Genomic DNA, 115,343 nt, shown 5'->3' on the forward strand with positions numbered 1-115,343 from the left:
ATATTTGATGTCGGTATGAGGTCCTACGGTCACCAGTTCGGAAATCATAATGTTTTTGGCTATCTCCAGTTCATTTTCCACTTCACCCTTTTTCTCCAACGTGGAAGCCGTAATCAAACCGGTAAGTTTTCCTTCTTTGTTTTCTACGGGGATGTGATGGATGTTTTTCCAACTCATGATCTTCTTCACCAGTGCAACCAAATCGTCCTCCTGAACAGTGATTAAGTTGGTGGTCATGATATTCCCAATCCAGTCGTATTGGATCGGAATGGCCTTAAGTTCTGCAGGGCTGGCGGCCTTCCATTCGCTGACCGGTAAATCAGATTTCCTACGTTGTTGAATGGCACCGGTGAGGGTGACCATGGCCTCATCCCTGCTCATGTGCTTTTTTATTTTCCGGTAACTTTTGATCATCCAGCTGCTACCGGTCTGGCCGGTTTTTACCCGTTTCCGGATGACCTCCAGATACTTGGAAGCCTCTGCCTGAGAGATCCCAACCTTAGACAATCCCTGCTCGGCCATGGGTAACAGTTCGTCCAGGAATAATTTCTGGACGGGCACCATTTGATTTTCCCAGGCCATGCTGCTGAATATGCCGGAGGTGGCTGCCCGATAAAAGTTCCCTTTTGTATCTTCAAAGGACTTTCGGTGCCAGGATTTCCGGTAATGATCCGGCATGGCCTTCATTAGTCCCACCCAGAGTACCAGGTTGGCCATTTCGTCAATGATCGTGGGACCCGAAGGAAGGTATCGGTTTTCTATTCTTAAATGAGGAACGCCATTTCCCGTGCCAAAGCAAGGCCTGTTCCATCGCCAAATGGTGCCATTGTGAAGTTTTAGGGCCTGAAGGTCGGGAATTTGCCCCTTTGCCAGCTCATCCAATGAGTTGGCAGTGGATTTATGGGTGAGAATTAGGGGGAATCGGGCGATATTCTCTTTGTAGATTTCAGTTGTCTCCCGAATCCAGTGATTGCCAAAGGAGACGCGCTGTTCTTTTTCTTTTAAGTGATAGCCTTTACTTCGGATATCAATACTTTGCTGAAAAAGTGGAATCCGGGTTTCGGACCACAGTTCCCTGCCAAAAAGCAGGGGAGAATTGGTGCAAACCGCAAGTACGGGGCCTGAAATCAGCTGAGCCCAATTGTACTGGTCCACAAATTCTTCCGCACTTACCTGAAGGTGACATTGAAAACTGGTGTTGCAAGCTTCAAACAGGATATTGGTATGGGCTAATATCAATTCATCCACCCCCGAAATATTTAACTCAAAATCCTGACCTCTCAATTGCTTAATGATCTCATCCAAGGCCTGATACCTGGGGTTGGGGGTCATGTAATCCATTTGGCCCGAGCGAAGGTCTATGGAAGGTAAAATGCCGGTAAGAATAACCGCATCTCCAAAGGTAGTCGCCACTTGTTCGGCTTTTCGCAAGTATTTGCGGAGTTGTTTTTCCATGATAGAAAAGGACTCCGCTTTTAATTCCACTGGATCCAGGTTTAGCTCCAGGTTGTACATGGCCAACTCGGAAGTAAAATGAGCATCCTGCAGCTTGCCGAGGATCAAGGGGCCATTTTTTGATGGCTTGTTGTGCCGGTCGATCAGTGCAAATTCCTGTTCTGCTCCTATTCGTTGGACGTCTTTTTCAATGAGCCCATCCCGGATCATTTGATCCAGTGCGTCGATATCCTGGATCAGGTTTTTGAGGAATTTTTTTCTATCCGATAGTTTTATTCCGGTATTTACGCGATGTTCTCCCATGCTCCCAACAAGTTACGGAGGGAAAAAGGAATTTGGAAACACCAGGCGAATAATCCCATAAGCGCATGAGAAAAATCAGTGAGAGGGCCTCTGCTATTCCGGTTTCAGATAAAAGGTTTGCCAGGGTTTAGCTTGGTAGATAAGTGCATTTTTTCCTGACGGTTGTGCCGCAAGACTACTGAAGGGAATCCGCCACGGACTGGGCCAGCATTTTTGCGCCTTCTTTGTTCGGATGAACGCCGTCCGGGAAAAGCGAGGCATAAGGCTTTAATGAATGGTGGAGGTCTATGATCTCTGCGCCCGTTCTTCTGGCTGCTTCCCGGATAAGAGGACTCATTTCTTCCACGATTACCTGCTCGGTGATTCCCCAGGTATCTTTAAATACGGGTGCGGGCAGGCATACAAATACCTTCCCCTCATCGGGCATGTGCTCTTTGAAAGTGCGGATCATTTCCAGATAATCGTTTAAGAAATCGTCTTTGTGGGCCCAGTTTTGGGGTTTGGAGTCGTTGGTGCCCAGTTTGATGACAAGGATGTCCGGTTGGTAGTCTTTTACCTGCTGCAATTGGGGTTCGTTCCAAAAAGGAAAATCCCCCTTTTTTAAGAGCGTTCGGGCACCAACTCCGAAGTTCTTTACCAAAAACCCCTGGCCAAGCATTTTTTGGAGCTGCAGCGGATAACTGTCCGGATGGTTTCTCCCGGGTCCTTCCGTGATGCTGTTACCGATACAGGCTATTTTGACGGGTTGCTGGGCGTGACTTCCCTGGCCCCAGAGCATTAAGAGTGCGCAAATCACTTTTTTCATTAGGCTAAAAATCAAAGTATCGCGAAATTACATACTATTTCGCTGAAACGGCGGATTCAAATTGTTAATTTGCATTTTAATCGCATATCCGTGGGCATACCTAAACAATTTTTCAGGGTCGTGTACGAAAGATCCAACCTGCTTTCGCTGGACGTGGTTTTGGGAGCCTGTGCGGGCATGTATTTTTTTGCCGATATGATGCGGGTTTCCCTCTTCTGGTATTACTACTTGCTGTTGGCATTGGCGGTTTGGACCATTTATACCTTTGATCACCTCCTGGATGCCCGGAAAGTTTCTAAAGTCGCGCTTTCCAAAAGGCATCGATTTCACCAGCAACATTTTAAGCGATTGGCAGCGGCACTGGTGCTTACCGGGCTAGCGGGAGCGCTGCTTTCCTTTCATTTTTTAACCTATGAAAGATTACTGGCGGCTGGATCAATCCTGTTTTTTCTGATTGTAGGTGTAATGATCGGGATCCGCCTGGGAAATAGGAAATCAGCCATTGCCAAAGAATGGCTCATTGCCATTTTTTATGTGGCAGGCATCATTCTGGTGCCGGTAGTTCAGCTTGATTTTGGTTTTATTTCCGGAAATTGGTTGTACTATGTTCCGGCTTATTTTATCCTGGCCTGGTTCAATCTGGTATATTTTTCCTATCTGGATGGGGCACTGGATCGCGCCGAGGGGCATCATTCCATCATGACGGTTTTGGGAAAGCGAAAAACCAGAAATTTGCTCGGGACGTTAAGTGTAACGGGATTGATCTACGGGCTGTTTTTATTTTTCCACCTACCTTCCTATTTCCACCACTATACGTTGGTATGGGCATTAATGATGCTAATTCATGTGCTATTTTTCATGGAGAGGCCAGTTAATATTACAGAAGCCAGAAGGCGCCTTGAGCTTACCTTTTCCTTTCCGTTGTTACTGCTCATCCTTTAGGTTATTTTTATGTCGAAAAAACGAATCCCCGATCACTATTTGCTACTAGCGCCTTTCTATGAGTTTTTCTCCATAACGGTAATTGGTCCCGATTTTCAGCAAAGCAAGCAAGCATTTTTGGACCGGATACAAAAAGGGGATACCGTGCTGGTACTGGGCGGCGGCACCGGTGCCATTCTTCCCCAAATCCTGAACCAAATCGGAAGTACCGGGAGAATACTCTATATGGAGGCCTCCGGATCCATGATTAAGCGAAGTAAGCAAAAAGTGGATCGGCATGCTTCCAGGCAGATTCAGTGGATCCATTCGTCGCGCTTTGAGGAGCTTCCCCCGTTGAAGTCGGATGTGATTATTTGCCAATACTTTCTGGATGTATTGTCCGATGAACGCATCGATCAATTGTTTAAAGAACTGGATAGCAGGGTTCATTCGGAAACCAAATGGATCTTTACGGATTTTTTTCCGAAAGCAAATCGGAAGTGGTTACTTTACTTCCTAATTTTAGTATTTCGATTGCTCGCCGGACATTCCCGAAAGGACCTGCCGGATTACCCATCCTTTTTCCAGAAATGGGGCTGGGAGCCGGTGCATCGAATCCCTTTTCAACAAGGGTTTTTTCAAGCCATTTGCTACAAGCCTGCCCCCAAATCAATTAATTCGCCAATTACCTCTTTAAAGTAAGCACCATTATAGGGGCCATAGAAATTCATGTCCCTTACCTCGTAGTAGTTTTCCTGGTAATATTTGTCTGGCGTAATGTATCCGATATACCCCCCATTGAACGTAGTGATAAACAGGTTCATCCCCAGATCGGCAGCTTGCTTTTCCCAGGCCTCGTAAAACACGCCGGAAACCTCGCCGGAAGAGGAAATAAAGAGGGTATTGCCGATCTTTACCAGGTCAAAATGGGCCGGATAATCCCCGATGGCCCAGTCAAAAAGCCAGGGCCGAATGCGCCAATCGTTACTAATGCGAAAATGAGGCTCGCGAAGTTGTAAAGGTAGTTTTGCAGCAAAAACACCCTTTCCGTCTGGTTCACTGATTTCCTCCCGATTTTGGTCTACCATGGAATCCAGTTCGGCCGCGTAGGCTTTGACGCTCTTGACATCATTTCCCTGAATGTGGGGGCGATGACTGCCCACGGCTCCCGCTGCGAAAAGTACTAGGTCATGCCGTTCTTCGAGTTTTTGTGAAAAGTAAAAGGGATAATCCCCTGATAACCCCATAAAGCGACTGCTCAGACAGGTGGCATGTGCACTGTAGCTGACCAGACTCGCGCTTTCACCGGCCGGATTCCTAAGTGTCAGTTGACGGATATAGGGGTCCACGGGGTCGGTTGCTACCAATCGGTTGGTGACAAAATTTTCGGCATTACTTTTACTATAATCAAGTTGGACAGTATCCATCTGCACAAAGGCCTCCTGCAGGGCTTGGACGGTGCTTGCGGAAATCAGATCCACCAGGTCTTGGTTCCAGCCTCCCAGCGCCAGGCTTCCTACGGGGCCGGGAATAGTGCCGCCCATACCACTATGGGTGTGTGTTGCGGTAAAATAGACATGGTCTATCGGAAGGGCACGCTCCTTAATTTCTTTTCGCAGGGTTTCTGCCAGCCTGGGGTGAACAATAAGTAACTCGTAATTTAAAAAGGCTATCTTAATATCGCTGTTCCCGAGGATTACTGCTTTGACAAAGCTACTGTCCTGGACGAATTCATAATTGCCTCTGGGCCGATAGGCTACCAAGGGTACCGGCGTGGCCGGGGTCATGTTAGCCTTTGCCCAGCCACCTAGTAGAAAACCCTGGTCGGATCCCGCCACGTGCAGACTGTCCAGGGTAGCCATGGTTTCCTTGTAGTATCCCTTTTCCTGATAGGGTGTCCAGTCTACGGTCGTAATAGTTGCCAGAATAAGCAGCAGAAAGAACCCTGCCAGGTAAAGCAAAAATTTAGCAATGGCTATTATGGAAAGGCGTAGCAGGGGCATGGCTTAGCCCTCATAGGTGTATGTTCCGTGTTTGCCGCTTACGGTCACCTTTTTCCCTTTGTAGTCAGTGACTCGGCCAATAATCCGGGCTTCCACGCCAAACGCAGTTGCCAATTGAATGACTTCTTCCGCTACCTTCTCTTCGAGGTATACTTCCATCCGGTGGCCCATATTGAAAACTTTATACATTTCCTTCCAATCAGTGCCACTTTCCTGTTGAATGATCTTAAAAAGCGGAGGAGTATCGAAGAGGTTGTCCTTGATCACATGCAAGTCTTCAATGAAATGCAGCACCTTGGTTTGAGCACCGCCGCTGCAATGTACCAGGCCATGAATTTCAGAACGGTGGGTTTTGAGCAAGGCAGCTATTATCGGTGCATAGGTGCGGGTGGGGGAGAGGACCAATTTGCCCATATCCAGCGGGGTGCCGGGTGCAGGGTCGGTTAAGCCAAAGCTACCTGAGTAAACCAGCTCTTTTGGTACCTGCGGATCGAAACTCTCTGGAAAAGTTTTGCCAATGCTTTTTCCAAATACATCGTGACGGGCGGAGGTAAGTCCATTGCTTCCCATTCCGCCATTGTATTCGGATTCGTAGCGAGCCTGTCCGAAAGAGGCCAACCCTACGATCACATCGCCTGCAGCAATCCGGTCATTGGAGATGACCTCGTTCCGTTTCATCCGGCAGGTAACCGTGCTATCTACGATAATCGTACGCACCAGGTCTCCGACATCGGCGGTTTCTCCTCCCGTCAATAGGGCATTTACGCCATGGTCTCGCAACATTTGGAGAACTTCCTCGGTGCCGTTGATGATGGCTGAGATAACTTCTCCGGGAATCAGGTTTTTATTTCTACCGATGGTGGAGGAGACTAAAATATTATCGATGGCTCCCACGCAAAGCAGGTCGTCAAAGTTCATGATGATCGCATCCTGAGCGATTCCCTTCCAAACACTCAGGTCTCCGGTGGCTTTCCAGTACAGGTAGGCCAGAGAGGATTTTGTCCCCGCCCCGTCGGCATGCATGATATTACAATAGGCCGGATCATTGCCCAGGATATCTTCGACGATTTTACAAAACGCCTTGGGGAACAGGCCTTTATCCAGATTGGAAATGGCCTTGTGTACGTCTTCCTTGGAGGCCGATACCCCGCGTTGCATATACCTTTCGTTCATAAGCTTGGCTTTGAAAAAACAAACAGGCCGCAAATATACGGATTTTACTCGGTGATTTCTATCACCTTAAACTCGGTTCGACGGTTTATCTGGTGCTCTTCCTCTGTTTGGGCATTTTCGATGATCAGCTGCTGCTCGCCATAACCCCTGGCTTCCAGTCTGGATGGATCAATTCCCTGGGAAACAATGTATTCTACCGCTGATTCAGCCCTTCTTTGAGACAGGTCTTCGTTATAGGCATCGCTGGCCCGTGCATCGGTGTGGCTGCTTAGCTCTATCCGGATTCCGGGATTGTCTTTCAGGATCTTAACCAGTTTATCCAGCTCCTGTGCCGCATCTGGCCGGATTTCTGCCTTGTCCAGGTCATAGTAAATGTTCTCCAAGACGATGGCCCTTTCCAGTACCAACTGTTCCAAAACGATGGTGGTATCCAGTGTAATATTGGTTACCTCCTGGATGAGGTCCTCCGGGGCCGGCGTTTTGCCAACCGTGCTATAAGGAATGCTCTGCGTAAAATAGCCCGTTTTGGAGGCGATCATGGTGTATTCTTTTTCAGGCTCCAAGGGGAATCGTAGTCTCCCGCTTTGGCTGGAGAAATTACCATCAATTGTCTGATTATTGTCATCATACAATACCACCCGGGTTTGGGGAAGTACCTGCTCCTCTCCACTCTCCAATCTTTCTTTGGTGACCACATTCAGCAATACGTTGACCACCTTGGGGGGAGGTGTCATGTCTTTGAAATAATAGATGTCATCGTCTCCTTTACCACCAGGTCTGTTGGAGGTAAGGTAGCCCTCTTCAGGATAATCGGTGAAAAAGATTCCAAAATCATCCGCAATGGAATTAAAATTAGGACCGAGGTTCCTCACCGTAATCGAACCGTTTTCCTCTTTGGCTACAAACAGGTCCAATTTTCCGTACCCCGGATGTCCGTCGGAGGAAAAGTAGAATTCGCCGTTAGGAAGCGGTCTGGGAAATAATTCGTTACCGGGGGTATTGATTTCAGGCCCCATGTTTACAACATTACCAAAATCGCCATTCGCAAGCTTGGTGGAACGGTACAGGTCGATGCCCCCATATCCTTCGGGTCTGTTGGAGGCAAAGTAGAGGGTATCTCCGCTTGCACTGAACGCTGGGGTGGAATTCCAGTATTCAGGTTCACCGTTGACGGGCATAAAGATGGGTTCGGTAAAGCCCCCTCCTCTGAAATAGGAGGCAAAAAGGCTTACCTCCGGAATGACACTTTTAGAGGCAGCATTTCCCCTGGCGTAGATAATGGTATTTCCATCAGGGCTGATAGCGATGGCACCCTGGTTTAATCCGGTTTCGTTTTGAAATTCCGGTAGCGTTTGTACATTTTGTACATCCACCTTAATGCCCTCTGCCCTGGCCCGGAACAATCGGGTGTAGCCCTGACCCGTAGCCGGGTAGAGATCTCCGGCACCTCTGGAACTGGTAAAATACAGGTAGTTTTCACTCAGCACAGGTGCATAATCAATTCCTGGTGTATTAAGCAATTCGTAATTTTCCAGTTCGTGGTTGGGCCAGATGGGTTCAATTTCAGACAGGGCATCAATATTTTTAACCTCTTTCTCTGCAAGAGCGATTTTTTCATCGTCCATGGTCAGGGTTTTGGCCGCCTCAAAAGCAACTCTTGCCGAATCGTACTCCCCTTTCCCCTTCAGGCTTTTCCCCTTGTAATACTCACTTTCAAACGTAGCGTTCTCTTCAGAAACCATTTCGTAATAGGTTGCTGCTTTTTCAATGCGGTTAGAAAGCCGATAGCTCTCGGCGATAAAAAGGTTTGCCTCGTTATTGTCCGGCTCCTTCTCTAGTAATTTGGAGAAGGTGCTGATGGCCATCTGGTATTCCCCAGTGCTAAATTGGTTTTGAGCTTTCTGTTGCAAACTGGTACAGGAAAACTGGAGAAAAACCACCATCAGCGGTAGCCAGAAAGCGGGGTGAAGGACAGAAGACGTTGCTTTTTTCATACGAAATGAGTTCCCTAACGAAATTAGTGGGCGAAATATTTTTTCAACCAACTGGACTCAGCCGGTATCAACCATTCATTGTTCAAATCTGCTATTTTATTGACACCGGGGTTGAATACCTTACTGCCAGGCTGTAATTGCCCCTCCTGAATATGGGTTTTGATTTCCGGCAAAAATGCCACATTAACACCCGACTCGCTCAGGTACGATACTTTGCCGCTATCCAATAGGTTGATGGAAAGCTCCGTTTCAATTTCTCTTAGCACCCGAACCGAACTATCTATGGAGCAGCCACTGGCTCCCAGCAGGCCTTCATCCACGGCCAGGACTATAAACTGGTCGAATTTGATGTCAAAAGAAGTCGGCATCTGTGAACCGTGAGTGTTCCATTGATTGCAGAAACTGACCAATTTGGAAATGATCCAGGTTTTTTCTTCTTCCTTAAATGGCCTATTTGCCTGGTATACCCATACTCTGGCTTCTTCCGACATTTCTTCAAAAGGTACATACATGCCTGATTTCCTTTAGTTTAGTTGTTAACGTTCTCTATAGATGTTGCTTGTTTGGCATATTCTGTAGAATTAAACGTAATTTGAATTTATTATGATACAAAATAGGGATTAAGATCCACTAAAAAACGCAATTAACCAAAAGAATGTTGCCTCACCGGCAACAACTCTGGTTTTACTTACCCTGACAAACCTTGGTCTTTGGCAATGAGTTCCGCCAGGTCCAGGACCTGTACGTCTTTTTCCTTTTCTTTGTTTTTAACCCCATCAGCCATCATCGTCAGGCAAAACGGGCAACCCACAGCGATCGTTTTTGCTCCAGTCTGCAGCGCCTCCTCCGTTCGTTCTACGTTGATGTCCTTGTTGCCTTTTTCCGGTTCCTTAAACATTTGCGCCCCTCCGGCACCGCAACAAAGACCCTTGCTCCGACAGCGTTTCATCTCTACCAGCTCCATATCCAGTGCTTTGATCACATCCCGGGGTGCTTCGTACACGTCGTTTGCCCGGCCCAGGTAGCAGCTGTCATGAAAGGTAATTCGTTTGCCTTTAAAGGTTCCGCCCCCTTTCATCACTATTTTACCCTCCTGAATCAGCCCCTGCAAAAACTGGGAATGGTGCATCACCTCGTAATTTCCCCCCAAGGCAGGGTATTCGTTTTTCAGGGTATTGAAGCAATGCGGGCAGGCCGTGACGATCTTTTTGATCCGATACCCATCCAGCACCTGTATGTTGCTGATGGCTTGCATTTGAAAGAGAAACTCATTGCCTGCTCTTCGGGCGGGATCCCCGGTACAGGTCTCTTCCTCTCCCAATACGGCGAAATTGATTCCGACTTTGTTCAGTATTTTTGTAAAGGCAAGGGTTACCGCCTGGTACCGCTCGTCGAAGGAGCCCGCGCATCCGACCCAAAAAAGTACTTCGGGCGTTTCACCTGCAGCAGCCTTTTGGGCCATCGTGGGAACTTGATAGGTATTACTCATTATTCGTTGGTTTCTTTTCTTCCTGATTTAGTTTCGATGCCCAGTTAAACCGGTCGGTCGGGGGGAATTTCCAGGGGGCAAAACTGGTTTCTATGTTTTGAAACATCGCATTCCACTGGGCGGGACTGCCACTTTCTTCCATGGAGGTGTACCTTCTTAATTCCAAAATAATGGATAGGGGATCGATGTTAACCGGACAGGCTTCCACACAGGCATTGCAACTGGTGCAAGCGTTGATTTCTTCCTGGCTGATGTAATCGCCAAGCAGCGATTTGCCATCGTCTTTTCCTTGCTTTCCGGCCGCTTTGGATTGGCTGATTTCCTCTGCCCTGTCCCGGGTGTCCATCATGATTTTCCGTGGAGAAAGTTTTTTCCCGGTGATGCTGGCGGGGCATTCGGCCGTGCAGCGGCCGCATTCGGTGCAAGAAAAGGCATTCATGATCTGGACCCAGGAAAGGTCCGGGACATCCTTTGCACCGAACCTACCTATTTCCGCCTGATCGGTTGGTTCTGGAGCAGCCGCTAGTCCCAGCATGGATTTCACCTCCTGGGTGACAACATCCATGTTCGGCATTTTTCCTTTGGGCTCCAGATTGGAATACCAGGTATTGGGAAAGGCCAGAAATATGTGCAGGTGCTTGGAGTAGGTCACATAGATGGCAAAGCCTAAAATACCGATGATATGAAACCACCAGGCAAAGCGTTCCAAAAATAGCAGGGTAGTGCTGCTCAACCCCTCAAAGAGGCCCTGAATGCTGCTGCTAATCCACAGCCCTCCTAATGGAAGGTACCCTTCTACCCCACGATAGGCTAATAGTTGATCGGTCGCATTCATGGTCAGTATGGCGATCATAAGCAAGATTTCAATCCATAAAATCAGGTTAGCATCTAATCCGGGCCAGCCCTTCAGCTCGGCCGAATTCAGCCGGGGAACGTTCATTAGATTTCGTCGGACCAGAAAAGCGACACAGGAAATCAACACGCCCAAAGCGAGCAGTTCAAACACATTCATGGCCAGGGTATAAAAGCCTGCCAGTGCTGAGGCGAAAATACGGTGGGTACCGGCCAGCCCATCTATGATAAATTCCAATACCTCCAGGTTGATCACGATAAAGGAAACGTAGATTATCAGGTGCAATAAGGCAGGCCCGATTCGCTTAAACATTTTCTGTTGACCAAAGGCTACCAGGGCCATGGTTTTCCATCTTTCTTTGGGCCGGTCGTTTCGGGCAAGGGGCCTCCCCAGCAGAATGGTCTTTCGGATATAGCTGATTCGCTTATATAAAATAAACCCTGCTGCGGCCAGAACCAATAAAAAAAGGATTTGCGGTAAGCTGCTCATAGTGAATGTATTACTCTTAGGCCTCTATTTTTTTATTCAAATCGTTTGTACAAAAGTAACAAATACCTACCTTTGCATCACTTTCAGCGGTGATGTAGCTCAGTTGGTAGAGCATCGGACTGAAAATCCGTGAGTCGGTGGTTCGAGCCCACTCATCACCACTGGCCCTGGTTTCGACCAGGGCTTTTTTTTTGCCTTTTTTTTAATATTGAAGCTAATTTCGGTCCTGCTGTCGTTTTTCATTTCCGCGGCAAATTAATAAATAGTACCGATGCATACTATTATAAACGCATTAATCAACCCGCCGCAACAGCAGTTGTTCATATTTTTAGTACTTTATAATCGGTTGAACCCATTTGAAAAATAAATGCTGAAAAAAGTTGTCCAAAGCTGTAACATTCCCCTGCGAACTTCATCCTATACATGAATGAGCACTTTTTTTGAAGCAACGATATGGCCGCTACGAAATAAACTGTACCGCATGGCGTATCTCCGAACAAAAGACCGGGATGCAGCGAACGATGCCGTTCAGGAGGTCTTTTCGAAAGCATGGGTACACCGTCATAGCCTCGAGCGGATGGAGAATCCCGTGGGATGGACGGTGAAGACCCTCAAAAATCAAGTGCTGCAGCAGTTTCGGACCAAAAGCAGAATGGAGCCCCTGGGAAATCAAGAGGAAACGGTTCAGGAAGAGCCGGTCGAATCCCAGGAAGACAGCCAATCGGTGAAATTGGTGTTTCGCTTTTTGGATGACTTGCCCGCTAAGCAACGGGAGGTGTTCGAATTGCGGGAAGTGGAAGGGTTGACCTATGAGGAAATCGCCGGTTACCTGGAGATTTCACCCGAACAGGTAAAGGTAAACCTGCACCGGGCCAGAAAGAAGCTCAGGGAATTTCTAATGAAATGTAAGAACGATGAACGATAGATTAGATCAATTACTGGAGAAATACTGGGAGGGAGCGAGTTCACCTGCGGAAGAAGGGGAGATGAAAGCCCTATTGGAGAAGGTGTCGGGATACGAGCAGGAAAAGGCATTTTTCTTGGGAGTAGCAGCGATTAAAAAGTTGAATACCACGATATCAGCTAACCCTGATTTTAGGGAGATGCCTCCTCCAGAAAAACGTGGATTAGTGAGAGGCTGGATGAAAATCGCCGCAACAGTGATTTTACTTGCCGGTTTTGGTTTCCTGATCCAGCAATATCAGGTACGGCAAGAAAAAGAAGCGCAGGCCCAGGCCTATTTTGAGGTTATGGAGGCCTTTAGCCTGATCCAGCAAAATCTGCATAGGGGAGAAAAGGAAATGGAGGTCATGGGTGATCTCAAATATCTGAATGCACCCCACCAAATGTTCAACCTTAACGACTTACAAAATGATTAGGAAGTCAATTTACCTATTAATACCCATGCTGCTGGTTCTTGGTAGCCTGCAGGCGCAGGAAAGTGCCATTGAAAAATTTTATTCCAAATACGTGGAGGACGAGCGCTTTTCCCGGGTCTATATCAGCCCCAAAATGATGCAGATGGCGGGTGGTTTTTTGAATTCCAACAGCGTAGAGGGCGATGAAGATGCAGACGACATGCTAACCCTAATCTCCAAAGTAAAGGGAATTCGGATTTTGTCCGGCGAGCAGGTCAATGGGCTAAACATGTTTGAAGAGGCCATCGGTCTCCTTAACCGCAACCAATACGAAGAGCTGATGGACATCAAAGACAAAGGCAGTTCTCTGAAATTTATGGTACGGGAAGAAAGTGACCGGATAAAAGAGCTGCTGATGGTTTCGGGGACGAAGGAAGAATTTACCCTCATGAGCATGCTGGGGGATTTTACCTACAAAGACCTGAACATGCTATCTGAAAAAACCAACCTGCCGGGTATGAAGGAATACGGGCAGGGCAATAAAGAATAAGTTTTAAAAGATCAACGTATTGACTATCCATTTAACGACACAATTATGAAAAATGCACTAAACCTTGTTTTCCTTTCCCTGTTCTTTTGCCTACCGCTAAGCCTCTTTGGACAGAGCAAAAGCGTGGACCGGCTTTACAATCAATACAAAGGCGAAGAATCTTTTTTCCACCTGGATCTGGCGGGTAATTTCCTGGATTTTGCCAAGGGTTGGGACATCGATATCGAAGAAGCAAACCTGTCTGCCATCACGGAGAGCATCGAACGGGTCAAGCTTTTCAAGCTGCCGGTGAGTGGTAACCAGGCACGAGCCGATTTTAGAAAGCTGGCGCAGGGACTTGAGCGGGAAAACTACGAACTAATGATGGAGGCGGAAGAAAAAGACAGCGGCGTATCTATTTATGCCCTGGGTCAGCGCAGCATGAAGGGTCTGGTGCTGCTGATCCGTTCCAATGAGGATGCCGAGTACCTGGTGATAGAGTTGGAAGGACAGTTCGACCAAAAGGCGCTGGCCAAAGTGGGGAAGGGTATTTGATTTTTTTTCCACTGATCCTTGGGGTATTCTGAGATCAGTCTTTATCTAAAGCACGGATGTTAAAAACCTTTTTAGGTTTTTTTGAAGCCCTAAGATTTAATAGATTCCGTTACCATCAAATGGATTAATATAAAGAGGGTTTCACTCTTTATCCCTGTTTTTGCCACAGTTATGATAAAAAGGCCATTTTAATAATAATTTTTATCTTTGAATAAAAATGCCTGAAATCTCAAGATTCTATGGAATTGTCATTCGGATGTACTATCAAGACCACAATCCTCCACATTTCCATGCTGAATACCAAGGAATGAAAGCAGAATATGATATTATCACGTTAAAGATTTTGGCAGGTAAGCTTCCCAAAAGAGCTCATTCAATGGTGTTGGAATGGTCTTCTAAACATAGAGATGAATTGATGAACAATTGGGAAAAAGCCATTGTTCCTGTAGCACTGGATAAAATCAAACCTCTGGATTAACGCTGGTATGAACGAAGTAATAGAAATAAAAATATTGGAAGATTACCGGATTTGGATGAAATTCAATGATGGGGAGCAGAAAACCATAAATTTCCGTTCCTACATTGGAAAAGGATTCACAGCAGAATTGCTTGATTGTAATAATTTTAAACAGGCGTTTATAGAATCCGGCGGCGGGATTGCATGGCCAAATGGTTATGATTTTTGCCCAAATTATTTAAAAGAATTAGCTGGTGAAAAAGAGCACGCTAAAAATAATTAAAATTGATGATATGCCATTTTTTGCCCACTCAGGGAAGGACAGGGTTGTAAAATCCTAATGCCGATGCCTATAACCGTTGAGGTCTTCGAGACCTCGACGGATTCATTTCGTACTATCTCTGGCAATGACGCCATGTGACAGGATATTTATTGTCGACGAGGAATTTTTAAGCCCGCCATTTTTTTCGTATTTTTTCTATTTCAATCATCTTACGGCTCATGAAGCAATTGTTGTTCTCCTTGGTTTTTCTGTTTTTGGCAGCTTGCGGATCCGACAATTCCTCCGGTGAGAACGGTCGAGCGCCGGATTTGAATGTTACATTGGACACGGTTCAGATTGATGCCAGGGGAGAAATCCTGTTTCTGAATACCGGTTTGCGTTCCGCAGTCCTCACGGAGGACAATCGCTACCTGTACAACCTGAATCGCCAGGCCTATACCATCGAAAAAATCGATTTAACTACCTTGGCACTGGAAGCCTTGCTTCCGTTTGAAAAAGAAGGGCCGGATGGCATTGGGGGATATTCCATGGGAATAAGGCTGGTAGATGGGGATCGGTTTTTGATGTCCGGTTACGGCAATCATGCCCTGTTTGACAGCAGCGGCAAAAAACTGGCCGATGTAGGCCCGGAAACAGTCCCTGCCTTCGCCTCGGAAACGGAAGAAGGAAACGTGCTGTTCCCGTTGCGATTGCCGGAGACCAGGTCGGCCTATGCTGGCGTGTACATCATTCCGGGAGAGCGGGAACCGCAGCTAATGTTCTGGGATACGGAAGAACAAACGTATCGGAAAGTAAGGAACCACTTGCTGGAGAAGTCCATGCAGTACCAGACGGACTTTGACGATGGGTCCACGGCTTTATTTATCAGTGGCGGAGAATACCTGGAAGTGGTAAATGATAAGGTTTTGCTGGCCCTAAACGGAAGTTCAGACCTTTATATACGTGAACCGGGACAAGAGGAATTTTATAAAAAGACCTTCGAAAACGGTTGGATTCCCCGGGAAAAGGAGACCGTCTTTCCGGAAAAAATAAACGATAGGGGCTTATTCCAAGAACTATATAAGAAAGCGACGGAGGAAATTTCCTATAATAAGCCCATTTGGGATGAAAGTAGAAGGGTTTATTTCCGGTTTTCCCACAAGCAGGAATACGGCGTTGCAAACACCAGTCCTTCGGATGGTCTTTTTCCCAAACCTTCGGGCGCTAGCGTGTACCTCACGATCTACGATGCCGATTTTAATTTGCTGAGAGAGACTGCCGTTCCTGAATTGGACCAGCCACCGGCCTACCACTTCGCCAAAGATGGTAAGATTTGGATCTTTGAGAATTTGGAGGATGAAATGGGTTTTGTAAGGTTGAGTTTTGATTTGTGATTTCGGATTGTTTGTAGGTCGTTTGAACAAATGCTAACCATATAAGGCATAGAAGGACATATAAGGGATTTTTTAGATCAGGACACTTTTTCACTTTATTCTTTAAACAATAGTTAACGATCGGTTGTCAGAAGAAAACACTACAATGACCCCATACCCTTATAATCCCTTATATTACTTATATGGTTTAAAAAAAGGAGAACCATATAAGGCATAGAAGGACATATAAGGGGTTTATTTTTTAATTCAGGGTTTACTTGCGATTTGCGATCTTTCCCATATCCCGACGGAAGGCATGTATATTTATTGAGTAAAGTAATTCGGGAAACTTCACCCTTATAATCCCTTATATTACTTGTATGGTTCAAAAAAAGGAGTAACCCTATAAGGCATAGAAGGACATATAAGTGATTTTTATTGTAATTCTGGGCGTATTTGAGATATATCTTCTAGTGGTAAAATTATTCCTTGCCGTGTTTTATTTTTAATCCTAAATCGCTGACCAATTTGGTTTAACGTTTGTTTTTGGGGTAGTTAGCCACAAACCAGTCTAGGTATTCCGGCAGTTTACCACCCAGGAAATAGGGTAGGTTCATTAGATAACATGTCATATTTACAGGGTAAATAAATACAAAAAATGTAAGATATACAGGGTAACATGTTACAAAATATGGGATATTTAGAGGCCAAAATTAAATGTGTGGATTATTTACCCTTTTTTTAACACCTATTTATTTTAATTTGCCCGGAAAATTCTTAATTTTTTAGTCTAAATCAAATCATAAACACATGAGGCTTTTCGTTATTCTTTTCTTCGCAAGTTTACTTATTGGCTGTGGGAGCGTTGATCATCGAGAAAAAACCGGTGAGGTACGCCTGGATTTTAGCCTGGATACGGTCATGATAGATCCGGGTCAGGAAATCCTATTCTTAAATTCTGGTTTGAATCAAGCCCAATTGAGCCCGGATAGAAAGCACTTGTACAATTTTAATCCTGCCGATTTTTCCATTGAAAAAATCAATCTGGATGAACTCAAGTTTGAAGACAAAATCAACTTTTCCAAGGAGGGGCCAAACGGCGTGGGGCAGTATGTTATGGGCTTTTTGTTAGTGGATGAAAATTCCATTTTGTTCAGAAGCTATAACCAAGACAATTTCCTGGACTGGGAAGGGAATAAAAAGCGGCAGTTTGACTTTAAGAAAGTGGGAGCGGAGGCTGAACGGATAGCAGATGGGGAACATCTTTTTATGCCTGTTATCCAACCGGGACAGCCCCAGGTGTTTTTCGGTTTGGTTTCGAATTGGGAGAAAAAATCCACCGCCCTGGCGGTTTTTGATTTGGCCAAAGATCATGTAAAAAGGATTGATGTACCGCTTTTTGAAAAAACCAGTGCTTTTAAGATCGAATTCAATGATGGTCAAATGGGGTATGTTATGGGGACTTCAGAATACGTTAAATGCGAAGGCGGGAAGGTGATTTTAGGTGCAGAGGTGTCCAGCGATCTTTATGTGTATGATCCGCTCACAGAGGCCTTAGACCAGAGGGCTTTTGAAAGCGAACTGACGGCCAATGAAAAAAAAGGCAATCATCCCGGTAAGGTCAGTGACCGGAAAGAAATGGAGGGGATTTACAGGAAAATTCACGAGGAAATTGGCTTTCAAGCCATCCATTGGGATGAAAAAAACGATTTGTATTACCGTTTTTCCAGTATGGCTGAATTTTCCGATACTGCCGAAACGCCCGAAAACCGCATGGTCCCATCACCTACAGGTGCGAAGGTATACCTGACTGTTTTTGACAAAGATTTGAATCAAATCGCCGAATCCCGCGTACCTATGTTGACGAAGAAACCAGCCTATCACTTTGTTAAAGACGGTAAAATCTGGATTTTTGAGAATATGGAGGATGAGATGGGGTTTGTGCGCTTGAATTTTCAATTATGATTTCGGATCTATCCAATCTTAAATCATAAAACCAAGATGGCCATAAATGGCATCGCTTTGACGCATTAAAACACAAATGGCGTAAATATGACGCTATAGGGGCGTAATCACGTGAATTGGAAAAGTATACTTTTGCTCGATAATTAAAAGTATAGAAAAGATGAAAAATTTAATTCTGGCAAAAAGGGTAAAGGAATTACGTAATCGCAGGGGACTTTCTCAAGAACTATTAGCAGAAAACTCAGGATTAGGCATCCGAACCATCCAGCGAATTGAAAATGGAGAAACAGAACCACGTGGAGATACACTTAGACGATTGGCTAATGCTTTGGATACAAGTCCGGATGAAATAATTGATTGGACAATATCTGAAAACAAAGGTTTTCTTATAGCTTTAAATCTTTCTTCGCTAGGGTTTATTCTATTTCCGCTTTTAGGAATATTAATTCCATTAATATTATGGATATCCAAAAAGGGAAAAATAAAAGATGTAAATCACCTAAGTAAGGAAATTCTGAATTTTCAGATATCCTGGACCATTATAGTGATATTAACTTACATCTATTTCATCGGTAGTATGTATTATCGACTTAGTCAAGCTGGGGATATATCTCCAGCCGTACTGGGAAACCCATTAGTTAAATTTGCTGTACTGGGATTTTTATATTTATACAATTTCGTTTTAATTGTAATTAATACGGTTAAAATTGAAAATGAGAAGAAGGTGAAATACTTTCCTAAATTAAACATAATTAAATAGCTGCATATTTAATCAACTCAAACAACCTCCAAGAATCCTCAATTTCCAATTATGCAAAAGACTAAAGTATTTTAAATGAAAAATCAATTAATTCTTTTGATGCCTGTATTATTTTTTGGCTATATGCTGTCGTCTTGTGGCTCCCCATCGGAAAAAGAGATACAGGAATTTAGAATTCATGTGGATACGGTCCAAATTGATCCAGGGGATGAATTGCTTTTTTTGAAACGAGGGCTTGACGTTTCCGGACTGAGTGTGGATCGCAGATACCTTTACAATTTTGACCTGGAGCAACACCAACTCGAAAAAATCGACCTGGATTGCCTGGTTCTGGACCGGAAAATTCCCTTTGAAAAGGAAGGTCCCGACGGACTAAGGGGTATCCATTCCCTCTGGGGCTGGGAGAGAGAAGCTATTTTCTTCAGCACCTGGAATGGGGCAAAGGTTTTTGACCAAAGTGCTATACTTGACCGTTCCTGGAAGCTGGATCCGAAGGAGTTTTCCGGGGATGTTCTTAGCGACAAGGAATCCCTTATAGGGGTTCAGGTGGATCCTTCCGGTGAGGGGGAAGCTTATGGTCTTGCAAAAGCTTTTCGAAACGAACTGGCTTCGTTTGTCAGGTTGGATCTGGACCAACATCAAATCCACCGCTATTCCTTACCCTTATTAGATAAGTTAGGAACTTATACCGCTTCCTTAAATGATGGGGAGAACTATGCCTATCACGAAGTAGAAACGTACCTGGAAATAGTAGACAGTGGCGTCTTGTTTGGGGCGGAGACCGGAAGTGAATTTTACCTTTACGATCCGAAAGCCGATACCATCAAGGTGGTTTCCTCCAATAGTGAGTGGATGGAGTCGGAAAATATGGCAAAAGGGCGTGATTTTGCTTCTGCAGGTGAGTTTTCCAGGTACTTTCAGCAATTCATGGAAGGACCTCATTATTTATTGCCTGTTTACGATGGGCAGAACAAGCGGTATTGGCGGTTATTTTACGAGAATTATTATGAAAGCGAAATAACGGAAGGACTTTTTCCCCAACCTGCCGGAGCCAATGTTTACCTGGCTTTGTACGATGAGGAGTTGAACCTGATCCAGGAGGCCGAGCTTCCCTTTTTAACCGAGAAACCTTTACGGCATTTTATCAAGGATGGGATGCTTTGGGTCTTCGTCAACCTGGAGGATGAGATGGGATTTGTGCGCATGTCGATTGATTTATGATTTCAGGAAAAGGATAGGAATGTGTAAAAAACTTATTATATTGGTGTATAATTAAAATAGGATGAGAACCAATATAGAGATCGATGATAAGTTGATGGATGAAATCCTGAACAAAACCTCCTTGAAAACCAAAAGAGAAATCGTTCATGCAGCACTAAAAGACTTTCTTCAAAAATTGAAGCGGGAGGAACTGGCAGGTATGGCCGGTAAAATTGATTGGGTGGAAAATTTGGAACGAATGAGAACGGATTAAAAAATGGTTCTTTTGATTGATACCAGCATCTGGATAGAATTTTTCAGGGGAGAGGATGAAAAACTGGTTCGGATAGTCCGGAAACATATTCTCAGCAATGAGGTTTGTATTTGCCCTCCGATACTTCAGGAAATTCTACAAGGAGTAAGAGATCTTGAAACATTTGAAATGCTCTCAGAACAATTGATGAGCATCCGATTTTTAGAAGCTGACCCTAAAATGATGGCCATAAATGCTGCTAAATTATACTTTAACTTAAGAAAAAAGGGTGTCACCGTCCGCAAAAGCATGGACTGCCTAATTGCATCCTACGCATTGGCATTTGATGTTGCTTTCTATCATGCAGATAGAGACTTTGACCATATCTCAAGGCATTTTCCAATCAAACTTTTTACGTAGAATTACTACCGGTTTTACGGTAATCTCACCATTATTTCGAAAGGGTAAGTGTCTATGTCTAATTAGTGTTTTGTGGACCAGGTTGGTGGATCAATCTTACATGTACATGCACTACCTTCCAATCCCAAATCCGCAATCATCAACCTTTGAGGTTTTTTTGGTAAGTTTATATTTATGTCTCTTCTGTTTTAAATCGGACTGAAGTTTGCTACAAGTAAGATTAGCCTTCAAATTGATAAATTAATGTTAAAAAATACGCTTACATGTGCTGTTGTTTTGATTTTACTCTGTTCACCCATGCTGCTCCAAGCCCAGGAAAGGCATGAATATGAGATTTCCATTCTGGGCATCAACATTGGTGACATGGTAGCCACCAAAGAAACCAAAGCCGATACCACGTATTTTTTGCTGAGAAGTGAGGTGAGCTTCTGGTTTTTTGGGCGGATCAACCTGGATTATACCACCAAAGTAAAATACCATCAGGGGCAGTTTATCGAATCATCCGTAGAAAAAAAGACCAACCGGGGAGATTTTCTGTCCAGGATTTGGCTGGAAGATGGGGTCTATGAGATCCGGGCCAATTCCTATAAGTATGAATTCAATGATCAGGTCAGTGAAAAAATAGACTACAGTGCGGTGCGCTTGTTTTTTGAGGAACCCAAAGGCAAGAAAAGAATGATTACCGAAAACCACGGCCAATTTGCCAGCATTACCGCTAAAGGAAACGGGGCCTACGATACCTATGTGGAAGGCAACGAAAACAACTACCAATACGAGAATGGCAAATTGCAGGAGGTCAGCATGCACAGTCCCATTAAGAATTACGTGATACAGCGGAAGGAATGATGGTTGCTGATTTTCCGATTTCACCACCATCCTGAGAATGAACTTTTTTAACCGGACATTAAGTAGGCACCTATACGATTCAAGTAACTGGTAACCATATAAGGGGTATTATAGGTGATTCAAGGATGTATTTCAAAAAATCCAATCTTGGTAGCTGTGACATCTGTTCGAAGGAGCTTATAGTAGTTCTATGCCTATACCATTATTTTTACCGCTTGGGTATTTATGTTGGATGTTTTTTTACTGTAGTCTCATTTGTATTTAAGAGACTAAAAATCAAAAGGGAATATTATTGATGTATGAAAAGAGCGTTAGGCCGACAAAAAACCGAGGGGCGCAGCAGGATGGCGGGAGGAAGAGTTTTTTTGTCTTGATTCAAAATTTCTCTTAGGATTACTTTGATGGATAGTTCGGTTCAATAGTGCCTTTAATTACGATTAGATTCGACAGCAGGGTTGCAAACCCTGTTTATCTGGGTTCGGCATTGCAAATGCCGAACAGCGGGTTGCAAACGCTGTTTAGTTGAATTCTTGCAGTCCCCGGGTTTCGACCGGGGTTATTGTAGTTGAAGCCCTTCAGGCTTCGGCATGGAGGGAGAGTTTGATAATGAGGGAAGAAGGCCGATGATTCGATTCGCTAGTTACTGGTTCGGAAATAACTTGAAATTTCCAGTAAGAAGATTGGACTGGAAGCAGGTAAAATTGTTTCCACCTCTAAAATAACTCCGACTGATTTTCTAATTTATGCCAGGCCTGAAGGGCCTGAACAACAATAACCGTGGGTGCAACCCACGGTTTTGGGACTGCGGATTGTTTCCAACCCCGGTAGGGGTTGAATCTAGCGTAACTGCCTTTAGAAGATCAACTATTTTCGTACCTAACACTATCATTTCGATTTGTGAAGTATAAATTTACCATGAAAATCGAAAGTTATAATTTCGGTTTTCATGGTAAATTAGTTTTGAAGATTTACTTTTTCACCTATATTTACATGGAATCTGTTTCAATCCATGGTTAAGCAAAGGTATATACAGGCACTGTTTGAAGAATATATGGAAATATTCCCTGCAGTAGGGATTGTGGGTCCACGACAGGTTGGAAAAACTACCTTGGTCAAGAATCTTTCATGGGGAAAAAATAAAATTTACCTGGATCTTGAGAAAGCGAGCGATAGGGCGAAACTGAATGATGTGGAATTGTTTCTAACGAATCATCAAGGTAATACCGTTATTCTCGATGAAATTCAACTAATGCCTGAGCTCTTCGCGGAACTTCGCAGTTCCATTGATGAAGACAGAAGGCCGGGAAGGTTTGTCCTCTTGGGGTCAGCATCACCCGACCTTATTCGGAGTAGTGCTGATTCCTTGGCGGGGAGGATAGGATATATCGAGCTCACTCCTTTTACGCTGAAAGAAATATTAATTGAGGAAATGGAGCGTCTTTGGATGCGGGGTGGTTATCCGCTGTCATTCCTGGCATCCACTGAGCGGATAAGTAATTTGTGGCGGGAAAATTTCATCAAAACCTATATCGAAAGAGACCTCGGCCTATTGGGGCTGAATACGGATCCAAAGCTGGTTGAACGGTTTTGGATGATGTTGGCACATGTGCAGGGGAGTTTGTGGAATGGAGATAATTTTGCCAGAGCACTGGGGATTACCCGGCCTACAGTAACCCGTTACCTGAAATTCCTGGAAGGGTCATTTATGGTCCGGATCCTACAGCCCTACCACCGCAATGTCAAAAAACGCCTGGTAAAGTCCCCCAAGGTATATATCCGGGACACAGGACTGTTGCATACGTTGGCAGGTGTAAAGACCTATGATGAATTGATCAATCAGTTGCTGATAGGCGCTTCCTGGGAGACCTTTGTCATTGAGCAGGTAATCAACGTGCTAGGACCGGATTACCAATACTATTTTTACAGAACCCATCAGGGAGCGGAGTGTGATCTATTACTGGTTAAATCCGGAAAAGTGGAATGGGCCATTGAGATCAAAAATACCCTTTCACCTAAAATCAGTAGGGGATTTCTGATAAGCATGGAGGATACGAAGGCCGCTAAAGGGGCCGTAATTTCACGAGTTGAAGAAGGTTATCCGCTGAAAGAGGGTGTGAGAAATTATTCTTTGAAGGAATTTTGTGAAGTTCTTAAAAAAAATAGTGGAGCAGAGAAAAACTAAAAACTCCCATTAAAATTAAATTTATTATAACTTATGAATTGATTTCAATTCTAAGATATCCAACAAATCTTTAGGTCTCGCTGCTCGCCTTTTGCTTTCCAGCAAGTCATATAAGTTGAGGACATTCCATTTAAGTACTCCAAATTTGCTAATTTCAACCTTTTCACTTTCGGAAAAGGCCTCATCAAAGCTTTTTCCAATTTGAAAATTTGTAATCAATTCTAAGTTTAAATCAGCAGGTGATAATTTTACAGATATATTTTGTTCCTTATTTTTAACTTTTTCAGGAAAGCTATCGATCTCATACCCCATCCGTCGAAATACTTGGAGTAGCTTCGAGAAATTTTCTTCAGACGTATCTATCCAGAAATCCACATCTGCGGAGTGTCTTTGGTAGCCGTGGAAATTAACCGCCCCGCCTCCAACCAAAAGCATTTTTACCCCTTCTTTTGATGCTTCTTTTAAAAAGGCATCAATGTTTTCCTTCCAGATTTTTGTCATGGGTTTTGATTTCAATTATGAAATTGTCCGAAGGGGCTTTGTTGGTTGAATTGACGGGGAATCTCTTTAGGTTTTCGCAAAGGTCCAGGAAGGCGTAAAATCGGTCTTTCGGTGCTAGCCTTAGAAATGATTCCCGCTGCTCCCGGTTGCTTTCTTCTTTGGACTGAAACTTAAGTTCCATAATGACATTCTTTAATTGTCGTAAATATAAGGCCAAAAACACAAATATACTTGATTCAAAATTTTCTTAGGATTACTTTGATGGATAGGTCGCTTCAATAGGGCCTTTAATTACGATTAGATTCGACAGCAGGGTTGCAAACCCTGTTTATCTGGGTTCGGCATTGCAAATGCCGAACAGCGGGATCATAAATCCAATATATCCGGATTTTCTGATTTGATCCTGGGACTAAAAACAAATTCCTCTGTAGACATCAATCGAATTTTCTTGTTTAAAAAATCTGTATGACGGGTATTGATAATGTAAACTTTTTCCTTGGGTATATTGGATGACGGCACCTCCAAAACAGGTGTTTTTCCTTCTCTATACCAATCACTGCCTATTTTCTGGCACAAGGAATAGGATGCTTTTTTGTACCAATTCTCCGGCAAGGAATCAAGTGGGATTTTTGTGATGCCGATTTCATCATCAATCTGGATTTCCATTACCCTAAAAAGATTGTTAAGCCCCTCACTGCTTCTGTGCACCACATTTTCAAGACAGGCCAATGCCCTGGTGGATGAGGTGTAAATCACAAAATTTCCCGAAACATTCCATCTATTGGGCTTACCTGAAGCAATGAGGTCATGGGCATATTTTTCCAAACAAATACGGAATACCTGCATTTCATATGTTAATAGTTGTCTTTAAGCGGCCATAACTTGTCCCGCACCAAAGGTCGGGATGCCCGCCCGGAGGAGGCCAGTCGGACGGGGAATCTCGCGAATGATAATCATTCCTCCATGTACCGCTTGCTTCGTGCTCGATTTCATGAAAAATCTCCGTAAGCAATCGTATCCAATTCTTCCATCACCAAATCTATTCCTCCACTGGTCTTTAAAAAATGATAGGGTATTGCCTCATCCAATCCTATTGCTGGCTTTTTTAGCCAGTTATTGAAAGCTTCAACTGAGCCAAAAACCTGTTCCCCTTTTTTACGGAGTTCATTTAACTTCAACACCTGTTCACTGGCTATTGGGTTGAGGGTTTTTTCGGCCTTTTGGTAATTTTTCAAGGTCTTTGTTGACAAGTGCAGGATAAGAGAAAGGTCTTCCTCCGGCATTAACAGTGATGCTGATATCTCGAAGGCCATTTCAGCGTCGACTCCTTTTTGTGCCTGGACTACCAATTCAAAACTACTGATGGGATCTAAACGCGATCTTTTAATTACCTCACTTTTCATAAAAACGGTTTATCAGAAGTAGAAAGTTAAGAAAAAATTCTATAAAAACGAGAAAATGTTCCTAAATTCAGCGCTTAACCATTGACCATGAGCAAATTCGGTTTTTTTATCATTCTACTTTTAATCGTAGGCTGCGGAAGTCCTGAAAAAAGAAATCTCGAGCAACAACGGCAACTGTCTTTTTCTTTGGATACCGTTTTGGTGGATCCGGGAGACGAAATCCTATACCTAAGGGCTAGTTTGGGCTACGCTGAATTGTCAGCAGACGGAAGATTTCTATATAATTACAATCCTACGGACCATGCCTTGGAAAAAATTGACCTGGATGAATTAAAGTTTGTTGAGAAAATACCATTTGAAAAGGAAGGACCTCAGGGTACTGGCTCTTTTAATCCTTTTTTCCTGTTGGGGGTAGATAGCATTTTAGTGGCGGGGTCCCTGAAGCATGCGGCGATTTTTAATTTCAAAGGAGAGAAATTGAGTGAAGTAACTATACAGGAGGTACTGGACCAGTCAGGTATTTTGGATGGAGGGAATCGTTTTCGCATTAACTCGGTAATTCCCGGTTCTGAAAACCGGTATTTCGGCTTTGTAACAGACTGGACGGCCAAGTCCAGGCAATTGATAAAAGTGGATGTGCCCGATGGTACAGTTACCGAGTTGGCACTTCCGGCGTTTGATAAGCTGGAAGAATACCATGTGACACAATTCAGTGGGGGGCAGGTTAGTGGTTTTTTAGTATCTCAGATTATGCTTCAAACGGAAGGAGAAAGCATCGTAATCAGCAATAGTGTATTCAATGAATTGTACGTATACCTTCCCGATAGCGATAGTTTGATTTTGAAGACTTATGAAAGTCGATTAACGCCCAACCAAAAAACGCCTTACTATCCCAGGCAGGTAGATAGTGATGAGGCGATGGAGCGAATAAGGGCAACCGGAATGGCAGAGATTAATTTTGAGCGGTTAATTTGGGACCAAGTCAATGCTCGATATTACCGGTTTTCCTATCAGGCAGACATCGAAACGGTTGAAAAGGATGGTTGGTTTTCCCTGTCTGCTACAAACGTTCGGGTTTACCTGACAGTGTTTGACAAAAACCTGGAGATGATAACCGAGTCCATCGTACCCCAATTAACAACTATTCCCCGGACTTATTTTGTCAAGGACGGTGCCATCTGGATTTTTGAGAATATGGAAGATGAACTGGGTTTTTTGCGGCTTGGTATAGCGTTGTGATGCAGGTCGATGGCTGGATGGTGTGATAGGCACCCGCAATCTCCGGACTTTTCTGGCTAAGGTCATTCTGGCTTCGGAGTCGAGGAAGAGTTTGATGAAGAGGGAAGAAGATCTATGATTCGATTCGCTAGTTACTGGTTCGGACATACCTTGAAATATCCAGTAAAATGATTTGACTGGAACCATGTAAAATTGTTTCCGCCTCCAAAAAACTCCGACTGATTGTCTAATTTATGCCAGGCCTGAAGGGCCTGAACAACAATAACCGTGGGTGCAGCCCACGGCTGATGGACTACCGATTATCACCAACCCCGGTAGGGGTTGAATCTAACGTGTACGTCTTTCCGGGATCAATTGTTCTCGTGCCGACGGCTTCCCTTAGATCCGAGAAGAGCAGGGGAGGCTGTATATCCATAGGATAGGCGCTAGGCAGGCCCTTGTTCAACCCGCTCCGGGGTTGGGTGAAGGATGGATTCTGGCAGCCCCCGGGTTTCGCCCGGGGTTATTGTTGTTGAAGCCCTTCAGGCTTCGGAGTCGAGGATATTTTGAAAAGAAAGCAAGGAATTCAATGATTCAATCAACTTGAAAATGCCCTATTCACCAAAAATAGACCTGTAATCATGTATACGTTAAGTGAAGTAAAAGTGTAACCCTATTAGTTGATCCCGACGATTCCGCTTCTGCACCGTTCTACTTTAACCTGTACACAATCAATACCGGGTTTTCCGAATCCTTGGCAGCAAGTACGGTGGTAGTGAAATTTCGCCCCTGGTTTTTGGCCCAGGTTTCGAATTCAGCCCTACCCATGGCTTCTTTCTTCTCCAATAGTTCTTTATAAAGGGTTTTGCCCGGAACATTTAGTCCGATCTTTCTAGGTGTAAAATTGTAAGCGAATCCCTCGGGATCGTAGCCGCCATCTATATCGTTAAGCAACCTGCCCTCGATTACATGAGATTTCTGGTTTTCACGGTCGAAAAATAAACTATAGCCCTTATTTTCGTAGGTCAAGACGGTGTAAAGTTGTTTTTCTGTTAGAAAGTACCGACTATGAAAATACATTTTTGTTCGATTATTTATGAAGTCTAGCCTTTGCATTATATCATCCATATTCTTTAATTCATCTGGATTTTGACCGTATTTTCCAAAGTCAAACGCAAGTTTGGGAATAAAATGTCCGTCCTCAACCTGATAGATCGTGTCCCAGAAGGTCATTCCATAGTAGAGGTGGTCCTGACTTTTCTTAAAATAATCTCGTCCGGAATCTTCAAAATAAAACCTTTCTGGATCGTAAGGGAAATAGTTCAGCTCATCCTTTAGTAATTTGTCGAAACTTTTGACAAAATACCCATCCGGTTCTCGGGTGGGAGTGTACAGGTAATAGCGTTGGTCATATTCCGAAAAAACACCTGGACCTAGCTTTTCTCTAAACGACAACTCACGAAGAAATTCACCCTCCAGACTAAACCACATGATCTTACGTGGGTATACTCCGAGGAGGACCAGTTCCTCCTCTACAACTGCGAGATCATCAAGGTCAAGGTATTGGCCCGGCCCTTCTCCATAGGCGTCGATTTTTGACATGTACTTACCTGATTTATTGAAAATATGGATACACTTGCACCCAAAAATATCCAGGGTGTAAATCCTATCTTGATGAAAAAGGACTTTTTGTAATCCGGTATTGAGTTGGGCCTCCTCCGAATCATCCTCCAGCCAGATATAATCCATACTGGGTTCGAAAAACTCTGATAATTTTCCGGTACGCGCCTGCGAAAGATCCACGGATATCCTTTCCAGGCCCGGGACAGATGTGGGTTCTTGATTACAGCCTCCAAGCAGAATGAATAATAATCCAACCATAAAAGCGAGACGATATCTTAGACAAACTCCCACCAAAAGCAATGGCCGTATTTTCAATTTCACGTTTCGAAGGGTAGGTAATGAATCCGACATTTTAGGGTCTTAAAATGAATGATGCAAAGTAATTTAATTAAAATATTCGTTTTTTAAAAAAATAGCTCCTGATTTTTATTCCTGAATAATAGGTTTTTAGTATTTAAATTTTAACTTTATAGTTTAAAATTTAATAGGCATGAAAAATATTATTTCCATTATTTTACTTCTCGCAGTTCAGCTGGGCTGTTCCAGCGAAGAACGGCTGGAGAATATCGGTGGCAGGACTTCGTTGGATTATTCCCTGGACACGGTGCTCATAGACCCGGGCGAGGAATTGTTGTTTGTGTCCGGACGGTTGTATCAATCAGACCTTTCACCGGATCATCGGTTTCTCTACAACTTCAACCATCATGATCATGCCCTTGAAAAAATTGATCTGGATGAATTGAGATTGGTCCAAAAATATCCCTTTGAAAAAGAGGGGCCAAACGGTACCGGCGATTTTTTTCGTTCGTTTTTCCTCCTGGACAATGATCACCTGATGATCATCAGTTTTCCAAGTCCTGCGATTTTTGACTTGAATGGCCAAAAGCTACAGGAACTGAAATTTCAGGGAATAGGCACGGGTGCCGACAAAATCGGTGAGGAGCAGCCTTTTCGGGTTTCCATGCATCTTCCTGAGGAGAACGACCAATACCTAGGTTATGTAAGAGACATCGAAGAGAAATCCACCGAACTCATGCGGGTTGACCTAAAGGAAGGTTGGACTAAACGAATCTCACTACCCCACTATGACAGGCTAAAGCAATTTGAGTTGCAGTATACAGATGGTAAAAGCTATATGGTGTCCGGTCCTCAAACCTTTATGGTCTGGGAGGGAGGTAAAATATTGTTGGGAAGTAACCTGACCAATGAAATTTACCAATACCTTCCTGAAGAGGATAGCTTGCTGGTAAGATCCTATCAAAGCCAGCTTACCGAGAATGCAAAAACAGAAGTACCTGCCACCGAATTTGACACCCAGCAAGCCTTTATCGAAGCCATCGTTCAGGTAAGGGAAGAAATCAGTTTTTCCCCTCCAGTCTGGGATGAAAATAACAGGGTATATTATCGGTTTTCACACAAGGAGGTTTTCGAAGAACAAGATACGGAGAGCTTTGAATGGCCGACGGCTGCCAATGCGGAGGTATTCCTGACTATTTTTGATGAAAAGCTGGACATGCTGGCAGAGTCCAAAATACAGGACCTCAGCATGCCACCTCAAAAGCATTTCGTAAAAGACGGCAAGCTTTGGATGTTTGTAAATGTAGAAGACGAGATGGGTTTCGCCAGGTTGTCACTGGAACTGGGGATAGAACCGTTGCCCGCTGACGGAATAGCACCGCAGTAACCCTCATTCTCTTAAATAGGAAGAACTTTTTTGAACCTCACTTCGAAAACGACCATTGTAAAAACGCAAAAACCAATAGCACAGGCTCCTAAAAACAAGTCCGTTTCGGTGGTCTACGATTGCGTTGAAACCCCTACTTTCTGATGTGCTACTTTAACCTGTACACAATCAGTACCGGGTTTTCTGACTCCCGTGCTGCAGTAGCTATTTCCGAAAATTTTCTACCATTGGTAGTAATCCACTTTTTATAGTCAGACTGGCTCATGTTTTCTTTTTTCTCCATTAGTGTTTTATATAAATCCCTGCCGGGAACTTTTAGGCCGACTTTTCCCGATTCGAAACTATAGATCAGGTAATAGGGATCGTATGCCCCGTCAATATCATCAATTATCCTGTCCTTTATTACATGGGTTTGCTGTTGTTCCCGATCAAAGAATACGTTGATTCCCTTTTTTTCATAAATAAGTATGGTATATAGCTGTTTCTCAGAAATAAGGTACTGGCCTTTAAAATATAGCTTGGCTCTGTTACTGATAAAGTCCAGTCGTTCCCTTGGATCGTCTAGGCGCTTCATCTCATCCAGATCCTGTGCATATTTCCCAAAGTCCAATACGAGCTTTGGAATAAAATTTCCATTGTCAACTTGATAAACTGTATCCGAATAGGTCATTCCGTAATAAAGATATTCGCTGCTTTTTTGAAGATAGCTTCTTCCGGAAACCTCTCCGTAAAGTTTTGCCGGATCATAGGGGAGATAGGTTACCGTATCCTGAAGGGATTTGTCGAAGCTTCTGACAAAATAGTCCCCCGGTTCTCGTGTGTAATTGTACAGGTAATAGCGATCGTCAAATTCTGAAAAAACGCCTGGTCCTATTCGGTCACGAAACGACAACTCTCGTAGAAATTTACCCTCCAGACTAAGCCACATGATCTTACGTGGATATACCCCGAGCAGGACTAGTTCTCCGTCTACAACCTCCGCGGCGTCAAAGTCCAGGTATTCGCCCGGCCCTTCTCCATAGGCATCGATTTTTGACATGTACTTACCTGACTTATTGAAAATATGGATACACTTGCACCCGAAAATATCCAGGGTGTAAATCCTATCTTGATAAAAAAGGACCTTTTGCAATCCCGCAGTCAACTGCGCCTCTTCCGAATCATCCTCCAGCCAAATGTATTCAATATGGGGTTCGAAAAACTCCGATAATTTTCCGGTACGCGCCTGCGAGAGATCCACGGATATCCTTTCCAGGCCCGGAACAGATGTGGGTTCTTGCTTACAGCCTCCAATTAAGATGAAAAATATTACGCCAATTATAAGTCCACAATATTTCAAACACAAGGCTGCTGTCAGCGAGGGGCATTTTGTCCTTTGCGTATATCGATAGACAGGAAATGGATCCGACATTTTATTTCTATTGGAAAGGTATTATTTTGCCTTCGTTAAGCTCCAGTCGTTTTGGTAATAGCCACTGGCTAAAATTGATTCCAAACCTACCACCGGCAGATCTGCCCGGATGATCACGTAATCCGGAAAGCCACTTCCCCCGGCAAAATACTGGTTGGCAAACAACGTCTGTCGACCGGCATTTCCTGTTCCACTGATGATTGCCACCGATCGCTGGGGATGGTCTTTTCGCGGCACCATAAAATACGCTCCCAAATCCTCTCCCGAATAAACGGTATCCCCTACCCGGATTTCCTCCCGGTTTACCTGAATCGGGCTATGCGCCAGGAGCAAGTCCCAGGCCCGGTTGGTATCGGCATTTCCATACAAAATAACCCCCCGATCCCCATGAACTTCCAGATCAAATTCCCGATCTGCGATAATGTCTACAGCTCCATTGCCCCGGTAATACCAGGTTTCTGCATCCAAGCGGGCTTTGTTGTAGGCCCATTCCTTTTCCTCCCTGCTTCCGGATGTGCCATACACCAGGATCATTCGGTGATTAAATGGCTCTTTAAACGTACCATTCCGATAAATACCTTTATCATAAGGCTCGGGTGCCTGACCGAATTCCCAGGTTTCCTGGCTTCGGTGAAGGTACAAGAGGGTATCGCTATTTTTTTTCCATTCCAACTGTGCTTCATCCAGTTCCAGGGTGATAATCGAATCCAGTGGGTAATTGCTGACATCCAGGCCCAGAATGGAAACATTTTCGGTGGTCCCGCTGATGGCCATTTGATCCGGTTTTCGCTCAAGTTTGACCCGGCTGTATTCCAGGGGTACCGTTTGCTGCAGGATATGCGCCCATTTGTAGGAAGCAGATATGGCCGGGTTGGCCGTGGTAAAGTCGATGGTGTTTACCGCGGAATCTGCTGGAATTTGGTGCCAGCGAAAGTAGTCAAAGAGGGGTGCCCAGTCCACGCTTTCGCTGCCAAACCAATGGCTACCTCCCGGGTATTCGTAATAACTGAAATCCGGATGAAACGCCGCCAGTATGCCACGCATTTGCCGGGCATAAGTTACCGGAACCACCCGGTCGGCATCTCCATGGTGGATGTATACTCCCGAGGCCTGGTAGTTATGCGCCAGTTGGATGACATCACTTGGATTACTGGCCCGAAGCAGGGTTTTTTCGGCGTCTGTGGATGCGTTTTCCGGAATTCTACCATCCGCCGAACCATAGCCCATCAAGGTGGGATAGCCAGCACAAGGGGCAATAGCGGCCCACTTGCCCGGATAGGTAGCACCCAGGTACCAGGTGCCATGTCCTCCCATGGAATGGCCCGTCAGGTAAATGCGTTCGGGATCCGGCCGGTATTTTTCTTTGGCGATTTCCAACACCTCCAGCGCATCGATTCTCCCCCAATCTTCCCAGTTGAAGCCTCTGGGTCTTCTGTTGGTTGGGGCCACCAATACGCCCCAGTCCTTGAGAGAGTAGGCTCGGGCCTGACCAATGGCTTCCACACCGGCCCCGTGAACGGAGAGAAAAAGTGCTGGATTTTCGTCCGGTCCGCCTTTTTGCGGGGCTACACCATAGTATTGCACGCTTCCGTCAATCTGACTGATAAAGGTTTGCTGGTAATGCTCTTCGGTCTCATCCCGTGCGGACAGGGTTATCTCCTGAGTATCGGAGACCCTTTTACCGACAAGGAGTTGGAGCGAGCAGTTGTATTCCCCTTTTTCGGTCATGGCACTGGCATCCATCTCAAAGGGTACCTTTCGGAAAGTCATGGGAGGGATTTCTGGTAAATCAACCATTTGAATTCGACCGTTAAGTTTAGTCTCCATCCTTGCATTTTGCAAGCGTCGATCCGTAGCGTTGATGACCACCACTGCGCCGGTCATCTGGTCTTGCCCGCTACCCAGAACTTTGTCCGGCAGGGTGGCATCGGCAACCTGCAGGGTAACGGGTTTCGGATCCAACTGCAATTCGGCACTGATCCCGGACCAAAGTCCGTTAAACCTCGCCAAAATCTCATTTTCGCCTTTCTTAAGGGAAACGGGAAGGTACAGCCAACCGTCTCCATAAATATCGCCAGCTCGGGGTACGCCATTTACGTAGACCATGCTGTTTCCACTGATTTTCAACAGGGCCTTTTGGGATTTGGGCGAATGGTAGCTGAGGGAAAGGTACCCGCTGCGGATTCGGCCCGTAAATTTTCCTTCCTCATTTGCCGATAGGGCTTTCCAAACTTCATCCTCTTCCAGGATATAGGGTTGTCCTTCCTCCGGAGAGGCGAAAGTTCCAACCGCCAGTGCATGGGCTAGTGGATCTGTAAAACGGACCTCCCGCCCATAGCGATGGACATTTTCAACATAGAGTCCCTCGTTAAAGGTGTGAATGGATTGCGCCTGGCCAGGAGCAATTCCTTGAAGCACTATTAAAGACAACAGAAAAAAAGACAATTTCATAGAAGAAACGGAGTGGTTTACTTTAATTAGAATAAAGGATTTAAAGGTACTTTTCAAAGGTAGGTTTTCTTACCATTGGCATTCGGCCTGAACTATCAATCGGTACTTTTGACTTGTCCCATTAAATTATTCAGGCTTTCGGCCAGCGTTGGGTGGGCAATGGGCAGGTGTTGAATCTGATCAAAAGGAACCTTACCTACCATGGCCATCTGAAGTACGGCCATGATTTCACCCCCATCCAGACTCAGGATGGTGGCTCCCAGAATTTGCCGGGTTTCAGGGTCTACCAGTACCTTAAAAAAGCCTTTTGTTTCATCCGTTTCTAGCGCCCTTCCGGCATGTTTCATCCAAAACTTACCGGTTTGGTAAGAGATGCCTTTTGCTTTTGCCTGCTCCTCATTTAGTCCGATTCGCGCCAGTTGGGGGTCGATAAAGACACAGTAGGGCACCAGGCGATCTTTTTTTGACAGGTCGGTATTTCCTTCATAGATCCTTTTAAATGCCAGGTAGGCATCGTGGTAGGCCATATGGGTAAAGGGCGGGCTTCCGGCCACATCTCCCAGCGCATAGACACCCGGCACGGAGGTTTCAAAGTTCTCGTCCACGACTATATGGCCGCGATCACTCAGGGTCACCCCAACGGTTTCCAGCCCCAGCGCTGCACTGCTTGGGGTTCGGCCGGTCGCTACCAGTAGGTGGGAACCACTGACGCTGCCTTTCCCCTCTTTATCTTCATAGGCCACTGTGATTTCCCTATTGGAAAAGCTGACTTTTTTGGCTTCAATATTTACTTTGGTATCGATCAGTTCTTCTTTGAAAATACTGGATATCTCTTCGCAAACGTCTGTATCCTCCTTAGGAACGAGCCGGGAAGCCATGTCCATAATGGTGACCTTGCTTCCAAAACGGCGGAACATCTGGCCAAATTCCAACCCGATATACCCGCCTCCCAACACGATTAGGTGTTCGGGCGTTTCTTCCAGCTCCATAATGCTCGTGCTGTCGAGAAAGGGGCATTCTGCCAGTCCCTTGATTTCGGGAATTCGGGGAGCCGATCCCGTGTTGATAAAAATTTTATCGGCCTCCAGTTCCAGGTCTGATTTTCCCTCCCGTTCTACACGAACACTTCGATTTGTTTGAAAGACAGCTTTTCCCATAATGATGGTGATCTGTTCGGATTTTTCCAACCCTTTGGATGCGCCGCCCCGAAACAGGTCGACAATATAGTCCTTTCGTTTTTTGACGTTTTTCTGATTTACGGTATAGGCTCCAACGTCCACCCCAAAATCTCCTGCCCTACTGACCAGATGGGCTACGCGGGCCGAAGCGGCCATGGTTTTGGTGGGAGAGCAACCGTCGTTGATGCAGGTGCCGCCGATGGCTCGTTTTTCTATAAGTGCTAATGACAGCCCCTTCGCGCCAATTTTTTTGGCCAGGGGCATGCCTGATTGACCGGCCCCAATGATGATGGCATCGAATTTTTTCATAAGGATTATTCTTCTACCTTGACACCTTTCCAGAAGGCAACGTGATTCTTAATTTCTTTTGCAGCCTCCTTGGGTTGGGGATAAAACCAGGCGGCATCCCGGTTGCTGTCTTCTCCAACTCGAATGTGATAATAACTGGCCTTACCTTTCCAGGGGCATTCCGAAGTGGTGTCTGAAATTTCAAAAAATTCCCTTTCTAAGGATTCAGGCGGGAAATAGTGGTTGTTTTCTATTATTAATGTCTCTTCAGACTGGGCAAGGATCTTATCTTTCCAAATGGCTTTCATAGGGTTTGGCATCTTTTCGAAATAAGTTAGCCAAATCCCTGTTAAAAACAAAAAGCAGCTTATTTAAGCCGCTTTTTGTTTTTGCCTTTATTCAGGTATTTTAGGTTGATTACCTCTTTTTCATTAAGGAACCGATATTTTCCCCGTGGGATGTCTTTTTTGCTCAGTCCGGCAAAGGCCACCCGATCCAGGGCAGTCACTTCATATCCAAAATGAGCGAATATTCGGCGCACAATCCGGTTTTTTCCGGAATGGATTTCCAGTCCCAAAATGGTTTTGTCCAGCGAAAGAACCTGTAAATCGTCCACCTCGGCAAGACCGTCTTCCAGCGTTACCCCTTCCCGTATGGCATCCACATCGTTTTTGGCAATGGGTTTGTCCAACGTTACCTGATAGATTTTTTTGATTTCGTAAGCAGGATGGGTGAGTTTGGCGGAAAGCTCTCCATCGTTGGTAAAAAACAACAATCCGGTGGTATTTCGGTCGAGCCTACCTACTGGAAACAGGCGTTCCTCGCAGGCACCTTCTACCAGGTGCATGACCGTTTTCCGCTCGAGAGGATCGTCTGTAGTCGTGATAAAATCTTTCGGTTTATTAAGTAGCAAATAAACCGGTTTCTCTGGCCGGACGGACTTCCCCTTATACGTCACTTTATCCTTGCGGGATACTTTGAAGCCCAGCTCAGTTACAAATTTTCCGTTAACGGTAATTTCCCCCTTTTCGATCAGGCTATCCGCTTCCCTTCTGGAGCAAATACCTGAATTGGCGATGAACTTATTCAATCTGATTTCGGCCTCCTCTGGCGGAAGGGTCTTCTGAATGGCTTTTAAATTGTATTCCGGTTGGTTTTCGGTTTTTCCCTTTCCGGGTTTACTTGCCCTTTTAATGGGAGAATAGGGCTTTCGGAACGATTTTTTTTTCTGGTCTTTTTCTTCCACGGTTCCGTAAACGGGCCGCTCGTTTTTCCCCCTGCCTTTATATTCCCTTTTTTCCGGGAGTTCATTTTTTTCGGTTTTCAGGGGTTTGTTTCCGGATGGGCGCGACTTGTTATCCGAATTGCGCTTATTTTTGTCGAATTTCCTGGAGGGATCTCCACCGGAAGAATTGAATTTTTTCATGATCGTTGCAGCATCTCTGCTGTATTTTATGCTAGTTGTAATTAGTAATCCCTGACTTTTAACGACTTGTCCCGGTCAAAGCGGCTGCAAAATTACGCTTTTTTTCGGGATGTTACTATTATCCATGAAAATTCATTCTTTTTGATCACCGATTTCATTTTCCTCGGTTTTGAAATCTTTGGGTTGTGGCAGTTCATTCAGGTCATTGATGCCGAAATATTCCATAAAACGGGTGCTGGTACCATATAGAAGCGGCCTGCCAATGCCATCGGATTTTCCTTTGATTGCCACCAATGACTTTTCAAGGAGCTTCTGAACGGAATAATCACAGTTTACGCCTCGAATTTGCTCGATTTCCGATTTGGTGACCGGCTGTTTGTAGGCGATGATAGAAAGGGTTTCAAGCTGGGCAGTGGAAAGCCTTTTCTGGGATTGGTGTTTTTGCAGAATGGCAATGCTGGTTTGATACGCAGGCTTGGTTAAAAATTGGTAGCCACCTGCTAATTTTTCCAGGCTGAATGCATGCGCTTCGTCCTGGTACTTCTGCTCCAAGGCAGAAATGGCCTCTTCCAAATGTTCGACCGGGATTTCTGATTCAAACATTTCTGACAGGCATTTTTGAATCTCTTCCAAACCCAGGGGATCGGTAGAACAGAATACCAGGGCTTCAATATGTCGATGCAGAAAATCCAACTTATTTTTTCGCTAATTTGGCTTCAATGCTGTGCATGGTGTGGGGCACCGCCCGTAACCGCTCCTTACTGATTAACTTTCCGGTGTCGACACATACCCCATAGGTGCCGTTTTTAATTCTCCGAAGGGCATTCTCCAGGTTAATAATGAACTTTTGCTGACGGGCAGCCAGCTGGCTAAGGTTTTCCCTTTCCAGCGTATCGGCTCCATCTTCCAGAATTTTGGAAGTAGATGCGGTATTGTCCGTCCCACTATCATTTTGTTTGCTAAGTGACCTTTTAAGTTGCAAAAGCTCCTCTTTGGCTACGGCAAGCTTGTCATTAATAAGAACTTCAAATTCCTGAAGCTCCTCCTTGGAATAACTGGTTTTTTCTTCCTGGCTCATACTACGGTTCTGTTTAAAAATTTCCCTAAAATACAGTGACTATTCCAAAATCAAAAATCTATTATTTTTTATTTATACGGTAGTAAACGGAGTTAATGTCTCTTTACTGCATATAATTTTAAATCCGGTTTGGAACTACTCAAAAGGATATTTATAATTTTACTTTTTCGAATTTGGCAACGATATTCTTTTGTACGGGAATCTGTGGGGAATTTTTAAAAAGCCGAAACAAAGAACATACTTGAATAATACCGTATATTGTAGTAATTTTCAACATTACTACAACAATAAACCAATTCTTATCCCGATGAAAAAAATAGTTTGTATTGTTTTCCTTGCCTTCATTTCTGTTTCCCTGTATGCTCAGAAGGCCGATAAAGACGGCTGGATCAAGCTTTTTAATGGCAAATCCTTCAAAGGCTGGAGTATCAGTGAAAATCCGGAATCTTTTTCCATTGAAGATGGAGTCATTAAGATTGATGGACCCCGGGCCCATTTGTTCTATACCGGTAAAGTAGAAGATCATGATTTTGAAAACTTCGAACTGAAGATGCAGGTTAAGACCATGCCCAATGCCAATTCAGGTATTTTTATCCATACAGCCTATCAGGAAGGCGGCTGGCCCGAAAAAGGGTATGAAATCCAGGTCAATCAGACCCACGGAGACTGGAGAAAAACCGGTAGCGTGTACAGTTTCAAAGATGTTAAAGAAACGTATGTATCGGACGGCGAATGGTATACCCAACATATCATTGTTCAAGGAGACAAGGTAACGGTAAAAGTGAATGATAAAGTAATCAATGAATTTACCGAGGCGCAGGATAGGGGGGATATCGGCGATAGTCAAAAAAGATTAAGCAGCGGCACCATTGCCTTACAGGCACATGATCCCAAAAGTGTTATCCATTACAAGGATATCATGATCAAGCCGCTTCCCTGATACAGTAAGCCAAAACAGGCAGCATCTTACTCTGACATCCGGTTTTCCGCTAAGGGGAGTCGGATGTTTTTAGTTAACCCATAATAATGAGCAAGGAGGAACGGATACATTTTGACCCGGAGAACCTGAGGCAGTTTACCTTCAGGGTTTTTGCGCATTTCGGTATACCGGAGCCAGATGCCCTTCTGGCTACGGATGTCCTGGCTTATAGCGATGAGCATGGCATTGATTCCCATGGTATTGCCCGACTAAAGACCTATGTGGATTTGTTGCAGGTTGGAAAGATAAATCCCCGGCCAGAATTGAAATTAATCCGGGAAAAACATGCGGTAGCCACCGTGGATGGAGATAATGGATTGGGATTAGTAATCGGACCCAAATGCATGGAAATGGCGATAGCCAAAGCCAGGCTTCATGGACAGGGTTCTATTTCCGTATGTCATACCAACCATTACGGGGCGGCCGGATACTATCCTCTGATGGCGGTGAAACAGGATTTTATTGGAATGTCCATGACCAATACCACCAAAGGGGTAGCGCCCTTCAACGGGATAGAAAAGATGTTGGGAACCAATCCGCTGGCCATGGGTTTTCCTACAGGAAAGGAGCCCGTTGTGCTGATGGACTTTGCCAGCAGTACGGTTGCCTACGGCAAATTGGAAATTGCCCATCGGGCAGGTGAAAAGGTGCCGTTGGGATGGTGCCTGGATGAAAGGGGGCAGCCCACCGAACTCCCCGAGCGAATGATGAACGGAGGGGCTTTGCTTCCATTGGGCAGTACCCGGGAGGGTTCGGGCCATAAGGGCTATTGTTTGGGAGGGATGGTGGATATTATGAGTGCGGTCCTTAGTGGTGCGAACTGGGGGCCGTATGCCATTCCCTTCGCCATTGATTCTCCGCAATCGGCAAAACAAGTGGGAAAGGGGATTGGGCATTTTTTTGGAGCCTGGGATGTGGAAGGCTTCCGGGACCTGGCGGCATTCAAGCAGGAGATGGATGAGTGGATACGAACCTTAAGAGCAACGGCCCATCTGCCGGATAATCCCAGCGTGAAGATCCCCGGAGATCCGGAATGGGCTGCTTATAAAATCCGGATGAAAGAAGGGATTCCCCTACAGGTACCTGTGGTTAAGGATTTGGAAGGAATATCGGCATCCCTGGGTATTCCGCTTCATTAGGCCGGATACAGAACCTGCCCGACCCAATTGGCGTTAGGGCAGGTAGAAAGGAAAATCGCTCATGAGAAAGTGGCAGCTTTACGGGTTTAAATGTAAGGTAATAGGATTTTTTACCCTGATCTACCTGCATTCGTTGGTGGCATATCCCCGGCTAGCCCTGCAAGAATGGCCATCGATCGATCCTATTTCCCTGAAGGTGACCTCACAACTGTTTGTCCCAGAGGAATACTATATCAAAGGCCTGATAGATGACCGCACCGACCGGTCTCCTGTGGCATTTTTGGTTCCAAATGCCAGGAGCGGTAGCCAATTAGAAACCGTGGACCTGGAAGGCGGAGCGATGAACGCGTTAGAGAATTATCTTTTTGGAGTACTTCCCCAAAACGATCAATTAAGGCCCATTATCGTCCGGATTAAGGATCTGAAAATTGTAGAGACGCTACAGGATACGGGAACCGGGGTGGTCTCCGGCGAAGTATTTCTTGATTTTTCATTTGAATTGGATCGGGAAGGAGAATTGGTTCACCTGTTGGATTTCCAGGGGGGGGCAAGTTATAAGAGAGGGGTTCGCCAGTTCTACCTGATAGGCCCGGTTCTCAAACGATCCATCAATAATTCCCTGAAGTATTTCAATGACTGGATTGAAAATGAATCTGATAAAGACATAAAACTGCTCCGGAACGTCACCGTTCGGGTCCGGGATTATCAGCAGGAGGCGAAAGATGATACGGTATTTTATGATCCCAAAAGGCCCTTAACCTGGGAGGATTTCACGGGAAGACCCCGGTTTAGCAATTACACAGCTTCCATCTTTGCCAGTATAGGGTACGAAGGGAATAGCTGGATTGAAGAAGGACAGGTGATCGTGGACTTGACATTCAAGACCTATATGCTGAAAAGCTCTTCCTGGGTAAAAGGTGATAATAATAGTTATGGGCTGAACCACGAACAGCGGCATTTTGATATTGCGAAAATTGTGGTGGAGCGGCTTAAGGAGCGCGTTCGACAACTGAACCTCCAGCCTCATAATTATGATCGCAACGTTTCCTTCCATTACCTGGAGGCCTATCGGGAGATGAACCGGCTACAGGAACAATACGACAGGGAAACGGCCCATGGACTAAACGGAAGGGCTCAGGAAAGATGGAATAAAAAAATTGATGAGGAACTGGCCCGGTTTGGGGTAAAATGAAGTGGCTCCCGTTAATGGGTATGGCCTAAGCAAAAACCGGCCCTTTTTGACGGTAAATGGTTTAAGCCGCTCAATTTTGAGACAAAAATGCTAGTGACGTAACAAAAAAAGTGGCCCTTCCCAGTACTGGGAGGCCACTTTTTTAGGCAGGTTCGGTTGGTTGTTTTAATAAGATACCGGTTCTGCAATTTTATATTCGCTGGTAGCGGTGTGTGTTCGTCCAAACATGTCTTTTGCACGGACGGTTATGGTATGGGTGCCTACAGGAAGATTGGTAGGGATACTTCCTCTCCAGAGGTGGGTGGAGTTGACGGGATTAGAAGGTCTTCTTCCCGGTTCCAGTTCCTCCATGAAATCCCATTCCATTACATCGGCTATAAAAGAAGGGTCCGGTGCTTCTACCCAGTTCATGGGGCGCCATTCTCCATTATCTATTTTATATTCTACCAGGTCGTCTTTGTCTCCCATAAAGAAATTGGCAAATATTCCGGAGGATGTCCCCCTGTTATTGGCGACTACATTGGGATTGTATATCCCGATTTGATAGTCCCGGGGTTTACCTACTACCTTGTAGTCGATGGAATAGCTGTTTTCGGCTATGTTCAGTAGGGCATAGCCTTTAGGGGTACCGTCTCTCATAGTGGAGATGGGTATACCTTCCGCATTTAGTTTTCCGGAATACCAATCCCCGGAAGTGGTTCCGGCGTTGTATTCATGAAATCTTCCTTCGCCTTCCCAGCCGTCTTCGGCCGTGTAGAAATTGTGTCGCTGCAGGTGGGTATGTGCGGACATTGCCAGGCGGTTAGGGTAGTCTTTCAGTAAGTCAAATAAACGCTTTCGGTCGCTGTCCCGGAAGGAGTTTTCATTTTGGTGAAGCAGGGGAATGTGAAAGGAAAGCACAACAAGCTGATCCTTGTCTACCTGCTTGAGGTCGTTTTCTACGAAGTCCAACTGGTCTTTGCGGAAGCCACCCCAATAGCCCTGTCCGTCTCTGGGGTCAGGATACAAAATGTCTTCCAATACAATAAAGTGAGCTCCTCCATAATTGAAGGCGTAGGCAGAAGGCCCAAATGTTTTTTCAAAGGACTCATCCGCATGAGCATCTATGGTGGCATCGTAATTCATGTCGTGGTTTCCCATGACGTTGTACCAGGGCCAGGAGGTTTGTTTGAGGATTTCTACATAACCGGGGTGAAGGTCCAGGTCATCACCGGAAAGGTCTCCGAGGCTAATCCCAAAGCTGATACCCGTTTCGTTTTTCGCTTCTTCCACCACTCCCTGAGCAAATAATTCCAATTCCTTTTGGGTATAGGGCTGGGGATCTCCAAAAATCATGGCCGTAAATTCCTCAGGTTCTTCCTGGGCGTACAGGGCAAAATCTACTGACTTGGGCAGTTTCCCGGTTGGGGCCACGCCTTCGTATTGAAGTTCCGGAGACCCCTCCGGTTTATGGATATAATAAAACTTGGGCAACTTGTCCGCTCCGGTAGGGACAGCGTAGTCAGTGGGCTTGATGACGAAAATAATTTGGTCGTTTTCAAGTGGAAGCGTGTACTTACCATTCTCATCTGTGAGTACTACGTCAACGCCATTGCTGACAGCTATCGAAGGAATGCCTTTTTCGCGACGTTCTTTCTTTCCATTTTTATTGCTGTCTTCATATACGATTCCGGATACCTGATCCTGGGCCAGGAGCTGCACGCTGATGGCAAGGGACCAGCAAAAGAGGATTAATTTTTTCATGTGGTTGGCTTTTTTTTTATAAAGGCCTAAATTAATTCATTTGAATAGGACAAGGGTTGGTTAAGGATTAAATTAACGTTACTTTTTTGAGTGTTTCGAATCCGTATTTTTTCCGGTTTCCTCACAGGAGTTGCCACTCATCGGGACCCTTTGTTGTGAAAGACGACCAGTCCATCCTTCCCGGCAACGACGATATCCAGAAGCCCATTTCCGTTCAGATCCTCCACGGAAAAATACAACCCTGCCCCCTTGCCTTCCCCGAAAGGACCATAACTAATGATGTTTTTGGTAAAGGATTCTCCATTCCACTTAAAATAATATAAGCCTAAATGATCGTTTGCTCCAGGATCGTTTCCATTGTGAGCCCGGTATCTCTTTCCGGTGATCAATTCCATTTGCCCGTCATTGTCAATATCCACCCATTCCATGGTATGGTACTGGGACTGAAAAGGATCAATGGGGTGTTTCGTAAACGTAATTTGGCCTCCCTCACGCCGCTGTTCGTACCAATTGAGCCCGTAATCATGGCCCTGACCAACGATAAGGTCATTCAAGCCATCTCCATTCACATCCTCCACCAGGATGGGTACACTGGCTCCGCCTAATTCAAAGGCGGGGTGAAGTTTCCAGGTTCCTGTTTTCAAGTCTTCGGGTGCCTCCAGCCAACCTTCGGGAATAATGAAATCCCCTCTTCCGTCGCCATTGATGTCTCCGAACCCTAATCCATGGCCGTGTTTATCGGTGACCGGGTGCTTTTCAAATGATTGAGTCCCCTTCCCTTCGGCATCTCTGTTTAAGGAGTAGTAGGCGAGGGGCTGATTGGGCGTGTTGGGAACGATGTCCAGGTGTCCGTCACCATCTACGTCCCAGGCCCGGGAAGTTTCTACATTCCCCGTATTGGCAATCTCGTGTACCGTCCATTCACCGTTCGTTCCGGGGTTTTCTACCCAAAACAAGGTTTTGCCAAACCAACCTCCGGTAACGTAATCCATTTTGCCGTCTCCGTTTACATCCATGGGAATGGTCGAAAAGTCATCAAAATATTCACTTACCCGCTTTACCTGCCCAATGAGCTGTCTTTTGGTAAATTCAGGCCCTTTGTACCAATAACTTCCAGAGACAAGATCAGGGATTCCATCTCCATCTACATCAAATACACCTACGGATTCGGCACTCTCCATAGCGATCAGTTGCTTTTCAAAAGTCACCGGTTTGGGGTCATCATTGAGGAAAATCAATGACAAGGCAATACTTACATATCCAATCATAGCTGAAAGTTAGGGTAATGAGTGTAAAAAGTATCCTGCACTATCCTGCATGAGAAATAGATTTGATTGCCTTATCCAGCGGAAGGCTCAAATTTAAAGGATACTTTCTTTTTCCTTCTCGAAACAAAACGGAGGAGGCCGAAAATAAAAAGCGAATACCAAATCGATTCACTTTTAGTTTTCCAGCAACCACTGGTTGACCCGGTGATTAAAATCCTCCAGATTTTCCCAATGGAAGGCATGTCCGCTACCAGGGTAGATGTGTAATTGGGAGTTGGGAATGGCCCCGGCTACCTCCCGGGTCATCCACTGGGGAGTAAACGCATCCACTTCACCACCCAGTACAAAGGTTGGTTGCTGTATGTCTGGGAGCAGGTCCAGCACCTGGTGGTGAATGCAGGCTTCCGCCTGTCCTTCCAGGCCAACCAGCGGTTGGGGAGTAGGATCCAACGCCGCATTTTCCCGATCCGCTACCATGTCCTCGTAACCTGAGTCATCATCAAAGCTGGCTTTAGAAAAAATCAAAAGTTGTACGTAGAGGCTAAACTCCTCCGGCCTTAGCCGGGCTTTGCAGTCCATCATGTGTCTGAAAATGTCCTTGGCCTTGCGGTCACATCTGGCCCAGGGACACATAAGCACCAGCGATCTTACCAGCTTTGAGTGCCGGATGGCCAACTGCTGGGCAATGATGCTACCCATGGAGACACCCACCACCCGTACATCCGAAAGGCCCAGGTGTTTCAACAAACCGGCACAGTCATCGGCCATTTGTGCCGAACTGTAGGGCCCCGGAGGTTTGTCGGATAGGCCTACTCCCCGGTTGTCAACCAAAATGCATCGAAAGCTTTTTTCCCAATAGGCCACGTGTTTTTCCCACACAGCCCCAGGGGCAGTAATGCCCATGATTAATAATAGCGGATCGCCAGATCCCCTCTCCTCATAGTGGAGGTTAATTCCATTACTTTGTACCACTGACATCATTTATTTTAAGCTAGGGATTAATGACTCATGAACCCATTTTCCATCGTGTAGGGTTACAAAATCGGGGTCTTCTAAGGCTTCCTGCCCCTCATCTTCACAGATAATCCAGCCATTAAACTGTTCTTCCTTCAGCCACTGGGTAATACCGGTAAAATCTACCTTACCATTTCCCATGAGGGTGAATTCCGGATTTCCATCCCAATCTTTATAATGTACGTGATTGATCAGGGATCTATATTCTTTCATCTTGGCCAGCGGATCCATGCCTCCATTGATAATATGCCCCACATCGGGGCACCAGCCGGTTACCTTGGGGTCCAGGCTTTCCAGAATAACCTGATAATCTTCCTCTGTTCTGGTGATGGAACTATGAGGGGAATTAGGATGAAAGCTGCTGATTACCCCCTGATCCGTCGCCCGGGAAGAAACGGTGTTCACAATATTGACGAGGTTTTTTCTTCGCTGTACCAGGTCGTGGCGACCAGTGGGGATCTGAACGGTGCAGAGCACCGATCCTGGAAATTTTGACAACAGCTTAATGGCCTCGTCGGCAATCTTTTTTTCTTCCTCAGTCTCTTCAGTCCCGTTCCAATCCAGGGCTAGGGCGACTGCTGCCAATTCTATGTTTTCCTCTTTGAGTTTTTTTTCCAGCAGATTGGCATCCGCTAAAGGCCCCATCCAGGTAAAAATGGGCTGTATTCCGGTGAAGCCAGCTTTGGAGATCACCTCGATCATATGGCCCAACTGGCCTTTGTAGGTTTCTCCATTATTGCTCATAAACCAGGTATAGACCTCGGCTCCGAAGCGAAAAGGTAAGGTATTCATTTTAGGTATTGGTTTAAGGTTTTGGTAAAAGGTTCTTTTTTCGGGTAAAAAAAATGGGTTATAATCCGTGTTTTTCTCCCATTTCCTTAATAAAACGGTAACCGTTTTCTGCCATTTCCCAGGGCTGTGAGAACTCCCGCCAGACACCGATGGAATTGGCAAAATCCGGATCATTTCTGGTAAACCCTTCAATGGTCAGCCAGCCTCTGAATTTGATTTCGGCAAGGGTAGAAAAGGTATCGTCCCAGGGCACATGACCGGATCCGGGTGTTCCCCGGTCATTTTCACTGATATGCACATGCCCCAGGTAGGGTGCTACTTTCCGAAGGGCCTCGCCCAGTTTTTTCTCCTCAATGTTAGCATGATGCGTATCAAACATGGCTTTCACATTGGGATGGTCTACTTTTTTAACCAACTGAATCAGTTGGTCCATGGTGTTGCAAAGGTAGCATTCAAACCGGTTTAGCGCTTCCGGAGTAAGGGTGATGCCTGCCTGCCGGGCATGGTCCCCTGCCTGGTGTAATACCTCTGCACTCCAATTGTATTCATCTGCTGTCGGGGATCGCTGCGCAAAGGTGGAAAAGGCGGAGTGGAAGGGGCCACAGATAACCTTGGCACCCAGGTCGTGGGAGCGGTCGATGGTCCATTTAATTTTTTCCAGTGCCTTGCCCCTGACCTTGGCATCCGGGTCTATTGGGTTTTCATCGGGACCCAACACGAAGACGGTGGTCGTTTCCAGGCCGGTCTGCCGGGCAAACTTTCCGATTTCCTGATATGCTTTTTCTTCAGGTGATCCTACAAAAAATTCTACTCCGTCATAACCGATGGTTTTTAATCGCTCAATAATGGGCTTTAAATCATCTGAAACGACGGCAGACCAGGCTAGTACGTTAAATCCAATTTTATTCATGATGTATTGTTAATAATGGGTAATAAACCAGGTTTTATCTTTACTATTCAAAATCGGATACTTTCATTCCCTCTCGGAAATTATCAAATCCGAACATGGTCGGTTCGTAGGTTCCTACGATGGAAACATTCGCTTTTTCCGGAATTTGGGGTTCCATGTCCAAGCCCCAATAGGTAGCATTTACAATTAACCTTCTTAAATCTTCACTAAGCAAATCTACCGATGCCCCCATGGTGCTGGCAAAAACCCTCCCCATTTTTCCTCCTTCCAGGGCATAGGATTTTGTCCAGGCAACCGGCATGAGGGATTTCTCCCAGTTGATGGGTGATTCCGGGGTCATTCCTGAAGTAGATGCTCCATGAATTAATACATTGGCATCTTCGCCAATATTGGTGACGGTATAGACATCAGAAGCCGCCCAAATGTCTTTTACCCCATTTAATATTGGGTTCTTGGCTGCGGCCTGAATGCCGTCCAGCAAGGCCCGGGTCCCTTCTTCCGCATGATGCCCATGGTGAGCCACCCAGGTTTCTCCAAGGATTTTCCTTCCAAATCCTTTCTCCCAGCCGGGAGATTTGCTTTGCCAATGGTACTTAGCATAAGGACTCGTATTTTCTTTGCCGTAATTGAAGGCATGGGTAGAAGTCCGAAGTGCCAGTAGCGGTTTGCCAGCTTTGAGAAATTCATCAAAATAACGCATCTGTTCGTCAGGCAGCTCCCGGAAACGTAGTAGAATGATGGCCAGGTCTGCCTCTTCCAGTGCTTCCATTCCGGGAATGTTGCTTTTGTAATTGGGAACTACCTCGTTGTTTTCCGGATCGATTGGAAAAAGCACGGTGGTGTTAAAACCATGATGGGTGGAAAGAATTTTAGCCAGCATCGGAAGGCCTTCCTCCGAGCGGTATTCATCATCTCCGGCAATCAATACGATGTTCTTCCCATTACCGGGGCCATTCCCGCCATCAAAGTGAAGCATCAATTTTTCCTGCTGGGCGATGGAGAGAATACTGCTAAAGGCAAAAATAATCAGTAATGCCAGTGTTCGAAGAGTGGTGGTAGGGGTGATTTCACGCGGTGCTTTCATGTCGGAAATAAGTTATTTGGAGATTTAAATTAAGCAAATTGTTTGAAACATTCCCTAATGATAGGGGATCTAATGTGCTAATATAGGATAAAAGGGGCAAACCGGGTTTTTGTTACCCGTTTCGCCCCTTTGTAATTCATCTTTTTAAGCCGTTGTCTAATATCCCTGATTTTGTGTCAGCTTATCGTTGTTTCTAATCTCTGCAGTAGGTATGGGGAAAAGCAGCTCCCTTTCCCGAAGCGTCGGTCCATAGGAAAACTCATGTCCTACGTAATCCTCAAATTGAAGCGTGTTGACATTGAAAGCCTTTCTTAAGCGCACCATGTCATACCAAGTTTTATTTTCAAAGCACAGTTCCACCCATTTTTCTCTCCAAACAGCTTCTCTAAACTGGTCCTGACTTAAGTTTTCCAGATCGGGCAGATTGGCTCTTTCGCGGATGCTGTTAATGGCATCATAGGCTTCCGCAGTGGGGCCGTCCACCTCATTCATTGCTTCCGCATAAATCAGGAGAATCTCAGCATAGCGGTAAATGGGCCAATTGAGGCCGCTGCTAGTTGTATTGAGCTGTGCCTCTTCGTCAAAATGTTTCCAGATGTAATAGTCTCCCAACTCCATGATCGTGTTTCTGTCAGATTCCAGACTGTACTCCGTGTAGAAAAATTCCTTTTCCTCGGCTCTTTTGTCTCCTGCTTCAAAGGATTCGACAAATTCCTGATTGGCAAATATTCCACCTGTTTCCGCGCTATAGGCAGAAATACCCCTATTGTAGGGGATGATGGAAACCTGCCAGGAGGAGGGTACCGTAAAGGCAGCATACTGGGTCATGAAAATGTGCTCCCCCAGATTTTTATCTTCTACCGAATGCAGCTTGCTGTAATCGTCAAAAAGGTCAAAGACACCTGACTGGATGACATCATCGGCCTTTTCTGCGGCAAGTTGGTAATACTGATCGCCACCCTGAAGCGGGTATCCCGCCATGGTCAGGTACACGCTGGCAAAGAGCGATTTAACAGCCCCCATAGAAACCCTGCCGCTGACATTCCTCCAGGGCAAGCCTGAATTTTCCGCCACTTCCAGGTCTGCAACAATCTGGTTGTAAACGGCTTCTGTACTTGCCGGTTCCGGATAAAGTTCCGGGCTGGTCAGGTCAATGGAGGTGGTAATCAATGGAATATTTCCGAAAATCCGAATCAAATTGAAGTAATAGTAGGCCCTGAAAAATCGAGCCTCACCCAGTAATTGATTCTGGTCTGCATTGTCCATGTCTATTTCCGGTATTTTCTCAATCGCCAGATTGGCATTGGCAATCCCCCTATACGAACTGGTCCAGTAAGTTTGGCCGTAGCCGTTGTCCGAGTTATTGATCAGGTTACGAACAAAGAGGCTGTTTTGCGCCTGTCCCAATTCGGTATTGGCCAGCCCGGTGGCAAATTCCAGCATCATCCACGGACCTCCGCCGAAACCACTTTGCATCACTGGCTGCAGGCTTTGGTAAATCGAATTCACCACGCTGGTGGCATGTTCGGGGCGGGTAAAATAGTTTTCAAGAGTGAAATTGGATTTGTCGGTTTCTTCCAGAAACTCGTTACATCCCCAGGCCGTGAGTATCAGAAAGCCGATGATACATACCCGGCTAAGTTTTATGATATATTTTTTCATGATTTTCATTTTTTTCAAGCGTTACGGTTTACAGAGCTATGTTTACTCCCAGCATAAATACCCTTGGTTTTGGGTAGGAATACAGATCGACTCCCTGGTCAAAAGGCGATCCGGAGGTGGAAACCTCGGGGTCATATCCCTGGAATTTGGTGCTCAGGAAGAAATTCTGTACCGATACGAAGGCTCTAAGTCGGTTTAATTTGATCCGTTGAATCAAATCCGGCTCGAACGTATAGGCAAATAACAAGTTTCGACCTCGTAGAAAGGATCCATCCTGTGCCCTGTCCGAATCATTAAAGGTGTTGTATCCGGCGGTCAGGGGCCTCAATTGTGCGATATTCGTGTTTTGATTGTCCGGAGTCCAGGCATTTAATACCGTTCTGAAACTATTGGCAATTCCCTGCCGGTCTTCTGCGGAGTGCTTGCTTCTCCACAACACCTGGTTGCCATACATGAACTGAAGGTCTACCATCAGTTCGAAGTTTTTGTATTGAAAGGTATTCATCAGGGTGCCGAATCCCTTCGGAATACCCTGGCCGATGATTACCCGGTCATTATCATTGATGGCTCCGTCACCATTCACGTCTTCGTACTTGATGTCTCCCGGTAATTTAAAATACTGAGCGGCCAGATCGGCTTCGTCCGTATCCCAGGTTCCCTGATGGACAAACCCAAAGAATGAACTCACAGGCTCGCCTTCACGGATGATGGTGGATCCTGAGAAAATATCAGCGCCTCCCGTTAGCTCCAACACCTCGTTTTGGTTTCTGGATATATTGAAGTGGGTATCCCATCGGAAATCTTTGTTAACCATGTTTACGGAATTCAAAGCAAATTCCACCCCTTTATTTTCCATACTTCCAATGTTTTGCGTGACCTGAGTGTAGCCACTACTGGATGGTACCGGAGCGTTTAGCAACATGTCTTCGGTCAGCTTGCGATAAAGGTCCAATTCAAAGGTGAGCCGATTATTGAATAAGCCAAGTTCTAAGCCTATATCGGTTTGGAAGGTCTTTTCCCAGCGCAGGTCAGGATTCGACAGTCGGTTGATTCCCAAACCGATGGATCTGGAATTATTGAAAATCACCGTGTAGTTTCCCATACCGGCAAGTGCCTGATAGGCTGGGATTTCAGAGTTGCCCGTCACCCCGTAACTACTTCTTAGTTTTAGGTTGGAAATGATGCTGTTGTCTTTAAGAAAATCTTCCTCGGAAACTCTCCATGCCAGCGCAGCAGACGGGAAAACGGCATACCGGTTGGCTGCTCCAAACTTGGAGGAACCGTCTATCCGTCCGGTAAAGGTCAGCAGGTATTTTTCTTTAAGGTTATAATTAAACCTTCCGAAATAGGAATTCAATCCATAGGCCGAGGTACCGGAAAGCGTCTGGAATACATTGGCTCCAGCACCGAGGTTGTTAAACTTGAAATAATCATCTTGAAAATCCTGCGACCTGGCGGTACTGTTAAACCGGTCCACATGCTGCCAGGATATCCCCAGAAGTGCGTTGATGGATTGGTTTTCGTCGATATCCGTATTGTACGTCAGGTAATTTTCGAACTGCCAGGAATTCAACCGGTCGTTCATGACCGATGCGTCTCCCCGTTGGTTTCTGGCTATGTAGTTAAGCATGCGACCTCCGTAATAGTCGACTCGCTGGTTAATGATATTGGTGGCCAAAACAGAACGCATTTCGAGTCCCGGTGCCAGGCTAAAGTTTGCGTACAGATTTCCAAGCATGGTCTGGGTATTTACCATGTACACCCGGTCTTCTACCACATGAAGCGGGTTGTTGCCACCCTCCATGCCCGGGTAATCTTCGTTTCCGGCCCAACTGCCATCATCGTATTTAACCGGGATAATGGGTAAGGCTTCCAGTACCTGCCGCATGGCAATGATGCCTCCGGCGCCCAAAGGGTCTACCTGGCTTTCTTTCTGATCCGTATAACTAAGCGTACCACCCACTTTTAGCCAATCTTTTATCTGGCTGTCAAAAACGAACCTTCCGGCATAGCGCTTCAGGTAAGAACCACGCATCAGGCCTTCCTCATTTCGGTGGTTTACGTAAATTCCATAGGAATCTTTTTCATTGCCCCCTGTCAATCCCAATTGGTAATTTTGGGTGACAGCCTGCCTGAAGGACTCATCTTGCCAATCGGTATCGTGCAAGGGGTTGCCGTTGGCATCAAATAACCGCGGGTCGGTCCTTTTTAATTGGGGATCTCTGTAAATGCCGTTTTCCCAGCCTGTAGGGTCGTATTTCTGGGCATTTTGGTACGCGATATCCTCTACCATCAAAAACTCTTCGGAGTTCAGTAAGGGGATCTTTTTGGGCAGGACTCCCACACTCACATCCGTGTCAAAAGTGATGACTCCTCCGGAGGTACTACCCCTTTTGGTGGTGACCAATATGACACCATTGGCTCCCCTTGCGCCATATATGGCGGTAGCAGAAGCATCCTTTAGCACTTCTACAGAGGCAATGTCATTGGGATTGATATAGTCAATGGGCGTACTTCCATTCGCCAGACCGGCTGCATGGATAATAACCCCGTCAATGACATATAAGGGATCGTTTGCGATACTTACTGAGGTATTGCCTCGGATACGTATATTTGCTCGGCCTCCGGGACGTCCGGAGTTTACCGATACATTTACACCCTGGATTCTTCCCGACAGTGCCTGGTTTAATGAGGCAGACGGTCGCTCCTGTAGTGCTTCGGCACTCACGGAACCAACGGCTCCGGTCAGATCGGATTTTTTCTGGGTACCGTATCCTACTACCACGACCTCTGATAAATCAGAAAAGGACGAGTTGAGGAAAATTTCTATCTGGTCCATTCCCGATTCGACGGTTACTTCCTGGGTCTCGTAGCCGATAAAACTGACTACCAACACTTCTCCATTTGCTGCTTCCAGGCTGAATTCACCGTCGATGTCGGTGACGGTTCCGCGGGTAGTACCTTTTACCAATACAGAAACACCCGGAATTAATTCCTGATCTTCCTGAGACAGGACTGTCCCCGACACGGTCCGTTGCCCCTGGGCCATAGCCTGACCGCCGATCATGAGGAGCGAAAAGGCGAACACGGCTATCCCGTACTTTAATTTTTCAAGGAAAAATTTTTCCATAACTTTTAGGTTTATTGATTAATTGGTTAAATAAATTTAAATTTTAAAACTAAATTAGTACTGTGATATATAAATATAAATTTCCATACCTTTTACAAATATTCTATCCTGTACTATCCTGCTTATGAATATTATGGAATGTTTTAGGCTATTATTACCCAATACTATTTTATAAAAGGGGTGATTTGAGGATTAGTTGTGCAGATTTGTAGATGGGTGGCAACTGATTTTTATCATGTTATCATGAACATGCGTCTGACGGGAGTCAGGGACCAATTATTTGTTATCTTTGTTTCTGGCTATTCCCAGCAAATCCAAACATAAAATGATGCTTACTCTTTTAAGGCTTTCGCTTATTGTCCTGATTCTGGGCTGTGTTGCTCTTCTTCCGTCCTGCAGCTCCACCGCTTACCAGGCGAAGCAGGAAGTGTATATGTTTTCCTATTTTACTGGAAATGGAGAGGACGGCCTGCACCTGGCCTACTCTCTGGATGGATACCAATTCAAGCCGCTTGAAAAAGGCAATTCACTGCTAACCCCCACCGTGGGGGAGGATAAATTAATGAGGGATCCCTGTATTGTAAAGGGGAGAGACGGGCGGTTTCATATGGTATGGACGGTTAGTTGGAATGAAAAGGGCTTGGGGCATGCCTATTCGGATGATCTGGTCAATTGGTCGGAACAGCAATTTATTCCGGTGATGGCGCACGAGCCGGATGCCAGAAATACCTGGGCTCCGGAATTGTTTTATGATAAGAAAGAGGACCTGTATTTGATTTACTGGTCGACCACCATCAGTGGCCTGTACCCGGAAACTCAATCTGAGGAGGAAAACGGATACAATCACCGGCAATATTATGTCACAACAAAAGATTTTGAAACCTTTTCCGAAACCAAGCTTTTTTACGAACCGGGATTCAATGTCATTGACGGCACGATTCAGGAAATTGATGGGGAATACCTTCTTTTTGTTAAAGACGAGACAAGAGAGCCTCCCCGAAAAAACATAAGAATAGCCAAAAGCCAAAAATTAACGGGGCCTTATGGTCCTGCCGGAGTGCCTATTACCGGCAATTACTGGGCGGAAGGTCCAACGGTCACCAAAGTGGGAGATTATTGGTTGGTTTATTTTGACAAATACATAGAGAAGGACATGGGGGCCGTGATGTCCTCCGATTTGGAAAACTGGATTGATATATCCAACCGAATAAACTTTCCGGTGGATAGCCGGCATGGGACTGTCTTTAAGGTGGATAAATCATTATTTGACCAACTACCATTTGCCAGGTAGCTAATAAGCAAGCATTGAATTGATTTTGAGTGGGTTGAGTGGGTTGATAGCGGGGATGAAAAAATAAACGATTTGATAGGGTGGGAATAAATTCCTTTTTCATTGCGGAAAATCAATTTATTTTTCATTTTTGCATTCACATGCGCACGTGGCGAAATTGGTAGACGCACTGTCTTCAGGTGGCAGCGCCTTCGGGTGTGAAGGTTCGAATCCTTTCGTGCGCACATGTTTTATTTCTTGCTCCATTTTTTCCGTAGGAGCTTGATAAAATTTTGGTTGTTTTCCAAAACGGGGAAATCATCTCCCAATAAATAGCCATAAGGCTGCAAACCGGGAATGCGGTCGAAGGCGATTTTGAGTATTCCTACCAGGGGGATAAACAGTACCATCCCGGATATTCCCCAGATGCCGCCCCCTATTAAAATCGCTAATACGACTACCAGGACATTTACCTTCACCTTAGATCCGACGATCAATGGGGTGATTAGATTATTCTCCAGCAATTGGATGCCCCATAGGACCAACAAGGTAATAATAGTAAGTAAAAAGGTGTCCGTGGTAAGAAATACATACAAAATCACCAGAACGGAACTGACAATCACTCCTATATAAGGTATAAGATTCATAATGGCAATAAATAGGGCAAAGAGCAGGTAATAGTTGATCCCAATAAAGTAAAAATAGATCCCTGCCAAAATGGAGACTAAAAAGGTCACTTTCAGCATGCCCACCAGGTAGGCATGAATGACCTTTCCGGAATCGCTAACCCAGGCTAAAATGGCTTCATTGCTTCTGGAAGAAGCTTTTAGCAAAAAGGCTACAAAAAAATCCCTGTAGTACAACAATAAAAAAATGTAAAGGGGAATTATACCAATTAAGGTCAGGGATTTACCGGTACTGAAAATCGTATTATTAAGATTGTCGAGTGGCAGCCAGTTGAAAGTATTCCAACGTTCCAAACCTTCTGTTTCTGTAAACCCAAACACCTTACTTACTTCTGCCTGGAAAAGGGTCAGTTTGTTGCTCAGCCGGGTGCCTATCTCAGGAATATCCGCAATAAGTAAGATCATTTGGTTCACCAAAACGTAAATAATGCCGGCACCCAGGATACTGATCATCGCAATGCTCAACGCAATGGCCATGGATCTGGGGAATCGCTTATTTTCCAGCCACTTGGTAATAGGATAAAGCGCAAAGGCAAAAAACACTCCCCAGATCAGGGGTACCAATATAAAAGAGCCCACATGCATGAGCCATAAAACCAACGCAACGGAAAGTAAGGAATAAGCGGTCAACTGAATGGGGTGGGGTTTGGTTGGTTCCATGATTTGAAAATGGTTTTAGTAGTTAAAATTAAGAATAAGGCAACTACTTAACCAAAATTCCGGCAAGGAATATGCAGTGGGTTGACCATGACGATTTAAATAACAATTAGCTAAAAATTTGCGTATTAGTGGCGATTGATGTAATATTGTAACGTCAAGAAAAGCAGAAGATCACCATCCTGGAGATTTTAGTATTGTCTGTATACCTTTTTATACCAATCAAGATACATACCATTTCATCATTTACACAGTCTAGAATTACATTCACACGTTTTTTATGTATAACATAGAAGAATTAAGAATCAGGCTATTGTCTGAATTAAAAGAAATCGCAGAGGAGTTGGGGGTTAAAAATTTCAAGTCTTTAAAAAAAGAAGATTTGGTTTATGCCATTTTGGACCAGCAGGCAATTACACCTGAGAAATCGCTTCCAAAAAAGAAACCCACAAAGGTAGAAGAGGAAACGGTGGACAGTAGTTCGAGTGTATCCGCAGAAACGAGGGCGGCAAATGAAGAAAAGCCCAAATTCAGAAGACAGAACGTAACTGAAATTCCTAAGGAAGAAAAAAAGGATGCGGCCGAGAAAGAAGATAAGCCAAAAAAGGCAGCCGAAAAGCCCTTTAAGTCGGAAGAGAAGAAATCACCCCCTCCCGAAAGGAAATCAAAAGATCGATCGGATAATAAGAAAAGCGAGGACCAGGGAAATAAGGGGGCCGGAAAAAGTGAGGAAGGAAAAGGAAGAAGTTTTCGCCCAAGACGCCGGGCAGTAGTCGATGTGGAAGAATTGAAATCCGGAAATGAGGACAGCACTCCACCTTCCTCAGAGCAGGATTTCCCAAAAAAGAGAAATGTCAGAGATAATGACGATTCCCCACAGCCTGATTCGAACTATACGCCCAAACGAAAGACATCCGTTACCATCAAGGATTTTGATGGGATCATTGAAAATTCAGGTGTGCTGGAGATCATGTCCGATGGTTATGGCTTTTTAAGGTCGCTGGATTACAATTACCTCGCTTCCCCAGATGACATATACGTTTCTCCTTCTCAGATTAAACTTTTTGGACTAAAAACAGGAGACAACATTCAGGGGCAGATCAGGCCGCCTAAAGAAGGTGAAAAGTATTTTGCCCTGCTCAAGGTCGGAACCGTCAATGGCAAGACCACAGATGAGATTCGGGACCGGATTCCGTTTGAATACCTCACTCCTTTATTTCCGGAGGAGCGTTTGAGTCTGACCACCAAACACGACAATTACTCTACCCGTATCGTCGATCTTTTTGCACCGATAGGAAAAGGACAACGGGGCATGATTGTAGCCCAACCAAAAACAGGAAAAACAGTCCTGTTGCAAAAAATTGCCAATGCAATAGCCGAAAATCATCCGGAGGTGCATCTGATGATTCTATTGATTGACGAGCGACCTGAGGAAGTGACGGACATGGCCCGTTCGGTAAAGGCAGAAGTGATTTCCTCGACCTTTGACGAGCAAGCCGAAAGGCACGTAAAAGTAGCCGCATTGGTGCTGGAAAAAGCTAAAAGAATGGTGGAGTGTGGACATGATGTGGTGATATTGCTGGATTCTATCACCCGATTGGCCAGAGCGCATAATACCGTGGTGCCTTCGTCAGGAAAGATTTTGTCCGGAGGAGTGGATGCCAATGCGTTGCACAAGCCGAAGCGATTTTTCGGCGCTGCCAGAAACGTAGAAAACGGAGGTTCCCTGACCATTATCGCCACCGCTTTGGTAGAGACCGGTTCAAAAATGGACGAAGTCATTTTTGAGGAGTTTAAGGGAACAGGCAATATGGAACTGTCACTGGACCGAAAACTATCCAACCGTCGAATCTACCCTGCCATCGATGTACCGGGATCAGGTACCAGACGAGAAGATCTGTTGATGGACAAGGAAGAAATGCAGCGGATTTGGATCCTCAGGAAGATCATGTCGGATATGACATCGCAGGAAGCCATGGAATTCCTTCTGCAGCGCATGAAAGGAACCAGAGACAATTCTGAATTTCTTATCAGTATGAATGGGTAATCCTTTTTACGGATTAAAAATAGTTTCTTTAGAGCCCGGTGTTGCCGGGCTTTTTTTTATGCCTATACGCTACTCCTATGTTTAGCTATTCGCATTTCCTCGCAAATGAACAATAGGAATATTTCGGGTAGCCAGACGTGGTCTTGATTTGCAAAGAAAAGCAAAAAATATATTCTGAAAAGCAAAAAACATTATTTGAAAAACATTTATCTGTTATTTTACCTTGTTCAACTGCGGATGGTTGCCCTTGGACGATTAATTTCCTGAACGGGAAAACGAAAAGGTAATTTTATGCTGTGATATTAAAATAACAGCTATGAAAACCTTTTTCCAATCTACTCCACCCCTGGTTAACCTCTTCACTGCCCTGTTGGTATTTTTTCTTTTTGGTCAAGCCAATGCTCAGGAATTTACCAGCTCAGGGGATGGTAAATGGAATGTAAATGCGACCTGGAACAGTGTTACTTCTTGTAGAGCCAACCAGAACATCAGCATTGGGTATCCTCCCATTACCAAAAGCTGGGGCTGTCCGGTAGCGGTATCCATAAACCATGAGGTGGTATTTGATGGAAATGCTCAAGGCTTTGGGAGTGGTACATTTTCCAAAATAGAACTCGGAAGTAACGGCAAGCTGGAATTTAAGGGGGACTTGATTATCAACGGGGGTGGATCCGTTCCAGAAATCGTATTGGCAGAGGGGGCGGAATTGGTGGTGACTGGCCGGTTTGACATTGATCGGAAGGTAAATATTGTGGTTCCCAACAATGCAAAATTAACGATAAACGAGCTGGTAATTGGGGACAACCAACCTACCATTACCGTTGAGGAAGGCGGCATACTGGAAGTATTGGGGACCACTACTTTGAAAAATAAAGCCACCCTAAATGTATACGGAGATTTTGAAACCAATGCTATGAACTTTACCTCTGGAGGTACGGTGAATGTGGGTTCTCAAAATGGAAGAGCAATCGTAAAGGAAGATCTATTCATTCAAAATGGAGCGTTAAACTTAGATGGAAAAGGCACTATACTGGTGGAGGGGGAAACTTCTACCGGGAATAGTGGATCGATTGGTTTAGAGGGAACCTCAAATGGAAGCTTTATGGGAGATGTCACAATGGGAAATGGTGGATCCTTGTTTGCGCGAAACAGTGCCGAATTTACTTTTGGAGGAAATTTATCTAAAAGCGGTGGAGCAAAGATAGAATTAGAGAATTTTGCCAAAGGAATTATTATAAAAGACGTTACAATGACAAACGGTACCATTGACCTTTCCAATAATACTGAACTTTTTGTTGGAGGGAAATTGAATGCCTCAAATGGTGCCAGTCTTAAGGGGAGCAATAATGCTGGGTTTTTTATCTGTGATTACCCCAATTCTACTAAAGAAGATACCTATCACGTGGCGCTCAAAAATAATTCCTTTTACGGACCGGGTTGTTTCACCCTTCCCGTAGTTTGGAAATCATTTACGGTAAGCCCGGTAGAAAACAAGCAGCACCAATTGGTTTGGGAAACTTCCAAAGAAATTGGCAGCAGTCATTATGAGATTGAACGATCGATAGGCGGCGTGCAGGATTTTGAAATCATCGGAGAAGTTGCCGCTGCAGGATGGACCAACACCGGATCCCGATATTCTTTTCAGGATAAAGGATTGAAAGGAGTTCAGGGCATGGTTTATTACAGAATCAGACAGGTAGATTTTACGCAGAGCAGTGCGGTTAGCGAAGTAAAATCAGTAAAAGTGGTCAATCAAAGCCCGGATCTCATTCAATGGACAGCCTACCCAAATCCCAGTGACGGGTCAAATTTACAGGTAAAGCTGAGTTCCGGTTATGTTTCAGGCCCGGTAAGTGCCCGCTTTTCACACGCAACCGCATCGGCTTCCTTTGAAGGTGAAGTTGGGATGGCACTGGACCAGTGGCTACAGGAAATAATCCAGAAAGCGTCAAAAGGTGTTTGTGTTTTGGAATTGGTTTATGAGGAACAAGTTTACCGGCTAAAAATTTTAAAGGTATAAGTGCCTGGAATTTTTATATAGGCAAGTATTATAGGTCCCGGCTTTTTTGAAAGGCTTCAATACACTAAAGGTTTGCATTGTGCGCCAGGTAGTTGGAAAGGGTAACCAAGGCCGGAAAGTTAATTTGGTAGTAATTAAAACGTTATTCAATTAGGTAAAAATGTATTTAAAATACATTTATCGGTTGTAATTGGTTGGGAAATCGCGTACTTTCGGGGAATATAATACATAAAAATGTATTCAAAACCCCTTTTACCAGCGATTTTATGCCCAAGAATTTTCTGTTTCTCATGTTTTTTTTGGGCATGCTTTTGTCTGAGCTACAGGTAAATGCTCAGGTTTATGAATACACTCCTTTAGCAGCCGGCTGTTCAAAGGTCTGGGAAGATGGTAATTGCTGGAATAAAACCCCTCTGAATGAGCCAATTAATTGCGCTGAAAATGAAGATTGGCCACCTTATGCCCCTACGGGGGGATGTAAGGTGGAGGTAGTCATAAACGATGATTTGGTAATTCCAGTGGATATTGAATTGGGGGGTACTTTTGCCTCGCTAACGGTGGGAGCGGGCGCTGAGGTCACTTTTTCCGGTAACTTGTCCATAGAAGGCAGGAAAGACATCCTATTTTCGTTGGAAGGGGAATCCTTTATCAATGTAGCGGGAGCCTTGACCCTTTCTCAGGGAAGTACTTCGATTTCGACTGTTTTGAATTTGGGAGGTGATGGCCTGGGTATGGTGACAGTAGGCTCCATTGAAATAGAAAACAGGGCTAATTTGAAAGTTTTGCAAGGAGGAGCCATTATAAGTGAAGGACCAACTGAATATTCGGGAAATTCTTCTCAAATTGATACTTGGGGTTTTTTTCGCACTCAGGATTTGTTGGTTACAGGGGGAACGAATCATCAATTTAACACCTACGGAGATTCTCAGGTAGTCATAGACCGTAATATGGATATTCGGGGGGATACCGGAATTACGATTGGCGGCACTAGTGAAGTGTATGTTGAAAACGATGTTATTGTGGCAGGCAATGCTATTGTTATTGCCGATGAAAATTCCAAAATATTTGTGTGTGGGACTTTCCCTCCCCCTGAAGAAGGAGGAAGTACTCAAGAAATTGATGAAGGGAAGTTTTTTGATTGCAGCGTACTTCCGGTAGCACTGCTGGATCAGGAGCTGGTGTTTCACGAAGGGCTCAGAAAAGCAAGGCTGACCTGGGTGACTGGTAAAGAAGAGGATCTTCGCCATTTTATTATCGAAAGGGCCGTTGGAAGCACCGAGCATTTCGAATCGTTGGGAAAAGTAGAAGGAACAGGCAGCACTACTGAAAAGGGAACCTATGAATTCTGGGATGGAAAGTTACCCCTCTCTAAATCGAGAATGTACTACCGTCTGGTGCAGGTGGACCTTAACGGCGAGCACACGTTTATTGGAGAGGTGTTGGCACTGGCTATTCCCGGAACCAATTTGGAATCGGGTACCTGGATGTTTTTCCCGAACCCCAGTACCGGAGGGGAAACCAAGATTTCGGTTTTGAACCAGGATAAGTATAACGGGGAGCCCATTGACTTGGATATTTACGGGCCTTTCGGGCTGGCGGCATCGCTTAAAAGCAGCGCACTGGACCGTCTTAACAGGGAGTTGCCGGATAAAATGAAGACCCTACCCACAGGAATTTATTTTTTTCATATCCATTGGGGGAATCAACGGCAGGTCCTGAAAATCTTAAAAAAATAAGCATTTCCGGTAAATCATATGCGGAGAGTTGACAGTTTTTTGAATTTGTAGTAAATTCATACAACATTTCTTTTTTCTACTTCACCTGATTGGAACATGCAACCACTCGAAGCTTTAAAGCATTTTTATGGGTATTCTTCTTTCCGCGGTAAGCAGAAAGCCATTATCGAACAGGTTATGGAGGGGAAAGATTGCATCGCTCTTATGCCTACCGGTGCTGGAAAATCTGTTTGCTATCAAATCCCGGCCGTGATTTTGCCGGGGCTTACCCTGGTGGTATCTCCTTTAATTGCGCTCATGAAAGATCAGGTAGATGCCATGAATAGCCAGGGGATTCCGGCTGCTTTTTTGAATTCTACGCAAGATATTAGTGAGCAGCGGTATATTTCGGAAGAGGTGCATAAAGGAAGGATTAAATTATTGTATGTGGCCCCGGAAAGACTTTTTGGGGGAACCTACCCCCTGATGGAGCTATTGAGAAAAGTGGATCTTTCCCTGGTGGCGGTGGACGAGGCGCACTGCGTTTCGCAGTGGGGGCATGACTTTCGACCGGAGTACCTGAAGCTGGGTGAGCTGCGACGTATTTTTCCTAAAACCACCTTTTTGGCATTAACGGCGACCGCGGACAAGCAGACGAGAAAAGATATCGCTTCCCGCTTGCAATTAAAAGACCCTCAATGGTTCATCGCTTCTTTTGACCGGCCCAATATTACCTACCGGGTCAGTCTTCGGTCGGATGCGTTTGGGAAACTGATGGATTTTCTTTCCCTACACCCTAAGGACTCGGGTATCGTGTATTGTTTGTCGCGAAAATCGGTAGAAGAAACCGCCGAACGATTGACTATAAACGGCTATCCGGCCATACCCTATCATGCCGGTTTGGATAAGGAAACCCGCCAAGCCAACCAGGAGCGGTTTATTCGGGATGATGTACGCATAATCGTGGCAACAGTCGCTTTTGGAATGGGTATCGACAAGTCAAATGTCCGCTTTGTCGTGCATACGAACATGCCCCAAAACATTGAAAGTTATTACCAGGAAACGGGCCGCGCCGGCAGGGACGGTTTGCCGGGAGAAGCACTGTTGTTTTATAGTTTTGGAGACAGCATCACCCTCTCCCGGATGCTGGAAAAGGCAGAAGATCCGGTGTATGTCCGGCATATGAAAGCCAAACTGGAAACCATGGTGCAGTTTTGCCAAACCAGGGAGTGCCGCAGGAAGTATTTACTTCGCTATTTTGGCGAGGAGTATCCGGAGGAATGTGGAAATTGCGATACCTGCCTCCGGAATGAAAAAAAGGAAGACATGACCCTTTTTTCTCAAATGATGCTTTCAGCTGTTGTCCGTTTGGAACAGAAATTTGGCCTCGGACATGTCATTTTGGTACTGAGGGGCTCTCAATCGGCCAAAATTTTTGACTGGCAAAGAAAGCTGTCGGTCTTTGGCATTGGGAAGGATCGTTCCACGGAGTTTTGGAAAACATTAGGGCACCAGTTAATAACGGAAGGGTATCTGGATCAGGAGGATCCCTTGCGGCCGGTGGTAAAGCTTACGGATAAGGCCTGGGGAAAATTAAAAGGTAAGGAAAAGATATTCCTGTCCATGGAAAAGGAGGATTTCCGAAAGGGAATGGGGCATGGGGAGAAGGACGAAAAGTTACTGGAGAAGCTAAAAGGGTTGAGAATGGAGTTGGCCCGAGCGCAAGATGTCCCCCCTTATATCATTTTTTCCGATGCGACTTTGGTAGAAATGTCAGGCTATTTGCCGGAAAACGAGCAGGAGTTGCTCCAAATCAATGGAGTAGGTAATCAGAAATTGGAAAAATACGGCCCTTCATTTTTGAAGGTGATTCAACAATATCTTCTGGAAAATCCTACCCTTGCCAGGGATAAAAGCCCCCTGAGGAAAGTGAAAAAACCGAACAATGGAATGACCTCCTCTATCAAGGAAACCCTGGATTTAGCTATGAAAGGCAAGACAATTGTGGACATAGCCCTGGAAAGAGGGTTGGCCCAGAGTACCATCGAAGGGCATGTGCTAAGGCTTCTGGAATCCGGCGAGATGAAATCCGAAGCTTTTTTAACCGAAAAGCAGATTTTGGAAATTCAAGCTGCTGCCTCCGATTTACAAACCAAATTCTTAAATCCACTAAAAACCCACTTTGGAGAAACGTATAGTTATTTTGAGCTAAAAGCGGGATTACTGGCTAAAATCGAGAAGGAATAGATAGGCCCTGGATTTCTGTTTTTTGAACGACCAGCTAGTTCTTACTATCAGCCATATAGCAGGAGTAAAACCGGGTTGCAAGAGCCATGATGGAATGGTGAACCCCTTGAAAATCAATGGTAACGGGAGAAATGCAAAAAAAATACCCCAATCGGGGTATTTTATGTTAAAGCCTCTTTGCATACCTTTGATACGGGTGATTAAGCAACTTTTTTAACTTAAATTTTGCAACGTTCTTAAAGGGCAACTTTAGTTCTATTTTTTAGCCCTTTTATTTATTTCTGCCATGCCAGACTTATTTCATCAGGAGTTTTCATCCGGTCAGCAAGGCGAGAGTACCTTGAAGCCAAACCAGCCAGGTATTCCTGTGCTTTGGCGGCCACATCATTTAATCCAGTCACTTTTTCTACGTTCCAAAGCTTGACCAAATGATCGATGATACGCGCGTAATCCCAACCCGTATAAATGCCTACTTTTTGCGTAATGGCGGAAAACTGGTCAAATAGGGATGGGTTTTTGCCTCCTTCACCCATCAGTACCGCAGGCATTACGATTTGCTTACGCATCATTTTTTCGAACGCAAGCATCGCTCCGTTGGGATCAATCTGGAAAATTTCCGACATGAAACTTTTGTAAGCCTTCTCATGCCTGGCCTCGTCTCCGGCAATCTGCTTGCATATTTTTCCTAACACCAAATCCCCTGCTTTATCCGCCAACTTTCCGGTATTGACGTGGGAGATTTTTGTCGCTCTTTCCTGGAAGGAAGTGTAGATAATGGCCTGATAAGGATCTTTTTCAGACCGGGGATCAAACCCGTTGTAAATTAAGCGGTGAATGGTCTGCTCTACTTTCCTCATATCTGCCCGGCCGGAAAGATAGAGGTACTTGTTCAACAAATCCCCGTGGCGGTTTTCTTCGGCCGTCCAGGCTTTTGTCCATTTTACCCAACCGCGTTGGCTGGTAAGGGATCCTTCTTCGTTGATACCCTCCAGCATGTTGAAGTAAGTTTGGTAGCTTGGGAGTGCTTCTTCTGTAATCATATTTCCTACCAGGGAAGTAATGATCGTGTCCGGAATGCCAGCAGCTCTTTCTCGCAAGAGTTTCACCTGATCCAGGGCATCGGGCTGGGACATATCCGGAAGAAAATCGGTGGGTTGCCAACAGTCATCCGGATCCATTAAGGTCGTTCCGACGGTTTCGGTGACAAAGTCATCCAGCTGGCTGATAACCTCAGCGTTTTTTTCAAGTTCGTAGTTGATATTTTCTGACTTATTCATAAACTATTCATTCGCTTTTGGGTGTCCATTTGTTTCTTCGCCAAAAACATTAACACCTTTTTTCTCTCCAAATTTACAACAATGACGATATATGGTAAAGGCTACTATTTTAACCTAATTATACTTTCTCTAAGTATGTAACGAAAGCTGTGGAATATTCATTCACTCTTGCAACGATATTCCATAAAATCATTAATAAGAAAGTTTGTAGGCAGCTACTTTGTTTTTAAAGAAGGTAGGTACTAATACGATACTTTCCTCGGGGATGAACCCGATATCTGCCGTATTGGATTCTTCTGCCGTGGTATCTAAAATTTTGGTAGCCGTACCATTCTGGATAAGGAATATTTCTCCTCCCCATCGGCTGGCAATAAACGTGTCTTCATCGATTATGATTAAACCGTCTCCGCCGGTCACCTCATCATTTATAATTTCAAAACTTCCATCACTGGCGTATTGTTTTAAACCTTCACTATCCAATCCGTATACGGTTCCATCACTGGCTACCTGAAGCCCATTGATACTGTTTTGATCGGTTGCAAAAGTGTGAATGTTGCCGTCCTCCAGGTAGTGGATGGTATTGGTTCTCATGTCCGAAAAGTAGACTTTTTGGCCATCAGTGGCGGCATCGTTTAGAAAAACGGCATCTTCAATCTCAAAGGTTTGATTGATTTCACCGGTTGCCAATTCTATTTCTACCAGGCGATCGATATCGGTAACGTACAGGAAATCTCCTACTACGGTCATTCCTTTTGGAGCGTTCAGGCGGCTAACCCAGTCTTTTTCCAAAATCTCTCCATCAGTACTTACCTTTGACAGAGAGCCCACGCCATCTTTTTCGTCCGGCCCTCCTTCGATATTGGCTACGTAAAGCAGGCCATCGCTTTCTTCATAATGAACGGATTCATTGGTGATAAGCTCTTCAGAGGTTTCCCAAAGCAATTCCATACTTGGTTCTGTTGGCGTATTTTCCTGAACGGCTGTTTCCTCACGCTCCTCGTTGGTGGAAGAGGGGCCGCAGCTTATTCCCAAAAACAGGAGAATGCTTAATGCACAAAGGGTAGTTGTAGCGGGTTTTGTTGAAAACTTCATGAGTGTCGTGTTTGGTTTAAGAACAAATTTCGCTAATTTTTTGATGAATACTTAATTTTCTTCCGAAAATGAATTTTTCAGCAGGGTAGGTAAAAACTGAAAGATTGGTATATTTGATTCAAAATTTACACATAAGATAACCACTAACAATAAAAATTACAGAAAATGAAAAAAAGTACGCAGATTTTAACACTCCTTTTGATCCTATTGGGTTTTTCTTGCGGGACAGAGTCCAGTGAGACCATTGATTACACAGCGCTTTCGGATGAAGAACGCCTAGCGACTGCCAGGGAACTAGCCAGGAATACCGTCATGGTTGATGGCCATGTGGATTTACCTTACCGCATGAAGGTGGGGGGCTTTACCCTACAGCGGGAAATTTTGGATGTGTCTGAAAGGACGGAAGGTGGCAATTTTGATTATCCCCGATCCAAGGAGGGAGGCTTGGATGCGCCTTTTATGTCCATTTATATCCCTACCCGGTACCAGGAAACCGGTGGAGCGAAGGTGTTGGCAGATTCCCTTATTCTGATGACGGAACGATTGGCCGATACCTGGCCGGATAAATTTGGCATGGCCTATAGTCCAGCTGATATTCAGGCAAATTTTGAAGCCGGTATAATTTCCCTCCCCATGGGCATGGAAAATGGAGCCCCCATCGGTGATAACCTGGACAATCTGGCATACTTTCACGATCGTGGTATCCGGTACATTACCTTAACTCACGGCAAAGATAACTTGATTGGTGATTCCTCCTATGACACCACCTATATGCATGGGGGGCTTAGCGAATTTGGCGTTGAGGTAGTCAAAGAAATGAACCGCCTGGGGATAATGGTCGATATTTCCCATGTTTCAGATGATACCTTTTACGATGTAATGGAGGTAACGCAGGTTCCGGTGATTGCTTCCCATTCTTCTGCGCGGCATTTTACCCCGGGATTTGAGCGAAATATGGGGGATGAGATGATCCAACGGCTGGCCGAAAACGGAGGGGTGATCATGATCAATTTTGGAGGAAGTTTTGTCGATCAGAATTTTAGAGAGGGAAATGATGCCGTAAGAGAGCATCTCGTAAATTGGTTGGCAGAAAACGAACTAAGCCGAAACGATCCGGAAGCGCGGGAATACATATCCGAATACGTCGCAGCGAATAATCCTTTTCCCTCCGTGCAAAAGGTAGCCGACCATTTTGACCACATCGTGGCAATGGTGGGAATCGATCACCTGGGATTCGGGTCGGATTTTGACGGGGTGGGAGATACCTTGCCTACAGGACTAAAGGACGTATCCATGTATCCCAATTTGATAGCCGAATTATTGAAACGGGGCTATAGCAAGGAGGATATCGAAAAAGTTTGTTATAAAAATTTGTTCCGGGTTTGGCAGGAGGTAGAAGGATATGCCGCTAGTGCCGGGTGATAGGAATTGAAAAAGGGCCACCCGGATCTTTCCGAAAGTGGCCCTTTGCTTTTTTACTTTCCCTGAATACAACAAGGTGGTGCCGCTCGTGCGGACCGGGTAAGATTTATGCGTTTGTCATGGAATTGAAAATTTCCAATTGCTCCTTCATAGCCGCAACCCGATCGGCAGGTGTGGTACGCGCCTCCAATAGTATCCAGCCCTCGTAGTCAATACCATTAAATAGATTCATGAGTTGCTGGTAGGGATAATCCCCTACATTCAATTCGCGAATGTGTACCGTATCGCCAAACCAGTGCTTTACGGAATTAAAATTAGCTTCCAGGCCCGGAGCCATCAGATCCTGATCGTTGCAATTCCAACACACCTTGACACTATCCTCCGTTACCTGATCAAAGATCGCTTTCATGTTTGGCAGCTGCTGGGTAAGTTTCCCGTGGACTTCCACGCGAACCAATTGCCCCAGCTCTTTTGCATATTTGCCCACTTCGTTAAAGGAGGTAGCGATCTGCGCAATGGTCTTTTCTTTTGGGACACCTTCTGGTAGGCCATTTGGTTTTACCTTTATTCCGGTGGCACCAATATCCTTGCATAACGTAAGGTATTCCTTGGTACCTTCGATGTTTTGGCGTACCTCCGCCTGATCGGTATAGTGGTAGGCAAAATTAGAACCGTACCCCACACAGGTCACCGGGCTGTCGGCAAAGCGATTCTTTACCTCTCTACGTTGCCTGGAAGAAAGGTTGGTTTCCACTCCATGTGCATGTTCGGTCCGCAACTCCACACCTAGCAGGCCAGATTTTTCACAATTGGCGATCAAGGTAGGAAGGTCCCAATCTTTGCCCCACTGGTAGGTTACCAGGCCCAGTTTCATGTTCGATTTTCGGGCAAAAGCAGGTAGTGGGAGGGATCCCAGGGTGGATAGTCCCAGTCCTGCTGCCATGCTTTTCAGTAAGAAGCTGCGCCTGGAAGAATTAGTCTCCGTCATAGTAGTTGAAAATTGAAGATTATCGGTCGCTTTATTTTTTGGCGTACTCATCGGCCAGCTCGTTTATTTGTGCATCTGACAAATCCTCAGAAGCCACCACCAGCCGGTAATTGAAAGTGGCTGTTTCGCCCTGTTCCAGACTGAAATTCAATTCGTTTTCTCCACCAGAAAGCGCTTTTTGCCCCAACGTGTTAGCAGCAAACAACCCGTAATCCCGGGCATGCCAGTAAGTAGGGTAGCCCGCATTGGAGGGATGATCAATAATCACCAGGGAAACGGGCTCTCCGTTTATTTCGCTGGAAAGTTTCATCCATCGTCCCCGGGTACCCCACACATCGCCCCCTTCAATTCCCTCAGAGCTCCTGTAGTCCCCTTTTACATAGGTATTATCCATTTTCTCTACACGGGTTTTGACCCCATGGGAGTCTACCAACTCGGTGGGTTTGTCTGTAGGTAATTCCAATTCCCGGCTTACCCGGATGGCAAACATTCCTTCCTTGTTGTCGGTAAAATCTACTTTATCGACCGCTGCCGTCAAATTGGTGGTGCGGTCAATAATGCGCATGCCTTCCATTGCACTAAACTTGAAGGTGGTTTCTTCTTCCAACAGGGTAGTGTTGTCTGGAGCTTTCCAAAGGGAATTGGTTTCCAGTGTCGCTTTGCCATTACCACCCTTTGCTTTTTCCACGGACTGGTGAAAGATGGTTCCGTATCCATCCTTTCTTTCAGCTGGTATGGCCTCCGAATTGTTCCAGAAGTCATATCCGTTTACATCCCCGTAATTTAGCCATATGCCCACGTGATGGGGGTGGTCTGTACGGTCTCCCTCTTTGTTGATAAGAGGATAGCTTCGCGTCAACATATTTCCTTCCGGAGACATGACCGGCCACAATACGGGCTTCATGATATTGTCGGGATACATATAGGTGGTGAAAAGTTCTCCTCCTACCATGATATCTACTTTTTTCTCCGACTCATTGACGTTTACTTCAATGGACTCTTTTTTCATTTTTTGACCGAAAAGCATGGTGCTGCTACTCATAATCAAGATCAATAGTATCGCCTGGTATTTCATATCGAAATTTACATTTAGACTTTTTAAGTTATTTTGTTGTTACGAGATAGAAAAGTAAACCTGCCGGATGGATTCATCCAGACAGGTTTATCTTCGTTACCTCCCGAAAGTGCTTGATATCTTTCGTCTCCCTACTTAGACTTGGTTAGGAACTTCAAAGCCTTTGCGATAGTTTCGGGTCAACATCTTATCGGCTTCCGGATCGTTCACAAACGTTTCTGATTGGGGATTAAATGTAAGCACGCGTTCCAACTTGTAAGCGATGTTTCCCAAATGGGCCAAACCGGAAGAAAGGTGAGCGGTCTCTACCGGTCCGTTGAGGATGGATCGGTCGTGCTTTCTTACGGCCTCGATAAAGTTGGCAAAATGTCCGTCTGTTCCTCCTGCACCGCGGTCCATACCGGTTCCGGATTCTCCTCCGTCATCGCCGGACTTCCCTGGTGTGCGGTCCCTACCCAGGTACGATTTGTATTTATCATATCCGTCCACGACGATATACCCCTTGTCTCCGTAGAAAATATTTCCCACAGTCGCACCCCCTTCTTCATTGGTACACCAGGGTCTTACTTCGAATTGGATAATCTTATTTTCTTCCGGGTAATTGTAAACCGAGGTGAGTACTTCCGGAACTTCTTTGGCATCGTCCCATAGGAACTTGCCTCCCATGGAAGTGATTTTGGTTGGAAGCCCTACGTCGAGCCCCCACATGCATAAATCCGTTTCGTGAATGCCCTGGTTGCCTACATCTCCGTTTCCATAATCCCAATGCCAATGCCAGTTGTAGTGCACCAGGTTTCGGGAAAAAGGTCGCTTGGGAGCGGGACCGGTCCACAAGTCGTAATCGATACCATCCGGAACCGGGGAGAATCCTTTATCTCCTATACTGGGTCTCCAACGGAAAACAATTCCTCGAGCCATATACACGTTTCCAATGTATCCGTCCCGCATTAATTGAACCGCTTCCTGGATGGCGGGAGAGCTTCGTAGCTGAACGCCATGCTGAACAACACGATCGTATTTATGCGCTGCTTCAACCATTTTCCTACCTTCCCAAATATTGTGTGATCCTGGCTTTTCTACATACACATCTTTGCCCGCCTGGCATGCCCAGATGGTAGCTAATGCATGCCAATGGTTGGGTGCTGCGATACTGATGACATCAATATCCGGATCGTCCAACACCCTTCGCAAATCTTGCTCCAGCGCGACATCCTTATTATAGGTTTCTTTAAATGTTTTTTGCCGCTCTCTTAACAGGTTCATGTCCGGATCACATAACGTAGTAACCTGAACGTTTTCCTGGTTCATGAGACTTTGAATGTGGTTTTTACCCCTTCCATTAATACCCAGGACCGCGGCATTCACCCGATCATTGGCACCAAAAACATTGGAGGATAGTATGGTGGGTGCCACGATGGCCGCAGAACTTGCAATAGCGGATTTTTTTAGAAATGTCCGTCTGGACGAATCATTATTCATAACATGCTGTTTTTGAGTTTATAATTATTTGTCTTTGTAAATTAAAAAATTCACTCGATTGCGCATGCCTCCGGGTGAATTTTTTATATAACCGGCATTACTCTCCAATGGCCCGCATGGGGTCTTCGTTGGGTGTGCCGGCAGGTTGAACGACATGAGTTAATGGCTCGATAGTATCTTCAGCACCATTGTATCCGGTAGTCTGATAAATGGTTGGCTTACGGATAAACTACCCATGTAATTTTTAAATTAATCCTACCCGACCTTGTTTAATATCTTTAATAGCAGGAAGGTGTACTTTCATGATCGGCAGTTTCCGAATAATGAATACTAAAAAAACCCTGGAAACTTTTCCCAGGGTTTTTAACACATTTTATTTTTTTAACAATCTGCACCGGGATAACCACAATTTTGTGGATATCCACCGTCCGTTCTGTCAATTTGATTCAGTGGAATGGGCCTCACAATATGAAAATCCTGGATATTAGGTCCGGCCTGCAGGTTATGTGCCCTTACCCGCTCGATCAGGGTTCCTGTTCTGGCAAGGTCAAACCAACGGTGACCTTCACCATCCAGTTCTCGGCCTCTCTCATTTAATAGAAAGTCCAGTGTGGCTTCCGCAGGGCCGATCTCCATTTGGGCCTCCATACCAGGCCAGGCAGCTCTTCTGCGGATTACATTGATATCTTCAGCAGCACCTGTGGTATTTCCTTGCATGATTCTGGCTTCCGCCCGTATCAGGTAAGCATCAGCCAGACGCATAAGCGGATGATCTCTTTGACCTTGTACATGCTGCCTGTTAGGTCTCGTTGGGTCTAGCCACTTGTTTAAGGTGGGGTAAAAACGCTCACTGTACTCGTCATCGGTGAGGACCAGATAGGGAGTAGCCGCTTGCCTTTCCTGAGACCAATTGGAATCTTTTCCGGGCCCCGGAATGTAAACGGCCGTATCTCCTACGGAAAACTTGCGTTCCCCAACCAGACTAGAGGAAACGTAACCGGCATCTGCTTCCTCCTGGGACCAAACGGGAATATTTCCTTCGTTATTCGAAAACCATACATGTTTGTAGGTTTTATCATATCTGGAATCAATATCCCTGTCCCAAAGGGAAAGATGGAACGGTGTAGGCCTGAACCGTTTCCAAGGTCTCCCATTTTCGGTATCACGAGCCATGCCGGGAAGTACATCGTATTCCATCAGAAAATACAAATGCCCGCGGTGTCCCTGACCATCCAGCCCTTCATCAACTTGGTTTTTATTGTTCTGAATGGCCCAAATCACTTCACTGTTTCTTTCATTGTCGATGTCCCAGAGATCAGCAAGATCCTCCAATAACATGAAGTCGTAATTATTGATCACATTGCTCATTAACCTTTCGGCTTCCTGTGCATCTGCACTTCCCTGACCATATGGCTGGTAGGCTCTGGTCATATAGGCCTTGGCCAAAAGAAACTCTGCAGCGGGTTTGGTTGCCCTTCCATATTCCCCTTGCGTTTCAGGTAGATTTTGTACGGCAAATTGCAAATCAGGAATGATGGCCTCGCTGTAAATCTGCCCTGCTGAAGTTTTATTGGCAGTCACCTCCACGCCCTCGGTTTCTTCTAAAGACAAGTGGATATCGCCATAAAATCTGGTCAGGTTGAAATAATACAAAGCCCTGAGAAACCTTACCTCCGCAATTCTGATATTTTTTTGCTCTTCAGAAATCCCCTCAAGCGTTTGAGATCTGTTGATTACGGCATTGGCTTGGTTGATTCCCCGGTAAAAGCTTGACCAGGTGGCAGTAACGAAACCTTGTGCCGGATTCAAGCCGCCATCGTATAGATTGATGGGCTTGTGGCTGCCATCCGCTCCATTTGTGTGCACGTCAGTACCAAAGGTAGTCATGGTAAATCCCCTTTCAGGACCATAGAAAAACTTTGTTTCGGAATAGGTAGCATTGACGGCAGATTCGAAACCGCTTACCGTGGTGTAAAAAGAACCGGCAGAAACTCCTGATACCAAATCCTCTTCCAAATAGTCTTCACAGGATTGTGAAAAGAGCATTGCAAGAAATAAACTGAAAAGAGGTATATATCTATGTTTTTTCATGATTTCAGTAGTTTAAAATGAAACATTCACACCCAGAATAAATTGTCGTGCAGACGGTACCGTACCCGCATTGATATCTCCCGCCAATTCCGGATCCCAGGTATCGAAATTTGCCCAGAAAATGGGGTTTTGTGCCGTGGCATATATCCTGGCTCTGCTCATAAACAGTTTGCTTGCAAGTGTTTCAGGAATATTATAGCCCAGGGTTACATTCCTTAGTTTAACAAAACTACCGTCAAAATAACTACGGGTAGATCCATTTCTCGGGAATTCCTGATTTACATTGGGTCTTGGATTTTCATTGGTGGGGTTATCGATGGTCCAAAAATCCACATTCAGATTATTATACCTGCCAAAAAGCCCGTTGTTACTGTCATGAAACCGGCTTCTCACCATTTGACCTACGCGGTAGAAGAAGAAAACACTTAAATCAAAATTACCGACCTGTAACCGGTTGGTAATACCACCTACAAAGTCAGGCACATCCGATCCCAGGACAATCCGGTCTGCGGGAGTGATTTCCCCATCACCATCCTGATCCTTTAGTTTTATCTCTCCAGGCTCTTTTTGTTCCATTTCTCTGGCCATATCTATTTCGTCGGCTTGCCATATCCCGATTTTTTCATAGTCAAAGAATACATTGATAGGTTCGCCGATAAACCATTGGTTACCTACATCACTCATGGAATTACCGAATTCATCTTTCAATACCAATTCCACGATCTCTTCTTTGACACTGGTAATATTAAACTGAACATCCCAGCGGAGGTTAGGTCGGTCAACCGGAGTGCCATTGATAGACAATTCCACGCCACTGGATCGTGTGGCTCCTACGTTCTGAAGGATACTGTTGTACCCGGAGGTGGAGGGCAGGTTTCTGGCCAGGAGAATATCTGTAGTATTGGTCACAAAATATTCAAATGAACCGTTGATTCGGTTATTTATAATGCCAAAGTCTACACCTGCATTTACGGTAGTCGATACTTCCCATCCCAGGTCAGGATTAGGTATTTCATTTAGCCCAAAACCCAAACCAGGTACATCTCCATAGGCATAGATGGTCCTTCTTAATCTACCCAAGGTTTGGTAGGGATCTACTGAGGTATTTCCTACCTGTCCATAGGAGGTCCTAAGTTTCAATTCAGTCAGGAAACTTTGGTTGGCTAAAAAGGGCTCATCAATCATCCTCCAGCCAATGGAAGCGCCCGGAAAATAAGCCCATTTATTTCCTGGTGCCAATCGGGAAGAACCATCTGCCCTAAGAGTTGCCTGGAAAAGGTATTTTCCGTCGAGTTCATAATTGATCCTTCCCATGTAGGAACTTAGCGACCATTCCTCAAGCCTGCTGGCCAAATTGCCTTTTACCTCACCGGTACCGATGTCATAAAACAATTGGCTTTCATAGGGAAGATTGGATACCTCACTGTAATGGCGTTCAGACCTTAAACCCTGTATACTTTGAAGGAAGGTAGCCTGAATGACATGAATGTCATTAAAGGTTTTATTGAAATTCAATATATTTTCCAGGGTATAACCGAAATCAAGTTCATTTTCCAGGTTTGCACTTGCCGGTCCCCCTCTGTTGGCGTTGGTAAGGCTGCCTCTGAAATTACCCCTTCTTCTGAATCGTATATCCGGTCCGGCATTGGTCCGAAAGGTTAGTCCTTCCGCAAGCTTGACATCAAAATATACCGGCGCAAATATTCTGGTAAACCTTCTTTCATCTACATAGGCACCGGGAACCAATTCATTTAAGGGATTTGTACGAATGCCATCATTGGTAGGTAGAAACCTAAGACTGCCATCTTCATTATAGGGAACCCCTAACGGGTTGTTGGCAACGGCTTCTCCCAGTGCTGAACCGGAACCCCAGTCCTGAATGGCGGTGGAAGCTGAAAAGGAAGTTCCCATTTTAAACCGCGAACTGATTTGATGGTCCAGATTTAACCTGGCATTTATCCGTTGGTACCCCATATTGTCCACAATACCTTCCTCATCCCAATATCCTAATGATACATTAAATTGGGTTTTTTCATTTCCCCCACTTACACTGAACTGGTGATTGGTTTGGTATCCGGATTTCAATACCAGGTCTAGCCAATCTGTAGAACGGCCCAGTTCGATGGATTCCCTTTCAATGGGATCCAGGAAAACTTCCTCTTCCGGAGGAATAACACCATTCCAGCTGGCAGCCCGGGTATCCGGATCCCATCTTCTGGATTCCCTTTTCAGGGCAGCAAATTGCTCTCCGTTCATCATGTCTACCCGGCTTGTGGTATTGGAAACTCCATAGTAACCATCGTAGGTTACCGTGGTGACTCCGGTGTTGCTGCCCCTTTTTGTTGTGATGATGACCACTCCATTGGCTCCCCTTGAACCATAGATGGCAGTGGCTGCAGCATCTTTCAGGACCTCCATGGACGTAATATCCTGCGGGTTGATATCAAAAATTGAAGAAGAAGCACTGGTTTGGGGAATACCGTCAATCACATACAACGGATCGTTTCCTGCAGAGATGGACCTTCGGCCCCGGATCAATATTTGTGGATTTTGACCCGGACGGCCACCTGATGAAACCACATCCACACCGGCAACCTGCCCCTGCATGGCCTCAACAGCCGAGGCGACGGGAATTTCCCTGATGGATTTTTCATCCAGGGAAGCAATGGCACCCGTCACATTTCTCTTTTCCTGAGTACCATACCCCACTACTATCACCTCTTCCAGGTTGGAAAGGTCTTCTTCCAAAACCACATTGAAGGTAGTTTGAGAACCAACGCTTATTTTTTTAGTCTGATAGCCAATAAAGGAAATGACCAGGACATCCCCTTGCTCAGCATCGAGGGTAAAATTACCATCGATATCCGTGGCGGTACCAGTACCCTTTCCTTCGATTAGAATAGTGGCACCGGGAATCGGCTCTCCGCTTGCGTCTTTTACCGTACCGCTTACCTGTTCATAAAAAGCGGCCGATTTCACGGCCGTTCCGGTATCAGTAATGTTGATAGCAGTAGCCATTAAGGGCAACAAAAACAGGCATTGTATCCATAGAAACAAAGCCCAGTTTTCTAGCCCCATAGATCGTAATCTAAGTAGTAATCTTTTCATAATAAATTTTGGGTTTAATTAATAGATGTGTAATTATCAAAGTTAATTACCAACTTTTCGGGGTGTTACATAGGCAGGTGTTTTAATAATTTTGACAGTATTTAAAATATAGTTATCCTTTCTGTGCAGATTTTCCGGACAATCCGACCACCAAAATTGACGTTTTGTGGAATCGATTGCATTGGCAAAATTAGCTTTGCGGCAAACCGTTTAAATCAATTATTTTCCGCTGTACATTTTTTGGAATTTTAATTATAGAGAAAAAAGAATCGGTACGAAAATTTTTTCTGAAATTTTTATCGTTTTCCCGGGAAAAAAAATTGAAGCAATAAGAAAAGAAGGATTCATCAATTTTAAAAAAATAAAATTTTGCGAAAAAGAAATCGATTCACTTATATAGATAGGTTAAAACCCCGTTTTTTCCACCCTTTTCGGTATTCTACTGGTCTTTCTATAAAAGCCTGACTTGCAATACGAACGAATCAATTCTCTTCGATTGGTTTTTCATTGGTCAATAAGGGAATCCTGATAAGTTAGCCGGTACATCCCTCTTTATTGCGCTTGATTTTTCCACTTGTATTTTTGTTCTAACAGGGGTATGCCAAACGTATCGGATTGCCTCTCCTCCGTAATGTAAAAGCCTTCCTGTAAGTACAGATGAGCTGCCGCTTTCAGATTAGAGGTGGTCCATAGGTAGATTTCAGAATAGTCATTAGCCCGTACATGGTTCATAAACTGGCGGAAAAGAAACCTTCCCAATCCTTTTTTGCGGTACTCCGGACAGGTAATAAAATAACGTAGCTGACCCGAATCCGCTCCTCTATGTACCAAGGCAATAAAGCCTATTGCTTGTGGGCCTTTTTTAGCGATCCAGATTGCATCTTTACCCGGCTCAAACTGGCAGACAAAATCAGCAAAGGTTCTGGCCACGTATTTTTCGAATCCCAGGCCAAACCCATATTCTTCGAAATAGAGTTTCCCGTGTAAAGCGATAATACTGCCGATATCGCCGGCTTCAAGTTGGTTTGAAACGTGAATACCTTCAATACCGGAGGGCGCAATAAAAGTCATAGTAGCAGGGAAGTAAGTGATTTCATAAACGAGGCATGCAGTACTATACGAGCTTGAATGTACTTTAGGAAGTGTAAAAAATCAAAATTAATCCGCAGAAAGGAAGAAAAGGGATAGGTCAGGGATCTATTGCCGGGCGTATTCTACGTAATTTTGTTGCTTCTGCGATGAATATCCTGTAACTTGAGCTATTCATACCGAGTGGTTTTTTGCTGCAAGACAGCGTCTTTTTAAATGTAATAACCAATTAAACCCATAAAACAAGATGAGTCAGATTGATGTCAATTTCCAGGATGCCCAACAGGCATTTCTACAATTAAAGACTATAAATAAAAATAAGCTGGCAGATTTCCTGGAGGAAATGGCCAAACAGATAGATGGAATTCGTGATGATTTGATTCCTGCTGCTGCCAGGGAGTCCCATTTACCGGAGGGCCGGATTACCGGAGAGTTGGGTAGAACCTTAGGGCAGATCAGGCTATTTGCGCAGTTAGTGTCAGAAGGAAGCTGGGTAGAAGCCACCATTGACCGGGCAGACCCGGAAAGAAAACCGGCTCCCAAGCCGGATATCCGGCGGATGCTAAAGGCGATAGGTCCGGTAGTGGTATTTGGAGCGAGTAATTTTCCCCTGGCCTTTTCTACTGCCGGCGGGGATACCGTTTCCGCATTGGCATCAGGCTGTCCGGTCATCTATAAAGCGCATCCGGCCCATCCGGAGACTTCCCGCATGGTGGCCGAATCAATTAAGGATGCCGTAAGAATCAGCGGACTACCTAAAGGTACCTTCCAACAGGTAGAGGGAGGAATAGATGCCGGCCAGCAATTGGTTGTACATCCCTTGGCAAAAGCCGTTGCCTTTACCGGATCCTTTCGGGGAGGAAAAGCCCTTTTCGATGCCTGCAACGCCAGGGAAAACCCCATTCCGGTGTTTGCAGAGATGGGAAGTGTTAATCCCATCGTTGCCTTTGAAGGGTATCTTTCCGGGCAACTGGAGGCGGCGGCTTCGGCCTACTCCGGATCGCTAACCTTAGGCGTGGGACAGTTCTGCACGAATCCGGGCCTTATTTTTATTCCCAAATCAAAAGAGGAAGCATTTTCCAAAGCGGTTTTGAACAACTTAAAGGAGGTAAGTGGCGCGCCGATGCTACATGAAGGGATCTGTCACAGCTATTACCAGGCACTGGAAACGCTCTCTCAATCCAAAGAGCTGACCTGGCTACTTACTTCGGAACCATCCGAATTGCTGACCGGAAATGCGGCACTGGCCAAGGTGAAAGCCAAGGACTGGCTCGAAAATGAAGCCTTTCAGGAAGAAGTTTTTGGACCTTTTGGTATCATGGTGGTTTATGAAAACGAAGCCCAGCTAAAGGAATTGGCTGAAAAACTGAAAGGGCAGTTAACCTGCACGGTTTGGGCAGAAGTTGGGGAATTGGAAAAAAATGCTCCTTTCCTCAGCCTATTGGAAGAAAAGTGTGGCAGGATATTGTTTAAAGGAGTTCCTACCGGAGTAGAGGTGGGACATGCGATGCAGCATGGAGGCCCTTTTCCTTCTACTACCGACAGCCGGAGTACTTCCGTAGGCACCTACGGCATCAAACGATTTGCCAGGCCGGTGGCTTATCAGGACATGCCCAAGCAACTTTTGCCGGAAGCTTTAAAGGACGAAAATCCTCTTGGCATTATGAGAAAGGTGGATGGAAAGTGGGAAGCATAAGATCACAATCTCTGTATTAAATCACAGCTATCCGGCACCCGAAGGCGAGCCGGATAGCCTTATCTTTTTGAAATTATATCCCGATTTTAGACTTTCCCTTGCTGAACGCTAGATTACGGGAGTCGGTTGGTTTCACGCCACGGCCGCAGGAGAGGCGGGACGAGCGCAGCGGGATGCGATGTGGAAGGTTTGCTATATCTAATTTCCAGACAAAAAAGAAAGGGGATTTCCTTCCTGGCTAATTTGGGTTCTACAAAAATACCACGTCTTTCACCACTCCTTTGCCATATTTATTTTCAATCAGGAGCAGGATTTTGGATTTGTTCATCATCATCTCTTTTTTCAGCGGTCCGGAACTGATTTTGGCATAAAGGACTTTTTGCCGAATTGAAAGATGTTGGGTTCGCGAGGCCACTGTTTTGCCCATGAGCTGTTCCCATTCCTGAATCACCGTTTTCTCTGAGAAGGTATCCTTAAGCCGGTAGGCCTCCAGAAGCTCTTCGAATACTTCTTTCAGTGGAGCGGTAGTGTGGGTTCGTTGGCTTCCTGTAGGATATTTTTTCATGGAATAAAGATACGTGGAAAGCTTCAGATAAATAAGGCGGATGCCAGGTAATCTGCCAGTAATTTTCCCCGGTCGGTCAGAGTAATGGTCTCCCCATCCAGGTGGATCAATCCCTGCGCTTGAAAATCGTTCAATATCTTTTTCTTTTCGGTAAGGATATCCCAGTCATAATGCTCCTTCAGGAATCCTGTTTTTGTTCCCCAGATAGTTCTCAGAGAGGTAAGCAGGTATTCGTTGATCCGGTCTTCTCTCGATAGTTTGGATTCCTGGAAGGGGAGCTGCTTATTTTGAAGCATTTTGATGTACCGGGCGTTATTGGCCACATTGTGTCCTCGGTTTTGTCCGTCAAAGGAGTGGGCAGCGGGGCCTATACCCAGGTAAGGGACCCCTTTCCAATAGTTGCTGTTGTGGAGGGAAAAGGCATTATTTTTGGCAAAATTCGAAATTTCATATTGAATATACCCGACCGGAGCCAGGGTTTGCTGGAGGATTTCAAATTGCTCGGCCTGAAAATCTTCAGAAGCGGCATCAAATTTCCCCTTTTTTTGCCAGATGCCCAGGGCTGTATTTGGCTCAATGGTTAGGCAATAGGCACTGATGTGGTCCGGGGCCAATTCCAGGGTTTTTGCCAGGTCCTGTTGCCAAATAGAATGATCGGCGTGAGGATATCCATAGATCAGGTCCATGGTCAGGGTTTTAAATCCAGCGGACCGGGCTTTTTCCAGGGCGGCAAAGGACTGGACGGCATGGTGGGAGCGGTTGTAAAAGCGCAGCACTTCATCGTTAAAACTCTGAATGCCGATGCTCAACCGGTTTATCCCCAATTTTAAATAGGCTTCCAGCTTTTCTTCCTCCAAATCGTCCGGATTGGCTTCCAGGGTAACTTCCTTTAGCTGGCAATCGTAATTTTCCCGCACGGTTTGGTAGATTTTCCGGATTTCTTCGGTAGGTAAAATGGAGGGAGTCCCCCCTCCAAAATACAGGGATTCGATAGGAGTATTATGGGGCAGGTAGGATTTTCTCAGTACCAGTTCCCGGCATAATTCGGCCACCAACTGGGACGTGTTGGTAAGGTTGGTACTGAAATGAAAGTCACAATAGTGACAGGCCTGAAGGCAAAAAGGGATGTGAATGTATATGCCAGCCATAAGTAGTTCTGATTGAAGAAGGGGGAAATTTTGAACCGATACCATTGGGGAAGTATTCCTTGAGTCGTCGCGGCGTACCCATTTCCTGGTACAAAGCTAAAGATTCTTAGGATCAGGATTTAGTTTTTGCAAAGAATTGACTTATTTTTGAATCCAATTGAAAATAAAACCCTATGGCTATACAAACGAATTTGTCCAGAATAACCTTTTTGCTTGCCTTTCTTTTTATGGCACCGGCCTCATTTCTGCTGGCTCAAATGGAAATAAAAAAAAGCCTGGTACCCAGGGATGCAGCGTTAGAAAAGGTAGGTGAGGGATACAGTTTTACCGAAGGTCCCGCCGTGGACAGGGAAGGGAATGTTTATTTTACAGATCAGCCAAACAATAAAATTTATAAGTGGAAGTTTTCGACGGGAGAAATTACGGTTTTCTCAGATGAGGCAGGCAGGTCAAACGGATTGTATTTCAATCGGCAGGGAGATTTGATTGCCTGTGCCGATATGGAAAACGAGTTGTGGTCCTTTGATATGGAAGGCAATCACGAGGTGCTTTTGGAAAATTTTAAAGGGAATAAATTAAATGGCCCCAATGATTTATGGATTCGTCCTCAAGGCGGCATTTACCTGACGGACCCTTTGTACGCAAGAGACTACTGGGATAGAGATCCGGAAATGCAGCAGGATGGGCAGCACCTCTATTACCTGAGTGACGATAGGTTACAGTTTTTCAGAGTGGATGAAAATCTGGTGCAACCCAACGGACTCGTAGGAACACCCGACGGGAAAAAGCTATATGTAGCAGATATTGGGGATGATAAAACCTATGTGTACGACATTGAAGAAGACGGGTACCTAACCAACAGGCAGTTATTCGTGGAAATGGGTTCCGATGGAATGACCATTGATAATAGAGGGAACGTTTACCTGACAGGTAAGGGAGTTACCATTTTTAACAGCAAAGGGGATCAAATCGGGCACATTCCCATAGATGCGAACTGGACGGCAAATGTATGTTTTGGTGCAGGAGACAGAAAGACCTTGTTTATTACTGCAATGGATGCGGTATACACCTTTCCCATGAAGGTAAGGGGTGTTTGGTAAAGTGCTCAAAGGCGCTGTTTTTATATTTTTTGCTGACCGGACTGGTACTTTCTACGCAGGCTCAGGATTCGACCTACAAACTCAGTCTTGAAATTTCTGAAAACGGGAGGCTGTTACAGCGTTCGGAGCGTACGTTTCCCGATAGTCTGGCCATATATGACCACGCAAAGCGATTAATCGATTCCCTGCAGTGGCAGGGATACCTGAATGTTGAGGACAGCCTGGTGTTCTTAACGGAAAGAAAAGCACATCTTTTACTGGAAACGGGCCCGGAATTTTATTGGTTGTATCTGGAGAAAGGAAATCTGGAACCCTGGATGCTGGGCAGCGCTGCTTTCTCCCGAATCCATTTTCAGGAGCGGCCATTTCGGTTTGGAGAGGTAAGGCAGCTTATCGAAGAGGTGTTGGAGACAGGGCAAAATGAGGGCTATCCATTTATTGCGGTGAATCTGGACAGCCTGACGGTGAGTGAAAAACAGGTAGGAGCACGAATTAACGTAAACAAGGGCCCCTGGATTGCTTTTGACACCCTTCAAATAAGCGGTAGTTCCAGAACCCAGCCCCTTTACCTGGCCAGAAAATTAAAGCTGCTTCCCGGAGCGCCTTTTTCCCAAAAAAAACTGGATCAGGCCGTATCCCGGCTGGGAAATATCCCCTATATCCGGCTAGATGGCAGTCCTGAACTCTCTTTTCAAAACGAAGAAGCGACGGTATACCTGCCGGTAACCGACCGAAAAATCAACACATTAGATGGTATTATCGGCCTGCTGCCAAACGAGGTAGAAGCGAATAAATGGCTGGTAACCGGGCAATTTGATGTGCAACTCTATAATGTTTCTGGTAAAGGAAGGGACTACCTGCTAAACTGGCAGCGGCTCAGCCAGTATTCGCAAAACCTGACAATTGAAGCCAGAGAACCATTTGTCCTTGGTTCTCAATTGGACCTGGGCCTGGCTTTTTCTTTTCTTAAAGAGGATACCACTTTTTTAAACCGGGAGTTTAATGTAACCATTGGCATGCAACTCTCCCCAAAAATCGATCTGAGTTTTTTCGGCAAAAGGCAAGCGGGAGACTTACTGGACGTGAGCAGGTATGAGGAAGCGAATGAACTTCCTGATATTGCCGATTTCCGTTATAATAATTATGGTACCACCCTACGCTTCAATGATGTCGACGATGTGTTGATGCCCAAAAATGGGTGGAGAGGTTCGTTTATGGCTGGGATCGGGAATAAGAAGCTGGTAGAAAATACCGGATTACCGCAGGCCCTGTACGCGGAGGTTAAAAGAAACACCATCCAATATTACCTTCAGGGAAATGTGGAACGGTATTTATTGTGGCGGCGAAAACTAAGCACCAAATTGGCCATGAATGGGGGCGAAATGTATAATTCCAACTTGTTTTTGAATGATTTATTCCGCCTGGGAGGTTTGCAAAGCATTCGGGGGTTCAACGAAAACTATTTCTTTGCCAGCCGGTATCTGTATTTCACCGTGGAGCCCCGGTATTATATCAGCGATGAATCGTATTTTCTATTGTTTTCAGACCTGGGCATGCTGGAAAATAGGGTTACAGGGCGGCCGACAGAATGGCCATTGGCGTTTGGTGGGGGATTAAGTTTGGAAACCAACGGGGGTATCTTTACTTTCGTTTACGCCTTGGGGCAGGCCTCTGATCAGCCCATAGGTTTTTCGTACTCAAGGATTCATTTTGGTTTTACCGGTCGTTTTTAATGAAAAGAAGCATTCAGTTATTTTTAGTAATGGGTTTCTTCTGCTTGTGTCAGGGGATGCCAAGGGTTGGAATCGCACAGGTATTACTCAATTATGATCCGGATATACAGCTTCAAAAGCAGGGATTTAATCTGGCCCCAAACGAAGCAGCTTTTGTATGGGTAGTGCCGGGTTCTTTCCCGGAGGCTACCTGGAGAATTGCTATTCCAAAGGATGCCGGATTATTCATCGGGGAGGAGTTATGGATGATTGCCGATCGGGATACATTGGTGTTTTTAGAAAGCCAAAAGTTGGAATCCAGCGAGGGAACCGATGGGAAAGTAAAAATAGCTGCCAGAAAAAAGGGGATTGACCTGGGGGAATTTTCGGTAAAGAAGGGGTTTTTTGCTTCTCCGTCCGAGATACCCGGAATCTCAGACGGGCAGCTAAGTAAAAGGAAGAAAGATGAAGTGAAGGAGTTTTTTTTTATTGCCATTGTGGTTTTATTATTATTCATAGCGCTTTTCAGGCTGTTATTTCCTTCCATTTTTGGCATTTTCTGGAACCCGGCCGGTATTTTTGCCTTTGAAGATCTATGGGAATCCGTGGGTTTTTCGAAAATCTATTCGGCTGAACTTCTTTTTTACCTGATTGTAATCAACCTGGGCGTGGGTCTGATGGCCCTTTTGGGGATTCATTTATTTGAAGTAGAATTGTTTGGGTACCTTTTCGAAAAGGACATCGAAACGATGGTGTACCTATGGCTCGTGATAAGCCTGGTATTGACCCTGCTGACCTTTTTTAAGTTTCTCTGGTTGGGGATTCACACCTTTATCTTCGATTTACCTAAGGTGGCACTTCCTCATTTTTTCTATTTATTGAAAGTTAGCGGATTTGGATTGTTGATGGTGTTGGGACTGACGGTGGTATTCTATGCCAATCAGTTGATACCTGGAACGATTAACATGGAAATCCTTTACTATTCTTTTCTAGGAGTGTATACCCTGGGAATTATTGGCTTGTCCATCTGGATGTACAAAAAAAATGGTTTTAATAATTATCATTTATTTTCTTACCTTTGCACCTCTGAATTAATCCCCTTTTTGGTGATTTGTAAATTGCTCCTAGGGTAAAGGAAAAAAAAGTAAAATGACGCAATCAACAAAAGACAGATTAAACCGGGTTAGAAGCATTTTGGTATCGCAGCCGAAACCCGCTGATGAACGTTCGCCTTATTTTCAATTAGCAGAAAAATACAAAATCAAAATTGATTTCAGGCCTTTTATTCAGGTGGAACCGGTTTCTATTAAGGATTTCAGAAAGCAAAAAATTGAGATATTAAAGCATACTGCCGTAATTTTCACCAGTAGGAATGCCATCGATCATTTCTTTGGGATCTGTCAGGAGTTGAAGATCGAAATGCCAGCGGACATGAAATACTTTTGTATTTCTGAACAGACTGCCCATTACCTTCAAAAATACATTGTCATCAGGAAGCGGAAATTATTTGTAGGAAACCGGACTGCTGCGGACCTATTCGATTTCTTTAAGAAGCATAAATCAGAAAAATACCTGTTCCCTTGTTCGGATATTCGGAAAGAAGATATTCCAGACTTTTTGAGCAAAAACAACATTGAATTTACAGAGGCGATCATCTATCACACAATAGCGGCGGATTTATCGGACCTGAAAGATATTAAGTACGATATTCTGGCATTTTACAGTCCATCCGGGATCAAATCTCTTTTTCAGAATTTCCCTGATTTTGAACAGGGCAAAACCCGAATAGCTGCCTTTGGCCCCACCACTGCTCAGGCGGTAAAGGAAATGGACTTAATTCTTGATATTGAAGCACCCCTGCCAAATGCACCCAGTATGACAGGGGCATTGGAGCTTTACATAAAAAAAGCGAACAAAATCTGATTTCTTTTAATCTTTTTTAAGGTAAAGTCAGTTTAAATGTGTAGAATAGATTTTCCAATGCAAAATTTCTTTTACACATGACCATTAAAACTTACCTGCTATTTTGTGTGTTTTCTGGTGCTGCCATTCTGGGGTTCAGTCCTTACGCATTCAGCCAGCAGGACGCACAGTTTACCCAATACATGTATAATGGTCTTTTTTACAATCCGGGATTTGCAGGAAAAGATGCCGGATACAGCATTTCTGCCCTTCATCGAAGTCAATGGTTGGATTATACCACCAGTACCGGAGCGGGAGGAGCTCCAACCACCCAGTTACTTTCAGCATCCGGGAGGATGAAAAAGATTCCCTTGGGTTTTGGCTTGGTGGCCGTAAATGATGCCATTGGGCCTTTCACCAATCAGGAGGTTAATCTTTCTTTGGCCTACCACCTTCCCATTGGGAGGGGAATACTGAGCATGGGGGCCACCGGAGGTTTTTTTTCCAGCACGATCCGGTACGATGAGTTTTTACCCGTAAACCCGGATCCGACCATTCCCTCTGCGGGGAACGAAAATCAGGGAAGTCCAAACGTATCGGTAGGCCTGCTCTACGATAGGGGTAGCTTTTACCTGGGGCTAAGTAGCCGCAACCTTAATGAACCGGGATTTGATTTCGGAGATGGTAGCCTGGCAAACCGTTTGGAGAATCATCATTATGTATTGGCGGGGTATCGCATAAACACTTTTGCTCAATTAACCGTTGAACCAAGTATATTAGTAAAATCAATAGCCCTGAATAATTTTTCTTATGACATCAGCGTTATAGGCACGTACAATAAAAAAATAAGTTTGGGATTGGCTTACAGAGGTGAAGAGTCCGCTTCCGTGTTGTTGGGATACAGTCTGTTAAGAGATAATTCCCTCAGGTTGGGTTACGCATTCGATTTGGTAGTTGGAGGATTGGAAGCAAAGTCTCCTTCATCCCATGAGTTTATGTTGACCTACAATTTACCACAGGTTTCGAAACAAATAGAACGGATGATTCAGAGAACACCAAGATTTAGATTCGATTAGTTGAAACTTTATTAAAAAAATCCTTGTGTTTTTCTGATAAAATCTGTTAAATTTCGAATTGGTTATTTGTTTAAATGGTTGAAAATGAATGTAGTTAATTTAATGTCATTTATGTTTAAAAAAATGAATCAGCGCTTTTTTACCCTGATTTCGGGTCTGGTAATAATGGCATTACTTCAGGGTTGTGGGCTTTTTGGGAACAAAGGTACCTCCAGTGAAAAACTCAACCGTAGAGGTGAAGTGACAGGGGTTCCCAAACGTTCGGGCTGGCAGCAAGCCTTGCCCTATGAAATGGCCCCGGTGAAGGCTGGAACTTTTTGGATGGGGCAGTCTGACGAAGACATTGCATTAAGCATGTCTTCTATGAATAAGCAAGTAACAATTTCGGAGTTTTACATGGATAAGTACGAAGTGTCCAATAACAAATACCGACAATTTTTAGATGCTGTTCGTATGGGTGAACTGGCATTGGGTACGCCCACTACGCAGGCAGAGGCGCCGGAATTTGTATTGGAAGAGTTGCTTCCGGATACGACGGTTTGGTCGACAAGTTTTACACACCATTATGGAGACCCACTGATGGAGTATTACTTTGATCATCCGGCTTTTGATGATTACCCTGTGGTGGGGATCAGTTGGGATCAGGCCAAGCAATTTTGTGAGTGGAAGTCCTATCATATGAACGCCAATGACGAGTCTGAGTTTGACATGCCCAAGTTTCGACTTCCTTTTGAATCAGAGTGGGAGTACGCAGCCAAGGGCGGAAAAGAAATCGCCAAATACCCCTGGGGTGGTCCTTACCTGAAGAATAGAAGAGGCTGTCTGATGGCTAATTTCAAACCCGGAAGAGGAAATTACATCGACGATGGATTTGCCTACACCGCTCCGGTAGATGCCTTTGCACCAAACGGATTTGGTTTATACAATATGGCGGGAAATGTAGCCGAATGGGTAGAAGATGCCTATAACCCAGCAGCCAATGCCTTAATTTGGGATATGAATCCGACTTATAAAGATTCTACGGAAACCAGAAAAGTAGTCCGGGGAGGATCCTGGAAAGATGTCGCCCACTTTTTAGAAACCAGTGCCCGGAATTACGAATACCAGTATGTTCAGACGGCTCATATTGGTTTCCGAACCGCCATGACCTACATAGGACGGTCAGGCTCCATGGATGTAAAATCCAATAGAAGAAGTAGAAGATAATTTAGCTTAATCACATATACCTCAAACGATTCCTTACTTAACGTTTTTTTAAATTATGTCAACAGAAAATAACACCTTTGCTTATAAGTTTTATGGCTCTATCATGCCTAAGATTTATGGAATTGGAGCTGCAGTAGTAATTCTTGGAGCTATGTTTAAGATTTTGGATTGGCCATTTGCATCTCTGATGATCGGTGTGGGTCTGACCACGGAAGCATTGATTTTCTTTTTATCTGCATTCGAGCCCAAAAGCGAGGAAGTGGACTGGTCCAAGGTCTATCCGGAGCTTGCCGGAAAAGAAGGTGGAAAATCACCAGCAAGGGCCGCCAGGCCTAGCACGGATCAAACGGCTCAAAAAATGGATGAGCTACTTGAAAAGGCAAAGATTGGTCCCGAGCTTTTGGAAAGTTTAGGCAAAGGCATGCAAAATCTGGCAAGTACAACCGAGAAATTAGGCACCCTTTCAGATGCTACCGTCGCCACTCAGGAATACGCTGATAATGTGAAGAAAGCTTCCAAATCCCTGGTAGATATTAATGATTCTTACAGCAAAACGGCCTCTGCGCTGGCTGAAATGTCTTCTGCATCCGAGGATGCCAAAGCTTATCGGGACCAGGTGGTCAATGTTACCAGAAGCCTTTCCGCACTGAATAATGTATACGAGGAGGAATTGAAAGATTCCAACATGCACGCAAAAACCATCAGTAAATTTTATTCCAACGTCACCGCAGCCATGGAAGGCATTGCTGAAGCTGGAAAAGAAACCGAAACTTTTAAAACCGAACTGGCGAAACTCAATCAAAATGTCAATTCCCTGAACAAGGTGTATGGTGGCATGCTTTCAGCAATGAAGGGTTGATTTCGTTGATTGCAGTTCTTATTTATTTTAATCTCAGAAAATATAAAATAGCTTATGGCGGGTGGTAAAGAAACACCAAGGCAGAAGATGATCGGGATGATGTACCTGGTCCTGACTGCTCTATTGGCACTACAGGTGAGTAACCAGATCCTTCAGAAGTTTATTCTGATCAACGATGGTTTGGAACGAACCTCAACGAATTACATTCAGAAGAATCAGTTTTCTGTAAACATCATTTCTTCTACCGTAGAACAGCAGGGAAATAACCCGGTGGACATCCCTAAAGTGGAAGCAGCCAGGGAAATCCGGGAAAAAAGCTCGGATCTCTACAGCTACCTGGAAGAGGCGAAAAGCTTGCTTATCGAGCAGTCTAACGCCATTAATGATGAAGGAAATTTCAAAACTTCGGCACTTAAAAACACCGATATTCCTGGAAACCTTTTTAACAACAACCGGCTTGGGTATGAGATGCAGGAAAAACTGAATGAATTTCCTGAAGAGCTCAACCAGATCCTTGCCGACTTAAACATTTCCAGCTCTTTTGAGAAAATTGCCAAGGATGCCAGTGAAATTGATCTGTTTAAGAATGATGTAGATGTCAACTATAAAGATTATGTCAACCTTAATTATGTAAAATCTCCAATTGGAGCAGTGTTGGCCATTATCAGTCAGCACCAGAATGAAGTGTTGAATATCGAAAGTGAAGCGTTGACTGCGATTACCAACTCCCTCGGATCCTTTATTTTCGAAGCGGATAAATTGAAAGCGCAAGTAGCGGCTAATTCGAATGTGGTAGCAGCAGGAACTACATTTGAGGCAGAAATGTTTCTGGCCTCTTCCTCTTCCTCCACCGAGTTAAAAATGACTGCGGACGGTAGGGAAATACCGGTGGAAGCTGGTTTTGGTAAGATTCAATTTCCGGTAGCGCCGGCTTCGAATTACGATGATCGGGGACTTGCTCCGAGAACACTAACAGGTGAAATTATCGTTCCGATAGGCGGGCAGGACAGTGTGTTCACGATCAATTACGATTACTTTGTCGCCGAGCCGGTGATAAAGGTTAGTTCAGAGGTAGTCAATCAATTATACGCGGAATGCGCCAATGATTTGGTGATTGAAGTACCTGCCCTGGGCAATTCATACGCCCCTGAATTTTCCGTTTCCGGTGGTCAGGCCATCAAAGGATCCCGGCCTTCAGATGTTACCGTTATACCCGGAGCATCCGGTAATGTAAACATCACGGTTTCCAGCGGAGGTAATAGAATCGGTACCGTTGAATACGACATCAAGCCAGTTCCGGCGCCTACCATTCAGCCTTATGTTGGCGATACACAGGTAGATGAACAGAACCCCTATGCTGCCAATGCCTTGACAAATCTCCAAATCAGGGCGGTACCAGAACCTACCTTTGGAAGGACCATGCCGAATGATGCCAACTTCGAGGTAACGGCCGGAGAAGTTAGGCTGGTAAGAAATGATGTGCCGCGGGAAAGTGTAAATATCACCGGACAGAATGTGGCAGTAAGAAACTTATTGGCCCAGGCACAGAGCGGTGACCGGCTGATTATCATTGCCAGGGAAGTTACCCGTACCAATTTCAGAGGCAACAAGATCAGAAGCGCTGTTAATGACATTTCACAAATCTCCATCAGGTAATAAATCATCGTTTGGAGCGTTTTAGAATTAAATGAAAGAAAACATGAATGTATCCAATAAACCATTCGCAAATTTTTGGCTGTTATTTCTGGCACTGAACCTGCTGGCCTTGCCTGCTTTTTCACAGAACACCAACACCCAAAACCCGAATATGGAGATGGGAGATACCGAGTTTGAAATCGATACAACGTATTCGGTACTTCCCATAAGAGAAGCAGATAAAATGTACCAGGTCGGGGTCTGGCGACGAATTGATTTGAGGGAGAAATTTAATCTTCCCCTCTATGGTACCGGTGGACTTAAGTCGGATGGCATTATGATGAACATTTACAATGCCATTGTGAACGAAAATGCCTTTGAGATTTTTGCGGACGAGGAGTTTACTCAGCCCCTTTCCATTAGTGAGTTTCAAACGAACTTTCTTACAGCCGAAAATGGCGATAGTATTTTTGTGAAAGACGTTTATTACCTGGATTTTCGGGAGGATTTTGTGTTTGATAAGCACCGCTCCGAAGTAAAGTTTGATGTAAAATACCTGGAGTTGGTCATGCCATCGGAAACAAACTCTGGTGCCGGGCAGAAATCCATTGCGTTTATCCGGTACAAAGATTTTTATAATTATTTTGACGATATGGAAAAGGGCCGCTGGCTGAATTTTCAAAATACGTCCAAGCATTTACCCTACAGCCAGGCGTTTGATTTGCGATTATTCAGATCCGTGGTCAGGAAATATACCAATCCGGACAATGCTCTGATCGTAGATATGATCGATGCGGAAAATCCAAATGTTGAATTGCAGGCCTTTTTAAATTCCCTGGAATTTGAATATGACCTGTTGGAATGGGAAAATAACTTATGGGAGTGGTAAGCAAATTGCTCTCCATGCATAGAAAAAGCGGCTTTCAAAAGAAGGTCGCTTTTTTTTATGGATGCAGGGCAGCGTGAATTTTTTCCGCTTTATCCTTTCCGGCAATACCGGTAAGTTGATCCAGGCTGGCGTTCTGAATGTTTTTGAAGGATTTAAAATGCTTCAAAAGTTTCTGAGCTGTATGTTCTCCGATACCTTCTATGCCCGTTAATTGGGAATTGAGCGCTCCCTTACTTCTCAAGTTACGGTGAAAGGTAATCGCAAACCGGTGCGCCTCGTCCCTAATTCGCTGGATCAGTCGCAGCGATTCGGATTTTTTATCGATATAGAGGGGATAGATATCTCCCGGAAAATAGATTTCCTCCAAACGTTTGGCGATGCCAATGATGGGGATTTTCCCATATAGATCGAGTCGCTTGAGTGCTGCGACAGCCGAAGACAATTGCCCCTTTCCCCCATCGATTACTACCAATTGGGGTAGGGCCACTTCTTCCTGAGCCATCCTTTTGTACCTTCTGTAAACGACCTCTTCCATACTGGCGAAGTCATTAGGCCCCGTTACAGTTTTGATGTGGTAATGCCGGTATTCTTTCTTGGCTGGTTTCCCATCCTTAAAGCAAACCATACTAGCTACGGGGTTACTGCCTTGTATATTGGAATTGTCAAAGCACTCGATATGCGTTGGCAACTCGCTCAAGGATAGGTCTTGCTGAAGTTGCAGAAGCACCCTGTTTTTTTTGTCTTTGGTCTCTCCTGCCAGTAAGGCCTTTTCCTTTTTGTAGTACAAGGCATTTTTTAAACTTAAATCAATCAGTTTTCGCTTGTCGCCAATTTTAGGCAGGGTTAGGTGTAAGCCTTCCGGAGAATCCTCAAATTCCACATTGACCAATACTTCCCTGGCATCACTTTGAAACTGGTCCCGCAGCCTCACGATAGCGGTAAGAAGTAGCTCCTGATCCGTTTCGTCCAGTTTCTTTTTAAGTTCGACCGTTTTGCTAAGGGTGATGGCACCATTTTTTATCCGTAGGTAGTTCACAAAGGCAAACTTTTCTTCGCTGACTATGGCAAACACGTCCAGACTATCGGCATTGGGATTGATTACCAGTGATTTGGCCTGGTATTTTTCAAGCAGGTCCAGTTTTTCTTTATACCGATGTGCCGTTTCATAATGCAGCGCCGCTGCGGCTGCCTGCATGTGTTCCTTAAAAAAACTCTTGGCGATTCCCAGGTTTCCTTTTAGAATATTTCGCGCTTGTTCGATATCTGCCAGGTAGTTTTTTTCATCCTGCAACCCTTCACAAGGTCCCTTGCAGTTTCCCAGATGGTACTCCAGGCAAACCTTGTATTTGGAAGCGGCTATCTTTTCAGGAGCCAGGTCTAGTTTACAGGTCCTGATGGTGAAAAGGGAAAGAATAAGGTCGAGCACATTATTCATCGCCTTGACACTGGCAAAAGGTCCATAATAGGTGCCCTTAGAGGGGATTACCCTGCGGGTAGGGTAGATTCTGGGAAAGGGTTCATCCGTAAGCAGCAGGTACGGATAGGTTTTGTCGTCTTTAAGCAAGACATTGTACCTGGGCTGCGATTTTTTAATCAGGTTATTCTCCAGCAGCAGGGCATCAAACTCCGAATTCACAATGGTGATTTCGATGGTATGGATTTCCCTTACCATCCTGCGGGTTTTTTGGTTAAGGCCGGTGCTTTTGCTAAAATAGCTACCGACCCTTTTTTTCAGGCTCTTGGCTTTCCCTACATAAATGAGCTTACCTTCTTTGTTGTAGTATCGATAGACCCCGGGGAGGTCCGGAAGCTGCTGATGTTCCGTTGGAAGATACGATGGAGAATGCATGTCCATAGAGACAAAATCATTGCGTTTTTGAAATCAATGCATACCCGATTGATCAGAAATCCGTACTGGTAGCATCATAATCAAATTCCTGGTATTCGTCCTGATTCAGGTCGTATTTGGAACAATCGATCTCTATGCTTAATGGCCTTTCAGGTTTAGGGAAAGGTCCTTTGGTGATGTCCAGGTTAGGATCCTCGTAAACTTTGGTCATAAACTTTGACCAGATGGGGCGCGCGGTTCTGGAACCCTGCCCGTTGAGCCAGCTTCTGAAATGGATGGCCCGGTCATCGCCTCCTACCCATACACCACTAACAAGGTCTTTGGTAATGCCCATATACCAACCGTCAGAGGCATTTTGGGTGGTTCCGGTTTTCCCACCTATTTCATTTCCTTCATCCCGGATATTTCTTGGAAGTCCCTGACTTGTACCTCCCTCTTCCTCTGTTCCTCCACGAAGCATGTACACCATGATATAGGCATCTTCTTCACTCATGGCCGGTCGTTTTCGAGGGATAAACTGGTGCAGAACGTTGCCAAATTTGTCTTCAATCCTGTCGATGTAAATAGGAGTAATGTGCTCTCCTTTATTCACAAATGTGCTAAAGGCACCGACCATTTCCATGATAGAAACATCCACGGTTCCCAATGCGAGGGCAGGAACCGCTTCCAGTTCGCTCGTGATACCGATCCGATGCGCGGTTTCAACCACCACGCTGGGACTTAGTTTTTTCATCATATAGGCCGTGATGGAATTGACGGACTGGGACATGGCCGAGCGGATGGTCATGCGTTCGAAAGTGAATTCTCCATTGGCATTGCTGGGCCTCCAGGTGGGCTGATCGGGCTGGTTGATTTCCACAGGCTGATCAATCACCGTATAGCAAGGGCCGTAGCCATTCTCAATGGCGGCAGCATACACAAAGGGTTTAAAAGTGGAGCCGGGTTGTCTTTTTCCCTGCTTCACGTGATCGTATTTGAAATGCTTGTGATTAACACCCCCGACCCAGGCTTTGATATGCCCGCTGTGGGGATCCATGGAAACAAAACCTGTTTGAAGGAATTTTTTGTAGTACCTCAGGGAATCCATGGTACTCATGAGGGTGTCTATTTCTCCTTTTTCATAGGAAAAAACCGTCATTTTTTTCTTTTCATTCAGTTTGTACTCAATGCTGTCTGTGTCGTCTCCATATCTGGAACGGAGGTTTCGATAGGATTCGGTTCTTTTTACGGCGTTTTCAAGAAAATTTGGAATAGGCCTGCGCTGGCTGTCTATCCAGGGATCCCGATCCCCAATCTCCGCTTCGAATTTCTCCTGAAGTTCAGGCATGTGCTCGGCTACTGCCTCTTCCGCATACCGTTGCAGCCGGCTATCGATGGTGGTATATATCCGCAGGCCATCCCCAAACAGGTCGTAATTGGTACCATCCGGTTTTAGGTTTTCTCTTGTCCATTGTATCAAATCGGCTTTGACCACCTCTCGGAAGTAAGTAGCTAATCCTTCATTATGACCTTCCACATTGTATTCCAATTCGATGGGCATATCGGAAATGCTGTCGTATTGGGATTGGGTAATGAATTCATACTTATTCATCTGCGACAACACCGTGTTTCTTCTACGAAGAGAGTTCTCAGGATTATAAACAGGACTGTAGTAGGAGGGAGCTTTAAAAAGACCTACCAATGTGGCAGATTCCTGGATGCTCAAGTCCCTGGGTTCCTTGTTGAAGAAGGTGCTGGCAGCGGTCTTGATTCCAAATGAATTACTCCCAAAGTCGGAAGTATTCAGGTACATGGTAAGTAATTCTTCTTTTGTATAGGCCCTTTCAAGTTTTGCTGCCACGAGCCATTCCTTGGTTTTAATGATAATCATCCTCAGGACCGGAACATTGCTCAAAAAGCCCTGCGAAGCTTTTGTCCGAGTTTTAAAAAGGTTTTTTGCCGTTTGTTGGCTTAGTGTACTTCCACCCCCTGCGCCTCGCTGACCGAGGAGTAGCGTTTTGACCAATACCCTGGACAGGCCCCTGGGGTCGATTCCAGAGTGGTCCTCAAAGCGAACGTCTTCTGTGGCAATCAGCGCATTGATCAGGTTGGGAGCAAGTTCATTATAGGTGACAGGTGTCCGGTTTTCCCTAAAATATTTTCCCAGCAAAATACCGTCCGCTGAATACAATTCGGAGGCTAGTTCGCTTTCCGGATTTTCAAGCGATTCAAAATCCGGCATGTCTCCAAACAAGCCCAGGAAGTTGGCATTTACTGCGGTAATGAAAAGGACCAATCCAACCAATCCCAAAACAAAAACCAGCCACATGTATCGAATGATTTTTTTATACAAAGGCTTAGCATTACTCTTTTTACTATTACTCATACTAGTTATTAATAAGCTTGCTCATAGAAGGACCTGTACTCTTCCAGATCCTTTCGTTTGTTGAGTTGCTGGAAGTTTTCTATTGAAATAACAAAACTACTATTTTTTTGCTCCTCCGGTAATGAATCACTGTTAAAACTGCTTAAAAACGTTTCCCGGTAATTCAAAGACTTCTCCGCGTTGGGAAAAGGGCTGATAATTAGAATCTTCGTTTCTCTGGTGATGGCAATCGTACCTGTCCTCAACCGCTCAATAGAGAAATTTTCAGCGTGAAAACTTTCCAAAGCTGCCGTCAGATCTCCCGAATTTTCAGCCATATCTTCATCCAAGGGTAAAATAAAAATATGGGTTTGAGAGGCGTTTGCTTTGTAGGGAGACGCTTCTTCCTCGGGCACTTGTTGGTCCTGGTCCTGATCTGCGGCAACAGTCTCTTCTCCCGGCAACGCTTCCTCCTCACTGCTTGCCACCGCTTCGTCGTCTTCACTGACGGCCTCAAGCAACTTCTCTGCAAAATCCCGTAATGGTTCGTCCTCGGCATTTTGCAGAAAACTATGGAGCCGTTCCTTGTACCGGTCTACCGATTCCAGCTTCCCTGCAATCAAAATATCCAACAGCAATAACCGGTCCGTATTTTTGGTTAGCGGGTATCGGTTTAGGGATTCCCTTATGATACTGCGTGCGGAAGTATATTCTTGTTCCCGGTAACGTGCGTAAGCCTCCTTGTAATTTTGTCCGGATTCAAAATTCGCCTGAGAACCGGATACCTGGTCTGGGTTATTGATTGATTTGGTGAACTGGGAATCAGGGAATTCCGTATTAAGCAGCAGCGCATATGTTTCCGCACCGAGGCCCAGGTCCCTGGAGGCCAGATAAAGGGTATAATAAGCTTCGGGTTTTTTTGGCGTTTCCGGAAATTTTTCGATGAGCATTTCCAGATTGGTAATCGCTTTTTGGGGTTCTTCAAGGTCGAAATAAAGGAGTTTTCCCAGGTTAAAATAGGCATTTTCCATCTCCTCCAACATCAATTCGCGTGTTTCCGGTTCATTCGGTATTTGACTCAGTAAACTGCTTTTGTCCGGTAGCTGCGTGGCCAGGGCTGTTTCTTCCGAATCTTCCGTGGTGCCCTCTTCTGTTTCCTCAGATGAAACGGCCTGATCTCCTTCCCCTGGGATATCCTGAAAGCTGCGGTCGCTACTTCTCCAATTATCTGTAAGGGAGCGATTGCCCCAGACTTTATTAAATTCCAGCGAACCGCGCTGAATTGCCACCGGATTGTCCCAGTAAAAAGTGGATCCACTGCTGCCACCACTCCCTCCAAAGGCCAGCAGGTTGTCAAAGATGCCAGTGTTTTTCTTTTGATTTGCCAGTTCTGCTTCCTGGATTAATCGCGCTTCCTCCTGGGCCAAATAGGTGTCCACGTATGTTTCCTGTTCCTCAGGACTCAGGCGGCTAAGCCTAATCAGGCTGTCATTTCGAGTTAAAGTTTCAAAATTTTCCGCAAATTGATCAAAAACTACTTTTCTGGATGCCAGGGTAGCGTAGTTTCTGTCTGTTTCCTTGAATTTTGACAACGCACTGTCCAGGTAATATTTGGTTTTGAGAAAATCCTCCTTTTCGTGGAGGAACACCTCGGATAATTCCTGATAAATATACCCCTTCTGCCGCTCATTTTCGCTGGGCTCTTTTGCAGCAAGGGAGTAGAGTCGGATGGCCTCGTCCAGATTTCCTTGTTTTTTTTCAAAACGACCTTTTTCAAAAAGGATAACATCCCGAAAATCAACGTTCTTGTTATCAGAATAAAGGGCATCATAGTAGTCTCTTACTCTTTTCAGGTCCTTACTTTTCTCCAGTTCAGCTACCTGCTGGGAAAAAAGTTGGGCAAAAAAAGTGCGTTCGTAATTGGGACTACCCGATAAGGATTTTTGGTAATATTCGTAGGCAAACGCATCCAATCCCGCCTTTTGGTACATCTGCCCCAATATGAAATTGATTCGGGAGATTTCAGCCTTGTCATCGGTAAATTCCAAAGACTTAAATAAGGAAGGCACAATCATATCTGTTTCTCCCCGAGATTCATAGTAATAGGCCAGGGTTTTGTAGAGCAGTTTTTTATTTTCCTTGCTTATGTCCGGTTCTTTAGAAAGGTAATCCACTACAAAATTAGCATCTTCAAACTGTCGAAGGTCTATAAAGGATTTCAATAAGCGAATCAACGCTTCGTGCCGGACCGGGTCCTGCGTACTGTTGACATTTAAATATTTGAAGGTGTTCTGCGCTTCGTCGAATTTCCCATTATAATAATCTACTCTGCCGATCAGCAGGTAAGCCGGGTCCACCCACTTACTTATTTTATGCCAATCCACTGCTTTGGAAGCCATTTCTCTGGCTTCATCCAGCAGGGTTTCATTTGCTTCTATGGTGCTGCTGTCGATGGGATAAAAAACGGGTAATACCTGAGAGAAATCTTCCTGATACTCTTTTTCTATTTCAACTTCCAATTCCTTGATTTTTTCTTTGGCATAATAATAGGCATTAAATCTAGCCGTTGTATTATGATACAGGCGATTGGTAAACGTATCCTTTTGGGAGGAGCAGGAAATTACCCCAGCCAATAAGGCCAATAGGATCATATAAGTTCGCAGAAAAAGGATTGCTTTATACAAGGTGTTTGAATTTGAAATAGGGTCCAAATTAGTTCTTTTGCGATAAAAATTTAAACGAAAGGAATTAAATTCTATTTTTGTAAAAGATAAATCTTTAAATAATAAGCCCATTGAGCGTAAAACAGAAAATTAATGACTGGATTGAAACCAAGTTTCTGATTGTCATCAGAAAAGAGGAAGACTTTTCGGTCATCACTTCCTTTAATATTACGAAGATACGGGTCGGATTATTGTTCGCTTTGGTGTTTCTGACCTGTTTTGTTCTTTCCTTGTTTTTGTCCAAGACATTGCTGGCCCGATGGTTTGATCCTTTGTATGTGGAAACCGAAAACATGGTGCGGATTCATTCCCTGTCGGAGACGGTGGATTCCCTGATACTTGAAGTGGAAGCAAAGGATCAGTATGTTCGAAACATACAGATGGTACTTTCCGGGGAAACCGATCTGGACGAGGAGCAAACAGAGCCGGTAGAAAACCAGGGAGAACAGCAAGTGGACCGATCGGAAATCGACCTCTTCAAGAGTAGCGACGCTACCCAGCAAATAATCAGTGAATTCGAATCCCTACCGCTCGAAGAAGGAGGTTTTGGCAATTTGAGTAGCAGTACCTTTACTGATAATTATTTTTTCCCCCCGGTGAAGGGAGTGGTTACCAGTAGTTTTTCGGCTTCAGGAAATCATTTTGGAATAGACGTGGTAGCTGGAGAAAATGAGCCGGTAAAGGCCATAGCAGATGGAACCGTCATTTTTGCCAGCTGGACGCTAGATACCGGTTATGTAGTAGGAATACAGCATTCGAATGAATTGATTTCGATTTACAAACATAATTCTGTAATATTGAAAGCTATTGGCGATCCTGTACGTGGTGGTGAGATTGTATCCATCATCGGCAACACAGGCGAACAAACCACAGGCCAGCATTTACACCTGGAATTGTGGTACAGAGGAAATCCGCTAGATCCCCGGGAATTCATAACATTTGATTAATTATGGCAAAGAACACGGATGATAGAAGAAATACCAATGAACTGGTGAGCTCCAGCAATTTGGTAGCAATGGGAACGGTAATCGTTGGAAATATTGGGTCCCAGGGAAATATCCGGGTAGAAGGTACGGTAGAGGGATCGCTGGACTCGCAGCAGAAAATCATTATCGGAGAATCGGCAAAAGTGAATGGCGATGTGAAAGCCTCCGAAGTGGAAATTTCAGGCCAGGTCAATGGTGACATCCAATGCGAGGAATCCCTTTTCCTTAAAAAAACCGCGCTCATCATAGGAGATATTTACACCAAAAAGCTCATAATCGAAAATGGTGCGGAGTTTAACGGGAAATGCAATATGGGCACCAACAATCAGTTAAAAGTGGACAGGGATCATGTCAACCCCAAACAACAAGCCTCCTCAAACTGAGCCACCGGCTTACGTTAAATATTTTGGACTTGCTTTCCAGATGGGGGCGATCATCGCGCTGGGCACATGGCTTGGTTACAAACTCCATTTAAAAAGCGGCATGGTTTTTCCATTATACCTGCTGCTGGGTTGTTTTCTTTCGCTTTCCCTGGCTTTTTATCAGCTTTTTAGATCCCTCAAATCCGATGAAAATCGATAAGGCCCGTCAAACCAAACCCCCGATTTGCGCTACATGAAAAAGCAAATCAAAATCATATGAAATCCCTTCAGATAAAAGGATTGGTGAAAATCACCGTTTTCACCCTGCTTTTGGCCTTGATAGCTGCGGGAGGACAGGCCTTATTTCCCGGACCCTGGTTTCACAGGCATTTTTGGGCCATGTTGCTTTTCTTTGCGGTCCTAACCGGGAGTACCGGTGTGTTGGCGACCCTGTTGATGAAACTGGAAACATTTAATTCGGTATCGGTGATCCTGGGCATCACAGTGCTCCGATTACTTTTTAGTATCGGCTTTGTTTTTATTATTTTATGGGCAGGTGATGAAAATTTACTTTGGTTTGTAGTAGATTTCTTTATCATTTATTTGTTGTACTTATTGTTTGATATGTACAGCTTAATAACTAATTTGCGCCTTCATTCGAAATAGGCGATAAAAAATATTTTGATGTTCCGCAAATTTATCAGGTTAAGTTTCTTATTGTCAGTAGTTTTACTGGCGTTTTCCGCTGTTTCCATGGCAGCTTCCGGTGAGGATGAAGACAAAACAAGTTTCATCATGCACCATATCAAGGACTCCCATGAATGGCACTTTGCCACCCTTGGTCATACGCACATTACCCTGCCGCTTCCGGTCATTGTCTATTCCGGAGACAGAGGATTTGAGTTTTTCTCTTCCTCCTCCTTTGTAGATTCCGAAACCCACCATTTCGGTGTGGAACATGAAGGCTATTATATAGATGAACATGACAAGTTGCAGGCAGTTGATGAAAGCAGGAGTTTCATCGATGTGAGTATCACCAAAAACGTAGCCATGCTATTTTTGGTGATAGGGGTGACGCTATACTTAATGCTTGGAGCATCCAAACATTACAAAAAGCACCCGAACAGGGCTCCGAAAGGGATCGCATCCTTTGTGGAACCCATTGTAGTATTCGTACGGGATGAAATTGCCCGTCCCAATATCGGACCCAAATACAAAAAGTTTACGCCCTATTTGTTGTCCCTGTTCTTTTTTATTTGGATTGGGAACCTTCTGGGGCTTTTGCCCGGAGCGGCTAACCTTACGGGCAATATTGCGGTCACCGTAACATTGGCAATGATCACCTTCTTCGTTACAAACTTCAACGGAAACAAGGCTTATTGGAAGCACGTGGTGGCGACTCCGGGGGTGCCGATTCCCTTATTGCTAATTATCGTACCGGTAGAAATAATTGGTTTGTTTACCAAACCATTTGCGCTAACGGTCAGGTTGTTTGTAGCGATTACGGCAGGACACATTGTTATCCTGAGCTTTATAGGGTTGATCTTTGTATTTGAATCCTATGCGGTTGGAGTGGCCTCTACCCTAATGGTGGTATTTATCAATGTCATTGAATTATTAGTGGCGACCATTCAGGCCTATGTTTTCACCTTGTTTTCTGCCATGTACATTGGTGCGGCCGTGGCGGAACATGGGCATGATCATTAAATCGAAATTTCTTTGTTCAATTTAATTTAAATAAAAAACGAGTATGTTGACTTCTTTATTATTGACTGCCGGTTTTGCACTTATGGGTGCGGGTATCGGTGCCGGAATTGTAGCGATAGGCGCAGGTCTGGGTATTGGTAGAATCGGTGGGCAAGCCATGGAAGGCATCGCACGACAGCCAGAGGCTGCTGGAAAAATCCAGACTGCGATGTTGATCATTGCTGCTCTTATTGAAGTGGTTTCCTTGTTTGCAGTGGTAGTTTGTCTGCTGATTGCACTTAATGGCAACTTAACTTTCTAGTAAAAAAATGGGGGCCGGCGATAGGCCGGTCCCCTATTTTAAAATTGAACAAATCCCATTACAAGCTTAACGAATAGACACCATGGATCTGATTAGCCCCGATTTAGGTTTGATTATCTGGCAAACGGTAGGTTTTGCCATCTTGTTTTTCCTGCTGGCAAAGTTTGCCTGGAAACCCATACTGGCCGCATTAGAAGAGCGCGATGGGGCGATTGAGGCCTCTCTTAACGAAGCGGAAAAGGCTAAAATGGAAATGGCCAACCTGGTCGCTGAGAATGAAAAACTGCTTCAAGAGGCACGGATAGAACGGGATGAAATCCTGAAGGGAGCCAACGAATATGCCGCGAAGTTAATGGAGGATGCAAAAGGTGAAGCAGCCAGTGCCGGTGCCAAAATGATTGAAGAGGCCAAGGCGGTTATCGAAACGGAAAAGCAGGCGGCCTTGATGGACGTAAAGATTCAGGTGGCTGAGATGTCTCTGTTGATAGCTGAAAAACTAATGAGGCAAAACCTTTCCAGTGAGCCGGCTCAGAAGAAGTTGGTCGAGGAATTCGTTAAAGACATAAAACTAAATTAATCTCCCCACAATGTCAGCATACAGAGTAGCTTCACGATACGCAAAATCATTGTTGGAACTGGCAGTGGAGGGTGACCTATTGGAAAAGGTACACCAGGATATGAATGGTGTCCTCGATATGGCGGGGCAAAGTCCTGATTTCGTGGATGCTATTAAAAGTCCGGTCATCACTTCCGACCAGAAGTTGGTTTTGATTCGGGCACTTTTTGGAAAATCTGTAACGCCGCTTTCCATGAAGTTTTTTGAATTGGTGAGTAAAAAGGGGAGAGAAGGCTTACTTCCGGATATGGCCCAGGGGTTTCACCGCTTGTATAACGAGCATTTGGGTATCCAACCGGCGGAGGTGGTGGCCACCATTCAGTTGGATGAGGCATTGCGGCAGGCCTTCAAAGATATCGTCAAAGAAGTTTCCGGTAAGGATAAGGTGGAGTTGATTGAGAAAATCAATCCGAATGTAATCGGAGGCTTTATATTAAGAATAGAAGACAGGCAACTTGACGAATCCATAAAAAGCAAGTTGCAACAACTACGATTAGGTTTTACCCAAAACCTTTACGAAAAGAAATATTAAAATTAGCAGTAATCAATACTAATCCTATATAATAATGGCAGATGTAAGACCTGATGAAGTTTCGGCAATTTTGAAAGAACAGCTTTCTGGTGCCAGAACCCAAGCGGAATTGGAAGAAGTTGGGACCGTGCTCCAAGTTGGTGACGGGGTAGCCCGAATTTACGGACTTTCCAAAGCCCAGGCAGGGGAACTGATCGAATTTGAGAATGGGTTGAAGGCCATGGTGCTTAACCTGGAAGAGGACAATGTTGGAGCCGTACTTTTTGGCGACGCGAAGTCCGTTCGTGAAGGAGACACCGTTAAAAGAACCAAGAGAATTGCTTCTATCAAGGCAGGAGAAGGCATGTTGGGTAGGGTGGTAGACACCCTCGGAACGCCAATAGACGGAAAAGGCCCCTTGGAAGGTGAGCTTTATGAAATGCCACTGGAGCGAAAAGCCCCAGGTGTTATTTACCGTCAGCCTGTAAACGAGCCACTTCAAACAGGGATTAAATCCATTGATGCCATGATTCCTATCGGAAGAGGGCAACGGGAATTGATCATTGGTGACCGGCAAACAGGTAAGACCGCAGTGGCCATTGATACCATTCTGAATCAAAGAGAATTTTACGATAAAGGAGAGCCGGTATTTTGTATCTACGTAGCGATTGGTCAGAAGGCCTCTACGGTTGCGAATGTGGTGGCCTCCCTTGAAAAAGGAGGAGCGTTACCCTATACGGTTATCGTGAGTGCTTCAGCTGCTGATCCTGCTCCCATGCAATTCTTTGCGCCCTTTACCGGTGCTGCCATAGGGGAGTTTTTCAGAGATACAGGTAAGCCCGCCCTGGTAGTGTATGATGATCTTTCCAAACAAGCGGTGGCTTACCGGGAAGTATCCCTGTTGTTAAGAAGACCTCCGGGAAGAGAAGCTTATCCAGGTGACGTTTTTTACCTACACTCCAGATTGTTGGAAAGAGCGGCGAAAATAAACGCATCGGATGAAATTGCCAGTCAAATGAATGACTTGCCGCCTTCTCTGGTACCCTTGGTGAAGGGTGGCGGATCCTTGACCGCCCTGCCCATTATTGAAACCCAGGCGGGGGACGTTTCTGCTTACATTCCTACAAACGTGATTTCCATTACCGATGGACAGATATTCCTGGAGACCAACCTTTTTAACTCCGGTATCCGTCCTGCTATCAACGTGGGTATTTCGGTATCTCGGGTAGGAGGAAACGCCCAAATTAAAGCCATGAAAAAGGTAGCTGGAACGCTTAAACTGGATCAGGCACAGTTTAGGGAATTAGAGGCCTTCTCTAAATTTGGGTCCGATCTTGACCCAACGACCAAAAGGACGATTGAGCGGGGAAGAAGAAATCAGGAAATCTTGAAACAGGGACAATATTCACCCGTCAAGGTAGAATTTCAGGTAGCCATCATTTTCGCTTCTACAAAAGGCTTACTGGATAACATACCGGTAGAAAGTGTAAAAGCGTTTGAAAAAGATTTCTATAACATCATTAAGGCGCAGTATCCTGAAGTACTCACGGCCATCAACAAGGCGGATATGGAGACCATGGGCACACTCCTGAAAAAGGCAGTTGATGAAATTGCGCCAAAATACGCTGCCAAGTAATTTTAGGAATTCTGATACATAGAAGGATATAAACGGTTATGGCCAATCTTAAAGAAGTAAAGGAAAGGATCAATTCGGTAAGCTCTACTCAGCAAATTACCAAGGCCATGAAAATGGTGGCGGCAGCCAAGTTGAGAAGAGCTCAGGACAAAATTGTCCAGATGAGACCTTATTCCCAAAAATTGACTTCCATCTTAAATAATATTACCTCCGGGACCGAAGGAGGTACCGATATCGTTTATGCAGAAGAGCGTCCTGTATCCAAGCTTCTAATTGTTCCCATCACCTCTGATAAAGGATTATGTGGTGCCTTTAATTCCAATATCCTGAAAGCCACCATGTCTCTTACGGAGGAACATGCGGACAAACAGGTTACCGTGATGCCGGTAGGGAAAAAGGCCCTGGATTTCTTCAAGAAAAAAGATTTTTCCACTCATACGGATTATGCCAGGTTGTTTGAAGATGTTTCCTTTGAACCGGTAAAAGAAGCAGCCGAATTTGTAATGGATTCCTTTGTAGCCGGAAAGTTTGATAAAGTACTTTTGGTCTACAATGAATTTAAGAATGTAGCCACCCAGGCGGTAATTAAAGAACAGTTTTTACCGATTAGCAAAATTGAGCAGGAAGAAGGGGACAACAAGCCAAGCCAGGAATACCTGGTGGAGCCATCCCGGGAGTATATCATTGAGGAACTGGTTCCGAATTCATTGAAAATTCAGTTTTATAAGGCGATTTTGGATAGTAACGCCTCTGAACACGGTGCCAGGATGACGGCTATGAGTAAGGCTACCGACAATGCCGCTGAACTGCTTAAAGAATTGAAACTGGTTTACAATCGTACGCGTCAGGCAGCCATTACCAATGAAATTCTCGAAATTGTGGCTGGAGCCAATGCGCTGGAAGGAAATTAATAGGGCAAAAATTCGAAAAAGAAAACCGATTGGACTACGCAATCGGTTTTTTTTTTGGATCAGAATCACGCTTCTCAAGCAGTTTCAAGAGGATTTTGCCTATATTGAGAATGCCTTAACTATCCGTTGACAGGTATTGTTGCGGGCATAGGTTACCAGTTTTCTCTGGGTTCCGTTGCGTAGGTAGTTTTGAAATCCATGAAAGAAGTAGAAGCAGGCGAATTTTTGAAGCGTTCACGCGAATATCCTGTGGTGGATACCCGCTCCCCGGCTGAATTTGCTTGTGGCCATATTCCGGGTGCCATTAATTTACCATTGTTTGACAATTCGGAACGAAAAATAATCGGTACCCTTTACAAGCAGCAAGGCCAAAAGGCGGCGATCAAAGTAGGTTTGACGATTGCCGGGCCCAAAATGGCTGGTTTCATTGAGCAGGTGGAGGCACTTCATTCCCAAAACGTACTGATTCACTGCTGGAGAGGAGGGATGCGATCGCATAGCATGGCCTGGCTTTTAGAGCTTTATGGCTTTGATGTTTGGATCTTTAAGGGGGGGTACAAAGCCTATCGAAATGCCTTGTTGGATTATTTTAAGAATCCGCTTCCTTTACGGGTAATTGCAGGAAGTACTGGTTCTATGAAAACAGCCTTGCTGAAAAAGCTCCGTGAAATGGAGGAGCAGGTGGTGGATTTGGAAGGGCTGGCCAACCATCCGGGTTCCAGCTTCGGCAACCAGGTAAGCACCGGGCAACCTTCTACCGAACAGTTTCAAAATAACTTATTTGCGGAATTTTTTTCAATGAATCCCCTTCGACCGATTTGGTTGGAAGATGAGTCCTTTTCGATCGGTAAAGTGCATTTGGTGGAAGGATTGTATCGTGCCATGCAGGAATCCCCTCATTACCTTGTCCTCCTTCCCTGGAAGCAGCGGATAGCCGTTTTACTCCAAGAATACGGACAAATCCCGAAGGAGAAATTGATCCAGGCCATTCAGGGCATAGCCAAAAAACTTGGAACAGTGCTGGCAAACCAAGCCATTCATTCCGTGGAAACGGGAGATCTGGCTAAGGCGGCAGAAATTATTCTGAATTACTACGATCGGGCTTACAGTAAGGGCATCCAAAGGAAACAAGACTTGGTGTTAGGCCCTTTTCATGTAAACGCTGAAAACATGGAAGAAACGGCAACAAAATTAATTCATTACAGGCAGTAAACGGAAGCAAATGGAACCGATAAAATTAACCCAATACAGCCATGGGGCAGGATGTGGTTGTAAAATTTCGCCCGCAGTGTTAGCGGAGATGCTGCATCAGGAAAATCCATCTGCCAGGGTTTTCCCAAATCTTTTGGTAGGCAATGAGGAAAGTGATGACGCGGCTGTTTTTGACCTGGACGGAAAAACGGCTGTGGTTAGTACGACCGATTTTTTTATGCCGATTGTGGATGATCCCTTTGATTTTGGGGCGATAGCTGCCACTAATGCCCTCAGTGATATCTATGCCATGGGAGCTGAGCCCATCATGGCCATCGCTATTTTGGGATGGCCCATCGCCAAGTTACCAGCCTCCGTAGCCAGTAAAGTGCTGGAGGGCGGCAGGTCCGTTTGCCATTCCGCCGGTATTCCTTTGGCCGGAGGGCACAGCATAGATGCGCCGGAGCCGATTTTTGGTCTGGCAGTGACAGGCAAAATGGCTACCAATCAGGTAAAAAGAAATAATGGAGCTAAAGTAGGCGATCGGCTTTATTTGACCAAACCATTAGGGGTGGGGATGGTTACCACTGCCGAGAAAAAGGGATTGGCAAAGAAGGAAGACCTGATTCTAGCCAAGAAATCCATGCTAACACTAAACAGCATCGGTGCCAAAGTAGCCGCCTGGGAGGAGGTACATGCCATGACCGATGTAACCGGGTTTGGATTGGGGGGACACCTGAGTGAAATGTGCCATGGTTCGGGGGTGTCAGCCAGGCTTTACGGGGGACAGATACCCTGTTTTGACTTCGTGGACCAGTACATCGAACTAGACTGTATCCCGGGAGGTACGCACCGGAATTGGGAGAGCTATGGACATGCGATCAGGATAAAAAATTCCGTAAATAAATTAATCCTAGCCGATCCACAGACTAGCGGAGGCTTATTGATGGCTGTCGGCAAGGATCATCAGAAAGACTTTGAAGAAAAAATGAAAAAGGAAGGATTGGAATTGCAATCTTTTGGGGAGATCATCGGTAAATCTGATTTTTTAATTGAAATTACCTAAGCTTGTTCCTTGAAAGAAGTTTGGAGATGGACTTCATAAGCTCCTCCTTTCTGAAAAGGGCCTGATCCATGGGCAACCCCTCTCTCAGGCCTGGTCGTTCATGGCCGGTATAGCTCAGCCAGGCATCCCGGATTACCTCTTGCTTTTCACGTACCAGTGGCAGCAATTCCGTACCAAGAGGAATCCTGTCAAATACCGCTTTCGGAAGATCCGCTTCGAGATATTGGGACTCGCCGATTCCTTTTAGTAAACTCCTTGCCATGAGCCAGTGCCCCTGCTCGCCCGGGTGAACTCCGTCCGATGTCAGTGCAAAATCAGGGTTGGTTTCCCTTTCATCCTCCAGAAACTTCCGCATGGGCCAATGCAGGTCAATCACTTTCCATGCTTGGGCATACCGCTGGCTGACCATCCAGGAGGCGTACACCGCAAGTACGGAGGCATAGGCAGGATCTTGAGGCCGGTCATAGACAGGAGGTGTCAGGTGAATAAGAGGAATCCCCAGGGAATCGGCTTTCTGTTGAAGTTTTTGCTGCCCTTTTTTGTAGGCACTAAATCTTGACTCGTCAAAAGGCAGGTAAATGCCATCATTAATGCCGTAGCAGGAAAAAATAAAATCCGGCTCAACAGCCTTCAATACGCGATCTAATCTTTCATGTAAATCTGGCCTGGGAAACCTGCCGTCGGCATGGCCCGCTTCCGATAAACCGGAAACCGTCTCACTGGGTAAGCCCAGGTTGATGAATTCCCAGTTTCTTTCCGGATGGATAAGTCTCAAATAGGTTTCTACATAGGTCAGGTACTGACCGGCATAGCTGATGCTGTTTCCGAGAAATAGTATTTTTTTAGAATCCTTGGGAAGGGAATAGCTGCCCTGGGCAAGGACAGGAAAAATAAGGAAATAACAGGCGAAACAAAGAAAGGCTCTGGCGATCATGGAGCATAGTTTTTTGGTGGATAGAAAGCCTGAATATATCTAAAATGCAGGGGATATTCAGGAGGAAATCAAAGATCACGCTTTTTTTGTTGAATCCAGGCAGCAAATTTGGCCAGATCCTCTTCGATGATTTCCCGTTCTGCCTGGTTTTGGTCCAGTTTCTTTTTCAGCTTTTTTACTTGGAAACCTGGTTTAATGGCTAGCAAGCGATAAAAAAAGCTAGCGAAAATAAATCCTTGCCGGGCTTTCATCAATAAAGCCCTGAGTTTGTATCCCCTTACCAAATGAGTAAGCCGGGCTACTTTGAAAATTCGCAGGGTTCGAACAAAGGAGATAAACGGCAAAAGAATAATCAGTAAGTCGATCCAATTTTTTTTGACATAGGTTAGTCTATCTGGGGTGATGGAAATAAGTAGAATAAACTCCAACGCAAAGGCAAGCCAGATAAATCCCTGGACCATGTCCAAAACAAAGGAGAGATCTGTGTTTAGAAAAGCCTCCACCTCTTCATAGAATTGCCATTCGATAATCACCACGGGTAGAATCAAAAGGGCGATGATAATCATGGGAATGGAAAATTGCTGCTTCAGGCGGTTCAAAAGCCCTTCATTGCAAAGAGACCAATGGTAAAGGGGCAACCAAGTTTTTTGCGGTTCCACCAAATGCCTCAGTCCCAAGCCTAAAGGAGGGAATAAGAGGCTCAAAACCTTGGGAATAAAGGCATTTAGGGCAATTCTGGTGTCCGATTGCAGGGAGAGAAAAATGATTATCAAAAAATCCAATAGATACAGTAACCAGCCGACGGAATAGACGATTGCCAATTTGCTTAAAAACGGGTTCAACTGAATTCCTTCTTCTCCTATGGAAAAATTATTAAGGATGGCTGCCGTAATCAGCAACATCAGCAGGCTGGTAAAAAACAAGGGAGCCGCAGTTAGTTCCTGGTAATGGAGCAACGTTGACTGTTTTTTACTGTTCAAATGGGTTTGGACGGAGAGGTCCCGTTTGGAATGGATCTGAAGGAGAGAGGGGTAGTTTTTGGATAATTCTCCGATTGGCTGAAGTAAGGTGTCCCGTTTTAGCAGGGCTTCAATCCGGGCCAGGATGTAGGGGTTTTCACAGCGGTCAATGGCTGCAAGCAGGGAAGCTTTCCTGTCTTTTTGCTTTTGGTTCATAACTGCTGATTGAACCCCAAAGATAAGGTCTGGGTTTCATTGGCCAAAACAGGCTCGTCAATCTCCTAAGCCAGAATGAAATTAGCCCATGAGGTGTAATGAGGTAAAACTTCTAGAAATAAATACACCGGAAACCATAGGTAATATCAAAAAATCTGACTATATTTTCATAAAATTCAATCGCCATGAGCAAGGACAAAGGAGAAAAGAAAACGGATAAAAAGAAGCCTGCAAAGAGCATGATGGAAAAAAGAGCGGATAAAAAGCAAAAGCAGTCAGAGAAAAAGAAAAACGGTTAACTGTCGATTGGCAGAAACCAGGAATTGCCCCGAAGAAATTCGGGGCTTTTTTTTTAAATTTCCGGAATGAAAGTGCTTTACTATAATAACAAACCCTAATACGATGAAAAAAATACTATGCTGCCTGACCGTATTGCTGTGGAGCCACTGGTCTATAGCCCAAACGGAACCGATGACCGTCGCCACCTTCAATATTCGGTACGACAATCCCGGCGATGCCCCAAATACCTGGGATAACCGAAAAGCGGTGGTGGGGAATCTGATTCGTTTCCATGGCTTTGATATTTTCGGCATTCAGGAAGGCTTGCATCACCAGGTCCTGGATTTAGCAAACATGCTGCCAGCACACGACTACCTGGGGGTAGGAAGGGATGATGGCAAAGAAAAAGGTGAATATTCGGCCATCTTTTATAACAAAGAAAAATTCAAGGTGCTTGCGTCAGGAACTTTCTGGCTGGCTCCTGAAACAGATTACCCCAATAAAGGCTGGGATGCCGCGCTACCCAGAATCTGTACCTGGGCAAAAATGGAGAAATCAGTAGGCGGCGAAACCTTCTATGTGTTCAATACGCATTTTGATCACAGGGGAGTGCAAGCTAGAAACGAGTCGGCTCAATTAATTCTGGAAAAGATCGAAGAAATTAATACCGGTGATTTGCCCGTACTATTGACGGGAGATTTTAACGTGGGACAAGAAACAGATGCCTATAAATTGCTTAAATCTGCTCCTGGGATGAAAGATACCTTTGATGCAGCCGACCTGGTATACGCCAACAACGGTACCACCAATAGTTTTGATACCAGTAGCAGTACCGAGAGAATCATCGACCACATTTTTGTCAGTGATGAGATATCCGTGAAGAAATTCGGTGTTTTGACCGATACCTATCATGGAAGATACCCATCGGATCATTTTCCGGTAATGGCCGTTATCTCCTGGTAGGTAAAACGACTGTTTCTGGAATGGTGCGTGGTATACCAGCCATTTATTCTATAACGCAAAACAGGCAGTCTCCAATCGGAAACTGCCTGTTTTGCTTTGGCTAAAAAAATACTTTTTCAGGATCGCGTTCAGAAAATTTCAGCTACCCGGATTGGGGTTCCTCCTAACCCTGTCCGGATCACACACCTCCACTTCTGTTCCCTGACTAAAAAATCATTCGCTCCACCCATTCTCCATTTTAAAAATAAGTAAAAAAACAAGTCCCTTCTGCATTCCTCTTCACTGCTCATTTCTCCCCCTCAATCACGCTGTTCTTCCCAATCAGAAAGGGCAATATTGTGTATTCTTGTATTAATTATCCGATATGGACGAGCTCCAAATATTATTTTTGTCTTCTCCGGAAATCATCTCCATGAATTTACTCCAGGAACTAAGACGTTTGCGGTCTACCTCCCGGTACATCACTTGTTTTTGTCGGATTACGGCCACTAGTTCCATTCCTACCTCGTGAGGAATGTTTACGATTTCATCCCCAATTTGAATATTGAGATTGCCGTTGTTTGGATCTACCCATGTTTTTAGCTCCTGGGTATTGGTTTCAAAGGTGTACTTTAACATTTTGCTGTTTGTTTAGGTAAAAATAAATAAAAAAGAAATTAGGGACCTGAGTCTTCTAGGCAACGGCTGTTTACGCTGCTTTGTACTTTTGGTCTTTTAATGCATGGTACCTGCTGCCTTGATCGACTTTCTGACCGGACAAAGATTCCATGAACCTGCTCCAGGAACTGTTTTTCTTGCGTTCTACTTCCTGAAAGATGGTTTGTTTTTGTCGAATCACACCGATCATCTCCGCTCCAATTTGATGAGGGATGTTTACGGTTTCATTTCCGATTTGGATGTTTAGGGAACCGTTCTCAGGATCTACCCAGGTTTTTAATTCCCTCTCTGCTGTTTCGTAAGTGTACTTTAACATGACGCTGTTTATTTATATGAAAGAATAAAGTTTTTACAAAGACTACCCGCTGTTACCTGGTTTTCAAAACAAGGAGGCAAAACGTTTAGCTGTTAGTCTGTGCGCTCCTGCTTTGTGACTTTGTTGCTGTTTGATGATGCTAAGGTAGAAAAAGTTTTTAAAACAAAAAACAATTTTGGTAATTTAAAATGCATTTTTTTGTTGTCTAAAAAAGTAAATATGCGATTTTGCGCTTTTTTGGCCGATTTTGGCTGTTTTTTATTTCAAAAAAAAATCAAAATTTTTTTCGACAATCTGACTCAGACAATCATTTATTACTCCATGAAGGGACTTTTCTTTGGAAGCGAATGCTGGAATGACATGGATTTAAAGAAAAATGAGGCATGCCGCGAAGGCTTCATGGTTTCATAACATCCGTTTAGCACATTTAGCTAGGAATAATTCGTTAATTTAAATAAACTTCCAATCAGTTACCGGATTTTCACCTTGGCAAAGGGTATGATTGGGAACATGGAAGTAGTACAACTATAGCATAAAAGTAACAATCCTCAATTTATATGAAACAATCAGCAAAAGATTCCCGAAGAAAATTCATAAAGGCTTCCGGTATGGCCACCCTTGGTTTTATGGGCCTTTACCAATTTATGAATCCCGGCACCTCCCTCGCTGCCTCTTCCTCCAGGGCTCCTTTAGGATATGGTCCGTTAAAAAAGGATCCCGCAGGAATTCTGAATTTACCGGAGGGGTTTACCTATAAAATCCTCAGCAAAAAGGGAGACAAAATGTCTGACGGCCTGTATTTGCCTGGTCTCGCCGATGGAATGGGTGCTTTTCAGGGGAAAAATGGCAAAACCATCGTTGTCCGGAACCATGAAATCAGCCCGGATTCCCTGGAGCATTCCGGATTTGGGCCTAATAATGAATTGGTGGGCAGCCTTTCGTCGACCGATTTTTATGATTTCGGAAAGGGCATTTTGCCTTCTTTGGGCGGCACGACCACCTTTGTGTATAACGAAAACACAGGAGTGTTGGAGCACCAATACTTGAGCCTGGCTGGCACCATACGAAATTGCGCCGGGGGGATTACTCCCTGGGGTTCCTGGCTGACCTGTGAAGAAAACACATCGAAAAAAGGGGATTACGATGATCGCCTGGAGAGGGATCACGGATACGTATTTGAGGTACCTGCAAGTGAAGAAGTACTCCGCGCAGTACCCAAGCCCATTAAAGCCATGGGCCGGTTCAATCACGAGGCGGTAGCAGTCGATCCGGCTTCGGGAGTGGTTTACCTGACCGAAGATCGGGGCGATGGGATTTTTTACCGGTACATCCCCAACAGCCCGGGGGAATTGCACAAGGGCGGTAAGCTTCAAGCCCTGGCTATTTTAGGTGAAAAGAGCCGGGACACGCGTAATTGGAAAGATAGTGAAGGTCCTGAATTTAAGCTAATGGAAGGGCATCAGGTCACCTGGGTAGATATCGAAAACGTGGAATCTCCGGAGGACGATCTTCGTTTTCAGGGATTTGATAAGGGCGCAGCCGTTTTTGCCAGAGGCGAAGGTATCTGGTGGGGCGATAAGGAAGTATACTTTGCCTGTACCAATGGAGGGAAAATTGGTGCCGGACAGGTGTTTCGGTATACTCCCAGCCTATATGAAGGCAAACCGGAAGAAAAGAATGCTCCGGGTGAGCTCAGTCTCTTTGCAGAACCCAACGATCGGGAAATCCTGAAAAACTGTGATAACCTGGCGGTTGCCCCCTGGGGCGATGTGATTCTATGCGAAGACCACAAGCACCCCTTTTTGGTAGGGGTTACGCCGGAGGGCGAGTTGTATCACCTGGCAGAAAATGTGGGCTACGCCTCGGAACTTGCAGGAGGGGTATTTTCTCCATCAGGTAAGACCTATTTTGTGAATATTCAAGGGCCGGGAATCACGCTGGCCATCACCGGTCCCTGGAAAAGTTAAGTTTTCAAAGGAGCCAAGAAATAGCAAAGCCGGGGTAGTTGGACTTCGGCTTTGCCTATTAAGGTGCGCATTATTGGTCTGATCAGTAGAAACCCTGCTTTTTAGTTTGGAAAGATTGGCAGGAAGGCGCTGATTTTCTGTCGGGTTAGCCCCGGTAATTCCTTTTTTGGGCCACATTGCACATTACTTTTGTTATTCATTAAAACATCATCTATATTTGCCACTCAAAATTTAAAATGATGGCGAAGCAAAAGACCAGAAAGGGAAAAGCAGCACCTGATACATCCAACGAGCTTCTTGAAAATCCAGAAGCAATCGCAACGCGTCTTGGAAGAGGGGAAGTGTTTCTAAAAGAAAATACCAGATTGGTTGGGGGCATTATTGGTTTAATGATCCTTATCATCGCAGGAATCGTTGGTTACCAGATCCACAAGGCGAATCAAAACGAGAAAGCCCAGGGGGAGATGTTCCAGGCCGTGTATTATTACGAGCAGGATAGTGTGGATTTTGCCCTGAATGGGGATGGGGTTCAACTTGGATTTTTGGATATCATTGACCAATATGGAGGGACAGACGCTTCGAATATGGCTCACTTTTATGTCGGGTCTATTTATCTCTCCGAAGGGGAATACCAATCAGCCGTTGATCACTTGGAGGAATTTTCCTCGGATGATTTTCTGGTGCAGGCCCAGGCGTATTCTCTGACTGGAGACGCTTACCTGGAATTAGGAAATACCCAGGAAGCAATTCGGCAATATAAGAACGCTGCCAACTATAAGGAAAATAAGTTTTTTACGCCAAAATATTTATTCAAATTAGCCATTGCTTACGAAGAGGCTGGAAATTTGCAGGCCGCAATCGATACCTATGGAGAGATTGAATCGAATTACAGTGATGCTTATGAATACACCGAAGCACGTAAACATAAGGCAAGGCTGGAAGGTCTCGCTTCTAATTGATACGGATATAATCCATAACAAGAAAGAGTAAGGCCAGGGAGGTTTTACTCTTTTTTTATGAAAAAAACGCAGGTCCAATGGCTTCAACCTTAAAAAATCTCAGTCAACATTCCGATAGTAATATTCAGGACATTAGCAGTAAAAAATTTGGCTTGCTGGTATCGGAATGGAACGATGAAATCACCGAGTCCCTTTACAGTGGTGCTTTGGAAACACTATTGCGCTATGGTGCCAAACGGGAAAATATTTTCCGGAAAAATGTTCCCGGATCTTTTGAATTGCCATTGGGGGCGCAATGGATGGCCCGCCAGGAAGGCATTGATGCCGTTATTTGCCTGGGCTGTGTGATTCAGGGTGAAACGCGTCATTTTGAGTTTATTTGCAATGCCGTTGCTCAGGGGATCACACAGGTAGGGCTGAATTTTGACAAACCGGTAATTTTCGGGGTATTGACCCCCGATACCCAGCAACAAGCGCTGGATCGGGCCGGAGGAAAACATGGCAACAAAGGAGATGAAGCCGCCATCACGGCAATAAAGATGCTGGGCTTTTAATGGGATTTTCCTGTAATCACTTATTTACTAATCTGCAATTCGCATGAAAATCATGAAATTTGGCGGTACTTCCGTAGGAAGACCGGAAAGAATGCACCAGGTTAAAGACCTGATCATTGCTGATGATGAAAAAAAGATCGTGGTATTGTCTGCCCTGTCAGGCACAACCAATGCCCTGGTAGGCATAGGAGAAGCACTGGCGGAGGGTAAAAAAGATAAGGCCAGGCAGAAAATAGAGGCCCTTCAGGAGCATTATACTAATTTCTACATGGAACTGCTGACAACCAAAGCGAGTAGATCCAAAGCGGTTCAAATCATCAAGGAGCATTTTGAGTTTTTGAACATTATCCTGAAAATTTCCTTTAATGAAGCAATAAACAAGGACATCCTGGCCCAGGGCGAGCTGTTGTCTACCAAATTGTTTTACACCTTGCTACAGGAATTGGAAATTCCCGCGGTATTCCTG

101 protein-coding genes and 2 tRNA genes (2 of these 103 running past the window's edge) are annotated in these 115,343 nt (G+C 45.0%); 56 read left to right on the top strand and 47 right to left on the bottom strand.

Going from position 1 to position 115,343, the window contains the following annotated elements:
• Both GJQ68_RS05735 and GJQ68_RS05740 read right to left on the bottom strand, forming a co-directional pair.
• Positions 1 to 1,758: the 5' portion of a CBS domain-containing protein gene (locus GJQ68_RS05735; RefSeq protein WP_162416353.1), read on the bottom strand. Its footprint begins 132 nt before the window's first position; the window shows 1,758 of its 1,890 coding nt (coding positions 1-1,758); the start codon lies at positions 1,756 to 1,758; its stop codon lies off the left edge, out of view.
• A gap of 175 nt (positions 1,759 to 1,933) precedes the next feature.
• Entirely contained in the window at positions 1,934 to 2,563 is a 630-nt protein-coding gene (locus tag GJQ68_RS05740; RefSeq protein ID WP_162416354.1) for a DUF459 domain-containing protein, read from the bottom strand.
• Positions 2,564 to 2,683: 120 nt separating this feature from the next.
• Here GJQ68_RS05740 and GJQ68_RS05745 point away from each other — a divergent pair, with 120 nt between their 5' ends.
• Entirely contained in the window at positions 2,684 to 3,505 is an 822-nt protein-coding gene (locus tag GJQ68_RS05745) for a UbiA prenyltransferase family protein (RefSeq protein WP_162416355.1), read from the top strand.
• Positions 3,506 to 3,514: 9 nt separating this feature from the next.
• The gene (locus GJQ68_RS05750) at positions 3,515 to 4,186 is read left to right on the top strand and encodes a class I SAM-dependent methyltransferase (RefSeq protein WP_162416356.1); all 672 of its coding nucleotides are present in this window, start codon (positions 3,515 to 3,517) and stop codon (positions 4,184 to 4,186) included.
• Here the strand turns inward: GJQ68_RS05750 and GJQ68_RS05755 are convergent.
• From GJQ68_RS05755 to GJQ68_RS05780, 6 genes are all read right to left on the bottom strand, one after another.
• Positions 4,135 to 5,487: a neutral/alkaline non-lysosomal ceramidase N-terminal domain-containing protein gene (locus tag GJQ68_RS05755; RefSeq protein WP_162416357.1), complete on the bottom strand. Its 1,353-nt coding sequence runs from the start codon at positions 5,485 to 5,487 to the stop codon at positions 4,135 to 4,137. The two genes, GJQ68_RS05750 and GJQ68_RS05755, sit on opposite strands and share 52 nt — an antisense overlap.
• Positions 5,488 to 5,490: 3 nt before the next feature.
• A complete protein-coding gene (locus GJQ68_RS05760) occupies positions 5,491 to 6,660 on the bottom strand; it encodes an AIR synthase related protein (RefSeq protein WP_162416358.1) in 1,170 nt (389 codons plus the stop codon).
• Positions 6,661 to 6,704: 44 nt separating this feature from the next.
• Positions 6,705 to 8,603, bottom strand: coding sequence for an OmpA family protein (locus GJQ68_RS05765; RefSeq protein ID WP_394351279.1), 1,899 nt, complete (start codon positions 8,601 to 8,603; stop codon positions 6,705 to 6,707).
• 74 nt (positions 8,604 to 8,677) lie between these two features.
• Positions 8,678 to 9,166 carry a hypothetical protein gene (locus GJQ68_RS05770; protein ID WP_162416360.1) on the bottom strand — a complete coding sequence of 163 codons (489 nt, stop codon included), beginning with the start codon at positions 9,164 to 9,166 and terminating at the stop codon, positions 8,678 to 8,680.
• Between the two features lie 176 nt (positions 9,167 to 9,342).
• A complete protein-coding gene (locus tag GJQ68_RS05775; RefSeq protein ID WP_202927883.1) occupies positions 9,343 to 10,143 on the bottom strand; it encodes a (Fe-S)-binding protein in 801 nt (266 codons plus the stop codon).
• A complete protein-coding gene (locus tag GJQ68_RS05780) occupies positions 10,136 to 11,485 on the bottom strand; it encodes a (Fe-S)-binding protein (RefSeq protein ID WP_162416361.1) in 1,350 nt (449 codons plus the stop codon). The genes GJQ68_RS05775 and GJQ68_RS05780 overlap by 8 nt, the downstream gene beginning before the upstream one ends.
• Positions 11,486 to 11,573: 88 nt before the next feature.
• Between GJQ68_RS05780 and GJQ68_RS05785 the strand changes: the two genes are divergently transcribed.
• From GJQ68_RS05785 to GJQ68_RS05855, 15 genes are all read left to right on the top strand, one after another.
• Positions 11,574 to 11,646: transfer RNA gene (locus tag GJQ68_RS05785), tRNA-Phe, on the top strand.
• A 266-nt stretch (positions 11,647 to 11,912) separates the two neighbouring features.
• Positions 11,913 to 12,410 carry an RNA polymerase sigma factor gene (locus GJQ68_RS05790; protein WP_162416362.1) on the top strand — a complete coding sequence of 166 codons (498 nt, stop codon included), beginning with the start codon at positions 11,913 to 11,915 and terminating at the stop codon, positions 12,408 to 12,410.
• Positions 12,400 to 12,864 (top strand): hypothetical protein, encoded by a 465-nt coding sequence (locus GJQ68_RS05795; protein WP_162416363.1) that lies wholly within the window; start codon positions 12,400 to 12,402, stop codon positions 12,862 to 12,864. The genes GJQ68_RS05790 and GJQ68_RS05795 overlap by 11 nt, the downstream gene beginning before the upstream one ends.
• A complete protein-coding gene (locus GJQ68_RS05800; RefSeq protein WP_162416364.1) occupies positions 12,857 to 13,393 on the top strand; it encodes a DUF4252 domain-containing protein in 537 nt (178 codons plus the stop codon). Before GJQ68_RS05795 ends, GJQ68_RS05800 begins: the two co-directional genes overlap by 8 nt.
• 45 nt (positions 13,394 to 13,438) lie before the next feature.
• Complete coding sequence (locus GJQ68_RS05805; RefSeq protein WP_154856269.1) at positions 13,439 to 13,927, top strand: DUF4252 domain-containing protein; 489 nt, start codon at positions 13,439 to 13,441, stop codon at positions 13,925 to 13,927.
• A 217-nt stretch (positions 13,928 to 14,144) separates the two neighbouring features.
• Positions 14,145 to 14,405, top strand: coding sequence for a DUF4160 domain-containing protein (locus GJQ68_RS05810; protein ID WP_162416365.1), 261 nt, complete (start codon positions 14,145 to 14,147; stop codon positions 14,403 to 14,405).
• Positions 14,406 to 14,412: 7 nt separating this feature from the next.
• Positions 14,413 to 14,667: a DUF2442 domain-containing protein gene (locus GJQ68_RS05815; RefSeq protein ID WP_162416366.1), complete on the top strand. Its 255-nt coding sequence runs from the start codon at positions 14,413 to 14,415 to the stop codon at positions 14,665 to 14,667.
• A gap of 218 nt (positions 14,668 to 14,885) precedes the next feature.
• Positions 14,886 to 16,040, top strand: a complete 1,155-nt coding sequence (locus tag GJQ68_RS05820; protein ID WP_162416367.1) for a DUF4221 family protein — start codon at positions 14,886 to 14,888, stop codon at positions 16,038 to 16,040.
• Positions 16,041 to 16,829: 789 nt separating this feature from the next.
• Positions 16,830 to 17,984, top strand: coding sequence for a DUF4221 family protein (locus tag GJQ68_RS05825; RefSeq protein WP_162416368.1), 1,155 nt, complete (start codon positions 16,830 to 16,832; stop codon positions 17,982 to 17,984).
• Between the two features lie 160 nt (positions 17,985 to 18,144).
• A complete protein-coding gene (locus GJQ68_RS05830; protein ID WP_162416369.1) occupies positions 18,145 to 18,744 on the top strand; it encodes a helix-turn-helix domain-containing protein in 600 nt (199 codons plus the stop codon).
• Between the two features lie 75 nt (positions 18,745 to 18,819).
• Complete coding sequence (locus GJQ68_RS05835) at positions 18,820 to 19,965, top strand: DUF4221 family protein (RefSeq protein ID WP_162416370.1); 1,146 nt, start codon at positions 18,820 to 18,822, stop codon at positions 19,963 to 19,965.
• A gap of 61 nt (positions 19,966 to 20,026) precedes the next feature.
• Positions 20,027 to 20,218, top strand: a complete 192-nt coding sequence (locus tag GJQ68_RS05840) for a type II toxin-antitoxin system VapB family antitoxin (protein ID WP_154856274.1) — start codon at positions 20,027 to 20,029, stop codon at positions 20,216 to 20,218.
• A gap of 3 nt (positions 20,219 to 20,221) precedes the next feature.
• Entirely contained in the window at positions 20,222 to 20,617 is a 396-nt protein-coding gene (gene vapC / locus GJQ68_RS05845) for a type II toxin-antitoxin system VapC family toxin (RefSeq protein WP_162416371.1), read from the top strand.
• Between the two features lie 243 nt (positions 20,618 to 20,860).
• On the top strand, positions 20,861 to 21,463 hold the full coding sequence (locus GJQ68_RS05850) for a DUF6134 family protein (RefSeq protein WP_162416372.1): 603 nt from the start codon (positions 20,861 to 20,863) through the stop codon (positions 21,461 to 21,463).
• A gap of 1,009 nt (positions 21,464 to 22,472) precedes the next feature.
• Complete coding sequence (locus GJQ68_RS05855) at positions 22,473 to 23,645, top strand: ATP-binding protein (protein WP_162416373.1); 1,173 nt, start codon at positions 22,473 to 22,475, stop codon at positions 23,643 to 23,645.
• Between the two features lie 24 nt (positions 23,646 to 23,669).
• On the opposite strand, the gene GJQ68_RS05860 is transcribed toward GJQ68_RS05855, so the two are convergent.
• The 5 genes from GJQ68_RS05860 to parS form a co-directional block, all read right to left on the bottom strand.
• Positions 23,670 to 24,146: a nucleotidyltransferase gene (locus GJQ68_RS05860; RefSeq protein WP_162416374.1), complete on the bottom strand. Its 477-nt coding sequence runs from the start codon at positions 24,144 to 24,146 to the stop codon at positions 23,670 to 23,672.
• A complete protein-coding gene (locus GJQ68_RS05865; protein WP_162416375.1) occupies positions 24,118 to 24,327 on the bottom strand; it encodes a hypothetical protein in 210 nt (69 codons plus the stop codon). Before GJQ68_RS05865 ends, GJQ68_RS05860 begins: the two co-directional genes overlap by 29 nt.
• 185 nt (positions 24,328 to 24,512) lie before the next feature.
• Positions 24,513 to 24,992: an RES family NAD+ phosphorylase gene (locus tag GJQ68_RS05870; RefSeq protein ID WP_162416376.1), complete on the bottom strand. Its 480-nt coding sequence runs from the start codon at positions 24,990 to 24,992 to the stop codon at positions 24,513 to 24,515.
• Positions 24,993 to 25,013: 21 nt separating this feature from the next.
• A complete protein-coding gene (locus GJQ68_RS23515) occupies positions 25,014 to 25,139 on the bottom strand; it encodes a hypothetical protein (protein ID WP_262888099.1) in 126 nt (41 codons plus the stop codon).
• Positions 25,136 to 25,549, bottom strand: a complete 414-nt coding sequence (gene parS, locus GJQ68_RS05875; RefSeq protein WP_162416377.1) for a type II RES/Xre toxin-antitoxin system antitoxin — start codon at positions 25,547 to 25,549, stop codon at positions 25,136 to 25,138. Before parS ends, GJQ68_RS23515 begins: the two co-directional genes overlap by 4 nt.
• A gap of 87 nt (positions 25,550 to 25,636) precedes the next feature.
• Here parS and GJQ68_RS05880 point away from each other — a divergent pair, with 87 nt between their 5' ends.
• On the top strand, positions 25,637 to 26,788 hold the full coding sequence (locus GJQ68_RS05880) for a DUF4221 family protein (protein ID WP_162416378.1): 1,152 nt from the start codon (positions 25,637 to 25,639) through the stop codon (positions 26,786 to 26,788).
• Positions 26,789 to 27,478: 690 nt separating this feature from the next.
• Here the strand turns inward: GJQ68_RS05880 and GJQ68_RS05885 are convergent.
• Positions 27,479 to 28,648 carry a 6-bladed beta-propeller gene (locus GJQ68_RS05885; protein WP_162416379.1) on the bottom strand — a complete coding sequence of 390 codons (1,170 nt, stop codon included), beginning with the start codon at positions 28,646 to 28,648 and terminating at the stop codon, positions 27,479 to 27,481.
• Positions 28,649 to 28,880: 232 nt separating this feature from the next.
• On the opposite strand from GJQ68_RS05885, the gene GJQ68_RS05890 reads away from it, so the two are divergent.
• The gene (locus GJQ68_RS05890) at positions 28,881 to 30,074 is read left to right on the top strand and encodes a DUF4221 family protein (RefSeq protein ID WP_162416380.1); all 1,194 of its coding nucleotides are present in this window, start codon (positions 28,881 to 28,883) and stop codon (positions 30,072 to 30,074) included.
• A 148-nt stretch (positions 30,075 to 30,222) separates the two neighbouring features.
• Here the strand turns inward: GJQ68_RS05890 and GJQ68_RS05895 are convergent, their stop codons facing one another.
• From GJQ68_RS05895 to GJQ68_RS05925, 7 genes are all read right to left on the bottom strand, one after another.
• Entirely contained in the window at positions 30,223 to 31,485 is a 1,263-nt protein-coding gene (locus GJQ68_RS05895; protein WP_162416381.1) for a 6-bladed beta-propeller, read from the bottom strand.
• Positions 31,486 to 31,506: 21 nt separating this feature from the next.
• Positions 31,507 to 33,936, bottom strand: coding sequence for a carboxylesterase family protein (locus GJQ68_RS05900; RefSeq protein WP_162416382.1), 2,430 nt, complete (start codon positions 33,934 to 33,936; stop codon positions 31,507 to 31,509).
• Positions 33,937 to 34,031: 95 nt separating this feature from the next.
• On the bottom strand, positions 34,032 to 35,423 hold the full coding sequence (locus tag GJQ68_RS05905; RefSeq protein WP_162416383.1) for a mercuric reductase: 1,392 nt from the start codon (positions 35,421 to 35,423) through the stop codon (positions 34,032 to 34,034).
• Between the two features lie 5 nt (positions 35,424 to 35,428).
• Positions 35,429 to 35,710, bottom strand: coding sequence for a DUF427 domain-containing protein (locus GJQ68_RS05910; RefSeq protein WP_162416384.1), 282 nt, complete (start codon positions 35,708 to 35,710; stop codon positions 35,429 to 35,431).
• Positions 35,711 to 35,769: 59 nt separating this feature from the next.
• Positions 35,770 to 36,828 (bottom strand): pseudouridine synthase, encoded by a 1,059-nt coding sequence (locus GJQ68_RS05915; RefSeq protein WP_162416385.1) that lies wholly within the window; start codon positions 36,826 to 36,828, stop codon positions 35,770 to 35,772.
• A 132-nt stretch (positions 36,829 to 36,960) separates the two neighbouring features.
• On the bottom strand, positions 36,961 to 37,521 hold the full coding sequence (gene scpB / locus GJQ68_RS05920; protein WP_162416386.1) for an SMC-Scp complex subunit ScpB: 561 nt from the start codon (positions 37,519 to 37,521) through the stop codon (positions 36,961 to 36,963).
• A 1-nt stretch (position 37,522) separates the two neighbouring features.
• Complete coding sequence (locus GJQ68_RS05925; RefSeq protein WP_162416387.1) at positions 37,523 to 37,906, bottom strand: TraR/DksA family transcriptional regulator; 384 nt, start codon at positions 37,904 to 37,906, stop codon at positions 37,523 to 37,525.
• A gap of 307 nt (positions 37,907 to 38,213) precedes the next feature.
• Here GJQ68_RS05925 and GJQ68_RS05930 point away from each other — a divergent pair, with 307 nt between their 5' ends.
• The 3 genes from GJQ68_RS05930 (at position 38,214) to GJQ68_RS05940 (ending at position 41,216) form a co-directional block, all read left to right on the top strand.
• Positions 38,214 to 38,846, top strand: coding sequence for a 3-keto-disaccharide hydrolase (locus tag GJQ68_RS05930; protein ID WP_162416388.1), 633 nt, complete (start codon positions 38,214 to 38,216; stop codon positions 38,844 to 38,846).
• A gap of 86 nt (positions 38,847 to 38,932) precedes the next feature.
• Entirely contained in the window at positions 38,933 to 40,024 is a 1,092-nt protein-coding gene (locus GJQ68_RS05935; RefSeq protein WP_162416389.1) for an Ldh family oxidoreductase, read from the top strand.
• A 61-nt stretch (positions 40,025 to 40,085) separates the two neighbouring features.
• Positions 40,086 to 41,216, top strand: a complete 1,131-nt coding sequence (locus tag GJQ68_RS05940; protein ID WP_162416390.1) for a DUF922 domain-containing protein — start codon at positions 40,086 to 40,088, stop codon at positions 41,214 to 41,216.
• Between the two features lie 165 nt (positions 41,217 to 41,381).
• On the opposite strand, the gene GJQ68_RS05945 is transcribed toward GJQ68_RS05940, so the two are convergent.
• The 8 genes from GJQ68_RS05945 to GJQ68_RS05980 all read right to left on the bottom strand — a co-directional run bounded on the left by GJQ68_RS05945 (position 41,382) and on the right by GJQ68_RS05980 (position 52,756).
• On the bottom strand, positions 41,382 to 42,959 hold the full coding sequence (locus GJQ68_RS05945) for a calcineurin-like phosphoesterase C-terminal domain-containing protein (protein WP_162416391.1): 1,578 nt from the start codon (positions 42,957 to 42,959) through the stop codon (positions 41,382 to 41,384).
• A gap of 137 nt (positions 42,960 to 43,096) precedes the next feature.
• Positions 43,097 to 44,227: an FG-GAP repeat domain-containing protein gene (locus GJQ68_RS05950; RefSeq protein ID WP_162416392.1), complete on the bottom strand. Its 1,131-nt coding sequence runs from the start codon at positions 44,225 to 44,227 to the stop codon at positions 43,097 to 43,099.
• A gap of 174 nt (positions 44,228 to 44,401) precedes the next feature.
• Positions 44,402 to 45,208, bottom strand: a complete 807-nt coding sequence (locus GJQ68_RS05955) for an alpha/beta fold hydrolase (protein ID WP_317174412.1) — start codon at positions 45,206 to 45,208, stop codon at positions 44,402 to 44,404.
• Positions 45,209 to 46,033 (bottom strand): sugar phosphate isomerase/epimerase family protein, encoded by an 825-nt coding sequence (locus GJQ68_RS05960; protein WP_162416393.1) that lies wholly within the window; start codon positions 46,031 to 46,033, stop codon positions 45,209 to 45,211.
• 58 nt (positions 46,034 to 46,091) lie between these two features.
• The gene (locus GJQ68_RS05965) at positions 46,092 to 46,943 is read right to left on the bottom strand and encodes a sugar phosphate isomerase/epimerase family protein (RefSeq protein ID WP_162416394.1); all 852 of its coding nucleotides are present in this window, start codon (positions 46,941 to 46,943) and stop codon (positions 46,092 to 46,094) included.
• Positions 46,944 to 46,986: 43 nt separating this feature from the next.
• Positions 46,987 to 48,027, bottom strand: a complete 1,041-nt coding sequence (locus GJQ68_RS05970) for a ThuA domain-containing protein (RefSeq protein ID WP_162416395.1) — start codon at positions 48,025 to 48,027, stop codon at positions 46,987 to 46,989.
• Positions 48,028 to 48,183: 156 nt separating this feature from the next.
• Positions 48,184 to 49,689, bottom strand: a complete 1,506-nt coding sequence (locus GJQ68_RS05975) for a RagB/SusD family nutrient uptake outer membrane protein (RefSeq protein ID WP_202927884.1) — start codon at positions 49,687 to 49,689, stop codon at positions 48,184 to 48,186.
• Positions 49,690 to 49,717: 28 nt separating this feature from the next.
• A complete protein-coding gene (locus GJQ68_RS05980) occupies positions 49,718 to 52,756 on the bottom strand; it encodes a SusC/RagA family TonB-linked outer membrane protein (RefSeq protein WP_394351280.1) in 3,039 nt (1,012 codons plus the stop codon).
• A 388-nt stretch (positions 52,757 to 53,144) separates the two neighbouring features.
• Here GJQ68_RS05980 and GJQ68_RS05985 point away from each other — a divergent pair, with 388 nt between their 5' ends.
• Together GJQ68_RS05985 and GJQ68_RS05990 are read left to right on the top strand one after the other, a co-directional pair.
• Positions 53,145 to 54,110 (top strand): glycoside hydrolase family 43 protein, encoded by a 966-nt coding sequence (locus tag GJQ68_RS05985; RefSeq protein ID WP_235941134.1) that lies wholly within the window; start codon positions 53,145 to 53,147, stop codon positions 54,108 to 54,110.
• A 142-nt stretch (positions 54,111 to 54,252) separates the two neighbouring features.
• Positions 54,253 to 54,334, top strand: a tRNA-Leu gene (locus GJQ68_RS05990).
• Between the two features lie 6 nt (positions 54,335 to 54,340).
• Here GJQ68_RS05990 and GJQ68_RS05995 read toward each other — a convergent pair.
• Positions 54,341 to 55,435, bottom strand: coding sequence for an AI-2E family transporter (locus GJQ68_RS05995; protein WP_162416398.1), 1,095 nt, complete (start codon positions 55,433 to 55,435; stop codon positions 54,341 to 54,343).
• A 277-nt stretch (positions 55,436 to 55,712) separates the two neighbouring features.
• On the opposite strand from GJQ68_RS05995, the gene rho reads away from it, so the two are divergent.
• The 4 genes from rho to recQ all read left to right on the top strand — a co-directional run bounded on the left by rho (position 55,713) and on the right by recQ (position 63,461).
• A complete protein-coding gene (gene rho / locus GJQ68_RS06000; RefSeq protein WP_162416399.1) occupies positions 55,713 to 57,479 on the top strand; it encodes a transcription termination factor Rho in 1,767 nt (588 codons plus the stop codon).
• A gap of 316 nt (positions 57,480 to 57,795) precedes the next feature.
• Positions 57,796 to 59,499 carry a fibronectin type III domain-containing protein gene (locus GJQ68_RS06005; RefSeq protein ID WP_162416400.1) on the top strand — a complete coding sequence of 568 codons (1,704 nt, stop codon included), beginning with the start codon at positions 57,796 to 57,798 and terminating at the stop codon, positions 59,497 to 59,499.
• 266 nt (positions 59,500 to 59,765) lie between these two features.
• On the top strand, positions 59,766 to 61,235 hold the full coding sequence (locus GJQ68_RS06010) for a T9SS type A sorting domain-containing protein (RefSeq protein WP_162416401.1): 1,470 nt from the start codon (positions 59,766 to 59,768) through the stop codon (positions 61,233 to 61,235).
• Between the two features lie 96 nt (positions 61,236 to 61,331).
• Positions 61,332 to 63,461: a DNA helicase RecQ gene (recQ, locus tag GJQ68_RS06015; RefSeq protein WP_162416402.1), complete on the top strand. Its 2,130-nt coding sequence runs from the start codon at positions 61,332 to 61,334 to the stop codon at positions 63,459 to 63,461.
• A 275-nt stretch (positions 63,462 to 63,736) separates the two neighbouring features.
• Here recQ and GJQ68_RS06020 read toward each other — a convergent pair whose 3' ends face one another.
• Positions 63,737 to 64,738 carry an acyl-ACP desaturase gene (locus GJQ68_RS06020; RefSeq protein WP_162416403.1) on the bottom strand — a complete coding sequence of 334 codons (1,002 nt, stop codon included), beginning with the start codon at positions 64,736 to 64,738 and terminating at the stop codon, positions 63,737 to 63,739.
• Positions 64,739 to 64,930: 192 nt separating this feature from the next.
• A complete protein-coding gene (locus tag GJQ68_RS06025; RefSeq protein ID WP_162416404.1) occupies positions 64,931 to 65,830 on the bottom strand; it encodes an ATP-binding protein in 900 nt (299 codons plus the stop codon).
• A 165-nt stretch (positions 65,831 to 65,995) separates the two neighbouring features.
• Between GJQ68_RS06025 and GJQ68_RS06030 the strand changes: the two genes are divergently transcribed.
• Positions 65,996 to 67,252, top strand: a complete 1,257-nt coding sequence (locus GJQ68_RS06030; protein ID WP_162416405.1) for a dipeptidase — start codon at positions 65,996 to 65,998, stop codon at positions 67,250 to 67,252.
• Between the two features lie 106 nt (positions 67,253 to 67,358).
• Here GJQ68_RS06030 and GJQ68_RS06035 read toward each other — a convergent pair whose 3' ends face one another.
• The 6 genes from GJQ68_RS06035 to GJQ68_RS06060 all read right to left on the bottom strand — a co-directional run bounded on the left by GJQ68_RS06035 (position 67,359) and on the right by GJQ68_RS06060 (position 77,064).
• Positions 67,359 to 68,240 (bottom strand): sugar phosphate isomerase/epimerase family protein, encoded by an 882-nt coding sequence (locus GJQ68_RS06035; protein ID WP_162416406.1) that lies wholly within the window; start codon positions 68,238 to 68,240, stop codon positions 67,359 to 67,361.
• A gap of 31 nt (positions 68,241 to 68,271) precedes the next feature.
• A complete protein-coding gene (locus GJQ68_RS06040; RefSeq protein WP_162416407.1) occupies positions 68,272 to 69,315 on the bottom strand; it encodes a DUF6807 domain-containing protein in 1,044 nt (347 codons plus the stop codon).
• Positions 69,316 to 69,450: 135 nt separating this feature from the next.
• Entirely contained in the window at positions 69,451 to 70,794 is a 1,344-nt protein-coding gene (locus GJQ68_RS06045; RefSeq protein ID WP_162416408.1) for a Gfo/Idh/MocA family protein, read from the bottom strand.
• A 381-nt stretch (positions 70,795 to 71,175) separates the two neighbouring features.
• Entirely contained in the window at positions 71,176 to 72,885 is a 1,710-nt protein-coding gene (locus tag GJQ68_RS06050) for a RagB/SusD family nutrient uptake outer membrane protein (protein ID WP_162416409.1), read from the bottom strand.
• 12 nt (positions 72,886 to 72,897) lie between these two features.
• The gene (locus GJQ68_RS06055) at positions 72,898 to 75,993 is read right to left on the bottom strand and encodes a SusC/RagA family TonB-linked outer membrane protein (protein WP_162416410.1); all 3,096 of its coding nucleotides are present in this window, start codon (positions 75,991 to 75,993) and stop codon (positions 72,898 to 72,900) included.
• Between the two features lie 552 nt (positions 75,994 to 76,545).
• On the bottom strand, positions 76,546 to 77,064 hold the full coding sequence (locus tag GJQ68_RS06060) for a GNAT family N-acetyltransferase (RefSeq protein ID WP_162416411.1): 519 nt from the start codon (positions 77,062 to 77,064) through the stop codon (positions 76,546 to 76,548).
• 265 nt (positions 77,065 to 77,329) lie between these two features.
• Here GJQ68_RS06060 and GJQ68_RS06065 point away from each other — a divergent pair, with 265 nt between their 5' ends.
• Positions 77,330 to 78,778: an aldehyde dehydrogenase (NADP(+)) gene (locus tag GJQ68_RS06065; protein WP_162416412.1), complete on the top strand. Its 1,449-nt coding sequence runs from the start codon at positions 77,330 to 77,332 to the stop codon at positions 78,776 to 78,778.
• Positions 78,779 to 79,028: 250 nt separating this feature from the next.
• On the opposite strand, the gene GJQ68_RS06070 is transcribed toward GJQ68_RS06065, so the two are convergent.
• Positions 79,029 to 79,343, bottom strand: a complete 315-nt coding sequence (locus GJQ68_RS06070) for a DUF721 domain-containing protein (RefSeq protein WP_162416413.1) — start codon at positions 79,341 to 79,343, stop codon at positions 79,029 to 79,031.
• Positions 79,344 to 79,366: 23 nt separating this feature from the next.
• Positions 79,367 to 80,491 (bottom strand): radical SAM family heme chaperone HemW, encoded by a 1,125-nt coding sequence (gene hemW, locus GJQ68_RS06075; protein ID WP_162416414.1) that lies wholly within the window; start codon positions 80,489 to 80,491, stop codon positions 79,367 to 79,369.
• 227 nt (positions 80,492 to 80,718) lie between these two features.
• On the opposite strand from hemW, the gene GJQ68_RS06080 reads away from it, so the two are divergent.
• The 9 genes from GJQ68_RS06080 (at position 80,719) to porN (ending at position 90,870) form a co-directional block, all read left to right on the top strand.
• Entirely contained in the window at positions 80,719 to 81,591 is an 873-nt protein-coding gene (locus GJQ68_RS06080) for an SMP-30/gluconolactonase/LRE family protein (protein WP_235941156.1), read from the top strand.
• A complete protein-coding gene (locus GJQ68_RS06085) occupies positions 81,585 to 83,324 on the top strand; it encodes a BamA/TamA family outer membrane protein (RefSeq protein ID WP_235941141.1) in 1,740 nt (579 codons plus the stop codon). The genes GJQ68_RS06080 and GJQ68_RS06085 overlap by 7 nt, the downstream gene beginning before the upstream one ends.
• A complete protein-coding gene (locus tag GJQ68_RS06090) occupies positions 83,324 to 84,436 on the top strand; it encodes a DUF4271 domain-containing protein (RefSeq protein ID WP_162416416.1) in 1,113 nt (370 codons plus the stop codon). Before GJQ68_RS06085 ends, GJQ68_RS06090 begins: the two co-directional genes overlap by 1 nt.
• 16 nt (positions 84,437 to 84,452) lie before the next feature.
• The gene (locus GJQ68_RS06095) at positions 84,453 to 85,226 is read left to right on the top strand and encodes a uroporphyrinogen-III synthase (protein ID WP_162416417.1); all 774 of its coding nucleotides are present in this window, start codon (positions 84,453 to 84,455) and stop codon (positions 85,224 to 85,226) included.
• A 77-nt stretch (positions 85,227 to 85,303) separates the two neighbouring features.
• Positions 85,304 to 86,281 (top strand): PorP/SprF family type IX secretion system membrane protein, encoded by a 978-nt coding sequence (locus GJQ68_RS06100; protein WP_162416418.1) that lies wholly within the window; start codon positions 85,304 to 85,306, stop codon positions 86,279 to 86,281.
• Positions 86,282 to 86,392: 111 nt separating this feature from the next.
• Positions 86,393 to 87,487 carry a T9SS ring complex lipoprotein PorK/GldK gene (porK, locus tag GJQ68_RS06105; protein ID WP_162340992.1) on the top strand — a complete coding sequence of 365 codons (1,095 nt, stop codon included), beginning with the start codon at positions 86,393 to 86,395 and terminating at the stop codon, positions 87,485 to 87,487.
• Positions 87,488 to 87,542: 55 nt separating this feature from the next.
• Positions 87,543 to 88,346, top strand: a complete 804-nt coding sequence (porL, locus tag GJQ68_RS06110) for a type IX secretion system motor protein PorL/GldL (RefSeq protein WP_162416419.1) — start codon at positions 87,543 to 87,545, stop codon at positions 88,344 to 88,346.
• Positions 88,347 to 88,400: 54 nt separating this feature from the next.
• The gene (porM, locus tag GJQ68_RS06115) at positions 88,401 to 90,002 is read left to right on the top strand and encodes a type IX secretion system motor protein PorM/GldM (protein WP_162416420.1); all 1,602 of its coding nucleotides are present in this window, start codon (positions 88,401 to 88,403) and stop codon (positions 90,000 to 90,002) included.
• Positions 90,003 to 90,045: 43 nt separating this feature from the next.
• The gene (porN, locus tag GJQ68_RS06120; protein ID WP_162416421.1) at positions 90,046 to 90,870 is read left to right on the top strand and encodes a type IX secretion system ring subunit PorN/GldN; all 825 of its coding nucleotides are present in this window, start codon (positions 90,046 to 90,048) and stop codon (positions 90,868 to 90,870) included.
• Between the two features lie 55 nt (positions 90,871 to 90,925).
• Here porN and uvrC read toward each other — a convergent pair whose 3' ends face one another.
• Genes uvrC through porW form a run of 3 tightly spaced genes read right to left on the bottom strand, consistent with a single transcriptional unit; the run spans position 90,926 to position 97,747 of the window.
• Positions 90,926 to 92,719, bottom strand: coding sequence for an excinuclease ABC subunit UvrC (gene uvrC / locus GJQ68_RS06125; protein WP_162416422.1), 1,794 nt, complete (start codon positions 92,717 to 92,719; stop codon positions 90,926 to 90,928).
• Positions 92,720 to 92,771: 52 nt separating this feature from the next.
• The gene (locus tag GJQ68_RS06130; RefSeq protein WP_202927885.1) at positions 92,772 to 95,084 is read right to left on the bottom strand and encodes a penicillin-binding protein 1A; all 2,313 of its coding nucleotides are present in this window, start codon (positions 95,082 to 95,084) and stop codon (positions 92,772 to 92,774) included.
• An 8-nt stretch (positions 95,085 to 95,092) separates the two neighbouring features.
• Positions 95,093 to 97,747 carry a type IX secretion system periplasmic lipoprotein PorW/SprE gene (porW, locus tag GJQ68_RS06135; protein WP_317174413.1) on the bottom strand — a complete coding sequence of 885 codons (2,655 nt, stop codon included), beginning with the start codon at positions 97,745 to 97,747 and terminating at the stop codon, positions 95,093 to 95,095.
• Between the two features lie 110 nt (positions 97,748 to 97,857).
• Between porW and GJQ68_RS06140 the strand changes: the two genes are divergently transcribed.
• The 12 genes from GJQ68_RS06140 (at position 97,858) to selD (ending at position 107,073) form a co-directional block, all read left to right on the top strand.
• The gene (locus GJQ68_RS06140; protein WP_162416423.1) at positions 97,858 to 98,733 is read left to right on the top strand and encodes a M23 family metallopeptidase; all 876 of its coding nucleotides are present in this window, start codon (positions 97,858 to 97,860) and stop codon (positions 98,731 to 98,733) included.
• A gap of 2 nt (positions 98,734 to 98,735) precedes the next feature.
• On the top strand, positions 98,736 to 99,155 hold the full coding sequence (locus GJQ68_RS06145) for a bactofilin family protein (RefSeq protein ID WP_162416424.1): 420 nt from the start codon (positions 98,736 to 98,738) through the stop codon (positions 99,153 to 99,155).
• A complete protein-coding gene (locus GJQ68_RS06150) occupies positions 99,121 to 99,354 on the top strand; it encodes an AtpZ/AtpI family protein (protein WP_162340985.1) in 234 nt (77 codons plus the stop codon). The genes GJQ68_RS06145 and GJQ68_RS06150 overlap by 35 nt, the downstream gene beginning before the upstream one ends.
• A gap of 56 nt (positions 99,355 to 99,410) precedes the next feature.
• The gene (locus tag GJQ68_RS06155) at positions 99,411 to 99,800 is read left to right on the top strand and encodes a hypothetical protein (protein WP_162416425.1); all 390 of its coding nucleotides are present in this window, start codon (positions 99,411 to 99,413) and stop codon (positions 99,798 to 99,800) included.
• A gap of 18 nt (positions 99,801 to 99,818) precedes the next feature.
• The gene (gene atpB, locus GJQ68_RS06160) at positions 99,819 to 100,841 is read left to right on the top strand and encodes a F0F1 ATP synthase subunit A (RefSeq protein WP_162416426.1); all 1,023 of its coding nucleotides are present in this window, start codon (positions 99,819 to 99,821) and stop codon (positions 100,839 to 100,841) included.
• Between the two features lie 43 nt (positions 100,842 to 100,884).
• On the top strand, positions 100,885 to 101,142 hold the full coding sequence (gene atpE / locus GJQ68_RS06165) for an ATP synthase F0 subunit C (protein WP_010854327.1): 258 nt from the start codon (positions 100,885 to 100,887) through the stop codon (positions 101,140 to 101,142).
• A gap of 82 nt (positions 101,143 to 101,224) precedes the next feature.
• Positions 101,225 to 101,719, top strand: coding sequence for a F0F1 ATP synthase subunit B (locus GJQ68_RS06170; RefSeq protein ID WP_162416427.1), 495 nt, complete (start codon positions 101,225 to 101,227; stop codon positions 101,717 to 101,719).
• A 10-nt stretch (positions 101,720 to 101,729) separates the two neighbouring features.
• Complete coding sequence (atpH, locus tag GJQ68_RS06175; protein ID WP_162416428.1) at positions 101,730 to 102,290, top strand: ATP synthase F1 subunit delta; 561 nt, start codon at positions 101,730 to 101,732, stop codon at positions 102,288 to 102,290.
• A gap of 34 nt (positions 102,291 to 102,324) precedes the next feature.
• The gene (gene atpA / locus GJQ68_RS06180) at positions 102,325 to 103,905 is read left to right on the top strand and encodes a F0F1 ATP synthase subunit alpha (protein ID WP_162416429.1); all 1,581 of its coding nucleotides are present in this window, start codon (positions 102,325 to 102,327) and stop codon (positions 103,903 to 103,905) included.
• Positions 103,906 to 103,943: 38 nt separating this feature from the next.
• Positions 103,944 to 104,816: an ATP synthase F1 subunit gamma gene (gene atpG / locus GJQ68_RS06185; protein WP_162416430.1), complete on the top strand. Its 873-nt coding sequence runs from the start codon at positions 103,944 to 103,946 to the stop codon at positions 104,814 to 104,816.
• 198 nt (positions 104,817 to 105,014) lie between these two features.
• Entirely contained in the window at positions 105,015 to 106,028 is a 1,014-nt protein-coding gene (gene mnmH, locus GJQ68_RS06190) for a tRNA 2-selenouridine(34) synthase MnmH (protein WP_162416431.1), read from the top strand.
• 10 nt (positions 106,029 to 106,038) lie between these two features.
• Complete coding sequence (selD, locus tag GJQ68_RS06195; protein WP_162416432.1) at positions 106,039 to 107,073, top strand: selenide, water dikinase SelD; 1,035 nt, start codon at positions 106,039 to 106,041, stop codon at positions 107,071 to 107,073.
• Here selD and GJQ68_RS06200 read toward each other — a convergent pair.
• Both GJQ68_RS06200 and GJQ68_RS06205 read right to left on the bottom strand, forming a co-directional pair.
• Positions 107,066 to 108,007, bottom strand: coding sequence for an SGNH/GDSL hydrolase family protein (locus tag GJQ68_RS06200; RefSeq protein ID WP_162416433.1), 942 nt, complete (start codon positions 108,005 to 108,007; stop codon positions 107,066 to 107,068). The genes selD and GJQ68_RS06200 overlap by 8 nt on opposite strands.
• Positions 108,008 to 108,075: 68 nt before the next feature.
• Positions 108,076 to 109,182, bottom strand: coding sequence for an ion transporter (locus GJQ68_RS06205; RefSeq protein ID WP_162416434.1), 1,107 nt, complete (start codon positions 109,180 to 109,182; stop codon positions 108,076 to 108,078).
• Positions 109,183 to 109,584: 402 nt separating this feature from the next.
• Between GJQ68_RS06205 and GJQ68_RS06210 the strand changes: the two genes are divergently transcribed.
• Positions 109,585 to 110,424 (top strand): endonuclease/exonuclease/phosphatase family protein, encoded by an 840-nt coding sequence (locus GJQ68_RS06210; RefSeq protein ID WP_162416435.1) that lies wholly within the window; start codon positions 109,585 to 109,587, stop codon positions 110,422 to 110,424.
• Positions 110,425 to 110,775: 351 nt separating this feature from the next.
• Here the strand turns inward: GJQ68_RS06210 and GJQ68_RS06215 are convergent, their stop codons facing one another.
• Positions 110,776 to 111,042, bottom strand: coding sequence for a hypothetical protein (locus tag GJQ68_RS06215; RefSeq protein WP_162416436.1), 267 nt, complete (start codon positions 111,040 to 111,042; stop codon positions 110,776 to 110,778).
• Positions 111,043 to 111,112: 70 nt separating this feature from the next.
• Positions 111,113 to 111,397 carry a hypothetical protein gene (locus GJQ68_RS06220; protein ID WP_162416437.1) on the bottom strand — a complete coding sequence of 95 codons (285 nt, stop codon included), beginning with the start codon at positions 111,395 to 111,397 and terminating at the stop codon, positions 111,113 to 111,115.
• 557 nt (positions 111,398 to 111,954) lie between these two features.
• Between GJQ68_RS06220 and GJQ68_RS06225 the strand changes: the two genes are divergently transcribed.
• The 4 genes from GJQ68_RS06225 to GJQ68_RS06240 form a co-directional block, all read left to right on the top strand.
• Positions 111,955 to 113,364 (top strand): alkaline phosphatase PhoX, encoded by a 1,410-nt coding sequence (locus GJQ68_RS06225; RefSeq protein ID WP_162416438.1) that lies wholly within the window; start codon positions 111,955 to 111,957, stop codon positions 113,362 to 113,364.
• Positions 113,365 to 113,603: 239 nt separating this feature from the next.
• Positions 113,604 to 114,323: a tetratricopeptide repeat protein gene (locus GJQ68_RS06230; protein ID WP_162416439.1), complete on the top strand. Its 720-nt coding sequence runs from the start codon at positions 113,604 to 113,606 to the stop codon at positions 114,321 to 114,323.
• A gap of 77 nt (positions 114,324 to 114,400) precedes the next feature.
• Positions 114,401 to 114,877 carry a 6,7-dimethyl-8-ribityllumazine synthase gene (gene ribH, locus GJQ68_RS06235; RefSeq protein WP_162416440.1) on the top strand — a complete coding sequence of 159 codons (477 nt, stop codon included), beginning with the start codon at positions 114,401 to 114,403 and terminating at the stop codon, positions 114,875 to 114,877.
• A 43-nt stretch (positions 114,878 to 114,920) separates the two neighbouring features.
• Positions 114,921 to 115,343: the beginning of an aspartate kinase gene (locus GJQ68_RS06240; protein ID WP_162416441.1), read on the top strand. Its footprint extends 903 nt past the window's final position; only the first 423 of its 1,326 coding nucleotides appear in the window; it begins with the start codon at positions 114,921 to 114,923; its stop codon lies beyond the right edge, outside the window.

The organism is Cyclobacterium roseum (assembly GCF_010119225.1).
Lineage (GTDB): Bacteria > Bacteroidota > Bacteroidia > Cytophagales > Cyclobacteriaceae > Cyclobacterium > Cyclobacterium roseum.

What these genes read in the sequence shown, in the direction of transcription:
- GJQ68_RS05740 (WP_162416354.1), bottom strand. Translation starts at nt 2,563, where the DNA reads ATGAAAAAAGTGATTTGCGCACTCTTAATGCTCTGGGGCCAGGGAAGT.
- GJQ68_RS05750 (WP_162416356.1), top strand. Translation starts at nt 3,515, where the DNA reads ATGTCGAAAAAACGAATCCCCGATCACTATTTGCTACTAGCGCCTTTC.
- GJQ68_RS05755 (WP_162416357.1), bottom strand. Translation starts at nt 5,487, where the DNA reads ATGCCCCTGCTACGCCTTTCCATAATAGCCATTGCTAAATTTTTGCTT.
- GJQ68_RS05760 (WP_162416358.1), bottom strand. Translation starts at nt 6,660, where the DNA reads ATGAACGAAAGGTATATGCAACGCGGGGTATCGGCCTCCAAGGAAGAC.
- GJQ68_RS05765 (WP_394351279.1), bottom strand. Translation starts at nt 8,603, where the DNA reads ATGGTGGTTTTTCTCCAGTTTTCCTGTACCAGTTTGCAACAGAAAGCT.
- GJQ68_RS05770 (WP_162416360.1), bottom strand. Translation starts at nt 9,166, where the DNA reads ATGTATGTACCTTTTGAAGAAATGTCGGAAGAAGCCAGAGTATGGGTA.
- GJQ68_RS05775 (WP_202927883.1), bottom strand. Translation starts at nt 10,143, where the DNA reads ATGAGTAATACCTATCAAGTTCCCACGATGGCCCAAAAGGCTGCTGCA.
- GJQ68_RS05780 (WP_162416361.1), bottom strand. Translation starts at nt 11,485, where the DNA reads ATGAGCAGCTTACCGCAAATCCTTTTTTTATTGGTTCTGGCCGCAGCA.
- GJQ68_RS05790 (WP_162416362.1), top strand. Translation starts at nt 11,913, where the DNA reads ATGAGCACTTTTTTTGAAGCAACGATATGGCCGCTACGAAATAAACTG.
- GJQ68_RS05795 (WP_162416363.1), top strand. Translation starts at nt 12,400, where the DNA reads ATGAACGATAGATTAGATCAATTACTGGAGAAATACTGGGAGGGAGCG.
- GJQ68_RS05800 (WP_162416364.1), top strand. Translation starts at nt 12,857, where the DNA reads ATGATTAGGAAGTCAATTTACCTATTAATACCCATGCTGCTGGTTCTT.
- GJQ68_RS05805 (WP_154856269.1), top strand. Translation starts at nt 13,439, where the DNA reads ATGAAAAATGCACTAAACCTTGTTTTCCTTTCCCTGTTCTTTTGCCTA.
- GJQ68_RS05810 (WP_162416365.1), top strand. Translation starts at nt 14,145, where the DNA reads ATGCCTGAAATCTCAAGATTCTATGGAATTGTCATTCGGATGTACTAT.
- GJQ68_RS05815 (WP_162416366.1), top strand. Translation starts at nt 14,413, where the DNA reads ATGAACGAAGTAATAGAAATAAAAATATTGGAAGATTACCGGATTTGG.
- GJQ68_RS05820 (WP_162416367.1), top strand. Translation starts at nt 14,886, where the DNA reads ATGAAGCAATTGTTGTTCTCCTTGGTTTTTCTGTTTTTGGCAGCTTGC.
- GJQ68_RS05825 (WP_162416368.1), top strand. Translation starts at nt 16,830, where the DNA reads ATGAGGCTTTTCGTTATTCTTTTCTTCGCAAGTTTACTTATTGGCTGT.
- GJQ68_RS05830 (WP_162416369.1), top strand. Translation starts at nt 18,145, where the DNA reads ATGAAAAATTTAATTCTGGCAAAAAGGGTAAAGGAATTACGTAATCGC.
- GJQ68_RS05835 (WP_162416370.1), top strand. Translation starts at nt 18,820, where the DNA reads ATGAAAAATCAATTAATTCTTTTGATGCCTGTATTATTTTTTGGCTAT.
- GJQ68_RS05840 (WP_154856274.1), top strand. Translation starts at nt 20,027, where the DNA reads ATGAGAACCAATATAGAGATCGATGATAAGTTGATGGATGAAATCCTG.
- vapC (WP_162416371.1), top strand. Translation starts at nt 20,222, where the DNA reads ATGGTTCTTTTGATTGATACCAGCATCTGGATAGAATTTTTCAGGGGA.
- GJQ68_RS05850 (WP_162416372.1), top strand. Translation starts at nt 20,861, where the DNA reads ATGTTAAAAAATACGCTTACATGTGCTGTTGTTTTGATTTTACTCTGT.
- GJQ68_RS05855 (WP_162416373.1), top strand. Translation starts at nt 22,473, where the DNA reads ATGGTTAAGCAAAGGTATATACAGGCACTGTTTGAAGAATATATGGAA.
- GJQ68_RS05860 (WP_162416374.1), bottom strand. Translation starts at nt 24,146, where the DNA reads ATGACAAAAATCTGGAAGGAAAACATTGATGCCTTTTTAAAAGAAGCA.
- GJQ68_RS05865 (WP_162416375.1), bottom strand. Translation starts at nt 24,327, where the DNA reads ATGGAACTTAAGTTTCAGTCCAAAGAAGAAAGCAACCGGGAGCAGCGG.
- GJQ68_RS05870 (WP_162416376.1), bottom strand. Translation starts at nt 24,992, where the DNA reads ATGCAGGTATTCCGTATTTGTTTGGAAAAATATGCCCATGACCTCATT.
- GJQ68_RS23515 (WP_262888099.1), bottom strand. Translation starts at nt 25,139, where the DNA reads ATGAAATCGAGCACGAAGCAAGCGGTACATGGAGGAATGATTATCATT.
- parS (WP_162416377.1), bottom strand. Translation starts at nt 25,549, where the DNA reads ATGAAAAGTGAGGTAATTAAAAGATCGCGTTTAGATCCCATCAGTAGT.
- GJQ68_RS05880 (WP_162416378.1), top strand. Translation starts at nt 25,637, where the DNA reads ATGAGCAAATTCGGTTTTTTTATCATTCTACTTTTAATCGTAGGCTGC.
- GJQ68_RS05885 (WP_162416379.1), bottom strand. Translation starts at nt 28,648, where the DNA reads ATGGTTGGATTATTATTCATTCTGCTTGGAGGCTGTAATCAAGAACCC.
- GJQ68_RS05890 (WP_162416380.1), top strand. Translation starts at nt 28,881, where the DNA reads ATGAAAAATATTATTTCCATTATTTTACTTCTCGCAGTTCAGCTGGGC.
- GJQ68_RS05895 (WP_162416381.1), bottom strand. Translation starts at nt 31,485, where the DNA reads ATGTCGGATCCATTTCCTGTCTATCGATATACGCAAAGGACAAAATGC.
- GJQ68_RS05900 (WP_162416382.1), bottom strand. Translation starts at nt 33,936, where the DNA reads ATGAAATTGTCTTTTTTTCTGTTGTCTTTAATAGTGCTTCAAGGAATT.
- GJQ68_RS05905 (WP_162416383.1), bottom strand. Translation starts at nt 35,423, where the DNA reads ATGAAAAAATTCGATGCCATCATCATTGGGGCCGGTCAATCAGGCATG.
- GJQ68_RS05910 (WP_162416384.1), bottom strand. Translation starts at nt 35,710, where the DNA reads ATGAAAGCCATTTGGAAAGATAAGATCCTTGCCCAGTCTGAAGAGACA.
- GJQ68_RS05915 (WP_162416385.1), bottom strand. Translation starts at nt 36,828, where the DNA reads ATGAAAAAATTCAATTCTTCCGGTGGAGATCCCTCCAGGAAATTCGAC.
- GJQ68_RS05925 (WP_162416387.1), bottom strand. Translation starts at nt 37,906, where the DNA reads ATGAGCCAGGAAGAAAAAACCAGTTATTCCAAGGAGGAGCTTCAGGAA.
- GJQ68_RS05930 (WP_162416388.1), top strand. Translation starts at nt 38,214, where the DNA reads ATGAAAAAAATAGTTTGTATTGTTTTCCTTGCCTTCATTTCTGTTTCC.
- GJQ68_RS05935 (WP_162416389.1), top strand. Translation starts at nt 38,933, where the DNA reads ATGAGCAAGGAGGAACGGATACATTTTGACCCGGAGAACCTGAGGCAG.
- GJQ68_RS05940 (WP_162416390.1), top strand. Translation starts at nt 40,086, where the DNA reads ATGAGAAAGTGGCAGCTTTACGGGTTTAAATGTAAGGTAATAGGATTT.
- GJQ68_RS05945 (WP_162416391.1), bottom strand. Translation starts at nt 42,959, where the DNA reads ATGAAAAAATTAATCCTCTTTTGCTGGTCCCTTGCCATCAGCGTGCAG.
- GJQ68_RS05950 (WP_162416392.1), bottom strand. Translation starts at nt 44,227, where the DNA reads ATGATTGGATATGTAAGTATTGCCTTGTCATTGATTTTCCTCAATGAT.
- GJQ68_RS05955 (WP_317174412.1), bottom strand. Translation starts at nt 45,208, where the DNA reads ATGATGTCAGTGGTACAAAGTAATGGAATTAACCTCCACTATGAGGAG.
- GJQ68_RS05960 (WP_162416393.1), bottom strand. Translation starts at nt 46,033, where the DNA reads ATGAATACCTTACCTTTTCGCTTCGGAGCCGAGGTCTATACCTGGTTT.
- GJQ68_RS05965 (WP_162416394.1), bottom strand. Translation starts at nt 46,943, where the DNA reads ATGAATAAAATTGGATTTAACGTACTAGCCTGGTCTGCCGTCGTTTCA.
- GJQ68_RS05970 (WP_162416395.1), bottom strand. Translation starts at nt 48,027, where the DNA reads ATGAAAGCACCGCGTGAAATCACCCCTACCACCACTCTTCGAACACTG.
- GJQ68_RS05975 (WP_202927884.1), bottom strand. Translation starts at nt 49,689, where the DNA reads ATGAAAAAATATATCATAAAACTTAGCCGGGTATGTATCATCGGCTTT.
- GJQ68_RS05980 (WP_394351280.1), bottom strand. Translation starts at nt 52,756, where the DNA reads ATGATCGGCGGTCAGGCTATGGCCCAGGGGCAACGGACCGTGTCGGGG.
- GJQ68_RS05985 (WP_235941134.1), top strand. Translation starts at nt 53,145, where the DNA reads ATGATGCTTACTCTTTTAAGGCTTTCGCTTATTGTCCTGATTCTGGGC.
- GJQ68_RS05995 (WP_162416398.1), bottom strand. Translation starts at nt 55,435, where the DNA reads ATGGAACCAACCAAACCCCACCCCATTCAGTTGACCGCTTATTCCTTA.
- rho (WP_162416399.1), top strand. Translation starts at nt 55,713, where the DNA reads ATGTATAACATAGAAGAATTAAGAATCAGGCTATTGTCTGAATTAAAA.
- GJQ68_RS06005 (WP_162416400.1), top strand. Translation starts at nt 57,796, where the DNA reads ATGAAAACCTTTTTCCAATCTACTCCACCCCTGGTTAACCTCTTCACT.
- GJQ68_RS06010 (WP_162416401.1), top strand. Translation starts at nt 59,766, where the DNA reads ATGCCCAAGAATTTTCTGTTTCTCATGTTTTTTTTGGGCATGCTTTTG.
- recQ (WP_162416402.1), top strand. Translation starts at nt 61,332, where the DNA reads ATGCAACCACTCGAAGCTTTAAAGCATTTTTATGGGTATTCTTCTTTC.
- GJQ68_RS06020 (WP_162416403.1), bottom strand. Translation starts at nt 64,738, where the DNA reads ATGAATAAGTCAGAAAATATCAACTACGAACTTGAAAAAAACGCTGAG.
- GJQ68_RS06025 (WP_162416404.1), bottom strand. Translation starts at nt 65,830, where the DNA reads ATGAAGTTTTCAACAAAACCCGCTACAACTACCCTTTGTGCATTAAGC.
- GJQ68_RS06030 (WP_162416405.1), top strand. Translation starts at nt 65,996, where the DNA reads ATGAAAAAAAGTACGCAGATTTTAACACTCCTTTTGATCCTATTGGGT.
- GJQ68_RS06035 (WP_162416406.1), bottom strand. Translation starts at nt 68,240, where the DNA reads ATGACGGAGACTAATTCTTCCAGGCGCAGCTTCTTACTGAAAAGCATG.
- GJQ68_RS06040 (WP_162416407.1), bottom strand. Translation starts at nt 69,315, where the DNA reads ATGAAATACCAGGCGATACTATTGATCTTGATTATGAGTAGCAGCACC.
- GJQ68_RS06045 (WP_162416408.1), bottom strand. Translation starts at nt 70,794, where the DNA reads ATGAATAATGATTCGTCCAGACGGACATTTCTAAAAAAATCCGCTATT.
- GJQ68_RS06050 (WP_162416409.1), bottom strand. Translation starts at nt 72,885, where the DNA reads ATGAAAAAACATAGATATATACCTCTTTTCAGTTTATTTCTTGCAATG.
- GJQ68_RS06055 (WP_162416410.1), bottom strand. Translation starts at nt 75,993, where the DNA reads ATGAAAAGATTACTACTTAGATTACGATCTATGGGGCTAGAAAACTGG.
- GJQ68_RS06060 (WP_162416411.1), bottom strand. Translation starts at nt 77,064, where the DNA reads ATGACTTTTATTGCGCCCTCCGGTATTGAAGGTATTCACGTTTCAAAC.
- GJQ68_RS06065 (WP_162416412.1), top strand. Translation starts at nt 77,330, where the DNA reads ATGAGTCAGATTGATGTCAATTTCCAGGATGCCCAACAGGCATTTCTA.
- GJQ68_RS06070 (WP_162416413.1), bottom strand. Translation starts at nt 79,343, where the DNA reads ATGAAAAAATATCCTACAGGAAGCCAACGAACCCACACTACCGCTCCA.
- hemW (WP_162416414.1), bottom strand. Translation starts at nt 80,491, where the DNA reads ATGGCTGGCATATACATTCACATCCCTTTTTGCCTTCAGGCCTGTCAC.
- GJQ68_RS06080 (WP_235941156.1), top strand. Translation starts at nt 80,719, where the DNA reads ATGGCACCGGCCTCATTTCTGCTGGCTCAAATGGAAATAAAAAAAAGC.
- GJQ68_RS06090 (WP_162416416.1), top strand. Translation starts at nt 83,324, where the DNA reads ATGAAAAGAAGCATTCAGTTATTTTTAGTAATGGGTTTCTTCTGCTTG.
- GJQ68_RS06095 (WP_162416417.1), top strand. Translation starts at nt 84,453, where the DNA reads ATGACGCAATCAACAAAAGACAGATTAAACCGGGTTAGAAGCATTTTG.
- GJQ68_RS06100 (WP_162416418.1), top strand. Translation starts at nt 85,304, where the DNA reads ATGACCATTAAAACTTACCTGCTATTTTGTGTGTTTTCTGGTGCTGCC.
- porK (WP_162340992.1), top strand. Translation starts at nt 86,393, where the DNA reads ATGTTTAAAAAAATGAATCAGCGCTTTTTTACCCTGATTTCGGGTCTG.
- porL (WP_162416419.1), top strand. Translation starts at nt 87,543, where the DNA reads ATGTCAACAGAAAATAACACCTTTGCTTATAAGTTTTATGGCTCTATC.
- porM (WP_162416420.1), top strand. Translation starts at nt 88,401, where the DNA reads ATGGCGGGTGGTAAAGAAACACCAAGGCAGAAGATGATCGGGATGATG.
- porN (WP_162416421.1), top strand. Translation starts at nt 90,046, where the DNA reads ATGAATGTATCCAATAAACCATTCGCAAATTTTTGGCTGTTATTTCTG.
- uvrC (WP_162416422.1), bottom strand. Translation starts at nt 92,719, where the DNA reads ATGCATTCTCCATCGTATCTTCCAACGGAACATCAGCAGCTTCCGGAC.
- GJQ68_RS06130 (WP_202927885.1), bottom strand. Translation starts at nt 95,084, where the DNA reads ATGAGTAATAGTAAAAAGAGTAATGCTAAGCCTTTGTATAAAAAAATC.
- GJQ68_RS06145 (WP_162416424.1), top strand. Translation starts at nt 98,736, where the DNA reads ATGGCAAAGAACACGGATGATAGAAGAAATACCAATGAACTGGTGAGC.
- GJQ68_RS06150 (WP_162340985.1), top strand. Translation starts at nt 99,121, where the DNA reads ATGTCAACCCCAAACAACAAGCCTCCTCAAACTGAGCCACCGGCTTAC.
- GJQ68_RS06155 (WP_162416425.1), top strand. Translation starts at nt 99,411, where the DNA reads ATGAAATCCCTTCAGATAAAAGGATTGGTGAAAATCACCGTTTTCACC.
- atpB (WP_162416426.1), top strand. Translation starts at nt 99,819, where the DNA reads ATGTTCCGCAAATTTATCAGGTTAAGTTTCTTATTGTCAGTAGTTTTA.
- atpE (WP_010854327.1), top strand. Translation starts at nt 100,885, where the DNA reads ATGTTGACTTCTTTATTATTGACTGCCGGTTTTGCACTTATGGGTGCG.
- GJQ68_RS06170 (WP_162416427.1), top strand. Translation starts at nt 101,225, where the DNA reads ATGGATCTGATTAGCCCCGATTTAGGTTTGATTATCTGGCAAACGGTA.
- atpH (WP_162416428.1), top strand. Translation starts at nt 101,730, where the DNA reads ATGTCAGCATACAGAGTAGCTTCACGATACGCAAAATCATTGTTGGAA.
- atpA (WP_162416429.1), top strand. Translation starts at nt 102,325, where the DNA reads ATGGCAGATGTAAGACCTGATGAAGTTTCGGCAATTTTGAAAGAACAG.
- atpG (WP_162416430.1), top strand. Translation starts at nt 103,944, where the DNA reads ATGGCCAATCTTAAAGAAGTAAAGGAAAGGATCAATTCGGTAAGCTCT.
- mnmH (WP_162416431.1), top strand. Translation starts at nt 105,015, where the DNA reads ATGAAAGAAGTAGAAGCAGGCGAATTTTTGAAGCGTTCACGCGAATAT.
- selD (WP_162416432.1), top strand. Translation starts at nt 106,039, where the DNA reads ATGGAACCGATAAAATTAACCCAATACAGCCATGGGGCAGGATGTGGT.
- GJQ68_RS06200 (WP_162416433.1), bottom strand. Translation starts at nt 108,007, where the DNA reads ATGATCGCCAGAGCCTTTCTTTGTTTCGCCTGTTATTTCCTTATTTTT.
- GJQ68_RS06205 (WP_162416434.1), bottom strand. Translation starts at nt 109,182, where the DNA reads ATGAACCAAAAGCAAAAAGACAGGAAAGCTTCCCTGCTTGCAGCCATT.
- GJQ68_RS06210 (WP_162416435.1), top strand. Translation starts at nt 109,585, where the DNA reads ATGAAAAAAATACTATGCTGCCTGACCGTATTGCTGTGGAGCCACTGG.
- GJQ68_RS06215 (WP_162416436.1), bottom strand. Translation starts at nt 111,042, where the DNA reads ATGTTAAAGTACACCTTTGAAACCAATACCCAGGAGCTAAAAACATGG.
- GJQ68_RS06220 (WP_162416437.1), bottom strand. Translation starts at nt 111,397, where the DNA reads ATGTTAAAGTACACTTACGAAACAGCAGAGAGGGAATTAAAAACCTGG.
- GJQ68_RS06225 (WP_162416438.1), top strand. Translation starts at nt 111,955, where the DNA reads ATGAAACAATCAGCAAAAGATTCCCGAAGAAAATTCATAAAGGCTTCC.
- GJQ68_RS06230 (WP_162416439.1), top strand. Translation starts at nt 113,604, where the DNA reads ATGGCGAAGCAAAAGACCAGAAAGGGAAAAGCAGCACCTGATACATCC.
- ribH (WP_162416440.1), top strand. Translation starts at nt 114,401, where the DNA reads ATGGCTTCAACCTTAAAAAATCTCAGTCAACATTCCGATAGTAATATT.